Origin of the sequence: Nocardioides sp. Bht2 (genome assembly GCF_047308515.1) — a bacterium.
Classification (GTDB): domain Bacteria; phylum Actinomycetota; class Actinomycetes; order Propionibacteriales; family Nocardioidaceae; genus Nocardioides.
Genome location: NZ_JBLBWI010000019.1, coordinates 1 through 85,542, shown reverse-complemented (window position 1 = coordinate 85,542; position 85,542 = coordinate 1). Strand labels below are relative to the sequence as shown.

Annotated in this window: 86 protein-coding genes and 1 tRNA gene; 27 read left to right on the top strand and 60 right to left on the bottom strand. The window is 68.1% G+C overall.

What is annotated here, in order from left to right; genetic code table 11:
• The 4 genes from ACLM5J_RS18530 to ACLM5J_RS18515 form a co-directional block, all read right to left on the bottom strand.
• Positions 1–207 (bottom strand): hypothetical protein (locus tag ACLM5J_RS18530; RefSeq protein WP_413658091.1); only part of this gene is annotated, 207 nt, incomplete at its 3' end.
• A gap of 148 nt (positions 208–355) precedes the next feature.
• Complete coding sequence (locus ACLM5J_RS18525; protein WP_413658089.1) at positions 356–817, bottom strand: VOC family protein; 462 nt, start codon at positions 815–817, stop codon at positions 356–358.
• 41 nt (positions 818–858) lie between these two features.
• Positions 859–1,266, bottom strand: coding sequence for a hypothetical protein (locus ACLM5J_RS18520; protein ID WP_413658088.1), 408 nt, complete (start codon positions 1,264–1,266; stop codon positions 859–861).
• A 116-nt stretch (positions 1,267–1,382) separates the two neighbouring features.
• A complete protein-coding gene (locus tag ACLM5J_RS18515) occupies positions 1,383–1,748 on the bottom strand; it encodes a VOC family protein (protein ID WP_413658087.1) in 366 nt (121 codons plus the stop codon).
• Positions 1,749–1,846: 98 nt separating this feature from the next.
• Here ACLM5J_RS18515 and ACLM5J_RS18510 point away from each other — a divergent pair, with 98 nt between their 5' ends.
• The 3 genes from ACLM5J_RS18510 (at position 1,847) to ACLM5J_RS18500 (ending at position 6,904) form a co-directional block, all read left to right on the top strand.
• Positions 1,847–2,920, top strand: coding sequence for an NADH:flavin oxidoreductase (locus tag ACLM5J_RS18510; protein WP_413658086.1), 1,074 nt, complete (start codon positions 1,847–1,849; stop codon positions 2,918–2,920).
• A 96-nt stretch (positions 2,921–3,016) separates the two neighbouring features.
• A complete protein-coding gene (helR, locus tag ACLM5J_RS18505; protein WP_413658085.1) occupies positions 3,017–5,164 on the top strand; it encodes an RNA polymerase recycling motor ATPase HelR in 2,148 nt (715 codons plus the stop codon).
• 27 nt (positions 5,165–5,191) lie between these two features.
• Positions 5,192–6,904 (top strand): cation:proton antiporter, encoded by a 1,713-nt coding sequence (locus ACLM5J_RS18500; RefSeq protein ID WP_413658084.1) that lies wholly within the window; start codon positions 5,192–5,194, stop codon positions 6,902–6,904.
• Positions 6,905–6,927: 23 nt separating this feature from the next.
• On the opposite strand, the gene ACLM5J_RS18495 is transcribed toward ACLM5J_RS18500, so the two are convergent.
• Genes ACLM5J_RS18495 through ACLM5J_RS18480 form a run of 4 tightly spaced genes read right to left on the bottom strand, consistent with a single transcriptional unit; the run spans position 6,928 to position 11,798 of the window.
• Positions 6,928–9,294: an ATP-binding cassette domain-containing protein gene (locus ACLM5J_RS18495; protein WP_413658083.1), complete on the bottom strand. Its 2,367-nt coding sequence runs from the start codon at positions 9,292–9,294 to the stop codon at positions 6,928–6,930.
• 36 nt (positions 9,295–9,330) lie between these two features.
• A complete protein-coding gene (locus tag ACLM5J_RS18490) occupies positions 9,331–10,548 on the bottom strand; it encodes an MFS transporter (protein WP_413658082.1) in 1,218 nt (405 codons plus the stop codon).
• Positions 10,549–10,551: 3 nt separating this feature from the next.
• Positions 10,552–11,217, bottom strand: coding sequence for an SDR family oxidoreductase (locus ACLM5J_RS18485; RefSeq protein ID WP_413658081.1), 666 nt, complete (start codon positions 11,215–11,217; stop codon positions 10,552–10,554).
• Positions 11,214–11,798, bottom strand: a complete 585-nt coding sequence (locus tag ACLM5J_RS18480) for a hypothetical protein (RefSeq protein WP_413658080.1) — start codon at positions 11,796–11,798, stop codon at positions 11,214–11,216. The genes ACLM5J_RS18485 and ACLM5J_RS18480 overlap by 4 nt, the downstream gene beginning before the upstream one ends.
• A gap of 194 nt (positions 11,799–11,992) precedes the next feature.
• On the opposite strand from ACLM5J_RS18480, the gene ACLM5J_RS18475 reads away from it, so the two are divergent.
• Genes ACLM5J_RS18475 through ACLM5J_RS18460 form a run of 4 tightly spaced genes read left to right on the top strand, consistent with a single transcriptional unit; the run spans position 11,993 to position 14,889 of the window.
• A complete protein-coding gene (locus ACLM5J_RS18475) occupies positions 11,993–12,388 on the top strand; it encodes a TOBE domain-containing protein (protein ID WP_413658079.1) in 396 nt (131 codons plus the stop codon).
• The gene (modA, locus tag ACLM5J_RS18470; protein WP_413658078.1) at positions 12,385–13,143 is read left to right on the top strand and encodes a molybdate ABC transporter substrate-binding protein; all 759 of its coding nucleotides are present in this window, start codon (positions 12,385–12,387) and stop codon (positions 13,141–13,143) included. The genes ACLM5J_RS18475 and modA overlap by 4 nt, the downstream gene beginning before the upstream one ends.
• A 4-nt stretch (positions 13,144–13,147) precedes the next feature.
• Positions 13,148–13,939, top strand: coding sequence for an ABC transporter permease (locus ACLM5J_RS18465; RefSeq protein WP_413658077.1), 792 nt, complete (start codon positions 13,148–13,150; stop codon positions 13,937–13,939).
• Positions 13,936–14,889, top strand: coding sequence for a sulfate/molybdate ABC transporter ATP-binding protein (locus ACLM5J_RS18460; RefSeq protein WP_413658076.1), 954 nt, complete (start codon positions 13,936–13,938; stop codon positions 14,887–14,889). Before ACLM5J_RS18465 ends, ACLM5J_RS18460 begins: the two co-directional genes overlap by 4 nt.
• A gap of 16 nt (positions 14,890–14,905) precedes the next feature.
• Here ACLM5J_RS18460 and ACLM5J_RS18455 read toward each other — a convergent pair whose 3' ends face one another.
• Positions 14,906–15,922 carry a zinc-dependent alcohol dehydrogenase family protein gene (locus ACLM5J_RS18455; RefSeq protein ID WP_413658075.1) on the bottom strand — a complete coding sequence of 339 codons (1,017 nt, stop codon included), beginning with the start codon at positions 15,920–15,922 and terminating at the stop codon, positions 14,906–14,908.
• A gap of 66 nt (positions 15,923–15,988) precedes the next feature.
• Here ACLM5J_RS18455 and ACLM5J_RS18450 point away from each other — a divergent pair, with 66 nt between their 5' ends.
• Positions 15,989–17,518, top strand: coding sequence for a helix-turn-helix domain-containing protein (locus tag ACLM5J_RS18450; protein ID WP_413658074.1), 1,530 nt, complete (start codon positions 15,989–15,991; stop codon positions 17,516–17,518).
• 23 nt (positions 17,519–17,541) lie between these two features.
• On the opposite strand, the gene ACLM5J_RS18445 is transcribed toward ACLM5J_RS18450, so the two are convergent.
• A complete protein-coding gene (locus ACLM5J_RS18445; protein WP_413658073.1) occupies positions 17,542–17,805 on the bottom strand; it encodes a zf-TFIIB domain-containing protein in 264 nt (87 codons plus the stop codon).
• A 101-nt stretch (positions 17,806–17,906) separates the two neighbouring features.
• On the opposite strand from ACLM5J_RS18445, the gene ACLM5J_RS18440 reads away from it, so the two are divergent.
• The 3 genes from ACLM5J_RS18440 to ACLM5J_RS18430 all read left to right on the top strand — a co-directional run bounded on the left by ACLM5J_RS18440 (position 17,907) and on the right by ACLM5J_RS18430 (position 20,681).
• Positions 17,907–18,710, top strand: coding sequence for a glycerophosphodiester phosphodiesterase family protein (locus ACLM5J_RS18440; RefSeq protein ID WP_413658072.1), 804 nt, complete (start codon positions 17,907–17,909; stop codon positions 18,708–18,710).
• A gap of 11 nt (positions 18,711–18,721) precedes the next feature.
• On the top strand, positions 18,722–20,107 hold the full coding sequence (locus ACLM5J_RS18435; protein ID WP_413658071.1) for an MFS transporter: 1,386 nt from the start codon (positions 18,722–18,724) through the stop codon (positions 20,105–20,107).
• Positions 20,108–20,294: 187 nt separating this feature from the next.
• On the top strand, positions 20,295–20,681 hold the full coding sequence (locus ACLM5J_RS18430; RefSeq protein WP_413658070.1) for an RNA polymerase-binding protein RbpA: 387 nt from the start codon (positions 20,295–20,297) through the stop codon (positions 20,679–20,681).
• 11 nt (positions 20,682–20,692) lie between these two features.
• Here the strand turns inward: ACLM5J_RS18430 and ACLM5J_RS18425 are convergent, their stop codons facing one another.
• From ACLM5J_RS18425 to ACLM5J_RS18395, 7 genes are all read right to left on the bottom strand, one after another.
• Positions 20,693–21,205, bottom strand: a complete 513-nt coding sequence (locus tag ACLM5J_RS18425) for an FxsA family protein (protein ID WP_413658069.1) — start codon at positions 21,203–21,205, stop codon at positions 20,693–20,695.
• Positions 21,205–21,954, bottom strand: a complete 750-nt coding sequence (locus tag ACLM5J_RS18420; RefSeq protein ID WP_413658067.1) for a polyprenol monophosphomannose synthase — start codon at positions 21,952–21,954, stop codon at positions 21,205–21,207. Before ACLM5J_RS18420 ends, ACLM5J_RS18425 begins: the two co-directional genes overlap by 1 nt.
• Before the next feature lie 5 nt (positions 21,955–21,959).
• Positions 21,960–23,462: an apolipoprotein N-acyltransferase gene (gene lnt, locus ACLM5J_RS18415; RefSeq protein WP_413658066.1), complete on the bottom strand. Its 1,503-nt coding sequence runs from the start codon at positions 23,460–23,462 to the stop codon at positions 21,960–21,962.
• Positions 23,463–23,868: 406 nt separating this feature from the next.
• The gene (locus tag ACLM5J_RS18410) at positions 23,869–24,252 is read right to left on the bottom strand and encodes a hotdog domain-containing protein (RefSeq protein ID WP_413658065.1); all 384 of its coding nucleotides are present in this window, start codon (positions 24,250–24,252) and stop codon (positions 23,869–23,871) included.
• On the bottom strand, positions 24,252–24,980 hold the full coding sequence (locus ACLM5J_RS18405) for an OAM dimerization domain-containing protein (RefSeq protein ID WP_413658063.1): 729 nt from the start codon (positions 24,978–24,980) through the stop codon (positions 24,252–24,254). The genes ACLM5J_RS18410 and ACLM5J_RS18405 overlap by 1 nt, the downstream gene beginning before the upstream one ends.
• The gene (locus ACLM5J_RS18400) at positions 24,977–26,530 is read right to left on the bottom strand and encodes a lysine 5,6-aminomutase subunit alpha TIM-barrel domain-containing protein (RefSeq protein WP_413658062.1); all 1,554 of its coding nucleotides are present in this window, start codon (positions 26,528–26,530) and stop codon (positions 24,977–24,979) included. The genes ACLM5J_RS18405 and ACLM5J_RS18400 overlap by 4 nt, the downstream gene beginning before the upstream one ends.
• On the bottom strand, positions 26,530–27,594 hold the full coding sequence (locus ACLM5J_RS18395; RefSeq protein WP_413658061.1) for an L-erythro-3,5-diaminohexanoate dehydrogenase: 1,065 nt from the start codon (positions 27,592–27,594) through the stop codon (positions 26,530–26,532). Before ACLM5J_RS18395 ends, ACLM5J_RS18400 begins: the two co-directional genes overlap by 1 nt.
• Before the next feature lie 130 nt (positions 27,595–27,724).
• Between ACLM5J_RS18395 and ACLM5J_RS18390 the strand changes: the two genes are divergently transcribed.
• On the top strand, positions 27,725–29,176 hold the full coding sequence (locus ACLM5J_RS18390) for a KamA family radical SAM protein (RefSeq protein ID WP_413658060.1): 1,452 nt from the start codon (positions 27,725–27,727) through the stop codon (positions 29,174–29,176).
• 52 nt (positions 29,177–29,228) lie between these two features.
• On the opposite strand, the gene ACLM5J_RS18385 is transcribed toward ACLM5J_RS18390, so the two are convergent.
• A complete protein-coding gene (locus tag ACLM5J_RS18385) occupies positions 29,229–29,693 on the bottom strand; it encodes an Lrp/AsnC family transcriptional regulator (RefSeq protein WP_413658058.1) in 465 nt (154 codons plus the stop codon).
• A 49-nt stretch (positions 29,694–29,742) separates the two neighbouring features.
• Here ACLM5J_RS18385 and ACLM5J_RS18380 point away from each other — a divergent pair, with 49 nt between their 5' ends.
• Positions 29,743–30,675 carry a 5'-3' exonuclease gene (locus ACLM5J_RS18380; RefSeq protein WP_413658056.1) on the top strand — a complete coding sequence of 311 codons (933 nt, stop codon included), beginning with the start codon at positions 29,743–29,745 and terminating at the stop codon, positions 30,673–30,675.
• A 7-nt stretch (positions 30,676–30,682) separates the two neighbouring features.
• Here the strand turns inward: ACLM5J_RS18380 and ACLM5J_RS18375 are convergent, their stop codons facing one another.
• The 11 genes from ACLM5J_RS18375 to dop form a co-directional block, all read right to left on the bottom strand.
• The gene (locus ACLM5J_RS18375; RefSeq protein ID WP_413658054.1) at positions 30,683–33,448 is read right to left on the bottom strand and encodes a DEAD/DEAH box helicase; all 2,766 of its coding nucleotides are present in this window, start codon (positions 33,446–33,448) and stop codon (positions 30,683–30,685) included.
• On the bottom strand, positions 33,445–34,323 hold the full coding sequence (locus tag ACLM5J_RS18370) for a diacylglycerol kinase (RefSeq protein WP_413658052.1): 879 nt from the start codon (positions 34,321–34,323) through the stop codon (positions 33,445–33,447). Before ACLM5J_RS18370 ends, ACLM5J_RS18375 begins: the two co-directional genes overlap by 4 nt.
• Positions 34,307–34,717 (bottom strand): hypothetical protein, encoded by a 411-nt coding sequence (locus ACLM5J_RS18365; protein ID WP_413658050.1) that lies wholly within the window; start codon positions 34,715–34,717, stop codon positions 34,307–34,309. Before ACLM5J_RS18365 ends, ACLM5J_RS18370 begins: the two co-directional genes overlap by 17 nt.
• Complete coding sequence (gene tatC, locus ACLM5J_RS18360; protein ID WP_413658048.1) at positions 34,714–35,556, bottom strand: twin-arginine translocase subunit TatC; 843 nt, start codon at positions 35,554–35,556, stop codon at positions 34,714–34,716. The genes ACLM5J_RS18365 and tatC overlap by 4 nt, the downstream gene beginning before the upstream one ends.
• 2 nt (positions 35,557–35,558) lie before the next feature.
• Positions 35,559–35,816: a Sec-independent protein translocase subunit TatA gene (locus tag ACLM5J_RS18355; RefSeq protein ID WP_413658046.1), complete on the bottom strand. Its 258-nt coding sequence runs from the start codon at positions 35,814–35,816 to the stop codon at positions 35,559–35,561.
• A 65-nt stretch (positions 35,817–35,881) separates the two neighbouring features.
• Positions 35,882–36,958: an FKBP-type peptidyl-prolyl cis-trans isomerase gene (locus ACLM5J_RS18350; protein WP_413658044.1), complete on the bottom strand. Its 1,077-nt coding sequence runs from the start codon at positions 36,956–36,958 to the stop codon at positions 35,882–35,884.
• Positions 36,959–37,028: 70 nt separating this feature from the next.
• On the bottom strand, positions 37,029–38,390 hold the full coding sequence (gene pafA, locus ACLM5J_RS18345; RefSeq protein WP_413658042.1) for a Pup--protein ligase: 1,362 nt from the start codon (positions 38,388–38,390) through the stop codon (positions 37,029–37,031).
• 62 nt (positions 38,391–38,452) lie between these two features.
• Positions 38,453–39,316, bottom strand: coding sequence for a proteasome subunit alpha (gene prcA / locus ACLM5J_RS18340; protein WP_413658040.1), 864 nt, complete (start codon positions 39,314–39,316; stop codon positions 38,453–38,455).
• 23 nt (positions 39,317–39,339) lie between these two features.
• On the bottom strand, positions 39,340–40,149 hold the full coding sequence (prcB, locus tag ACLM5J_RS18335; RefSeq protein ID WP_413658094.1) for a proteasome subunit beta: 810 nt from the start codon (positions 40,147–40,149) through the stop codon (positions 39,340–39,342).
• Between the two features lie 38 nt (positions 40,150–40,187).
• Positions 40,188–40,385 (bottom strand): ubiquitin-like protein Pup, encoded by a 198-nt coding sequence (locus tag ACLM5J_RS18330; protein ID WP_413658038.1) that lies wholly within the window; start codon positions 40,383–40,385, stop codon positions 40,188–40,190.
• Positions 40,386–40,410: 25 nt separating this feature from the next.
• On the bottom strand, positions 40,411–41,922 hold the full coding sequence (gene dop / locus ACLM5J_RS18325; RefSeq protein ID WP_413658036.1) for a depupylase/deamidase Dop: 1,512 nt from the start codon (positions 41,920–41,922) through the stop codon (positions 40,411–40,413).
• Between the two features lie 93 nt (positions 41,923–42,015).
• Between dop and ACLM5J_RS18320 the strand changes: the two genes are divergently transcribed.
• A complete protein-coding gene (locus ACLM5J_RS18320) occupies positions 42,016–42,636 on the top strand; it encodes a class I SAM-dependent methyltransferase (RefSeq protein WP_413658034.1) in 621 nt (206 codons plus the stop codon).
• A gap of 40 nt (positions 42,637–42,676) precedes the next feature.
• On the opposite strand, the gene arc is transcribed toward ACLM5J_RS18320, so the two are convergent.
• The 3 genes from arc to ACLM5J_RS18305 form a co-directional block, all read right to left on the bottom strand.
• Positions 42,677–44,416 (bottom strand): proteasome ATPase, encoded by a 1,740-nt coding sequence (arc, locus tag ACLM5J_RS18315; protein WP_413658032.1) that lies wholly within the window; start codon positions 44,414–44,416, stop codon positions 42,677–42,679.
• Between the two features lie 112 nt (positions 44,417–44,528).
• The gene (locus ACLM5J_RS18310) at positions 44,529–45,494 is read right to left on the bottom strand and encodes a tRNA (adenine-N1)-methyltransferase (protein WP_413658030.1); all 966 of its coding nucleotides are present in this window, start codon (positions 45,492–45,494) and stop codon (positions 44,529–44,531) included.
• A 42-nt stretch (positions 45,495–45,536) separates the two neighbouring features.
• On the bottom strand, positions 45,537–46,700 hold the full coding sequence (locus ACLM5J_RS18305) for a site-2 protease family protein (RefSeq protein WP_413658028.1): 1,164 nt from the start codon (positions 46,698–46,700) through the stop codon (positions 45,537–45,539).
• 61 nt (positions 46,701–46,761) lie between these two features.
• Between ACLM5J_RS18305 and ACLM5J_RS18300 the strand changes: the two genes are divergently transcribed.
• Positions 46,762–47,718: a RecB family exonuclease gene (locus tag ACLM5J_RS18300; RefSeq protein ID WP_413658026.1), complete on the top strand. Its 957-nt coding sequence runs from the start codon at positions 46,762–46,764 to the stop codon at positions 47,716–47,718.
• On the opposite strand, the gene ACLM5J_RS18295 is transcribed toward ACLM5J_RS18300, so the two are convergent.
• Positions 47,681–48,346 (bottom strand): HAD family hydrolase, encoded by a 666-nt coding sequence (locus ACLM5J_RS18295; protein ID WP_413658024.1) that lies wholly within the window; start codon positions 48,344–48,346, stop codon positions 47,681–47,683. The genes ACLM5J_RS18300 and ACLM5J_RS18295 overlap by 38 nt on opposite strands.
• Before the next feature lie 24 nt (positions 48,347–48,370).
• Here ACLM5J_RS18295 and ACLM5J_RS18290 point away from each other — a divergent pair, with 24 nt between their 5' ends.
• Positions 48,371–49,246, top strand: coding sequence for a helix-turn-helix domain-containing protein (locus ACLM5J_RS18290; RefSeq protein WP_413658022.1), 876 nt, complete (start codon positions 48,371–48,373; stop codon positions 49,244–49,246).
• Here the strand turns inward: ACLM5J_RS18290 and ACLM5J_RS18285 are convergent.
• On the bottom strand, positions 49,243–49,488 hold the full coding sequence (locus ACLM5J_RS18285; protein WP_413658020.1) for a hypothetical protein: 246 nt from the start codon (positions 49,486–49,488) through the stop codon (positions 49,243–49,245). The two genes, ACLM5J_RS18290 and ACLM5J_RS18285, sit on opposite strands and share 4 nt — an antisense overlap.
• A gap of 253 nt (positions 49,489–49,741) precedes the next feature.
• On the opposite strand from ACLM5J_RS18285, the gene ACLM5J_RS18280 reads away from it, so the two are divergent.
• The 4 genes from ACLM5J_RS18280 to ACLM5J_RS18265 all read left to right on the top strand — a co-directional run bounded on the left by ACLM5J_RS18280 (position 49,742) and on the right by ACLM5J_RS18265 (position 53,749).
• Positions 49,742–50,350, top strand: a complete 609-nt coding sequence (locus ACLM5J_RS18280; RefSeq protein WP_413658018.1) for a hypothetical protein — start codon at positions 49,742–49,744, stop codon at positions 50,348–50,350.
• A gap of 72 nt (positions 50,351–50,422) precedes the next feature.
• A complete protein-coding gene (locus ACLM5J_RS18275; RefSeq protein WP_413658016.1) occupies positions 50,423–51,439 on the top strand; it encodes an NAD(P)H-dependent flavin oxidoreductase in 1,017 nt (338 codons plus the stop codon).
• A gap of 116 nt (positions 51,440–51,555) precedes the next feature.
• The gene (locus ACLM5J_RS18270) at positions 51,556–52,932 is read left to right on the top strand and encodes a TolB family protein (RefSeq protein WP_413658014.1); all 1,377 of its coding nucleotides are present in this window, start codon (positions 51,556–51,558) and stop codon (positions 52,930–52,932) included.
• Positions 52,933–53,038: 106 nt separating this feature from the next.
• A complete protein-coding gene (locus ACLM5J_RS18265) occupies positions 53,039–53,749 on the top strand; it encodes a type 1 glutamine amidotransferase domain-containing protein (protein WP_413658012.1) in 711 nt (236 codons plus the stop codon).
• On the opposite strand, the gene ACLM5J_RS18260 is transcribed toward ACLM5J_RS18265, so the two are convergent.
• Both ACLM5J_RS18260 and ACLM5J_RS18255 read right to left on the bottom strand, forming a co-directional pair.
• Entirely contained in the window at positions 53,718–53,951 is a 234-nt protein-coding gene (locus ACLM5J_RS18260) for a hypothetical protein (protein ID WP_413658010.1), read from the bottom strand. The genes ACLM5J_RS18265 and ACLM5J_RS18260 overlap by 32 nt on opposite strands.
• Positions 53,948–54,598 (bottom strand): RNA polymerase sigma factor, encoded by a 651-nt coding sequence (locus ACLM5J_RS18255; RefSeq protein WP_413658008.1) that lies wholly within the window; start codon positions 54,596–54,598, stop codon positions 53,948–53,950. The genes ACLM5J_RS18260 and ACLM5J_RS18255 overlap by 4 nt, the downstream gene beginning before the upstream one ends.
• A 191-nt stretch (positions 54,599–54,789) precedes the next feature.
• Between ACLM5J_RS18255 and ACLM5J_RS18250 the strand changes: the two genes are divergently transcribed.
• Positions 54,790–55,203 (top strand): hypothetical protein, encoded by a 414-nt coding sequence (locus tag ACLM5J_RS18250; RefSeq protein ID WP_413658006.1) that lies wholly within the window; start codon positions 54,790–54,792, stop codon positions 55,201–55,203.
• 91 nt (positions 55,204–55,294) lie between these two features.
• Here ACLM5J_RS18250 and ACLM5J_RS18245 read toward each other — a convergent pair whose 3' ends face one another.
• Positions 55,295–56,038 (bottom strand): hypothetical protein, encoded by a 744-nt coding sequence (locus tag ACLM5J_RS18245; RefSeq protein WP_413658004.1) that lies wholly within the window; start codon positions 56,036–56,038, stop codon positions 55,295–55,297.
• A 175-nt stretch (positions 56,039–56,213) separates the two neighbouring features.
• Between ACLM5J_RS18245 and ACLM5J_RS18240 the strand changes: the two genes are divergently transcribed.
• Entirely contained in the window at positions 56,214–56,849 is a 636-nt protein-coding gene (locus tag ACLM5J_RS18240) for a TetR/AcrR family transcriptional regulator (protein ID WP_413658002.1), read from the top strand.
• A 101-nt stretch (positions 56,850–56,950) separates the two neighbouring features.
• Here ACLM5J_RS18240 and ACLM5J_RS18235 read toward each other — a convergent pair whose 3' ends face one another.
• Both ACLM5J_RS18235 and ACLM5J_RS18230 read right to left on the bottom strand, forming a co-directional pair.
• The gene (locus ACLM5J_RS18235) at positions 56,951–58,471 is read right to left on the bottom strand and encodes an ABC transporter substrate-binding protein (protein WP_413658000.1); all 1,521 of its coding nucleotides are present in this window, start codon (positions 58,469–58,471) and stop codon (positions 56,951–56,953) included.
• A gap of 145 nt (positions 58,472–58,616) precedes the next feature.
• Complete coding sequence (locus ACLM5J_RS18230) at positions 58,617–59,528, bottom strand: alpha/beta fold hydrolase (RefSeq protein WP_413657998.1); 912 nt, start codon at positions 59,526–59,528, stop codon at positions 58,617–58,619.
• Between the two features lie 264 nt (positions 59,529–59,792).
• On the opposite strand from ACLM5J_RS18230, the gene ACLM5J_RS18225 reads away from it, so the two are divergent.
• The 4 genes from ACLM5J_RS18225 (at position 59,793) to ACLM5J_RS18210 (ending at position 63,850) form a co-directional block, all read left to right on the top strand.
• Entirely contained in the window at positions 59,793–61,385 is a 1,593-nt protein-coding gene (locus ACLM5J_RS18225; protein ID WP_413657996.1) for a long-chain-fatty-acid--CoA ligase, read from the top strand.
• A gap of 2 nt (positions 61,386–61,387) precedes the next feature.
• A complete protein-coding gene (locus ACLM5J_RS18220; protein WP_413657994.1) occupies positions 61,388–62,545 on the top strand; it encodes an acyl-CoA dehydrogenase family protein in 1,158 nt (385 codons plus the stop codon).
• A gap of 93 nt (positions 62,546–62,638) precedes the next feature.
• Positions 62,639–63,295: a DUF998 domain-containing protein gene (locus ACLM5J_RS18215; RefSeq protein ID WP_413657992.1), complete on the top strand. Its 657-nt coding sequence runs from the start codon at positions 62,639–62,641 to the stop codon at positions 63,293–63,295.
• Positions 63,296–63,301: 6 nt separating this feature from the next.
• Complete coding sequence (locus ACLM5J_RS18210) at positions 63,302–63,850, top strand: YaeQ family protein (protein WP_413657990.1); 549 nt, start codon at positions 63,302–63,304, stop codon at positions 63,848–63,850.
• Between the two features lie 261 nt (positions 63,851–64,111).
• Here the strand turns inward: ACLM5J_RS18210 and ACLM5J_RS18205 are convergent.
• The 20 genes from ACLM5J_RS18205 to ACLM5J_RS18110 form a co-directional block, all read right to left on the bottom strand.
• A tRNA-Pro gene (locus tag ACLM5J_RS18205) sits at positions 64,112–64,185 on the bottom strand.
• Between the two features lie 86 nt (positions 64,186–64,271).
• Positions 64,272–64,637 (bottom strand): hypothetical protein, encoded by a 366-nt coding sequence (locus tag ACLM5J_RS18200; RefSeq protein WP_413657988.1) that lies wholly within the window; start codon positions 64,635–64,637, stop codon positions 64,272–64,274.
• A 118-nt stretch (positions 64,638–64,755) separates the two neighbouring features.
• On the bottom strand, positions 64,756–66,114 hold the full coding sequence (der, locus tag ACLM5J_RS18195) for a ribosome biogenesis GTPase Der (protein WP_413657986.1): 1,359 nt from the start codon (positions 66,112–66,114) through the stop codon (positions 64,756–64,758).
• Entirely contained in the window at positions 66,114–66,893 is a 780-nt protein-coding gene (locus ACLM5J_RS18190; RefSeq protein ID WP_413657984.1) for a lysophospholipid acyltransferase family protein, read from the bottom strand. Before ACLM5J_RS18190 ends, der begins: the two co-directional genes overlap by 1 nt.
• Positions 66,890–67,561, bottom strand: coding sequence for a (d)CMP kinase (gene cmk / locus ACLM5J_RS18185; protein ID WP_413657982.1), 672 nt, complete (start codon positions 67,559–67,561; stop codon positions 66,890–66,892). The genes ACLM5J_RS18190 and cmk overlap by 4 nt, the downstream gene beginning before the upstream one ends.
• A 56-nt stretch (positions 67,562–67,617) precedes the next feature.
• Positions 67,618–68,673: a prephenate dehydrogenase gene (locus ACLM5J_RS18180; protein ID WP_413657980.1), complete on the bottom strand. Its 1,056-nt coding sequence runs from the start codon at positions 68,671–68,673 to the stop codon at positions 67,618–67,620.
• An 8-nt stretch (positions 68,674–68,681) separates the two neighbouring features.
• Entirely contained in the window at positions 68,682–69,440 is a 759-nt protein-coding gene (locus ACLM5J_RS18175) for a pseudouridine synthase (protein ID WP_413657978.1), read from the bottom strand.
• Positions 69,437–70,048, bottom strand: coding sequence for an SMC-Scp complex subunit ScpB (gene scpB, locus ACLM5J_RS18170; protein ID WP_413658093.1), 612 nt, complete (start codon positions 70,046–70,048; stop codon positions 69,437–69,439). The genes ACLM5J_RS18175 and scpB overlap by 4 nt, the downstream gene beginning before the upstream one ends.
• 68 nt (positions 70,049–70,116) lie before the next feature.
• Complete coding sequence (locus ACLM5J_RS18165; protein WP_413657976.1) at positions 70,117–70,974, bottom strand: segregation and condensation protein A; 858 nt, start codon at positions 70,972–70,974, stop codon at positions 70,117–70,119.
• Positions 70,971–71,408, bottom strand: coding sequence for a hypothetical protein (locus ACLM5J_RS18160; RefSeq protein ID WP_413657974.1), 438 nt, complete (start codon positions 71,406–71,408; stop codon positions 70,971–70,973). Before ACLM5J_RS18160 ends, ACLM5J_RS18165 begins: the two co-directional genes overlap by 4 nt.
• Complete coding sequence (locus tag ACLM5J_RS18155; RefSeq protein WP_413657972.1) at positions 71,377–72,282, bottom strand: ParA family protein; 906 nt, start codon at positions 72,280–72,282, stop codon at positions 71,377–71,379. Before ACLM5J_RS18155 ends, ACLM5J_RS18160 begins: the two co-directional genes overlap by 32 nt.
• A gap of 126 nt (positions 72,283–72,408) precedes the next feature.
• Positions 72,409–74,961 carry a DEAD/DEAH box helicase gene (locus ACLM5J_RS18150; protein WP_413657970.1) on the bottom strand — a complete coding sequence of 851 codons (2,553 nt, stop codon included), beginning with the start codon at positions 74,959–74,961 and terminating at the stop codon, positions 72,409–72,411.
• Complete coding sequence (xerD, locus tag ACLM5J_RS18145) at positions 74,958–75,881, bottom strand: site-specific tyrosine recombinase XerD (protein WP_413658092.1); 924 nt, start codon at positions 75,879–75,881, stop codon at positions 74,958–74,960. The genes ACLM5J_RS18150 and xerD overlap by 4 nt, the downstream gene beginning before the upstream one ends.
• Positions 75,882–75,893: 12 nt before the next feature.
• The gene (locus ACLM5J_RS18140; RefSeq protein WP_413657968.1) at positions 75,894–76,487 is read right to left on the bottom strand and encodes an NUDIX domain-containing protein; all 594 of its coding nucleotides are present in this window, start codon (positions 76,485–76,487) and stop codon (positions 75,894–75,896) included.
• 56 nt (positions 76,488–76,543) lie between these two features.
• Complete coding sequence (locus tag ACLM5J_RS18135; RefSeq protein ID WP_413657966.1) at positions 76,544–78,238, bottom strand: CTP synthase; 1,695 nt, start codon at positions 78,236–78,238, stop codon at positions 76,544–76,546.
• Positions 78,239–78,352: 114 nt separating this feature from the next.
• On the bottom strand, positions 78,353–80,116 hold the full coding sequence (gene recN, locus ACLM5J_RS18130; RefSeq protein WP_413657964.1) for a DNA repair protein RecN: 1,764 nt from the start codon (positions 80,114–80,116) through the stop codon (positions 78,353–78,355).
• Entirely contained in the window at positions 80,113–81,051 is a 939-nt protein-coding gene (locus ACLM5J_RS18125; RefSeq protein ID WP_413657962.1) for an NAD kinase, read from the bottom strand. Before ACLM5J_RS18125 ends, recN begins: the two co-directional genes overlap by 4 nt.
• Positions 81,048–81,911 carry a TlyA family RNA methyltransferase gene (locus ACLM5J_RS18120; protein WP_413657960.1) on the bottom strand — a complete coding sequence of 288 codons (864 nt, stop codon included), beginning with the start codon at positions 81,909–81,911 and terminating at the stop codon, positions 81,048–81,050. The genes ACLM5J_RS18125 and ACLM5J_RS18120 overlap by 4 nt, the downstream gene beginning before the upstream one ends.
• A gap of 11 nt (positions 81,912–81,922) precedes the next feature.
• The gene (locus tag ACLM5J_RS18115; protein ID WP_413657958.1) at positions 81,923–82,081 is read right to left on the bottom strand and encodes a hypothetical protein; all 159 of its coding nucleotides are present in this window, start codon (positions 82,079–82,081) and stop codon (positions 81,923–81,925) included.
• Complete coding sequence (locus ACLM5J_RS18110) at positions 82,078–82,959, bottom strand: HAD-IIA family hydrolase (RefSeq protein WP_413657956.1); 882 nt, start codon at positions 82,957–82,959, stop codon at positions 82,078–82,080. Before ACLM5J_RS18110 ends, ACLM5J_RS18115 begins: the two co-directional genes overlap by 4 nt.
• 72 nt (positions 82,960–83,031) lie before the next feature.
• On the opposite strand from ACLM5J_RS18110, the gene ACLM5J_RS18105 reads away from it, so the two are divergent.
• Positions 83,032–84,108: a DUF1015 family protein gene (locus tag ACLM5J_RS18105; protein WP_413657954.1), complete on the top strand. Its 1,077-nt coding sequence runs from the start codon at positions 83,032–83,034 to the stop codon at positions 84,106–84,108.
• A gap of 107 nt (positions 84,109–84,215) precedes the next feature.
• On the opposite strand, the gene ACLM5J_RS18100 is transcribed toward ACLM5J_RS18105, so the two are convergent.
• Positions 84,216–85,415, bottom strand: coding sequence for a tetratricopeptide repeat protein (locus ACLM5J_RS18100; RefSeq protein WP_413657952.1), 1,200 nt, complete (start codon positions 85,413–85,415; stop codon positions 84,216–84,218).
• Between the last annotated feature and the right edge of the window lie 127 nt (positions 85,416–85,542).

Sequence of the window (85,542 nt, the reverse complement as noted above, 5' to 3'; positions counted from 1 at the left end):
AGACGCGGCCTGACTACCGCACACCCCGAGTGTCAACCAGACCGGGGGCAGACCCCACGGCACCACGAAAGCCCTGCCGGCGCAGAGCGCAGCCGCAATGAAGAGCAGCTTCAATCCAAGAAACTCAAGATCGAGTGAATCCCAACCCTTTTCTTCTCCCAAACTGAGGTTCGGATCGCCGAGGGCCAAGACGCCGGTCAGCGCCATGAGGAGTACGCCAGATACCAGGTTCGCCCGATTTCTTACTTCGACCACGCCCGGATCCCAGGTACTCAATTTCCGTCGCCCTCCCGGCCCTTGAATCAACCACCTCCGGTTAACGGGGGTGGAAGCGAGCAGTCGCCGTTGTCCAAGCTTAGTCCAGGCAGAACTCGTTACCCTCGGGATCGCTCAGTACCAGGTGACCGGCGTCCATCGGCGGCTGCGCCTCGTGGCGAGCAAGGATCGTCGCCCCCAACGCCACCAGTCGGTCCGCCTCAGCACTGAGTGCGGCCATCCGCTCCTCCCCCACTAGCCCAGGCGCAGCGCGGACGTCGAGATGGACCCGGTTCTTCACGATTTTCGTCTCCGGCACCTGCTGGAAGAAGACCCGCGGCCCGACGCCGTCGGGGTCCTCCACGGCAGAACGGGTGTTGCGTTGGTCGGGTGGCACGCCGATCCTGGCGAGGAAGTCGTCCCAGGCAGCCAAGGCATCCACGCCCTCGGCCAACGGGACGCCGGGTGGCCCGGGAATCACGTAACCGAGCGCCGCTGCCCAGAAGCGCGAGAGCATGGCGGGATCGTGGGCGTCGATGGTGATCTGCACGGTTCTGCTCATAGCACCGTGTCTACCGCACACCGCCGACAGATCGCTACGGCTCAGCGCCGTCCGCCCACCCAGCACATAGCGCCCACCAGAGCACCGAAGAGCGCGGCAGCGATGCCGCCGACCAGGAATCGATCGGTATCGCCCTCACCTTGCGGCACACCGTCCAGCACGAACTGGGCTGCCAGGGCGAACGCCGGACCACCAAGAAGCCCGGCAAGGAACGCCCCGAGAAGCCGAACACCGGCCCGCGCCGTCACCGCAGCGCCGGATGCCAGCAGCGCGCAGCAGACCGTCAACGCGACCACCAGGGCCGCGAAAGATGTCACCTCGCTGTTGCTTGGCCGCGGTGTGCTCCTGATCAGGATCAGGCAGTAGATCGTGGTGACCGCGAGACCGCCGAGGATGCCCGCCCGCGCGGAACGGAGATAGTCGATTGTCGTGGAGTTGCTCTGTGGCATGCCGTCGGCCCTTTGCCCTACATCGCGTTGAGCACACGCTCACCCACGCCCTCCCCCGAAGGCCTCCGATTGTAGGAACTCACCGAGCTCGGCACACCCGAAATGCGAGTTCCCAGTCAGCCGGTCTCTGTGGTGCCCTCATAGAGTCCGATGACATTGCCGTCCGGGTCGGTGAACGCTGCCCACCAACTCGTCTCGGAGATCGGGCTCTTCTCCATCGTCACTGTTCCACCCTGGGCTACCGCCGTCTCCAACGCGGCGTCGATGGAGTCGACCTCAACGTAGGACCGCGGCTGACTGAAGTCGGCGCTGCGTGGGGCCAGTCCTCCCCCACTGATCTCGTTGGGTGCCTGCCACATCGGGTAGTCCTCGAATCCCGGCGGTGCCGCGATGGTCCACCCGAAGACCGCGTTGTAGAAGGACTTGGCCCGCTCGAAATCCGCGACCGGGATGTCGAGATGGGTGATGTCGCCGTGCGCCATGACCTGACTCCTCACGTTGGGGCTTCGAGTCTGGCACTGCACCCGTGCCGATCACACCCCCAAATCTGCGGCCACCGGCCATCGCGGAGACTGGCCGTATGCCTCTCTTCTCGGACGAACTGTCCTTCCAGCACGGGCCCGCTTGGCGCAACCGGCTGGCGTTGGCTCCGTTGACCAATCTGCAGAGCAACTCCGATGGCACCCTCACCGACGACGAGCACACCTGGTTGCACACCCGAGCGCTCGGCGGGTTCGGCCGGGTCGAAACCGCCGCCGCCTACGTGGACCGGGTCGGTAGGGCCTGGGAGGGGCAGCTTGGCGTTGCCGACAGCGCCCAGCTTCCGGGCCTGGCCCGCCTGGCCGCTGCGCTGCGCGACGCCGGAGCGGTCTCCTCGGTGCAACTGCACCACGGCGGCCTACGTGGGAACGCCGCTGCCAATCAGGGCACCAACCTGGCGCCATGGGACGACCCCGCAAAGTCGGCACGGGCGATGACCACCGATGAGGTCGAGGAAGCGATCACCCGGTTCGTCGACGGGGCGCGGCTCGCCGAGGAGGCCGGCTTCGACGGGGCCTCGCTGCACGCAGCGCACGGTTACCTTCACGGGCAGTTCCTGGATCCGCGCCACAACCACCGTACGGACCGGTTCGGTGGCAGCTTGGAGAACCGGATCGCACCGATCATCGAGACCTTGCAAGGGATCCGTGCCGCCACCGGACCCGACTTCCAGCTCGGTATCCGGCTGACGCCGGAGGGTTACGGCATCCCGCTGGATGAAGCACGCCAACACCTGACGATCGTGCTGGAGACCGGCCTTGTCGACTATGTCGACCTCTCGCTGTGGGATGTCCGGATGAAGCCGCGCAAGGAAGGCGGTGATCGCCGGCTGATCGACCACTTCATGGACGTACCCCGCGGCACCACCCGGGTCGGCGTCACCGGAAAGGTCGACAGCGCCGCGGAAGCTCAATGGTGCCTGGCGCAGGGCGCCGACTTCGTCGGTGTGGGAATCGGCGCCATCCTGCACCACGACTTCGCCGCCCAGGCGTTGAACGACGACTCATTCGCGATACGGGACCGACCGGTCACCCGTGAAGATCTGCGGGCCGAACACCTCGGCGAACGGTTCATCGACTACCTCGCCGACGGCTGGGACGACCTGGTCGGATGACCCCCTCCCTCTCCAAGGTATAGCCGAGAGGGGGCCTTGCGGCAAGGCCCCCCAGGGGCGGCACAATCCCGGTTCCGCACCGTGATTGGAGCCTCCGTGCCTTCTGGGACCGCCAGCGTCTTCCGCCTCCCCCGCCATCTCGAGCACAAATCCAGCCAGGAACTCCTAGCCGACGACGAGCGCCAGCTCCGCATGATCGGCGAGGCGCTGAACCGTCGCCGTGCAGAGCTCACCGACCAGCTGGACGCCGCGCGGCGCGCTGCGACCCGCCGAGGTCAGGCTGCGTTGGAGCGTGACGTGGAGATCCGCCGGTTGAGTCGCCGCCTGGCCGAGCTGAGCAGGTTCAGTCTCGACCTCTGTCTGGGCAGGATCGTGCCGGTCGACGGCGGCGCCCCGGTCTATATCGGACGGAGCGGCCTCGCCGACAGCGACGGCAACCGGCTGCTCATCGACTGGCGGACGCCAGCCGCGGAGCCCTTCTTCGCCGCGACCGCAGCGGCGCCGCTCGCGATCGCCAGTCGCCGCCGCTACCGCTGGAGTCAGGGCGTCATCACCGACTACTGGGACGAGGTACTGACTCCCGGCATCTCGACGGCGGGTCTCGCCCTCGATGAGGACTCCGCCCTGCTGGCCAGCTTGGCCGAGAGTCGCTCGTCGCAGATGCGCGACGTGCTGGCTACGCTGCAGGCAGACCAGAACGCGATCATCCGGGCCGACTCTCGTGGTGCACTGGTAGTCGACGGCGGCCCAGGGACCGGGAAGACCGTCGTCGCGCTGCACCGTGCCGCCTATCTGCTCCACGCAGATCCACTCCTCGGCCCGGGACGCGGCGGCGTGCTGGTGGTCGGGCCGCACCAGCCCTACCTGCACTACGTCGCGGACGTCCTGCCGCGGCTCGGAGAGGAGAGCGTGCAGACCTGCACCATCGCCGACCTGGCCGGCGTCGGCGAGCTCCCTGCTGAGGCGGACCCCGCGGTGACCCGGCTCAAAGAGACCGTGCAGATGGTCGAGGCGATCGAACGCGCGGTCGCGATCTACGAGGAGCCGCCCAGCCAACGGTTGGAGGTCGAGACACCGGAGGCGGAGTTCACGGTCAGCAAAGCCGACTGGGCGCGCGCCTTCGGCTCCGTTAACTCCAGCACGCCGCACAACGAGGCGCGGGACCGGGTCTGGGAGGCACTGATCGACGATCTGCTCGACCAGGTACCTGGGGACTCGGAGATTCCCGAGACGCGGCTCCGTCGTGACCTGATGCGCGACCCGGAGTTGCGGGAGACCTTCAGTCGGGCGTGGCCGATCATCGAGCCCACAGACCTCGTCGGAGATCTTTGGTCGGCGCCTGCCTATCTCAGGCACTGCGCGCCGCACCTGACCGAAGCCGAGATCCGTGCCCTGCAACGGGAAGCTCCGCTGGCTTGGACGTCGTCCGACCGCCCACTCCTGGATGCGGCGCGGCGGCGGCTCGGCGATCCTCACCGCAGCGCCGCCGAGCAACGACGCACGCGTGAACTCGCTGCCCGTACCGAGGAGATGGATGCGGTCGTCAGCCACCTGCTGGAGGCCGACGACGACCCTGAGGACTCGATCATCATGCTCCGCGGAGCCGACCTTCGCGCCACCCTCGACGACGACCCCGCCACCACGAACGATCGCCGGGACCAGCTGGCGGGGCCGTTCGCCCACGTCATCGTCGACGAGGCACAGGAGCTCTCCGACGCCGAATGGCAGATGCTGCTCAGCCGATGCCCGACACGCTCCTTCACCATCGTCGGCGACCGAGCCCAGGCCCGACAGGGCTTCACCGAGAGCTGGGCCGAACGCCTGGAACGTGTCGGGCTGCGGCAGATCCGGCAGAGTTCCCTGACGATCAACTACCGCACGCCGGCCGAGATCATGGACGCCGCCGCGCCGGTGATCCGCGCCGTCCTGCCTGACGCCAACGTGCCGACCTCGATCAGGGAGGGTGGCCATCCGGTGCTGAGGATCGGCGTCACCGACCGCGACGCGCTGGTGGACGAGTGGCTGGCCACGCACCCGGACGGCGTCGCCTGCGTCATCGGAGATCCAGGTTTCAACGCTGGTGGCCGGGTCGCTTCACTAGCTCCTGCGGAGTGCAAAGGACTGGAGTTCGATCTCGTCCTCCTCCACGATCCGGACTCCTGGGGTACGGACCTGACCGCAGCCGTCGACACCTACGTCGCGATGACCCGGGCGACCCGCCGACTCGTCGTCACCCATCCCTGAACTGGCACCGCTCCGTAGGATCGGTGCGTGATTCACGAGTACCTCTACATCGCCGGTGGCGGGCTCCTGATCGCGATCGTGGCGGCGGCGTTCTCCCGGCGTACCGGCGTCGCGGCACCGCTGCTGTTGATCGCCTTCGGTTGTGCGGCCAGCTTCCTGCCCGACATGCCGGACATCGACGTATCACCCGAGCTGATCCTGACCGGGGTTCTGCCACCACTGCTCTACGCGTCCGCGGTGCGGCTGCCGGTCCTGGATCTGCGGCGCAACCTCAGGCTGATCACCTGGCTCGCCATGGTGATCGTGGTCGTCGGCGCTCTCGGCGTGGGCTACGCCGTGCACGTGCTCTTCGGCGTTCCCCTGCCGTTGGCGATCGCACTCGGGGCGGTGGTCAGCCCGACCGACGCCGTCGCCGCGACGGCCATCGGAAAGCGGCTCGGTCTACCGCCACGGGTGATGACGGTGCTCGAGGGTGAGAGTCTGGTCAACGACGCGTCCGCACTGGTGGTGCTGCGGACGGCCCTGGTCGCGGCCAGCGCCGGCACCTTCAGCATCGGCGACGCCGCCGCAAACTTCCTGTGGGCCGTTGTCGGCGCCGTGCTGGTCGGCCTGGCGATCGGCTGGCTCAATGTCCTGGTCCGGCAGCGCCTGGCCGACCCCGTGCTGAACACCTCGATCTCCTTCGCCGTCCCTTTCCTCGCCTTCATCCCGGCAGAGGAGATGCACGCCTCGGGCGTCCTGGCGGTGGTTGTCGCGGGCGTGATCACCGGGCACCAGTCCGGGAAACGGTTCACCGCACGGGACCGGCAGACCGAGCGGACCAACTGGGCCACCATCAATTTCCTGCTGGAGCAGGCCGTCTTCCTGCTGATGGGCTATGAGCTCCCCAACCTGATCGAACAGGCCCGAGGCGAGAGCTCGGACGGCCGGATCGCAGCGATGGTGCTCGTCGTCTTCGGTCTACTCGGGGTGCTCCGGTTCATCGGGGTGGCGGGCCCGCTGTTGATGGACCGCCGACGCCGTCCGCAACGCGCCAAGCGGATCCGGAGCAGGATCGCCGCCGTCGAGGAGCGGCTCGAGGATCTCGCGCCGGCCACCACGAAGGAGCTCGACCGGATCTCGATCGCCCGGCATCGGATCGCCCGGCACAGTGCCGATGTCGACTTCGCCATGCGGGAGCCACTGACCGGGCGGGCCGGCTTGGTGCTGGCCTGGGCAGGGATGCGAGGCGTGGTCACCCTTGCTGCTGTGCAGACCCTTCCACTGGATGCCGAGAACCGAGCAACCCTCGTCGTGGTCGCGGTCCTGGTCGCGGTGGCGACCTTGGTCGTCTTCGGCCTCACCCTGCCGGTCCTCATCCACCGGCTCAATCTGGAGTCGGTCTCCCCGGAGGACGAACGTGATGAGTTCTTCGGCCTGATGAAGCAGCTCGCGGCCGCCACCACCGAGCAGCTGGGCCCGATGGAGGAGCTCGAGGTCGACGGACGCCCGTTGGAGCCCGAACTGGTCGACTCCTTGAAGCATCGGTTCCTGCCGATCCTGCTCGGACACATCCAGAGCCTGCGCCAGACCCGGCCCGGAGCGCGGGAACGCTCGCTGTTGGTCCAACATCTCTATCTCGACACGATGCGGGACGCGCTGATGCAGGAGCGCTCGATAGGTGCCTATTCGAGTGCCGCCTATGCGCGGGCCGAGGCGCTGTTGGACCGCGAGGAGCACCGTCTCAACGCCGGCATCTAGCCCGCGGTCAGACCGAGACGACGTCAGCCGAGGTAGGTCGCGAGGTGCTGGCCGGTAAGCGTCTCCTTCGTCGCGACCAGGTCGGCGGGGGTGCCCTCGAAGACGACCGTGCCGCCGTCGTGGCCGGCGCCCGGCCCGAGGTCGATGATCCAGTCCGCGTGGGCCATCACCGCCTGGTGGTGCTCGATCACCACGACCGACTTCCCGGAGTCCACGAGCCGGTCGAGGAGACCGAGGAGGTTTTCGACGTCTGCCAGGTGCAGACCGGTGGTGGGCTCGTCGAGCACGTAAACGTCGCCCTTCTCCCCCATCTGGGTGGCGAGCTTGAGCCGCTGCCGCTCACCGCCGGAAAGGGTCGTCAGCGGCTGACCGAGGCTGAGGTAGCCCAGGCCGACGTCGACCGGACGGAGCAGGATCTTGTGAGCGGCCGGAATCTTCGACTCGCCATCGGCGAAGAACTCGGCAGCCTGGGCCACCGGCATCGCCAGCACCTCGCTGATGTCCTTGCCGCCGAAGCGGTACTCCAGCACCGAGGCGGTGAACCGCTTGCCGCCGCACTCCTCACAGACGACTGCGACGCCGGCCATGATCGCCAGGTCGGTGTAGATCACGCCGGCACCCTTACACGTTGCGCAGGCACCTTCCGAGTTGGCGCTGAACAGCGCGGGCTTCACCCCGTTGGCCTTGGCGAACGCCTTCCGGATCGGCTCGAGCAGACCGGTGTAGGTGGCCGGGTTGCTGCGCCGCGAGCCCTTGATCGCTCCCTGGTCGACGACGACCACGTCGTCCCGGTTCGCCAACGAACCGTGGATCAACGAGCTCTTGCCGGAGCCGGCAACACCGGTGACGACGACGAGCACGCCCTGGGGCACGTCGACGCTGACGTCGCGCAGGTTGTGGGTGGTGGCGTTGCGGATCTCCATCACACCGGAGGCCGGGCGGACCTTCTCCTTCAACTGCGCCCTGTCGTCGAGGTGACGACCGGTCACGGTGTCGCTGGCCCGGAGACCGGCCACCGTCCCTTCGAAGCAGATCTCACCGCCGGCCGCACCGGCCCCCGGACCGAGGTCGACGACGTGGTCAGCGATCGCGATCGTCTCCGGTTTGTGCTCCACCACAAGGACCGTGTTGCCCTTATCGCGAAGCTGGAGCAGGAGTTCGTTCATTCGCTCGATGTCGTGCGGGTGCAGACCGACCGTCGGCTCGTCGAAGACATAGGTGACGTCGGTCAGTGAGGATCCGAGGTGCCGGATCATCTTCACGCGTTGCGCTTCACCACCCGACAACGAACCGGAGGCGCGGTCGAGACTCAGGTAGCCCAACCCGATGCCGACGAATGAGTCGAGCGTCTCGCGGAGTCCGGTCAGCAACGGCGCCACGGTCGGCTCGTCGAGGCCCCGTACCCACTCCGCCAGATCACTGATCTGCATGGCGCAGGCGTCGGCGATGCTGATCCCTGCCACCTTGGAGGATCGTGCGCCCTCGCTGAGCCGGGTGCCGCCGCAGTCCGGGCACGTGTCGAACCGGATCGCGCGGTCAACGAAGGCGCGGATGTGGGGCTGCATCGCCTCGCGGTCCTTACTGAGGAAGGACTTCTGGATCTGCGGGATCAGGCCGAGGTAGGTCAGGTTGATGCCCTCGACCTTGATCTTGGTGGCGGGCTTGTGCAGGAGATCGGCCATCTCCTTCTTCGTGTACTTCTTCAGCGGCTTGTCCGGGTCGAACCAGCCACAACCACGGAAGATCCGCCCGTACCAACCCTCCATGCTGTAGCCGGGCACGGTGAGCGCGCCCTCGTTGAGCGAAAGCTCCTCGTCGAAGAGAGCCGAGAGTTCGAACTCGCTGACCTTGCCGGTGCCCTCACAGCGCGCACACATGCCGCCGACGATGGAGAACGTCTTCTTCTCGCGGGTGGTCTCGGTGCCCTTCTGCACCGTCACCGCGCCGGCGCCGGAGACGGAGGCGACGTTGAACGAGTAGGCCTGCGGCGAACCGATCTGTGGGTCGCCGAGACGGCTGAAGAGGATCCGAAGCATCGCGTTCGCATCGGTGACGGTGCCGACCGTCGAGCGAATGTTCGCGCCGAGCCGTTCCTGGTCGACGATGATCGCGGTGGTCAGCCCGTCGAGGAGGTCGACGTCGGGGCGCGAGAGGGTGGGCATGAAGCCCTGCACGAACGAGCTGTAGGTCTCGTTGATCATCCGCTGGGACTCGGCGGCGATGGTGCCGAAGACCAGCGAACTCTTGCCCGACCCGGAGACCCCGGTGAAGACCGTCAACCGACGCTTCGGCAGGACGACGTGGACGTCCTTGAGGTTGTTCTCCCGTGCGCCGTCGACGCGGATCAGGTCGTGGCTGTCTGCTGGATGGGGCGTGCTGGCGGAGGGCATGCGCCCACCTTAGTGGCGGACCTGGTACCGCCGGCGTCAGTGTTGGCTGGTCCGGATGGTCCGAACGAGCAGGACGAAGGCGGCTACCTGGCTGACGCCGATGATCGCGATCAACAGCTCGCGATGATGCTCATGAAGTCCGCCGGCCAGCGCTCCACCGGCCAGCGCGGCGACGCCCATCGCTGCAGCGAAGACCCCATAGGCGGTGCCGAGCTGGTGCTTCGGCACCAGGTCGGCGACCAGCGCCTTGACCGTCGAGTCCTGGACGCCGGTACCGACCGCCCAGGCGAGCATGCCGACCAACAGCACGGCCACCTGATCGGTGAATACCAAGAACGGCACCGCGGCTACCGCGAACGGAACGAGGTAGAGCACCCGGGCGCCGATCCGGTCGTAGAGCTGACCGGTCGCCAGTGCCGCCACCGCGGCGACCGCCATCGCGCCGGCGTAGACCAGCGGCGCCGCTGCGGCCTTGAAGAGCCCTTCCTGGACGAAGGCGTAGGAGATGACCCCGAAGGTCATCAGGCCCAGGGTGGAGAGCGCGCAGGCGATCGAGAAGAGGTGGAAGCTGGTGGGCAGCTTGGTGCGAACGAGGCTCCCCGGTTCAGGCGCGGAGGGCGCCTCCACGTTCGGCGTCGCCTCGGGCTCCACAGGCATCCGTTGCCGCAACTGGTGTAACAACACCATCGCGATCGCGCCTGGGACCACGAGCAGAGCAAGGGCCAACCACATCCGGCCGGTCAACGCCACCACGCCAGCGATCAGCAACGGCCCACTGAAGGCGCCGATCTGGTCCAACGCCTTGTGAACGCCGAATCCCCGGCCCCTACCGACCGGCTTCGTCATCCCCGCGAGCAGCGCAGACTTCGACGGCGAGCGGATCGCCTTCCCGGTCCGTTCTGCGAGGATCAGCACACTCGCCACGACCAGCCCCGCGCCTCCCACGAACGGCGCGATCGCCAACAGGGGCACACAGAGCGCGGTCATTCCGTAGCCGAGGAACGTCAGCCGCCAGTGGGATCCGGTCCGATCCGCGAGCCGCCCACTGAAGAGCCGAAGGATCAGCGCCATCGCCTCCCCCGCGCCGGTGACCACTCCCACGACCAACGCGGAGGCGCCGAGCGCACCCAGGTACGGGCCTGCGATCGAACGCATTCCCTCGTAGACCATGTCCGCGAAGAGGGAGACGAACCCGAAGGCCCAGATGGAGCGCCACGGCGTCCAGGCCGGGCGGCCGGGTGCCGCGGCGCTCATCACTCAGCGGGCGGGTTCGCCGTGGTAGCCGACCTGCGCCTGCCACTCCCCGGTCGGGTGGACGGCGTGCCACATGAAGTCGGCGATCGGCTCGGGCGAGAACGGGCCCTCCTTCGCCAACACACCGTTGATCTGGACGGCGACCGCCCGCACGCCCCGATCGGCGAGCGTGGCGTCCAGGCTGGTCACCAGGTTCCGGATGGCGGCCTTCTGCACGCCCAGCGAAGGTGCCATCGTCGACGGGGTGTCGGCCGCCGCACTGCCGGTCACCAGGACCCGGGCGCCATCGGAGAAGTACGGCACCGCGGCCTGGACCGCAGGCAGCAGGGCGCCGACGCCGAAGGCGACATCCTCAAGCAGCTCGGGCACCGTCAACTCGAGGACGTCCTTGGCGCGCCAGGCGCTGGGGTTGAAGTGCACGAGGTCGATCCGCCCGAGGCGTTCCCCGACGCCGCTGATGACAGCACGGACCGACTCCGGGTCGAGCAGGTCGAAGGCGGCCCCCTCGGCCTGGAACCCTTCTGCGATCAGGGTCTCAGCCAGCGGCTCCATCCACTCGAGGCTCTCGCCGAGCAGGACGGCCTGGTAGCCCTCGCGGCACCAACGACGAGCGACCGAGAGACCGAGTCCAGGGCCAGCACCAACGATCACCGCAACAGGAGAAGTCATGGCTGCAAACTAGCTGTTGGCCCGTCGTCGCTGTGCGGCAGGCCACGTCGACGGGCGCGCAGCCAAGCGAGCGACGAGAGGACGAAGACCCCACCCAGTAAGGCAGTCACGCCCACATCGCCGTGGTAGAGCACGAGTTCGGCGGGGTTCCAGTCCGAGCGATGCTCCGGGGTCAACCAGCCGGTCGCGTGCCAGGAGAAGCCCACCGCTGCCGGCCCAGCGACCAGCGCCGAGCCGAGCCATCCGGCGCCGAGGACCGCGAGGCGATGGGCGAGGCTCAGATAGCCGGCGAGTAGGAGGGCGGTGCCGACGAAGCCGACGAAGAACATCAGGCTGGTCTGGTCGGGGGTGATGCCATGCGGGCGGTCCAGGCAGTGCCCGCGCGGTCGCGTCGCATCGATGTAGCCGAGGTCGTCGGCCAGGACCGGGTCCAGGAGAGTCAGGCGGGCGTCGTCCCAGTACGCACCGAAGACCGCGCCGCCCACGGTGGCCGACGCCACCAGGAGCGCCCCGACACTTCCGAAGGCGACGAGCAGGGTCGAGCCGGGCATACCAGGGGTCGCTGAGGTCGACTGGTGCATCACGCACTCCCCCTCGTTCCTACCAGGTCCCCCGTCCCGGTGTTGGCGCCATTCTGGCTCGCCGCCCGGTCGCGGTGAAGAGGCTGGCAAGGATGCGACACGGTGAATCCCCAATATGCGGTAGAGCCTTTCGCGCTGTACTTGCGTCACGATTTCTCCCCCATTGGCGCATTTACTCCATTAGGGTGGTGTTTGTGCCGCATCTACGTATCTCCGACGCCGCCGCCCATCTCGGGATCAGCGATGACACCCTCCGCCGCTGGATTGACAGAGGCGTACTCACCGCCACCCATGACGAGGCTGGACGACTCTGCGTCGACGGACTCGAGGTCGCTCTGGCCGGGCGCGATCACTTCGCGCCGGTCGCACCTGCGGAGAACCACCGCAGTTCTGCCCGCAACCGCTTCGTCGGCCTGGTCACCCAGATCAAGGCCGACACCGTGATGGCGCAGGTGGAGTTGCAGTGCGGACCCCATCGGGTGGTGTCACTGATGAGCACCGAGGCGGTTCAGGACCTCGGCCTGGAACTCGGCTCCGTAGCCGTGGCCACCATCAAGTCCACCAACGTGATTGTCGAGGTCGAAGAATGATCCATCGCCGCCTAGCCGCCACCCTCTTCGCCGGAGCCATCGCCTTCGGCACCCTTACCGCCTGCGGCTCCGACGACGACTCCTCCACCACACTCGAGGTCTACGCAGCGGCTTCGCTGCGTGGCTCCTTCGAGAAGATCGCCACCGCCTTCGAGGCCGAGCACAAGGACGTCGAGGTGAAGTTCAACTTCGCCGGCTCCTCGGAGCTCGTCTCGCAGCTGACCCAAGGTGCGGATGCCGACGTGCTCGCCACCGCCGACGAGAAGACGATGGGCCAGGCCACCGACGCCGAACTGTTGAGCGCGCCCGCTCAGATCTTCGCTGGCAACACCCTGCGGATCGTGGTTCCGGCCGGGAACCCCAAGAAGATCTCCAACCTGGCCGACCTGTCCAAGGGCGTTGATCTGGTGATCTGCGCGCCCCAGGTGCCCTGCGGCGCCGCGTCTGTTCAGGTAGCTGAGGCCGCAGGCATCACCCTGCAGCCGGTCAGCGAGGAGCTCAACGTCACCGAAGTGCTGAGCAAGGTCACCAACGGCCAGGCCGACGCCGGTCTGGTCTACCTCACCGACGTGATCAGCGCCGGCGACGCGGTCGAGGGCATCGAGTTCCCTGAGTCCCAGGACGTCATCAACCGCTACCCGATCGGTCGCCTCGAGGAGTCCGACGAGGACGACCTCGCCGATGCCTTCGTCGCCTTCGTCGCCAGCAGCGCAGGCCAGCAGATCCTCGCCGACGCCGGGTTCCAGGCGCCGTGAACCGGTGACCCACTCCCCCGGGGGCGCACTACCGCGCTGGCTCTGGCTGCCCGCAGCAGCCGGCGTCAGCGTGGTCGTGCTCCCCCTGATCGCCCTGGTCGCCCAGGTCGACTGGGCGAATTTCGGGGCGCTGATCACCTCAGACTCATCCAAGGCTGCCCTCTTCCTCAGCCTGCGCACAGCGTCGATCAGTACCGCGCTCTGTCTCCTACTCGGGATCCCGATGGCGCTGGTGATGGCCCGGCATCCACTCCCCGGGCTCGGCGCCGTCCGGGCCGTGGTGCTCCTGCCGCTCGTGCTTCCGCCGGTCGTCGGCGGTCTGGCCCTGCTCTACACCTTCGGTCGCCGTGGGTTGTTGGGCGAGACCATGCAGGTGCTCGGCATCGACATCGCCTTCACCACCACCGCAGTCGTCCTCGCGCAAACCTTCGTCGCGTTACCGTTCCTGGTGATCTCGCTGGAGAGCGCGCTCCGGATCGCAGGCAGTCGCTACGAGGAGGTGGCCGCCTCCCTGGGCGCCTCGCCGAGCCGTGTCCTCTGGCGGGTAACGCTGCCATTGGCGCTGCCCAGCCTGCTCTCCGGAACCGTTCTGGCGTTCGCCCGGGCGCTCGGCGAGTTCGGTGCCACGATCACCTTCGCAGGCAGCCTGGAAGGGGTCACCCGCACGTTGCCGCTGGAGATCTATCTGCAACGCGAGGTCGATCCGGACGCCGCCATCGCCCTCTCTCTCGTCCTGGTGGTCGTCGCCGCCGTGGTGATGACCTTCACCCACAGCAGAACCCGGAGCAGCAGATGAACCTGGCGATCGAGATCCGGGTGCCTGAACGCAACATCGACGTCGCACTCGACCTGCCTCTCGGCAGCACCACCGCCGTGCTGGGTCCGAACGGCTCCGGCAAGTCGAGCCTGCTGGCGGCTGTCGGCGGCCTGCTGGCGCCCGGCCACGGCACCGTGAAGCTCGGCGACCGCCTGCTCAGCAGCGCCGCGGCACCCGAGGTCTGGGTTCCGCCGCACCAACGGAGGATCACCCTGTTGGCGCAGGACCCACGGCTCTTCCCGCACCTCGACGTCCTCGACAACGTGGCCTTCGGGCCGCGCAGCGCCGGCCAGCACAACAGGGCCGCCCGGCGGCTCGCCCACGAATGGCTGGAGCGGGTCGACGCGGTCGAGTTGGCCCACCGCCACCCCGACACTCTGTCGGGTGGCCAGGCGCAACGGATCGCGCTGGCCCGCGCCCTGGCTACCGACCCCGACGTTCTCCTGCTCGATGAACCCTTCGCCGCGCTCGATGTCGAGGCAGCACCGGAGCTGCGGCGCCTGCTTGCCGAGCTGCGCACCGGCGTCACCACGCTCCTGGTCACCCACGACCTGATCGATGCGGTTGCCCTGGCTGATCAGGTCGTCGTTCTGGCCGGCGGGCGGGTCGCCGAGTACGGAGCGACAGCCGAGGTGTTGGTCCGGCCGCAGAGCGCGGCTGCCGCCCGCGCCGCCGGACTCAACCTGATCCGCGACGGCGACACGCTCACGGCTTTCCGGCCCAGCGCAGTCCGCCTTTTCGACGACGGCGCCCCGACAGCCCTCTGGACCAGGATCGAGGCACTAGAACCACACGGGGACTACATCCGGGTCAGGTGCACCGATCTGCTGGCCGACCTGGCGCCCGTCGAGGTCGGTGCCTTGAGCCCCGGCGACCGGGTCCAGTGGGAGGTCTCACCCGACCAGGTCACCCGTTATCCGGCCCACTGACCCTCAGCCTTGAGGGTCAGGGCGTCAGCATCACCTTGATCGCACGGCGCTCGTCCATCGCCGCGTAGCCTTCCGCGACCTGCTCCAGCGGGAGCGCGAGGTCGAAGACGCGTCCTGGATCGATCGCCCCAGCAAGGACGCGGTGCAACAGATCCGGCAGGTACGCACGGACCGGTGCCATCCCACCCGCGAGGCCCACGTTGCGCCCGAACATCGAATTCACCGGGATCTGAACACCGTGCGGCACCCCGACGAACCCGACGGTGGCACCGGGCCGGGCCACCCGGAGCGCGGTCTTCATCGACTGATCCGTACCGACGCACTCCAGGACCGCGTCAGCGCCGACCCCGTCCGTCGCTTCGGCGACAGCGTCGGCCGCCTCCTTGCCCCGCACCGCGACGATCTCGGTGGCGCCGAAGGCCGTCGCGATCGCCTGACGGTCAGCGTGCCGCGACATCGCGATGATCCGTTCCGCGCCGAGTTCACGAGCCGCCAGCACCCCGCATAGCCCTACGGCGCCGTCGCCGACGACGACCACCGTGTCACCGGGCTTGACCCGGGCGGAGACCGCCGCGTGCCAGCCGGTGGGCATCACATCGGAGAGCGCGAGAAGTGCCGGGTACAACGAAGCGTCGGGGGTGCCCGGCACCTTCACCAACGAACCGTCCGCCTGGTTGACCAGCGTGAACTCGCTCTGGCCCGAGGTCGTCACGCCCAGGTTGACGCAGGCCGAGTGCATGCCGACCTGGCAGTGGGCACAGGTGTTGTCACAGTGGTCGAAGGGCACCACGACGAAGTCACCGACGGCGACGTCGCGCACCGCATCGCCGATCTCCACCACCTCGCCGATGCATTCGTGGCCGATCGTGGCGCCCACCTTGATCGGGTTCTCGCCTCGGTAGGGCCAGAGGTCCGAGCCGCAGATGCAGCCCGCGACCACCCGGACGATGGCGTCGGTATCGCGACCGATCGTCGGATCGGGAGCCTCGGTGAAGCGGATGTCTCGGGTACCGTGAATGGTGGTCGCACGCATGGGGGCGATCCTGTCACGCGGCGCGCCGGTTGGCTCCTATCTCATATGTGAGTTAACGTCGACAGCATGACGCAGGACTATCTCGGTCGCATCGGAAACCTGATCCGCGACGCTCGCAAGCACCGCGGCCTGACCCAGCAGCAGCTGGCCGATCTGCTCGGCACCAGCCAGTCGGCGGTCACCCGGATCGAGAAGGGTCATCAGAACCTCTCCCTCGAGATGTTGGCCCGGATCGGCAGCGCTCTGGACTCCGAGATCGTCGCCCTCGGCGCAGGCGGGCCCACCCACCTGCGGGTGACCGGTCCGACCACCCTCACCGGCAGCATCGACGTGAAGTCGTCGAAGAACGCCGGCGTCGCCCTGCTCTGTGCGTCGCTGCTCAACAAGGGCCGGACCACCTTGCGCAAGGTCGCCCGGATCGAGGAGGTCAACCGGCTGCTGGAGGTGCTGCACAGCATCGGCGTGCAGACCCGCTGGCTCAACGAGGAGAACGATCTGGAGATCGTTCCCCCCGCCGTCCTCGACCTGGCGAACATCGACCAGGAGGCTGCCCGCCGGACCCGGTCGATCATCATGTTCCTCGGCCCGCTGCTGCACCGCGAGGAGGTTTTCGACCTGCCGTACGCGGGCGGCTGCAACCTCGGCGACCGCACCGTCCAGCCGCACATGGCGGCGCTGCGCCCGTTCGGCCTCGACGTCAAGGCGACCGAGGGCAGCTACCACGCCCGAGTGAACCGGGCGATGGAGCCGGGCCGGCCGATCGTGCTCACCGAACGCGGAGACACCGTCACCGAGAACGCGCTGATGGCAGCGGCCCTGCACCCGGGCACCACGGTGATCCGCAACGCCTCGTCGAACTACATGGTCCAGGACCTCTGCTTCTACCTGCAGAAGTTGGGCGTCGTCGTCGACGGTGTCGGCAGCACCACCCTCAGCGTCACCGGTCTGCCCGAGATCAACGTGGACGTCGACTACGCACCGAGCGAGGACCCGATCGAGGCGATGTCGCTGCTCGCCGCCGCGATCGTGACCAAGTCGGAGATCACCATCCGCCGAGTGCCGATCGAGTTCTTGGAGATCGAGCTCGCGACCCTCGAGGAGATGGGCTTCGACTACCACCGCTCCGACGAGTACCCGGCCGAGAACGGCCAGACCCGGCTCGTCGACCTAACCACCCGGCCGTCGGAGCTGCATGCTCCGCTGGACAAGATCCACCCGCTCCCGTTCCCCGGCCTCAACATCGACAACCTGCCCTTCTTCGCGGTGATCGCCGCCGTCGCCGAGGGCCAGACCCTGCTCCACGACTGGGTCTACGAGAACCGCGCGATCTACCTCACCGAACTCAACAAGCTCGGTGGTCAGGTCAAGCTGCTCGACCCGCACCGGGTACTGGTCGAGGGGCCGACCCGGTTCTCGGGGACCGAGATCGTCTGCCCTCCGGCGCTCCGTCCGGCCGTCGTCATCCTGCTCGCCATGCTGGCCGCCAAGGGCACCTCGGTGCTCCGCTCGACCTACGTGATCCATCGCGGTTACGAGGACCTGGCAGAGCGGCTCAACGAGCTTGGCGCGAACATCGTGACCTTCCGCGACATCTGAGTCGGCCAAGGCCCGACGCCAGCTCAGTCGAAGAGCGTCGCCACCCAGGCCGGTGCCCGCACGGGCGCCGGCGGGGGTGCCGCCATGTCGGCGGTGATCCGCGGCAACGGGGCGGTGTGGAACCCTTCCGCCGATCGGTGCCAGTCGTTCTCGGCGTCGATCAGATCACCGAGCGCGAGCCGTTCCAGGAAAACACCGTGGCCGTCGGGACACCGCCGCACTGCACTGCGCCCCAGGCGCCTCTCTTCCATCCCCACCCCGCAACGCGGGCACTCAAGAGTCTCCATGACCTGACGGTACTCCTGGGCTGAGCCGGGCCAGGGGCGACGCGCAGCGGCATACGCCGCAGTACCCCAGATCATCTTCGCGCTGGGGTTGAATGACGCTTGTGCAGCGACCCATCACCGGCCACCCCTACCTCGACGACGCCCGCGGCGTCCTCGCCTTCGCCCACCGCGGCGGCGCCACCCATCCCGACCTGGTCGGGCTGGAGAACACGATGCGCGCGTTCCGGCATGCGGTGGCGTTGGGCTATCGGTACCTCGAGACCGACGTTCACACCACGAGTGACGGCGTACTGCTGGCCTTCCACGACGCCCACCTGGACCGGGTGACGGAGCAGAGCGGCGTGGTCGCCGAGATGCTCGCCACCGACCTCGCCGCAGTGCGGTTGGGCGGAAGCGAAGCCATCCCGACCCTTGCCGAACTCTTCGAGAACTTCCCCGATGCCCGGTTCAACATCGACCTGAAGTCGGCCGCCAGCGTCGACGCCCTGGCCAGCTTCCTCGCCGAGCGTGACGCCTACGACCGGGTGATGGTCGGCTCCTTCTCCGCCACCAATCTGCGCCGTTTCCGCCGACTTACCCGGGGGCGGGTCGCCACCTCCGCGCACCCCGGCGAGGTGCTGCTCTGGGTACTCGCCCCGACCGGCGCGATCGCCGACCGGCTCACCCGTCGCCGGGTGAGTGCGCTGCAGATCCCCTATCGGCGGGGGCGTCTCACCGTCGCCTCGAAGTGGCTGATCCGCAAGGCGCACCGCGCAGGAAAACACGTCCACGTCTGGACCATCGACGACCCCCGCGAGATGAATGCGTTGATCGATGCGGGTGTCGACGGCCTGATGACCGACCGCACCGACATACTCAAGGCCGTACTGGTAGCGCGTGGCCTGTGGGAGGGAACGCCGTCGTGAAGGAGCCTGAAGTGACTGGTATCGCGGATTTGCGTCCCCTCCAACGCCGCAGCCAACAGCGCGCCTGGTACTGGTACGACTGGGCCAACTCGGCCTACGTGACGACGGTCGCCACCGTCCTCTTCGCGCCGTACATGATCACGGTCGCCGAGAAGGCCGCCTGCGGCTTCATCAGTGACGACGACAAGGGTCTGGACTGCACGGCCCACCTGGACATCTTGGGCCTCAGCATCGCGCCCGGTGCGCTTCCGGCTTATCTGATCACTTTCTCCACCGTGCTCTCCGCGCTCCTGCTGCCGCTGCTCGGCGCCATCGCCGACCGGACCGCGAACAAGAAGGGCATGCTGGCCGGGTTCGCATGGGCCGGTGCCGCCTTCGCCTCGCTGCTCTGGTTCTGCCGCGGCGACAACTGGGAGATCGGCGCCGTCGCGATCATCGGCGCCAACCTCTGCCTCGGCGCCTCCGCGGTGGTGAACGATGCGATCCTGCCGCTGATCTCCACCGAGGACGAACGGGACCGGGTCTCCTCCCGTGGCTGGGCGTTCGGCTACCTGGGCGGCGGTCTGCTGCTGCTGATCAACCTGATCCTGGTCACCTTCCATGACACCTTCGGCATGGACACCGCCCTGGCGGTCCGGATCTCGATGCTGTCGGCGGCGATCTGGTGGGCCGCCTTCACCTTCATCCCGTTCCTCAAGCTGACCAACCAGCCACTGCCCGAGCGGGAACTGGCCCAGGTCGAGGGCGGCATCGTGGCGCAGAGCTTCGGCCAGCTGTGGCGGACGCTGAAGGAGTTGCGCAACTACCCGATGGCGCTCACCTTCCTGGTCGCCTACCTCTTCTTCAACGACGGTATTCAGACCGTGATCGCCTCATCGTCCGTCTACGGCGAGAAGCAGCTCGGCTTCGGGACGTCGGTGCTGATCGCGACGATCCTGATGGTCCAGTTCGTCGCCTTCGGCGGCGCGCTGCTCTTCGGTCGTGCCGCGGAGAGGTTCGGCGCCAAGCAGGTGATCCTGGTCGGCCTCGTGGTCTGGATGGGCATCGTCATCACCGCCCTCTTCCTGCCCAAGGACCAGATCGTCCCGTTCCTGCTGATGGGCCTGGCGATCGGGATCGTGCTCGGCGGCACTCAGGCGTTGGCCCGCTCTTACTTCTCACTACTGATCCCGCGCGGACGTGAAGCGGAATTCTTCAGCTTCTACCATGCGATGGACCGTGGAACCTCGTGGTTCGGCACTCTCACCTTCGGGCTCGTCTACCAGTGGACCGGCTCCTACCGACCGGCGATCTTCGCGCTGATCATCTTCTTCGTGATCGGTGGCGTGCTGCTCGCCCGGGTCGACACTGCGCGAGGTATCCGCGAGGCGGGTAACATGGCACCAGACGTGATCTGAGACGACACGCACCTGCCACCCCGCGTGGCACCAACCACACCATCGGTCGGAATCTCTCCGGCGTCTCACTCGTTATGCAGTGAGTACGCCGAGGCGCATGGCCGCGTCATGGTGACAGAGTTGGGTCGTCTCTAGGACGGCAAGAAAACCATCGAATCATCCACATCAGTACAACCGGAGGTAGCTCATGGCGGAGCGCACACTGCGCGGAGCGCGACTGGGAGGCCAGAGCTTCGAGGACGAGCGCGGCATCGAGTTCGCAGCTCGCCAGCAGGTGGCCTACTCGTGCCCGCAGGGCCACCAGTTCGAGATCACCATGTCGACCGAGGCCGACATCCCCGCCAACTGGGAGTGCCCCCGCTGCGGTGCCGTCTCCCTCAACGTTGACGGCATCGAGCCCGAAGAGAAGACCGAGAAGCCGGCCCGTACCCACTGGGACATGCTGCTCGAACGCCGCTCGCTCGACGAGCTCGAGGTGATCCTCACCGAGCGCCTGGAGCTGCTGCGCGGCGGCGAGATCGGTCCGGCCCACCTGCACCGGCCGACCAAGGCCAAGAAGAAGGCCAAGGCCTGATGGAGACCCGCCTACTGCGGCGGGTCCACCACCTCACCCTCGATCACCTGGTCTGCGACCGGGGATCGGGGGTGTTCGGCGTTCTGGGTGCCCATCGCGCCGAACACGGAGCCCTGGAGGAGCCGGGCCTCGACCACGCGGGTCAGCAGTCGCCTGGCCAACGGACGGGTGACCGGTAGTACCAGCACCAGTCCGACGACGTCGAGCACGAAGCCCGGCGAGAGCATCAGGATGCCGCCGGCCAGGACCAGAATGCCGTCGGCGATCTCCCGCGACGGGAGCCGTCCCTCGCTCAGCGCCACGCTCAGAGCCCGGAACGCCCGAGCCCCCTCACGCTTGATCAGCCAGCCGCCCAGCACACTGTCGGCGATCAGCAACAGGATCGTCCAACCCACGCCGATCACCTGGCCCACCTGGATCAGCACCCAGAGCTCGAGCAGGGGGATCACCAGGAAGAGCAGCGCCATTACCCAGAGCGGAATCCGGCGCCGACGCCGCGGAGCGGTTGCGGAGGTGAAAGACATCATCGACCAGCCAGAACCCGGACCTGGCGGCTCCGCTCACGCAGCCCCCATCGGGTGACGTTACGTAGCGACTCGCGCGCGACCTGACCGCTCATCTTCGACTCTCCTCGTTCGCGTTCCACGAACTCGATCGGTACCTCATGGATCCGGAGTCCAGCCCGGTGGACCCGCCACGCCAGGTCTGTCTGGAAGACGTAGCCTGTGGACTCCACCGTGCTCAGCTCGGCGGCCATCAGGGCGGAGCGGCGGTAGAGCCGGAACCCGGCCGTTGCGTCGCGAACCGGAAGACCGAGGAGCAGCCGGACGTAGAGGTTGCCACCGCGCGACAACAGGCGGCGTCCCAGCGGCCAGTTGACCACCGAACCACCGGTCACCCAGCGCGAGCCGATCACCAGGTCAGCGTGGCGCAACGCGGTCAGCATCGCGGGTAGCTGCTCGGGCTGGTGTGAGCCGTCCGCATCCATCTCGCCGATCACGTCCGCGCCCATCTCCAGAGCGACCTGGAACCCGTCGAGATAGGCGGCACCGAGCCCCTCCTTGGTGGCCCGGTGGTGAACATGCACCTGCGGGTCGGCTGCGGCCAGTTCGTCGGCCAGTGCGCCCGTACCGTCCGGGGAGCCGTCGTCGACGATCAGGATCTCCACGAAACGGGCGGCGCCGCGGACCCGTGCGACCACCTCGGCGATGTTCTCCACCTCGTTGTAGGTGGGAATCACCAGCACTACGCGCCCGAGATCAGCGACGGTCAAAAGCCCTACCCCTTCTTCACATTCCGATGTGCTCGACGATACGACAACAGGCCAACCAACAGCGCGCCACCGAGCGCGGTGGCGCTGAGCCGGCCGAGCCAGGGGCCGACGTACATCGACGGCGGGGTTCCGTTCGCCAAGGGGACCGTCGCCGAGATGACCCCGGCGGTACGGGTGTCGATGTCGGCGATCACCTCGCCATCCGGTCCGATGATGCCGCTACGCCCGTTGATCGCCGCCACCGCGACCGCGCGACCTGTCTCGATCGCGCGGAGCCGGGTGATCGCGAACTGCTGATCGATCTGGCTGGTGTGGATGAACATCGCGTTCGAGGTCTGCACCACCACCAGTTCCCCGCCCCGCCGTACCTGGTCGACGAAGACGTCGTCGTAGGAGACGTCGAAACAGATCGCATCGACCACGTCGAGACCGGCGATCCGGATCGGCTTCTTGTTGGTTCCGGCCACCATGTCCCGGGGGATCTCGGCGAGACGGCCGATGTTCGAGCCCTCCGGGATCCAGCTCCGCAACGGGATGTACTCACCGAACGGGACCGGATGCCGCTTGCTGTACCGGTCCCCCACCCCGGTCACCGGGTCGTAGACGACACCCTGGTTGAGCACCTTGTCGTCGTCGGCATGGTCGACCATCGCGCCGACCAGCAGCGGGACGCCGAGAGCCCGGACGGCCTCGTCGATGCCGGCCCGGGTCTCAGCATCACGGAACGGATCGACCGCCGTCGAGTTCTCCGGCCACAGTACGAAGTCGGGCTTCGGTACGCTCCCGTCCGCGATCTCGGCACCCAACTGCTCGGTCAGCGTGACGTGGTCGGCGGTGACGGTGCGGTGGTACGCGGCCACGTCGGTTCCGTCACCGGGTACGTTCCCCTGGACCACAGCGATCCGGGCCTCCTCGCCGCTCCCCCACTGCGGCCCGATGAACGTCGGCACCACGACGACAGCGGCCGCGACGACGGCGACCGCGCCGACCGCGCGCAACCGAACACGGTTGCCGACGCACCAGACGGCGGCAGCGCTGGTGCCGGCGAGGACCAGGCTCACGCCGTTGGAGCCGATCCAGGGCAGCAGTTGGGCATAACTCGTGTCGACGACGGCGAAGGAGAGTCGCCCCCAGGTGAAGCCACTCCACGGGAAGCCGCCACGGACGACTTCGATACCCACCCAGACCAACGCCATCCACAGCGGCCAGAACCGCCAGCGGGAGACCCGAGCCAAGGTAGCGCCGGCCAAGGTGAGGTAGGCGGTTTGGACACCGGCCAGCCCGATCCAGGCGGCGTCGGCGACGGCGCGCATCCAGTAGATGTTGGCGAAGATGAAGAAGCTTCCGAAGAGAAGTCCGAGCAGTGCGCCTTGGCGGACGCGGACCCCGCGGAGCAGCCAGAAGAAGGCGGCCAGGACCGGGATCAGGATCCAGAAGAAGGCAACCGGCTCGAAGGCCAGGCTGAGCGCTAAGCCCAGCACGGGAGCCAGGGCGTATCGCGTGCGCACGCGGCAAGGTTACCGGCGGCTCCTGGCAGGGCCGGGAGGGAGCCCGTGGGCTTCGGACCAACCGGAGCGCAACTGGCGGTTGCGGGCCGGAAGTTGTCTAAGGCGCCCGGGTCCCTCCCGGGTCCACCCATCGCGCGGCGGAACCGACCTCCGTGAACGATCTCGGTGCCAGTGTGGTGCTCACCGGACCTGATCGCCACTCGGACGCCGGTCCACTCCGCGACGAACTGCCAGGGTGGACCTGCCGAACGTTTCAGCATCGCGAGGTTGGTTGTCAACCCGCCTCTGACCTGCGTAAACGCTGGTCGCCGCAGGTCAGAGGCGGATTCCGACATCCCCAAATCGGCCTATATTTTCCGCAGTCTCGGCGTGTCGAGGTACGACACGCCGAACCGGTCTGGGCCGGTTACGGGACGACCACTGTGCCGCGCGCCTCGGTGGCCAGCAACGGCGGGCGCAGCAACGCTGCCGCCCCCGGCCGTTCACGCGTGCCAGCACCACGAGCGACCACGTGCAGGGTGAAGTAGATCTCCCGCGAGCGGCTGCCGACCCGGACGATCTCACCGGCCGCCTCGAGGACGTCGCCGGCCCGGACCGGCGCCCGGAACTCGACCGCGCTGTAGGAAGCGAAGAGTCCTTCGTCCCCGTCCCCCACGATGCAGAGCTCGGTGGCGACGTCCCCGAAGAGGGCGAGCCCGAAGGCCCCGTCCACCAGCGAGCCCGCGTAGTGAGCGTGGCCGAAGTCCACGTAACGGCGCTGCACCACACGAAGTCCCAACTGTGCCGCCATCACGCCACCGCCCGGACCCGATGGACGAGGTAGCTGGCGACGTCGCCGGGGGTGGTGCCCCGTCCGAAGATCCGGTCGACCCCCAGTTCGCCCGCCGCTTGCTCGTCGAACCGTGGTCCACCGACCACCAGCAGGGGCCGCTCATGCGCCGCGAACGCCTCCCGGAAGGCGGCCGACATCTCGGCGGTGTTGTGCAGATGTGCGTCGCGCTGCGTCACCACCTGGGAGACCAAAACCGCATCGGCTCCCTCGGCGCGGGCAGCAGCAACGAGTTGCGGCACCGAGACCTGAGCACCCAGGTTGACCACCCGGAGTTCCCGGTAGTACTCCAGCCCCTTCTCGCCGGCGAACCCCTTCACGTTCAGGATCGCGTCGATACCGACGGTGTGAGCATCGGTACCGATGCAGGCACCCACCACCACCATCCGCCGACGCAGGGCCCGCTTGACCTCCGCATTCACCTCTGCCGGAGTGAGCAAGGGGTAGTCGCGCTCCAGGACCTGCACCTGCGCGGTGTCGACCAGGTGGGTGACCCGGCCATAGACGACGAAGAAGGTGAAGCTCGGCCCGATCGCATGCGCGTGGACCAGCAGCGCCTGGTCGAAACCCATCTTGGCCGCCAACTGGAGCGCAGCGCCCTCGGCCAGTTTGTCGTGGGCCAGCGGCAGCGTGAAGCTGACCTGGACCATCCCGTCGCCGGTGGTGTCACCGTAGGGTCGAACGATCACGATTCGTCCAGGATCTCGATGGCGGCGTTGTAGTAGCCCGGTGCCCGGACGGCGACCCCGTCGCGTCCGCGGCCGGCGTCCGCAGGCCGTCGCATCAGCCCGAAGGTGCCGTCCGCGATCGCGCCCAGGAGACCGTCGGCGCGTGCTTCGATCTCGGCAAGGAGCGTCTGGGACTCGCCGAGCACGGTGCGGGCACGGTTGGCGATGAACCCGTCCGCCGGTGGCGCGAAGTCCTCGGCGAGCCCACCGGCAGCGTTCAGTACATAGCGGACGTTGCGCAGCGCCAGGTCGCGGTCCGAGAGCCACGGCGTGACGACCGCTTCGGTCATCATCCCGACGAGCAGGATGCCTTGGCCGGTGAGCGCACCGGCGAGGTTGAAGAATCCGTCCAACAGGTAGCCCCGGAAGACGTCGCCGTCCATGTGCCTGGTCGGCGGCATCCACTTCAACGGAGCATCAGGGAAGAGCGTCCGGGCCAACATGGCGTGGGCGAGCTCCAGCCGGAAGGAGTCCGGGAGGGCAGGATCGATCTCGAAGGCGTGCCCGAGGCCGAGCTGCCAGTCGGCGAGGCCGGCCTCCTTGGCCAGGCACTCATTGATCAGTTGGCTGACCGTCACCGTGTGCGCGGCGTCGACCGCGTCGGCGGTGGTGAGGTAGTTGTCCTCACCGGTGTTGATGATGATGCCGGCGCGGGCATGGATCTGCCTGCTGAACCGCTGGTCGACGAAGGTGCGGACCGGGTTGATGTCGCGGAACAGGATCCCGTACATCGAGTCGTTCAGCATCATGTCGAGCCGTTCCAGCCCGGCCAGCGCGGCGATCTCCGGCATGCAGAGGCCCGAGGCGTAGTTGGTCAGTCGGACGTAGCGCCCCAACTCACGGCTCGTCTCGTCCAGCGCGGCCCGCATCAACCGGAAATTCTCCTGGGTCGCGTACGTCCCGGCGAACCCCTCCCGGGTGGCGCCCTCGGGTACGTAGTCCAGGAGCGACTGTCCGGTGGAGCGGATCACCGCGATCACGTCGGCACCCGCCCGGGCGGCGGCCTGCGCCTGCGGGATGTCCTCCTCGATGTCGCCGGTGGCCACGATCAGGTAGATCCAGGGCTTGGCCGGTGCGTCCCCGACGGTCGCGATCAACTCCTCGCGTTCACCCCGCCGCCGGTCGATCTCGGCGATGCCGCGGGCCACCGCGGCCCGAGACGCGACGCGGGCAGCGCGGGAGGCCTCGCCGTCCGGGACCCGGAACCGGATCGATCCGGCCAGCGCCTTCTCGGTCAGTTCTCGCAGGTCACCGACTCCCGAGGTGAGCACGGCGTCCCAGACCGGGATGCAGACCCCCGCTCCCAGTCCGACGTCGGCGCGCACTGCGTCGACGAGGTGGTTCGCCCAGGGCACGCCGTCCGGGTCAGCGCCGCTGAGCCCGGCGAGGCGCAAGGTGGCCCGCTCCACTGAATCGGTGGTGTGGGTCCGTGCCAGTTCGATCACCGGCTCACAGACTCGGCGAGCTGCCTTTCGTGCTGCCGCCACCTGGTCGCGATCGAGGTCCAGCATCAGATCCGCCGTTCCAGGTGGGCGCGGAGTGCGGGTTGGCGCCGGACCAGGTCCAAGGCGTACTCCGCGTGCCCCGGCAGGTATCCGTTGCCGATCAGCATGGTGACGTCGGCGGCGAGCCCTTCGGCGCTGAGCGCGGCGGTGGCGAACGACGTCGCCATCGAGAAGAAGATCACGGTGCCGCCCGCCGACGTCGAGAGGATCGCTCCCGCCTCACAACCGGGGACGTCGACACAGACGACGGTGACGTCGACCGGGCCGCCGGCACGTCGCACCGCGTTGCGGATGGCGAGCGGATCCCGGGCGTCGGCGATCACCACCTCGTCGGCCAGTCCGGTTGCGACCAGGGCGTCCCGCTCGGCCTCGTGCGGGACGACGGCGACCAGGTGTCGCGCGCCGGCATCACGGGCCGCCGCGAGGCTCATCGAGCCACTCTTACCGGCGCCGCCGACGACGGCGACCGAGCCCGCGGCCGCGTTCCGGACGGTACGCCGGGTCAGCGCCGGTGCGCCGCAGACATCGAAGACCGCCAACGCCAACTCGGCGGGGAGGTCGCTCGGCACCTTGGCCACGATCGACTGACCGAAGACGATGGCGTAGCCATCGGTTGGAACCTGCTCACTGAACCCGTCCCAGCGGCTGAGGCCGTCCTCGATCACCAGCGGGGTGAGCGTGAGCGAGACCAACGTCGCCACCGGCTCCCCCACGCTGAGGCCGAGTCCGTGTTCGGGGCCGACCTCTTCGACGACTCCCAGCAGCATGCCCCCGGATCCGGTGATCGGGTTCTGCATCTTGCCGCGCTCCGCGATGATCGCGAGCACCTCGGCGCGGACCGCGTCGCCGTCGACACCCGATGGGCCACGATGCTTCTCGGCGAGTTGCCGGTAGGAGGCGGCGTCAAGATTGAGCCGGTCGACCCGGATCCGGGTCTCTCCGGGTTGCAGTAGGGGGTCGGTGTCGAGCCGGTGCGCCGCCTGCGGCAACACCCGAGCTACGTCCTCCACCCGATGGGTGCCGATCCGGTCGACGGGGTGACCGGCCGACCGAAGCCTTCCTTCCAGCATATACGTCTCCTTGCCGTAAATCTTGCGGTCATGTGATCGACAGACCGCAGGTTCTTCTCTAGTCTGGCAGTAATGTGACGCCGCACACAACAGCTGAGCGTCATCCATGCCGCACTACAGGAGCACCACCATGAGCCTGGCCGCAGCCTCCGCCGCCACCCCGCAGCCCTACGCCTACCGTCAGACCGAGCTCGTCGAACCCGACTGGCGCCGCTTCCCTGGCTGGCGCGACGTCACCGAAGCGGATTGGCGCTCGGCGCAGTGGCAGCGCGCGCACTGCATCAAGACCGTCGCCCAGCTCAGGGCGCTCCTCGGCGATCTGGTCGACGAGGTCTTCTACCTCGACCTCGAGCGTGACCAGCGCGAACGGGCCACCATGTCGATGTTGGTACCTCCGCAGATGATGAACACGATGGCGCCCGCGCTCAGCCCCGGCGGGCCGGGCTCGTTGACGGCGGCGTTCTACGCCGACCCGATCCGGCGCTACATGCTTCCGGTCTTCAGCGACCGCCGTACCGACTGGCCCTCGCACCCGCACTCGTCACGGGACTCGCTCCACGAGCACGACATGTGGGTCGCCGAAGGGCTCACCCACCGGTACCCGACCAAGGTGCTCGCCGAACTCCTCCCGACCTGCCCTCAGTACTGCGGCCACTGCACCCGGATGGACCTGGTCGGCAACTCGACGCCGACCGTCACCAAGCTCAAGCTGACCGGGAAACCGACCGACCGACTCACCTCGATGCTCGACTACCTCCGGGCCACCCCGAGCGTGCGCGACGTCGTCGTCTCCGGTGGCGACGTCGCGAACATGCCCTGGCCACGCCTCGAGGCCTTCGTCGCCGAGCTGATCGAGATCGAGAACATCCGCGACATCCGGCTCGCGACCAAGGCGTTGATCGGACTCCCCCAGCACTGGCTGCAGACCGAGGTCCGCGAAGGGATGGCACGCCTCGCCACCGCTGCCCGGAGCCGCGGCACGTCGCTGGCGATCCACACCCACACCAACCACGCCCAGTCGGTGACTCCGCTGGTGGCCGAAGCCTCACGGGCCATGCTGGAGGCCGGCGTCCGCGACGTCCGGAACCAAGGCGTCCTCCTGGACGGCGTCAACACCGATCCGCACAGTCTGCTCGACCTCTGCTTCGGCCTGCTCGACGGTGCCTCGATCACGCCGTACTACTTCTACATGTGCGACATGGTGCCGTTCGCCGAGCACTGGCGGGTCTCGGTCCGCCACGCCCAGGACCTCCAGGCAGCGATCATGGGCTACCTCCCCGGATTCGCCACACCGCGGATCGTCTGCGACGTGCCCTTCGTCGGCAAACGGTGGGTCCACCAACTCGACAGCTACGACACCGAGCGTGGGATCAGCTACTGGACGAAGAACTACCGGACCTCGATCGAGATGGACGACGCCACCGCGCTCCGGCGGACCTACTCCTACTTCGATCCGATCCACACCCTGCCCGCGGCCGGCCAGCAGTGGTGGCGGGAGAACGCACCCGCCGAGATCGACCATGCCGCACACGCGACTGCGTCACGCGAGGTCTCGCTGCTCCAGACCCAGCAGCAGTGCTGAAGTAGAAGCAGTGCTGACCTACAAGCGATGCTGACCTACAAGCGGAGCTGACCTACTCCTCGACGGGGGTGGGCGCGGGCCGATGCACCGGCCGGTTCTCGAACGAGGTCGAGAGCACGATCGTGGTCCGGGTCGCGACGTTCGCCAGGGTCCGGATCCGGCCGAGCAGTGCTTCGAGGTCGCTCGGCATCGCGACCCGCACCTTCAGGATGTAGGACTCCGCGCCCGCCACCGACCAGCAGGACTCGATCTCATCGACGTCCTCGAGCCGCTTCGGGTAGTCGTCCGGCTGGCCCGGGTCGATCGGCGTGATCGAGACGAACGCCGTCAGCGGGAGGCCCATCTGCTCGTGGTCGACAGTCGCGCCGTACCCCTTGATCAGGCCGCGCTTCTCCAACCGCTTCACCCGCTGGTGGACCGCAGAGGTCGACAAGCCGGTCGCCTTGCCGAGGTCGGTGTACGACATCCGGCCATCGTTGGCGAGCAGGGTCAGAATCTGACGGTCCGTGTGCTCCACGCCCCCAGGGTAGTCGTTCACCACACCAGCACCTGACAAACTGGGCATTGTGAGCACACAGCGGTTGCTACTCCTCGACACGGCCAGCCTCTACTTCCGCGCCTTCTTCGGCGTGCCCGACTCGATGCGGGCCCCTGACGGGATGCCCGTCAACGCGGTCCGCGGGCTGATGGACTTCATCTCCCGGTTGGTCACCGAATACCAACCCACCCACATCGCCTGCTGCTGGGACGACGACTGGCGCCCGCAGTGGCGCGTCGACCTCCTCCCCTCCTACAAGTCCCACCGCGTCATCGAAGAGCGCCCCGGCACCGCCCCCGACGTCGAGGAGGTGCCGGACCCGCTGCAACTCCAGGTGCCGTTCATCAGGGCCGTGCTCGATGCCGTCGGTATCGCAGTCGTCGGTCACCCGGAGATGGAGGCCGATGACGTGATCGGCACGCTGGCCACCGACGCCGGAATGCCGGTCGACGTCGTCACCGGGGACCGCGACCTGTTCCAGTTGGTCGACGACGCGGCTCAGGTCCGGGTCCTCTACACCGCCCGCGGGGTCGGCAAGCACGACAAGGTCGACGACGCCTGGGTGATGGCCAAGTACGGGGTGCACGCCAACCAGTACGCCGACTTCGCCACGCTCCGCGGCGACGCCTCCGACGGCCTGCCGGGCGTCAAGGGTGTCGGCGAGAAGACGGCGGCCACCCTGCTCGGCCGGTTCGGCGACCTCGACGGGATCGTGGCAGCCGCCGCGGACCCGAACGCCGAGATGGGCCCGGCGCCGCGGCGCAACGTCCTTGCCTCCGCCGACTACCTGGCCGTGGCCCCGACCGTGGTCGCGGTCCGTCGTGACCTTGACCTCGGCGAGCTCGACCTGAGTCTGCCCAAGACGCCCCGCAACCCCGAGGCGTTCGCCGAGCTCGACGAGCGGCTCGCGCTCAGCACCTCGGCGACCCGGCTGATCGAGGCGCTGGCCGCCGAACGCTGAACGGACCTCAGGAGGAGACGGAGGAGTACGCCACGACCCCGCGGCGTAGCTTCTCCGTCGCCTTCCGGGCGGTACGCCGCAACGGCGAATCCCCGGCGGCGTCGGCCACCTGACCGCAGAGGTCGATCAGCTGCTTCATCCAACGGACGAAGTCGCCGGCCGACAGGTCGACGACGTTCAGCACGTCGTCGAGGTCGTCGCCCTCGGCCCAACGGAACGCCGCCCAGGCGAAGCCCAGGTCGGGTTCGCGCAGGAACGAGAGCCGGTGCTCCTTCTCCAGCGCCTCCAGTTGAGCCCAGAGCTTGACCAGGTCCTGGAGCGACTCCCGGACCCGGGTACCGGGCAGGCGCGGCGAGCGGGCGTCGTCGGGGCGCCGGGCCTCGAAGACCAGCGCGGAGAGCACCGCAGCCAGCTCGGAGGGGTCGAGGTGGTCCCAGTACTCGCCCCGGATCGCCTCCGCCGCGACGAGGTCGAAGTCGGAGTAGAGGCGGCGCAGCGGTGCACCGCGTTCGGTGACCTCGTCGCCGTCCAGGTACTCGAGGGCGTCAAGCACCTCGCAGACCCGGTCGAACTGGCGGGCGATGGTGTTGGTCCGGTTCTCGACGCGCCGCTTGAGGACCTCGGTGTCGCGGTTCAGCTTGTACCAACGCTGCGCCCACCGGTCGTGGTCCTCGCGCTCGGCGCACCCGTGGCACGGGTGGGCACGCAGTTGGTTGCGTAGCTCGGTGATCTCGGCGTCGATCGGGTCCAGCCCGCTCCGAGGGCCGCGCCGGCTCCGGTTGGTGACCGGAAGGTTCCGGCCCTTCTCCCGCAGGGCCGCTGCCAGATCGCGGCGCATCTGCGGGTTGCGACCGTTGAAGTTCTTCGGCACCCGCAGGTGCTCCAGCGCCTCGACCGGTGTCGGGAAGTCGAGGGCGCCGAGCCGCTTGGCGTGCCGCTCGGCCGTCAACACGTACGGGCGGGCTTCAGCTCCGGCGAGGCCCGGGTCGAGAACGACAGCGAGGCCGGCGTACTTGCCGGACGGCACCCGGATCACGTCACCGATCCGGAGCTTGGCCAGGGAGGCCGCCGCTTCGGCGCGCTGGTCCTGACGGCGCGACCTCGCGCCCTCCTTCTCGATGTCGGAGATCCGGCGACGGAGCGCCGCGTACTCCATGAAGTCGCCGAGGTGGCAGGTGGCCGACTCGCTGTAGCCCACCAGGGCGTCCTCGGCCTTGCGCAGCTGGCGAGCCATCCCGACGACGGCGCGGTCGGCCTGGAACTGGGCGAACGACGTCTCCAGCAGCTCCCGCGAACGGCTTCGCCCGTACTGGGTGACCAGGTTGATCGCCATGTTGTACGACGGCCGGAACGAGGAGCGCAGCGGATAGGTGCGGGTGGAGGCCAGACCGGCCAGCTCCTTGGGGTTCATCCCCTGCTGCCAGAGCACGACCCCGTGACCCTCGACGTCGAGTCCACGGCGTCCGGCGCGGCCGGTGAGCTGGGTGTACTCCCCCGGTGTGATGTCGACGTGGCCCTCGCCGTTCCACTTGGTCAGCTTCTCCAGCACCACGGTCCGGGCCGGCATGTTGATGCCCAGTGCCAGTGTCTCGGTGGCGAAGACCACGCGGCAGAGCCCGCGCAGGAACAGCTCCTCGACACACTCCTTGAAGGTGGGCAACATCCCGGCATGGTGCGCCGCGATGCCACGCTGGAGGCCGTCGAGGAACTCGTGGTAGCCGAGCACCTGCAGGTCCTCGTCCGGCAGATGGGCGCACTTGTCGGTGACGAACGCCCGGATCTCGCGAGCCTCGTCGTCGGTGGTGAGCCGCAGGTTGGAGTTCAGGCACTGGCTGACCGCGGCGTCACAGCCCACCCGGCTGAAGATGAAGTAGATCGCGGGTAGCAGACCGTCGGCCTGGAGCCGGCTGACCACGTCGTAGCGCGACGCCATCGGCAACCGACGGCCCTGCGGCTGCGCGCCGCGGCCCCGGTTCCCCTTCTTGTCGCGGCGGTCGTTGAACCGCTTGGAGGCGAAGTCGTCACGCGCCACCCGCAGCAGCTGCGGATTGACGGTGGCGCCCTCCTGCACGAATCCGGCCTTGGTCTGTTCGTCGCCGTCACCGAAGAGGTCGAAGAGACGGCGGCCGACCATCACGTGCTGGAAGAGCGGAACCGGACGCCGTTCCTCGACGATGGTGACCACCTCGCCGCGCACGGTGTTCAGCCACTCGCCGAACTCCTCGGCGTTGGAGACGGTCGCCGACAGGGAGACCACGGAGACGCTCTCCGGGAGGTGGATGATCACTTCCTCCCAGACCGCGCCGCGCATCCGGTCGGCGAGGTAGTGCACCTCATCCATCACCACGAAGCCGAGACCGTCCAGGGTCCGCGAGCCCGCGTAGAGCATGTTGCGCAGCACCTCGGTGGTCATCACCACGATCGGTGCCTCGCCGTTGATCGTGTTGTCACCGGTCAACAAGCCGACCTGGTCGGCGCCGTAGCGCTTCACCAGATCCGCGAACTTCTGGTTGCTCAGTGCCTTGATCGGCGTGGTGTAGAACGCCTTGCGGCCCGTGGCCAACGCGAGGTGGATCGCGAACTCGCCGACGATCGTCTTGCCGCTTCCGGTCGGTGCGGCGACCAGAACTCCCTTGCCCGCCTCGACCTCGCGGCAGGCACGGAGCTGGAACTCGTCGAGCTCGAAGGAGTAGAGCGCACGGAAGTCGGTGAGCACCGGGTAGGCCCGGTCACTGCGGAACCGGGCGTAGCTCTCGGACGGGGAGTCACTCATGCGATCACCTTCAAGGCTTGGGGCACCGCTTCCACGGTAAGAGGCAAGGCACCGAACCGCTCGCCATCGGCGTAGCTGACGATGCCGGGGGCGGCGATGGTCGCCTTCGCGACGCGGTACCGCCGATAGGCAGGGTGGGTGGTCAGGGAACCGTCGAAGAGCCGCGGGTAGGACCGGATCAACTCCAGGCGGCTCAACGGCTCGATCACCACCACGTCGAGCAGGCCGTCGTCCAGCCGGGCGCCTTCGGTGATCCGGAGCCCGCCACCGAACGAACTCCCGTTCCCGACCGCGACCAGCGTGGCTCGGGTCTCCACCCGTTCCCCGTCGAGTTCCAGCACATAGGGCAGCGGTTCGAAGCTGCGCAGCTCCGCGACCGTAGCGAGGTTGTAGCGCATCTGCCCCCGCGGCCATCGCATCGCGTTGGCGCGTTCGTTGACGATCGCGTCGAAGCCGGCCGCGAGCACCGTGACGAAGTAGCGCGAGCCGGAACGGGCCAGGTCGAGGGTCCGGGTGCGCCCGGCCACGATCACGTCGACAGCTGCGGCCAGGTCGGTACGTGGCAGAGCCAGATACCGGGCGATGTCGTTGCCGGTCCCCACCGGGATGATCCCGAGCGGGGTCTCGGTCTCCGCGACCGCCTGCGTGGCCAGATGGGCCAACCCATCGCCGCCGACGGCGACCAGCGCGCTGACGCCGTCCCGGACTGCGGCGCGGGCCAGCTGTTCGGCATCGTCACCGTCACGACCGACCAGCTTGCGGACCTGGAGCCCTGCGGCCTCGAACCGGGCGAAGATGCCGGGGGCCAACTGAGCGGCGCGCCCCTTGCCTGCGGTCGGGTTGACCAGGACCGCCACCTCACCCGCGATCGGCACTACTCCCCCTCGTCCACGCGTCGAGCCGCAGCGCCACGGAGTAGCGCTGCGGTGGTGCGGCAACGGCGCGGGCGAAACGCCGGATCGACTCCAAGGCATCGGCCGGCCCGAAGGCGATGCCCGGACTGAGCACCAGGAGGCGACCCTCGTCGTCCTCGGCGACCACGATCTCCCCTGCGCGCCAAGCGGTGTGGACCTGTTGCCGCAACGCTTCGTCGGCGACCGGGTGCGGCCACGCCTGATCCACCGCCAGTAGGTCGCAGTCGAGGACCTGACCCGACGCCGTCAGCGTGCCGCGGACCCGGTGGCCGCCACGGTCGGTACTCAACGCCGACCAGGTGACCTCGTCCGTGCCCAGCCAGTCCGGCAGGTCGAAGGCGTCGACGGGTGTCACAGCGTCGAGATCTCGTCGTCAGCCCATTGGTCGGTGCCCGCGGAGCGGCGGCCGCGCCAGCGGTCCAGGACCCGCGCGACGACCTCCGAGATCAGGAAGAGCGCGGTCATCACACCGGCCAGGATCGACATCGCGAACGGATCGGTGGACGGCGTCGCGACGGCGGCGAAGATGAAGGTGCCGACGATGATCCACGGTCGGTAGGCGCCGATCTGCTTGCCGGTGATGATCCCGGCGAGGTTCAACATGATCACGAAGAGCGGGATCTCCATCGCGATACCGAAGACCAGCAGCATCCGGGTGAAGAAGGAGAAGTACTCCCCGAACTCGACGAGGTTCTGCATCCCGTCCGGGGTGAAGCTGAGCAGTACCTCGAGCCCCTTGGGCAGGACGTAGTAGCCCAGGGCGACGCCGCCGAGGAAGAGCGGGCCGGCCACCGCGGCGAAGACCCGGGACCAGCGCTTCTCGCGGGCGGTCAGGCCCGGTACCAGGAAGCCCCAGATCTGGTAGAGCCAGTAGGGACTGGCCAGCACCAACGCCGCGATCCCGCAGAGCTTGAGCTGCAGCATCAGCGGTCCGGTGGCGCCCTTGACGTAGGCCTCCGTGCTGACGTCTGCCTGCAGCACCTCCCGCGCATGGTTGTACGGGTTGAGGACCAGTTCCAGAAGTTCGTTGTAGAAGAAGAGCGCGCCGAAGAAGAGCAGCACGAAGACCAGCAGGGAGCGCATCAGGCGGGCGCGGAGCTCCCGGAAATGGTCGCCGAGGGCCATCTTGCCGTCGCTGCCGATGGCGTGCTTCGGTTTGCCGCGGAACAAGCCCACGACGCCGGCGAGGGACACGGTCAGTTGGTCGTGTCGCGCCGGTGATCGGGGTCGATCACCGGGTCGGTGCTCTGCGGCGGGTTGAGCTCGCCGGCCGGGCCGTCGTCCACCTGGTCGTCGTCGTTCAGGCCCTTCGTCTCGGCCTTGAAGATCCGCAGCGCGCGGCCGCTACCGCGGGCGAGCTCCGGAAGCTTCGAGGCACCGAAGAGCAGGACGATGACGGCCAGAATGATCAGCAGTTCGGGGGTACCGAGCCCACCAATGAGTTGCGGGGTCATGACGTCCTCACCTTGATAGTCAACAACATCCGAAAGTCTACGTCGCGCACCTGGCGGAGCAGGGATCAGACGACACCCAGCACGTCGACCACGAAGGTCAGCGTGTCACCGGGCTTGATGTCCTTGCCGCTGCCCTTGTCGCCGTAGGCGAGCTCGGCCGGGATCACCAGCAGCACGCGGCTACCGGCGGTGACGCCGTCGAGGCCCTGGTCCCAGCCCTTGATGACCGAGCCGGTACCGAGGGTGAGCAGGCTGCCGCCGATGGTCGGGGTCTGCGCGGTGTAGTTCTCGTCGAACGGCTTCTTCGCGCCCCACACCTGGCCGAGGTAGCGCAGCGCCACCTTGGAGCCCTTCTCAGCCTTCGGGCCCGTGCCGGTGACCAGACGGGTGACCTGCAGGCCCGGCTTGGGGGTCTTCATCGCCTTGCTGAAGTCCAGACCGGTGACCTGGCCGTCCTTCTCGACGACGGTCGGCCAACCCTTCGGCGTCGCGGCGGCGCTGGTGTCGATCTTGTCCAGAGCGGTGCCCAGGATGTCGATCAGGAAGACGGTGGTGTCCTGGTTGCCGATACCCAACTCGGCACCGCCCAGGCCGAAGGCGTCGTCCGCCTCGGCGCTGACGACGACCCGCGAGCCGATGGTGTGACCGACAACGGCCTCGTTGATCGCCTTGACGGTGTCCTTGGTGAGCGTGACCAGGGTCGGGTTGCCCTCCGCCTGCTCGTCGGCGGCCGGGGTCTCACCGTCGGCAGCGTCGGTGTCGCCGGACTTCTCCGTGGACGGAGCGCTGGGCGTCTCACTGGCCGACGGCGAGGCGCTGGGGCTCTCGGTCTCGGCGGGCTCCGGGGTCTTCAGCTCCGGCCAGGCGGAGTCGACGACCCGGCCGTCGTAGCCGTTGGCGATGAAGATGTTGAGGAACGCCGTGCTGTCCTTCTCGACGACGTCGCCCTCACCCTTGGTGATCACCTGGACCTTGGTCTCGTCGACCGAGTACGGAGCGTCGATCTTCACCGTCGGGACGGTGCCGAAGGCGCCGGAGACCTTGAGCGATCCCTCGCCGCTGGAGTCGCTGTCGTCGCCGCAGGCGGCGAGAGTACCGAGGAGCAAGGTGGCAACAGCGAATGAGGCAGCGATGCGACGCACGGTTGGTTTCCGTTTCTTTCGGGCAGCACGGGCGAGTTCAGAGCCTAGGGCATGACCCCAATCGTGCGGGCTACATGCCCTCGATCAGCCGCTGCACGCGATCGTCGACCGCGCGGAACGGGTCCTTGCAGAGCACCGTGCGCTGCGCCTGGTCGTTCAGCTTCAGGTGGACCCAGTCGACGGTGAAGTCACGACGTCGTTCCTGGGCTCTGCGGATGAAGTCGCCCCGGAGCTTGGCCCGGGTGGTCTGCGGCGGCACCGACTTGGCCCGGAAGATCGGCAGATCGCCGGTGACCCGGGCCACCGCGCCGCGGTGCTCCAGGAGGTAGTAGAGGCCGCGGTCGCGCCGGATGTCGTGGTAAGCCAGGTCGAGCTGGGCGACCCGGGCACTGCCGAGGCTGAGCCCGTGCTTGGCCCGGTAGCGTTCGATCAGCTTCCACTTGATCACCCAGTCGAGCTCCCGGTCGACCAGCGACAGGTCACCGGCCTCGATCGCCTTGAGCCCGCGCTCCCAGAGGTCGAGCGTGCGCTCGATCAACGGCGTGGAGAGTTCACGCCGGTCCACGAAGTCGCGGGCCCGCGTCAGGTACTCGGCCTGGATCTCCAGGGCGCTGGCCTCACGGCCGTTGGCGAGGCGGACCTTGCGCTGTCCGGTCATGTCGTGGGAGATCTCGCGGATCGCCCGGATCGGGTTCTCCAACGTGAGGTCGCGCATCACCACGCCCTCCTCGATCATCCGCAACACCAGGTCGCAGCTGGCGACCTTCAGCATGGTGGTGGTCTCACTCATATTGGAGTCGCCCACGATCACGTGCAGGCGCCGGTACCGCTCGGCATCGGCGTGCGGCTCGTCGCGGGTGTTGATGATCGGACGGCTCCGGGTGGTCGCGCTGGAGACGCCCTCCCAGATGTGTTCGGCGCGCTGGCTCACCGAGAACGAGGCTCCGCGCGGGGTTTGCACGATCTTGCCGGCGCCGACCAGGATCTGCCGGGTCACCAGGAACGGGATCAGGATGTCGGCCAGTCGGCTGAACTCGCCGGCCCGACCGACCAGGTAGTTCTCGTGGCAGCCGTAGGAGTTGCCGGCCGAGTCGGTGTTGTTCTTGAAGAGATAGATGTCGCCGGAGACGCCCTCGTCGTGGAGGCGCTGCTCGGCGTCGATCAGCAGCCCTTCCAGGATCCGCTCCCCCGCCTTGTCGTGGGTGACGAGCTGCTCCACGTCATCACACTCGGGGGTGGCGTACTCCGGGTGGCTGCCCACATCGAGGTAGAGCCGGGCACCGTTGCGGAGGAACACGTTGCTGCTGCGTCCCCAGGAGACGACCTTGCGGAAGAGGTAGCGCGCCACCTCGTCTGGGCTGAGCCGGCGCTGACCGTGGAAGGTGCACGTGACGCCGTACTCGTTCTCGATTCCGAAAATCCGGCGGTCCATGTACCAACACTAGGCGAGGCGCACCAATCGGTGCGCCTCATTCGCTAGTGGTTGCCCAATAGTTACTTCTCGGGCTCCTCGTTCGGTGCCCCGGTGAGGGGGTCCTCCAACGGCGGCACGGTGCCGCTGACCAGGTCGGTCGGGTCGGCCGGATCGTCGCTCGGAGCGCCCGGGTTCGCCAACGGCGTTGCCGCGTCCTCGACATTCGCCGCATCCGGGGTCTCGGCGTCGCGCGGGCCGAGCAACTTCGGCAGGGTCGCGGCAGCCACCCGACGGAACTTGCGGGGCTGGCTCCGGGTGCGGTCCAGAACGGCGACCTCAAGGTCCTCGATCGGGATCACCCGGTCGGACTTCTCGCTGTGCCCGAGGGCAGCGACAGCCAGCTTCAAGGCCGCGGCGAGGTCGAGCCCCTCCTGGTACTGCTGACGCAGGTACTCGCCGACGACGTCGGCCGCACCGCCCATCACGGCATAGCCGTGCTCGTCAGCGACCATGCCCTCGAAGGTCAACCGGAAGATCCGGTCGTCGGCGGGCACCTCGCCCACCTCCGCCACGAAGATCTCCACCTCGTACGGCTTCTCGCCGCCGCTGGAGAAGATCGTGCCGAGGGTCTGCGCATAGGCATTGGCCAGCCCCTGGCCGGTGACGTCGCGCCGGTCGTAGGCGTAGCCGCGCATATCGGCGAGCCGGACGCCGGCGATCCGCAGGTTCTCGAACTCGTTGTAGCGGCCGACCGCGGCGAACGCGATCCGGTCGTAGAGTTCGGAGATCTTGTGCAGCGCCTGGGACGGGTTCTCCGAGACCAGCAGCACGCCATCGGCGTACTGGACCGCGACCAGGGACCGGCCGCGGGAGACGCCCTTGCGAGCGAAGTCCGCGCGGTCCTTCATCAGTTGCTCGGGCGAAACGTAGAACGGGGTGCTCATCTTCTACCTCGAAAGTTCGCGTCTCAGACCAGCGCGGCCGCAGGGCCGTCGGGTCGGTTCATCCGGGCGGCAACCACCCGGTCGGCCACCTGAGCCACCTCGTCGTCGGTGAGGCGACGTCCGCCCTCGGCGGTGATCACCTGGACGACCGGGAAGATCCGACGGGCCAGGTCCGGGCCGCCAGTCGCCGAGTCGTCGTCCGCGGCGTCGTAGAGCGCCTGGACCAACGCCGTCACGCACTCGTTCTCGTCGAGGTCGTCGCGGTACAGCTTCTTCAACGAACCGCGCGCGAAGAGCGAGCCCGAACCGACTGCGTGGAAGGCGGTCTCCTCGTACCGGCCACCGGTGACGTCGTAGGAGAAGATCCGGCCCTGGTCGGCACGGTGGTCGAAGCCCGCGAAGAGCGGGACCACGGCGAGGCCCTGCATGGCCAGGCTGAGGTTGCTCCGGATCAGCGCGGCGAGCCGGTTGGCCTTACCGTCGACCGAGAGCGTGGTGCCCTCGATCTTCTCGTAGTGCTCGAGCTCGGTCTGGAAGAGCCGGACCATCTCGACCGCGAGCCCGGCCGTGCCGGCGATCCCGGCGCAGCTGAACTCGTCGGTCGGGAAGACCTTCTCGATGTCGCGCTGGGCGATGATGTTGCCCATCGTGGCCCGCCGGTCACCGGCCATCACGACGCCGTCGGCGAAGGTCGCCGCCACGATCGTGGTGCCGTGCGGGGCCAGGTCGGAGTGGGTGCCGCCGTTGCCGGGCGCCATCGTCCGGGCCGAAGGCAGGAGGTCCGGAGCCTGCTGCGCCAGGAAGTCAGCGAACGAGGAACTGCCGGTCGCCATGAAGGCGTCCGGCAGTCGCGAACCGTGGAACGGTGCGCTCACTGGCCCCCCTTTTGGATGAAGGACTTCACGAAGTCTTCGGCGTTGGTCTCGAGGACGTCGTCGATCTCGTCGAGGATCGCGTCGATGTCGTCATCGAGCTGTTCCTTGCGCTCGGCAACAGACGTCTGGGAGGCCTCGACCTCCTCGGCCGCCTCTTCTGAGGACTTCTTGGGCTGCTTGTGCTCCTGGGCCATGTCTTCACCCTATCCAACGGGTCCGTCAGGACGATGTGAGTGCGCGGAAGATTTGTTCAGCCGTGTCGCAACGGTCGATGAGATCACCGACATGGGCACGGGTACCTCGCAACGGATCGGTGGTGGGGATCCGCTGCAACGACTGCTTGCCCGGTAGATCGAAGATCACCGAGTCCCACGAGGCCGCCGCGATATCGGCGGAGTACTTCTCCAGACACTTGCCACGGAAGTAGGCGCGGGTGTCCTCAGGTGGTTCATGCATCGCCTCCTCGATCGTCTCGTCGCCCAACAGTCGCTCGATCTTCCCGAGCCTCACCAACCGGTGGTAGAGCCCCTTCTGCGGCCTGATGTCGGCGTACTGCAGGTCGATCAGGTGCAGCTTTGGGTCGGTCCAGGCGAGCTGGTCGCGGGCCCGGTACTGCTCCATCAGCCGGAGCTTGGCCACCCAGTCCAACTCGCTGGCACAACTCATCGGGTCACGCTCGAGGCGGGTCAGCACCGACTCCCAGCGGTTCATCACGTCGGTGGTCTGCTCGTCGCTCTCCCCGCCGTGCCGTTCCAGCAGGTACTTGCGGGCCAACTCCAGGTACTCCCACTGCAACTGGACGGCGGTCAGCTTCCGGCCGTCAGCCAGCGTGATCAGCTGACGACAGGTCGGGTCGTGGGAGACCGCCCTGAGCGCCTTGACGGGGCCGTCGATCCGGAGATCGGTGGTGATGAAGCCGTCCTCGATCATCGCCAGCACCAGGGAGGTCGTGCCGACCTTGAGATAGGTGGAGATCTCGCTGAGGTTGGCGTCGCCGATGATCACGTGCAGCCGGCGGTACCGTTCCGGGTCGGCGTGCGGTTCGTCGCGGGTGTTGATGATCGGCCGCTTGAGCGTGGTCTCCAGGCCGACCTCGACCTCGAAGAAGTCGGCGCGCTGGCTGATCTGGAACTCACTGGCCCGGCCGTCCTGACCGATCCCGACCCGCCCGGCGCCGCAGACCACCTGTCGGGAGACGAAGAACGGCGTCAGATGGCGGACGATCTCGGCGAACGGCGTCGACCGCTTCATCAGGTAGTTCTCGTGGGCGCCGTAGGAGACACCCTTGTTGTCGGTGTTGTTCTTGTAGAGCACGATCGGGCCGGCGCCGGGGATCGCCGAGGCCAGGTTGGCGGCGTCCAGCATCACCAACTCCCCCGCCTTGTCCCAACGGACCACATCGAGTGGGTTGGTGACCTCCGGCGTCGAGTACTCCGGGTGGGCGTGGTCGACGTAGAGCCGAGCGCCGTTGGTGAGGATCACGTTGGCCAGGCCCAGATCCTCGTCGGTCAACTGGGAGAGGTCGGCGACCTGCCGGGACATCTCGAAACCCCGGGCGTCGCGGAGCGGCGACTCCTCCTCGAAATCCCACCGGGCCCGTCGGGCATGGAGCGTCGCCATGGCATAGGCGTTGACCACCTGGCTCGAAGCCACCATCGGATTGGCCTGTGGTTGGCCCTGCACCGAAATGCCGTACTCGACCTCGGTGCCCATCACCCGTCGTACGCTCATGGCTCGAGCCTACTCACCACCTCCGACGAAGTGCCGGACGTCACACGTAGGTACCGTCGTACTTTTCTGGTCGAGTCCGAGAAGAGGAACCCGTTGAGCTGGTGGGAAGAGCACGTCGTACCGCGGTTGACCGATGCCGCACTCTCCGAGTCGAGGGTCGGTGAGTTGCGTGCCGAAGCCTGCGCCGGACTGACCGGCACCGTGCTCGAGATCGGCTTCGGCTCCGGCCTCAACCTGCGCCACCTGCCGAGCGCCGTCACCGAGATCCGCGCCGTCGAGCCCAACGATCTGGGCTGGAGCAGGTCCGAGCGCCGTCGGACGCGGGCACAGATCCCGATCACCCGGACCGGACTCGACGGTCAGCGCCTGAGCGAACCCGACGACTCGGTCGACCACGTGCTGAGCACCTTCACCCTGTGCACCATCCCGGACCCGGCACAGGCGCTGACCGAAGTACGCCGCGTGCTACGCCCCGGTGGGACCTTCGCCTTCCTGGAACACGGTCTCGCCCCCGAACCCGGTGTTCAGCGTTGGCAGCACCGCCTCGACCCGGTGCAACGTGTCGTCTTCGGTGGCTGCAACCTGAGCCGCAACGTCCCCCAGTTGCTGACCGACGCCGGCTTCACCGTCGAGCACCTGCGCACCGAGTACGTCCCCGGCACCATCGGCCCCTCGAAGCCGTGGACCTTCGGATACGTCGGAGCCGCCCGCTGATCAGCGGGCGGCTCCACACCGGGTAGGGCGAACGCCGGGCCTAGAGGTACTGCCCGGTGTTCGAGACGTTGTCGATCGAACGGCCCGGTTCGGTGCCCTGCTTACCGGTGACCAGGGTCCGGATGAAGACGATCCGTTCACCCTTCTTGCCCGAGATCCGTGCCCAGTCGTCGGGGTTGGTGGTGTTCGGGAGGTCCTCGTTCTCCTTGAACTCGTCCACGCACGCCTGCAACAGGTGCTGGACCCGCAGACCGCGCTGATCGTGGTCGAGAAGATCCTTGATCGCCATCTTCTTGGCCCGGTCCACGATGTTCTGGATCATCGCGCCCGAGTTGAAGTCCTTGAAGTAAAGGACCTCCTTGTCACCGTTGGCGTAGGTGACCTCCAGGAAGCGGTTCTCGTCGGTCTCGGAGTACATCCGTTCGACGGTGGCTCGGATCATCGCGTCGACACAGGCCGCCGCACTGCCACCGAACTCGGCGAGGTCCTCCGCATGCAGCGGAAGGTCGGCGGTCAGGTACTTGCTGAAGATGTCACGCGCCGACTCGGCGTCGGGGCGCTCGATCTTGATCTTCACGTCGAGACGGCCCGGACGCAGGATCGCCGGGTCGATCATGTCCTCACGGTTGGAGGCACCGATCACCAGCACGTTCTCCAACAGCTCGACACCGTCGATCTCGCTGAGCAGCTGGGGAACGATGGTGTTCTCGACGTCCGAGGAGACACCGGAGCCACGGGTCCGGAAGAGCGAGTCCATCTCATCGAAGAAGACGATGACCGGGGTGCCCTCGCTTGCCTTCTCCCGCGCCCGCTGGAAGACCAGACGGATGTGCCGCTCGGTCTCGCCGACGTACTTGTTCAGCAGCTCCGGGCCTTTGATGTTGAGGAAGTAGGACTTCCCCTCCTGGCCGGTCTTCGCGGCGACCTTCTTGGCCAACGAGTTGGCGACCGCCTTGGCGATCAGGGTCTTGCCACATCCGGGCGGACCGTAGAGCAGAACGCCCTTCGGCGGCTTGAGCTGGTGCTCCTTGAACAGATCGGGGTGCAGGTAGGGCAGCTCGACGGCGTCGCGGATGGCGTCGATCTGGTTGACCAGGCCACCGATCGATCCGTAGTCGATGTCGGGGACCTCTTCGAGGAAGAGCTCCTCGACCTCCGACTTGGGCACCTTCTCGTAGACGTACCCGCTGCGGGCGTCGAAGAGCAACGAGTCGCCGGCGCGGAGCACCTCGGCACGCAACGGCTCGGCGATCCGGGCCACCCGCTCCTCGTCGGTGTTGCCGATCACCAGCACGCGGTCGCCGTCCGCCATCAGCTCCTTGAGCATGACGACGTCGCCGACCTTCTCGAACTCGAGCGCAGCGACCACGTTGAACGCTTCGTTGAGGAGAACCTCCTGGCCGCGGACCAGCTCGGCGGAGTCGACGCCGGGGCTGACGTTGACCCGGAGCTTGCGGCCGCCGGTGAAGACGTCGACCGAGCCGTCCTCGTTGTGGGCGAGGAAGGTGCCGAAGCCCGCAGGGGGCTGGGCGAGCTGGTCGATCTCCTCCTTGAGCGCAAGGATCTGATCACGCGCCTCACGCAGGGTCTGCGCAAGGCGTTCGTTCTGTGCGGTGGTCGCGGCGAGCGAGCGCTGCAGCTCACTCAGCTGACGATCCGCGAAGCCGCCTCGTTGAGGTGAATCCTGCAACCGACGGCGCAGTTCACCTACCTCCGCCTCCAAGAACCGCACCTGGTTCCTGAGTTCCTCGGCACTGTATGCGCTGTCCGATGCCGCCATGTGCGCCACCTCCTCACATCAGCGACCTTACCGATCGTGTCCACGATGGAAAGCCCTTAAGTGCTGATGTCGACAACGATTTGGTGACTGGCGGCATCGGCGCGCCTCAGCTTCAGGAGTCGAACGGCTCTTCCAGAACCACCGGCGGGATGTCCGCCGGACGCGGGCCCGTGTAGTCGATCCCGTACGCACCGGGAGCCGGACGGCGCTTCTTGCGCGGCGCCGTCTCGCCCGGGGCCATCCGGCGGGCGGTGACCAGGAAGGCGGTGTGGCCGATCATCTTGTGTCCGGGGCGGACCGCAAGGCCTTCGACGTGCCAGTCCCGGACCAGCGACTCCCACGGCTGCGGCTCGGTGAAGCCACCGTGTGCGCGGACCGTCTCGACGAAGCGCGAGAGCTGGGTGGTGGTGGCGACGTAGGCGACCACGATGCCGCCGGGCAGCAGAGCGTCGGCGACGGCGTCCACGCACTCCCAGGGGGCGAGCATGTCCAGGATCACCCGGTCGACCCGTTCGCCGCTCTCGGGCAGCGCCTCCTGCAGATCACCCAGACGCAGATCCCAGGCCGGGTGCTCGCCACCGAAGAACTGCGTCACGTTCTTCCGCGCGACGTCGGCGAACTCCTCGCGTCGCTCCCACGAGATCACGGTGCCGTAAGGACCCACGGCGCGCAGCAGCGAGCAGGTCAAGGCTCCGGAGCCGACGCCGGCCTCGACCACGCGCGCGCCCGGGAAGATGTCGGCCATCGCCACGATCTGGGCGGCGTCCTTCGGGTAGACGACCGCGGCACCGCGCGGCATCGAGACCACGAACTCGGAGAGCAGCGGGCGGAAGACCAGGTACTCCCCGCCCACCGACGAGGTGACGCTGAAGCCCTCCTCGCGCCCGATCAGGTCGTCGTGCTCCAGGTGGCCGCGGTTGGAGAAGAACCGCTTGCCGGGGACGAGCTCGAAGTTGTGCCGACGACCCTTCTGGTCGGTCAGCCGCACCCACTCTCCAGCGCGCAGGGGTCCACGGTGCACACCGGCCCAGGCCTGGGGCGAGACGTCGGGCACGGTGGACGGGGTGGGGTCGGTCATCAAAACTCCTGTGCGGGCGGCGTGGGCCGTCAGTGGATGGGTTCAGCGTTGGGAGAAGGCGCGGTCGACGTCGGCGGTAGCCAACACGCCGAAGATCGTTCCGTCGTCCTCAAGAAGCAGGTACTCGTGGGCAGGCTTGCGGGTGATCGCCCGGATCAGATCTTCGCCGGTCAACGACGCGGGCAACGAAAGCCCGTCCTCAAGACCGCGCGACAGGCTCGAGACCGGTACCCAGGGACGGCGCTCCTCCGGCATCGCGACCAGGCTCGCCTCGTTGACCAGGCCCATCGGGCGGCCATCGCTGGTCAGGGTGACGATGGCGCCGGCGCCGTTCTGCTGGGCGAGTCGGACCGCCTCGGCGACCGAGACGTCGCCCGCCACGGTCACGATGCGCCGGGCCAGGCCGCGGGCGACCAAGGACGGCAACCGACGGCGCAACCGCGCACCCTGCATCGCCGCGGTCGCACCGGCCCAGAGGAAGGCCGCGACCACGACGGCGAGCAGGAAGTCGACGAAGGTGGGCTGGACGCCGAAGATCGGGTCGAGCAGGGTGGGCCAGGCGAGCACCGCCACGGCGGCGACGCGACCGCCCCAACCTGCGGCGATGGTGCCGCGGTGCTGGTTGCCGCTGGCACCCCAGACCACCGACTTGAGCACGCGGCCGCCGTCGAGCGGCAGACCGGGCACGAGGTTCAGCACGCCGACCAGCAGGTTGGCCATCATCAGACCCATGAACGCCAACTGGAGCAGGCCGTCAGGCAGCAACATCCAGAACGGGATGGCGACCAGGCCGACCGCGATCGAGGTCAGCGGACCGACGACGGCGATCCAGAACTCGTGGCGTGGCGAGCGTGCCTCGCCCTCGATCGCGGTGGCGCCGCCCAGGAAGTGCAGGGTGATCGAGGCGACGGGGTAGCCGAGCCGCTTCGCCACCAGGGCGTGCGACGCCTCGTGCAGCAGGACCGAGAGGTAGAGCAACACCGCGAAGGCGACGCCGGCCAGGTACTTCCAGGCGCCGAGCCCCGGCTGGGTCTCCTCGACCACCGGCGCGAGGGCCACCGAGATCAACGCGGCGATCAGGAACCAGGAGCTGGTGACGAGGACGTCGACGCCCCCGATCTGTCCGATCCGGAAGGTTCCAGGCGGGCGCGGGCGACGCACACGGTCCTCGTGGGCGTCGGGGGCTCCCGGATGGTCAGCAGGCACGGCATGAATTTACCGGATCGTTGGCCGCCGCTGTCGGAGCCGTCACCTAGGGTGAGCCGCGATGAGTCCTTCTACCCCGACGCCGGGCGCCCCGCCGACGCAACCCGCCTCGCCTGCCGAGGCGTTCTCGCGCACCGTCGACGGCGTCGAGGTACTCGGCGCGCTCTCGCCGAGCCGGGCCGGCGACTTCATGACGTGTCCACTCCTCTATCGCTACCGGACCATCGACCGACTCCCCGAACCGCCATCGGCAGACGCCGTCCGCGGCAGCCTGGTGCACAAGGTGTTGGAGGATCTTTTCGACCTCCCCGCGGCACAGCGGACGCCGGAACAGGCGGCCGCGATGGTGGCGCCGGCCTGGGCTGCGATGTTGGAGGCGGAGCCGGAGGTGGCCGAGCTCTTCACCGCGGGGGGCGAGGACGAACCCCGCGACTTCGACGCCTGGCTCCGCAGCTGCGGCACCGCGCTAGACACCTACTTCAAGTTGGAGGACCCGCGCCGCCTCGAGCCTGCCGAGCGCGAGCTGTACGTGGAGACCCTGTTGGACTCCAAGCTCCTGCTGCGCGGCTTCGTCGACCGGCTCGACGTCGCGCCCAACGGGATGGTCCGGATCGTCGACTACAAGACGGGCCGGGCACCGAACGAACGGTTCGAGGCGAAGGCCCTGTTCCAGATGAAGTTCTACGCCCTGGTGCTCTGGCGCACGCGGGGCGTCGTCCCCTCGATGCTGCAGCTCATCTACCTGGGCGATGGGCAGATCCTGCGCCACGTTCCCGACGAGGACGACCTGCTCGCCACCGAACGGAAGGTCGAGGCGGTCTGGAAGGCGATCCGGCACGCCGAGCTGGCCAGCGACTGGCGGCCCACACCGAGCAAGCTCTGTGCCTGGTGCAACCACCAGGCACACTGTCCGGCGTTCGGCAACGAGATGCTGCCGCTCCCCGCCGAGCTGCACGTGCGTCGTGTCGCCGACGAGAGCGTCAGCGCGGAGCCAGCAACGGCAGATCCGCAACCCTGAGTCCGGCCAGGGACGGGCGGAAGACCCGTCGCTCCCCCGCCGGCACCTCGACGTGGTTCGGCACCACCAGGACCGTGCACCCGGCACTCTCAGCACTGGTCGCACCGGTGTTGCTGTCCTCGATCGCGATGCAGTCGCCGGGCGCGACCCCGAGCCGCTCGGCGGCGATCAGATAGGGCTCCGGGTGGGGCTTGCCCTGGGAGACGGCGTCGCCGGTGACGACGGTGCGGAACGTGTTCGGCGGCAGGCTTGCCAGGATCGGGGCCACGAACCGCTGGTAGCTCATGGTGACCAGCGCGCACGGGACCTCGGCCTCGGCGAGGGCGACGAGCAACTCCTGGGCGCCTGCGCACCAGGGCACCTGCTGCTCCACCCGAGCCACCACTCCGTCGAGGAGCTCATCGACGATCTGGGCCGGGGTGAGGTCGATCCCCATGTGCTCGCGGATATAGCGCCCCGACGCCAGCAGGTCGTTGCCGACCAACTGCAGAGCATGCTCCCTGCTCCAGGTGCCGCCGTAGCGAGCCGCCAGCTCGTACTCGGTGTCGATCCAGTACGGCTCGGTGTCGACCAGGGTGCCGTCCATGTCCCACAGCACGGCGGCTGGTGTGCGCTGCACGTCATTCACGTGCGTTGACCCTACGCTGGACGGGTGGCGAAGCAGCGGCTGACCGGGATCAGGTCCGTGCACTACACCCCGCCGGAAGGTGTCAGTGGGACGGTCGAGGCCACCGATGTGCGCGGATTGCTGGGGCGCGCCGGCCCGGCCGAGTTCGACGGCACCCAACGCCTCAGCTTCGATCTGCTGGTACAGGTGTCGTCTGGCACCACCGAGCACACGGTGGACTTCACGCGCTACCGGCTGACTGTCGGCGACGTCCTCTGGCTGCATACCGGACAGGTCCATCAGTGGGGCGATCTGACGACCTTCGATGGGCCGGTTCTGATGTTCTCCCAGGGCGCCATCTCGGCGGCGACGCAGGAGGCTCTGCGCTCCACGGTCGCACCTGACCGCAATCACTGGGCGGCTGGCGCACTGACGTCGTCCGCGATCACCCGCGGAATCGACCATGTCGCCGACATCGTCCAGAACGCCAGCCTGCGCGCGGACCTCCGCGACATCGCGGCACGGCACGCACTCTCAGCGGTGTTGGTGGAATTGGCCGCTCTGGAACCGAGCACGGATCTGCCTCATGCCGCGCCGCCGGAAGCGTTCGTCTGGTTCCGCGAGCTCCTGGAGGAGTCGTACCACCACACTCGCCAGGTCGCCGCCTACGCCGAACGTCTTGGCTACTCGACGCGGACCCTGAACCGGTTGGCGCAGGAGTGGGCCGGCGTCACCGCCAAGGAGTTGATCGATGAGCGGGTGATGCTGGAGGCGAAGCGCGCCCTGGTCCACACCGACCAGCCGGTCGCCGCGATCGCGGAGCAGCTCGGGTTCGACGACCCGTCGAACTTCTCGGCGTACTTCACCCACCGTGCCGGGATGACGCCGGCCCGGTTCCGGGCCACGATCCCTTGTGGCTAGCGGCCCTTGGGCGGCTGGACCGGCTTGCGCAGGTAGCCGACCACCCAACCGAGTAGACCGATCACCGCGGCCAGGATGACGATCCCGATACCGCGCTCGACGGCGGAGTTGGGCCAGATGGCGAAGGCGAGTCCGAACATCGTCCCGCCGACGGTGGCAGCGATGATGCCGCCGATCATCTGACCGTGGGTGTTCCAGCTGATCGGCGGGCGCGTGTCCTGAGGGGCGTTGTTCTGCGGCACGCCGCCATTCTCTCAGGCCCGTGGAGGACCGGAGCCGCGGGCGATTCGAAAGCGCGGTGGGCCACAGTGACCGTCCTTCGGGACCGGGTACCTGGTGCGACGGGAGGGGGAGGATGATACCGATGTGACAAGTGAGGTTTTTCGGGCCGCTGTCGAGGATGTGTTCCTACTCCGCGCGGGACTAGCTTTTGAGATCGAGGTCAATCAGTCGACCCTGGCAGTCACCCTGCCCGGTGGCGTCCGGCGGATCCTGATGAGAACAGACGCCGAACTCCTGCGTCCGGTGATCGGGGGAACCTATCCCCCGGACTTCGACCCTGTCTCTCTCGATATCGGGTCCTGGGCACAGACCCGGGGCATCACGGACCGCACCCCGCTCCCTCCAGAAGCAGCCCTGCTGGATCGCGCCCTCGTCGAGATCGGGCGGCTCCGAACGCTCTGTTCCCTGGTCGCTGACCGGATGGAACCCGCGCTGGCCTTCTCCACCTTGCGCGCCTCCCGGCAGGCCCTGATCGAAAGCCAGGTGCTGCGGCTCCGGGCCGAGGCGAAGGGCGACCACGAGGCCGGCTACCGCACCGTCCCCGAGCGCGCGCTGCGCACCTGTTTCGACCTGTACTTCGCCTCCCCGTGCCTGAGCAACAGCCCGGGCTTCACCGCCAATCCGCTGGAGCAGGCGATCTGCCGCTCCAGTGCCGCAGCGGTGGTCAACGCCGGCGGCTCCTTGGCCTGCGGCACGGTCACCGAACCGGGGTCCGATCAGGCCTCCTGTGCCCGGTGCAGTAACGCGCTGAGCAACCTGGGCGCGGACTTCATGAACGGCGTCACCCGCCAGGTGCTGATTCCGCTCCCCCGACGTCGCTGAGGCACGACCCGAGCGCTGGTTTCTGCCGATCGGCGACAATCTCAGCCAAAGATCCCGAGAAGAGGAGGCGCGGTGTTCTCGTTCCGCGACCTGGAGCTTGGCTTGGCCAGCGCGCCGATGGCCGGTGGGGCGACGACGGTAGCGCTCGCTCGCGCCGTCGCCGAGGCGGGCGGGTTCCCCTTCCTGGCCGCCGGGTACAAGAGCCCGGAGGCGCTCGGCGCCGAGGTGGCCGCAATGCGTGCGAGCGGCCACCCGTACGGGGTGAACCTCTTCGTCCCCGACCGCCGTCCGGTCGATGAGCAGACCTTCCACGCCTACGCCGCGCGGCTCGGCGCAGAGGCCGACTCCGTCAACGCGGAGCTCGACGAGCGCATCGTCCATGATGACGACGCGTGGGCGGCCAAGGTCGCTCTCCTGCTGACCGACCCGGTCCCGGTCGTCTCGCTTACCTTCGGCCTTCCCGCCGCGGACGAGATCGCTGCGCTGCAAGCCGTGGGTACCAGTGTCCTGGCCACCGTGACCTCGGTCGGCGAGGCGCTCGCCGCCGCGGACGCGGGCGTAGACGGCCTGGTCTTCCAGGGGGTTCGAGCCGGCGGGCACTCGGCGACCTTCGACCCCACCCGTCCGCTGCCCGACCAGGAGACAGAGGTCGGCCTGCGCCAGGTACTGGCCGCAGTGCCGCTGCCCGTGATCGCCGGTGGCGGCATCTCCGGACCAGACGACGTCCGCCGTCTTCTCGCCGCTGGGGCGGACACCGTCGCAGTAGGAACGTTGCTGCTGCGCGCTACCGAGAGCGGCGCCTCGGCGACCCACCAGAACGCCCTGGTCGATCCGCGGTACACCGCGACCACCATCACCCGCGCCTTCACCGGCCGGCCGGCCCGCGGGCTGAGCAACGGCTTCATCGAACGGCACGAACCGCACGCACCACTCGGCTACCCCGAGATCCACCACCTCACCCGCGGCATTCGGCAAGCTGCCGCCCGAGCCGGCGACGCCGAGCGCCTCCATCTCTGGGCTGGCACCGGCTACCGGAACGCCGAAGCGCGACCCGTCGCCGAGATCCTGGGCAACCTCGCCTCACGCTAGCGCGCCCATCTAGACAGCTCCCCGGAAGTTCCTCCGCAAGCCCACTACCTCCCGCCGCTCCGCCATAGACTCCCGGGAATTTCATCAACTGGCCCACGGTTGGAGCGAGGTTCCCGATGCAGCTGTTCTCCCTGGCCCGAGCGCTCCGCCCACGGCGAGCCCTGGTGGCCGCGACGACGATCGCACTGGTCGGCACGACGGCGGGCGCGGCGGTCGCGGCACCGCAGGCCGGGGCCCCCTCGGAGAGCGCACCGGCCAGGGCCGCCGATCCGCTGATCCCGGGCACCCTGGTCTACCTCAAGGGGTGGAGCTCCAACGTCGGACTCGGTGGCTGGAAGTACCAGATCTGGACCATGCGCTCCGACGGCACCCGCCAACGCCAGGTCACCGCCGACCCGGACCTCTACCCCTACAGCGCTGCCACCAACGTGGCCGGCAACCGGATCGCGTTCACCGTGGGACGCGACTCCCGGCTCTCCCCCGCCGGGCTCTATGTGATCGGGATGGACGGGTCCGGACGTACCAACGTCCTCGCCGGACGTAAGCAGATCACCGAGGCGAAGAACCCCACCTGGTCCCCTGACGGGAAGCGACTCGCCTTCGTCGGGTACGACACCAGCATCCGTAAAGACATCTGGGTGGTCGACGCGAACGGGAAGAACCTGCGTCGGGTCACCAACTGCGACTGCGCCTACGCCAACAGCCCGAAGTGGTCACCGGCGTCCGCCAACACCATCGCGTGGACCCCGACCTCAGCAGGTGCCCAGACCGGGCTGGCGCTGCTGGATGTCAGGACCGGCATCAGCAAGACCCTCTACGACAGCACCAACAGCGGTGCACTCACCGTGCTCGAACACACCTGGGAGCCGAACGGCGGCCGGATCGCCTTCACCGGTGGGTCGTTCAACCAGACGGCGCCCCGGCTCTACGCGATCGGCAGCGCCCTGCCACCGGGAACGCCGATGCCGCTGAGTTCGCAGACACCGGCTGAGCTCGGGCTGTACGCCCCGGCCTGGTCGCCGGACGGGACCAGGGTCGCCGTCTCCGCGATCAACAGTTCCGCCTCCGCCACGACCGGCCAGGACATCTGGGTGGTCGACTCCTGGTACGGCTGGGGCCCCAGCACGCCACGGCTTCCGGGCGCCTACGACGAGGAGGTGACCTCCTGGGCACGGACCTGCACCAGCTCGTGTGCGCCGGGCGGACGGTGGTCCAGCATCACCGTCTCCCAGCGCCAGGAGTCGAACCGGCTGCGGATCACGGGCGGGCTGATGCCGGGACGCTCCGGCGCCAAGATCGGCGTCCGGGTACAGAGGTTGAAGGGCAAGAGGTGGACGACGGTCCGGCGCGCCACCACCCGCACCTCGGCGATCTCGACCTACAACGTCTCGCTCAAGCGTCCCGCCTACGGAACCTGCCGGGTCCTGGTGACGTGGACAGGGAACAAAGCGCACCGCAAGGCGACCGCGCAGACGAAGAAGATCATCTGCTGATCCGCGAGGGCCGAAGCCCTCGACACCCCAGGCCACTCTCCGCGATCCTGAAGAGGAGCGCCGTTCCTCCTGGAGTGCGCCGCCCTGTCTGAGGGAGTCCACCACGATGGCCGCACGCATCCTCCACGTCGTCACCAACGTCGCTCACTACGACGCCCCGTCCCATCCCACCGGTCTCTGGCTCTCGGAGCTCACCCATGCCTGGGAGGTGTTCGCCGACGCCGACTTCGACCAAGAACTCGCGAGCCCGTCAGGTGGCGCCGTCCCGTTGGAGCCGCGGTCGCTGAAGTTCCCCAACGACGACAAGACGGCGAAAGCGTGGCGCGCCGATCCCACGAAGATGGCGCTCCTCAACGACACCGCAAGCACCGCGGAGGTCGACTCCTCACGCTACGACGCGATCTACCTGACCGGCGGGCACGCCGTCATGTACGACTTCCTCAACGACGACGGCCTGCAACGGATCACCCGCGAGATCTTCGAACGCGGCGACGTCGTCTCCTCGGTATGTCACGGCTACTGCGGCCTGCTCAACACCACCCTCACCGACGGTAGCTACCTCATCGCCCAGCGGCGCATAACCGGGTTCTCCTGGCGCGAAGAAGGGCTCGCGCGGGTCGCCGACCTGGTTCCCTACAACGCCGAGGAGCTCGCCAAGGAACGGGGAGCGAACTACACGAAGGCCCGACTGCCTTTCGTCTCGAACGTCGTCGCCGACGGCAACCTGATCACCGGGCAGAACCCAGGATCTGCGCGGGCAACGGCACGCGCCGTCGTTGCCGCGCTCACCCCTCCTGGCTCAGCACCAACTCGGTAAGCGCTGCCGCCTCCTCGGCGCAGGCCGGACACCCCTGCAGGTGGACCTGCAGCGCGGCGTCGCGGTGTTCCGGATCGGCGACCTTGGCCTCGACGTAGCCGTCCAGCAGGTCGAAGCAGGCATCGCAGGACAGGTACGGAGTCGTGTCCAGGAGCAGCCTGTCCACGAGACCGTCGATGAGGTGTCGCTTCGCAGCGGTCATGAGGTCCTCCCGTTGGAGCGCAGGTCCAGGTGGCCGCTCTCCTGCAGAGCGCCGCGGAGGCGTTGACGCGCGTCGTGCAGCGTCTTGTACAGGGCGTTGCGGTTGGTGGTGAGCCGTTCCGCCAACACGTCGATAGGCACGTCGTCGACCAGCAACGCCAGCAGGATCCGGCGCTGGTGCGGCGTCAGTCGGGTCGCGATCGCGTCCTCAACCGCCCGATGGAGTTCGTTCGCTTGCAGGAAGCCTTCCGGCCCGCTGCCCGGATCGGACGGTGCGAACGTGTCATGCCAGGGCACTTCCCGGTGCCGCCACGCCTGCCGCCTGACCGCTACGCCGGCGTGCAGGATGCCGAACTTGTAGGCCCAGGTGCTGAACCTGCTCCGCCCTTCAAAGGTGTCGAGGCGTCCGAGCAGCGCGACCATCGCGTCGTCGGCCGCCTGCTGCGCGAGGTCTTCCAGCTCCGCAGCACCCGCTCCCGGCAACTGGTGACGGAGCCGCGCCACCTGGTGCCGGGTGGCGCGGACCAGCAGGTCATGGAGCCGCTGCTGGGCGGCATGACCGGGTGGCCCCGGAGCCGTGAGCTCCTGCACCCACCGTTCATCCGGGCACTGGCCGAACTCGGAGGTCACCGGCTCCATAAGGGTCATGATCGCACCGTGGTGGCGCGCAGTGGTTCGGCTTTCATGACCTTTGGTGTCGCTCGCGGGCAACTTCTTACCCAGTGCCGCCGAATCGGCGGTCCTCGGTGGCGACGGGTAAGAGCGCGCCGGACGCCGACACCAACGGGAGAAGGCGGCTACCGGTCGGGTGGCCTGCCACCGACCCGAAAGGAACCCCCATGACGACGAGCACCACTCCGTCTCAGCTGATCGGAACGACCGGCGCCGACCGTGCCTTCTTCTTGCTACGCACCGTCTTCACCATCGCCCCGATCGCGTTCGGCCTCGACAAGTTCGCCCAGATCCTGACCGACTGGGACCACTACCTGGCGCCCTGGATCAACGACATCGTTCCCGGCGACGCTCACCAGGCGATGATGATCGTCGGCGTCATCGAGGTGGTCGCTGGCCTGGTCGTGGCGATCACCCCTCGCTACGGCGCCCTCCTGGTCGCTGCTTGGTTGGCCGGCATCATCGTCAACCTCGTCACCATGGGCGAGTACTACGACGTCGCGCTCCGCGACTTCGGCCTGTTGGTCGGTGCTCTAGCGCTCGCCGTCCTCGCCTTCGACCGCAACAAGCAGACCGCCTGACCTTCGTCTCCGATGGCTGCGGCGCTTCCACGCAGTTGCGCCTCAGCCTTCTCCTCCGCCTACCCAGGATCCGTGCTCAGAGCCGCCGGGATCAGCAGACGTCCTCTGCGCGCGGGGTGCTGCTGCTGGAGAAGGCGACCGTGTCGTCGCTACCCAGCCAGACCGTGTAGGAGTCCTGGTTGAGGTACCAGTTGAGCTCGGGCTGGCCGTCGTCATCGACCAGTTCCTCGTCGGGAGCACCCATCCAGGACTCGACCTTGGCGCGCGTCACCCCTGGCTTGACCTGGCAGAAGGCCTCCTCGAACGCGATCGCCTCCTGCTCGGTGACGGTCCGGGGTTCCGGACGTCCGCTGCTAGCGCTATCTTCTGCGTCCTGGTCCACGATCACGACGCCGTCGTCATCGAGCTGAGCGTCGATCTTCCAACTACCGTCCTCCACGATCAGCCGGAAACTCCCGGTCCAACCGTCCGAGCCGTCGGTCAACGCGGCGATCGCGCTGCCCCCTTCACCGGCGGTGACCGTGACCACCGACTTGCTGATGTCGATGATCGGCGCTCCGTCAACGAGCATCTCCTTGATCGGACCCACCCGATCCTCGCAACTGGCTGCGCCAAGCTCCGCGTTCTGGGCAGCGTCATACGTCGAGGTCTCGTACGCGCAGGCCTTCGTGTCGCCCACGAATCCGTGAGTGAGGTAGCTGACGATCACCGCCTTCGCGTCGTCGAGCGCGGGCCGTGATCCGGCATCCGACGCCGTGTCTGCGGACTCCTCGCCACAGCCACTGATCAGCATGCCGCCCACGGCGAGGGCAACGGTGGCCAGATGCAGTTTCACGTTCTCGGTACCTTTCGCGAACCTGGGGCGACGGCCACCCCAGGGGGCTCAACAGTGGGTCGAGCGGCACCCCGGTCTGTGGAGGGCGGATCCGACGCCGCCCGGATTGTTGCACTCGAACCATTAGTGCAACGAATGCATTAATGAATGGTTACTACTGGTCTAGAGTGCCGGCATGGCATCGGCAGGAGAGACCACCTCCCGACAGGGTCGCCGCAAGCAGGCGACGAAGGGCAAGATCGTCGCCGCAGCCGACGCCCTGTTCGCGGCGCGCGGATACGACAACACCTCCATCGAGGAGATCGCTGCCGAAGCCGACATCGCAGTGCGAACGATCTACCTGCACTTCGAGTCGAAGGCAGGGATCATGCTGTCCTACTTCGACGAATGGCTGGACGCCTTCATCGACCAGGTGATGCGGCGGCCATTGAGCGAACCGGTCGTCGCCACCGTCGAAGCCGCAGTGGAAGCGATGAGCGCCGACGGCTGGCTCGAACGGGTCGAGCAGACCGGCCAACGGCCGCACCCCCTGGTGCAGTACCTCGGCTCCGGCTCCCGCGACATCGCGGGCCACGTCATGCATCGGTGGATGCAGAAACTGCACCAACTCTCCACTCACGACGACGCCCCGAACGTCGACCCCCATGCGGCAACCGACCGCTACGCCAGGGCGATGCTGATCTTCAGCTACTGGATGGGCGCGATGTTCGTCGCCTCGGAGAAGGAGGCAGGCGCGGAACTCCCTAAACCGCTACAAGGCGCCCGCCCCGGCTCAGCGCTCCTGGCCCGGATCACCGCCGGCGATCTCTGAAACCACCCGACCAGGGGTCTCGGCGTCCGATGAACGCACCAGGTCGGCGCGGGATGCCCGCGCCGACCTGGCCGATGCTCGCAAGAGCTACCGAGAAGGGGTCAGCCGACCTTGACGCCGGTGAAGTCGGTGGCGTTGATCGGGTTGTACACAAGGCCGGAGACGTTCTTGGCCGTGGCGATCGCGTAGACCATGCGGTAGAGCGGGATGTAGCAGTTCCGCTCGACGACGGCGATCCGGTTGATCTCGTCGTAGACGGCCTCGGCAGCCTCCGTGTCGGCAGCGGTAACCGCCTCATCGGCCATCGCGTCGAGCTCAGGCGAACCGCAGTTCTTCGTGATCGAAGCGGACCGGACGAACCCGTTGACGAAGAAGGAAGGCACCGCGACATTCGGCACCGCGGCGAAGAGGTAGAGCCCATCGAGTTCGCCGCCGGCCACCTGGGTGACCAGGCTGCCGTAGTCGATCGCGTTGTACTTGACCTTGAACCCGACGCCCTCGAGCTGGCCGCCGACAGCCTGCGCAACCTCTTCGATGTTCACGTACTGACCAGCCGGGTAGGTGATCGTCACCTTCACCGAACGGCCCTTCATCAGGCTCTTGGCCTGGGCCACGTCCTGATTGACGACCTCATCGGGCTGCTCGCCCGGCTTCACATTGAGCAGGCCACCGTCGGCAGCCGCGCCACCGGAGAAGATGCCGTCGACGATCTGGTCGCGGTCGACGGCGAGTGCAGCCGCCTTGGCGACGTCCGGGTCGTTGAAGGGCGCCTTGTCAGTCTGCAGGAAGCTCACGATCTTCATCGCCGACTCCGTGGCGACCACCTTCAGGTTGGCGTTCTTCGCCTCCTCCTGCTGCGCGGGCGGCAGGTCGTAGGCGATGTCCGCGCTACCGCTGCGCAGGAGCGCGAGCCGCTGCGAAGCCTCGGAGGACCAACTGAAGACGATCTTCTCCGTCTCAGCCTTGTCGCCCCAGTAGTCCGCGTTGCGGACCACGGTCATGTCACGCCCGGCGCGCTGGCTCTCGAACACGTACGGGCCGGTGCCGATCGGCGCGGTCGAGAAGCCCTCGGGGCCCTTCTCGGCGTAGTACTTCGGCGGAATCATGTAGATGGTGCCGAGGTTGTTGACCAGGTCGTACTGCGGAGCCTTCGTCTTGATCACCAGAGTGGTCGGGTCCGGCGCGGTGAACGACTCGGCGTTGGTCCAGAACGACTTCAGGATCGAGGACGGTTCGTCGCGCACCTTGGTCAGCGCGAAGACCGCAGCCTCGGCGTCAGCCGGCTCACCGTTGCTGAACGTCACGCCCTCACGCAGCGTGAAGGTCCAGGTGGTGTCGTCGGTCCGCTCCCAGTCCGTGACGAGGCCGTCCTTGGTGGGCTCGAGGTCGAGGTTGGTCGGCACCAGGGGCTCGATGACGGTGTCCCAGACCACCTGTCCGGAGCGAGCCCCGGCGATCGGGTCGAGCGTGGTGGGTTCTGCTGCCAGGACGACCCGAACGGTGTCGGCGCTGCTGGCCGTGGAGCTGTCGCTCCCACATGCCGTCAGGCCGGCGAACGTCAGTCCGACCGCGGCGAGGATGGCCGCTGGCCGGCGAATCCCCTTGCCCTTGCGATTGATCATGGTTCCTCATCTTTCCTGCGGAGTGTCGAACTCTTGGGGCTGCTGGTTGTCGGGGTCTCCGAGACGACGCCGCCAAAATACCGACCAGCCGGTATTGAGTCAATGGACAAATGAGATGCGTCTCACATCGGTCATCGACGAGCCGTCATGCGGCGCCGTCCAGCCATCCGGCGACGACCGAGATGAACTCGTCGTTCTCTTCGACATAAGGGAAATGACCGGAGTTCGCAAACTCGTGGTACGTCGACCCGGCGATCAAGCCATGGGTACGGCGCGCCCCGACCGCCACCGGGAAGGTCCAGTCGCGGGCAGCCCCGAGCACCAGGGTCGGCGTCACGATCCGCTCGATCCGCCCGGAGAGGTCCGAGTTCTCCCATACCCGCAGCGTGGCATTGAAGGCCGCGGCGCTGCCGCCGGCAGGCATCGGGACGTCACGCCCCAGGAAATCAGGGTCCGCGAAGTACGCCGAGCGCACCTGGGCGGTGATCCGGTCGAACTCCTCGTCGCTCGCCTTGGGGGCCAGCAGGTTGTCGCGGATCGCCTGGAACTGCTCGTCGCTGTGGCTCGCGAGACGCGCCTGGCGCATCGACTCGTCCATGTGATCCATCACCGACGTCGAGCACGAGACGACGAGCGCGGCGAGGTCGCCGGGATGGTCGAGCGCATAGGACTGGACGACGTAGCCGCCGAACGAGTGCCCGAAGACGCTCCAGCTCTCGACCCCGAGGCCCACCTTCAGGTGATGGAGCGAGTCGGAGAGCTGCTCGACCCCGCTCCACTCCTCGTAGTCGAGCGGCGTATCACTGCCGCCGTTGCCCGGGAGATCGACATAGATCAGCGTGCGACGTTCACCAAGGGCGTCGAGCCAGGGGCGGAAGCCCCGATGTCCGTAGCCCATGCCTCCATGCACGATGAGCAGGGGCGCCCCGGCGCCCAGCACCTCGCAGTGCAACTCGTAGCCACCGACATCGACCCTGCGCGGGCCGTTCTCCAACTGAACCACTCTGCACACCTCTCCGGTCCGGATGATCAACGAGTTGCCGGTCTCCTCGATCACGGGGCTTCATACCGACTGGTCCGTACCTTGCCACCGTCGCCCCGGCTTGTCACGGGTTCGATCAGCGACTGATCGGCAACTGCCAGAGCCAGAGCGGGCGGCCGGCGCGGCCGTCCGGGCTAGAGGAATGCCACGAGGAGGGCAGACATTTCGCGCCGCGTGGTCAATAATACCGACTGGAGGGAATGGATCTCGGTCGCCTGCATGACGGGCGTTCCTCCCTGCGCAAGCTCGTGCCCGATCCCGACGAACGGACCGAACACCGTGCCCCACCCCGACGCCAGCACGCACCTGATCTCCCGCCTCCCCGACGGCCAACCGCTGACCCGGATCGCCGACATCATCCGATCCCGCGCCGCCGCAACGCCCGACGGCGTAGCGATGCGGACGCCGGCCGGAGCCACCACGTTCCGCCAGATCGATGAGCTCTCCTCGCGCATCGCGCAGGGACTCGTCGCCGCGGGCGTGCAGCCCGGTGACCGGGTCGCCTGCATCTCGCGCAACTCCCCCGAGTTCCTGGCCGTGCTGTACGGCGCCGCGAAGGCCGGCGCCATCGCGACCGCCGTCAACATTCTGCTGGCGCCGCGCGAGGTCACCTGGATCGTCGAGGACGCCGACCCCCGCGTGGTCTTCGTCGGCCCCGGCGAGCAGCACCTCGTTCCGGCTGCCGAGGCAGCCGCCGGCGCGCCCCTGGTGGTCTCGACCGCGACCGAGGCACTCGATGCGTGGCTCGGTGAACTGCCGGCCCTCGATCCGCAGGCGGATCCGAGCGGCGACCAGCCAGCGTTGATCCTGTACTCCTCGGGCACCACCGGGAACCCCAAGGGCGTCATGCTGAGTGGGCACAACGTCGCTCAGGCCCTCGCAGCTGTGCAGAACCTGCTGGAGTTGGACGACACCTCGGTGACGATGGCGCCGATCCCGTTCTTCCACATCTCCGGGCTCGGGCTCGCGCTGGTCGCCACCTTGGTGGGTGCCGAACTCCTCGCCTTCACCCCCGGCACGCCAGCCGAGTTGCTCAGCACCCTGCGCGACCAGCAGGTGACCCACGCGATCGTGGTCCCGACCGTGATCCAGCGCCTGCTGGAGCTTCCCGAAGCGACGCCCGGGGTGCTGCCACGACTGCGCTACGTGATCTACGGCGCCGCGCCGATCTCCCCCGCCCTGTTGCGTGAAGCCATCGCACTGCTGGAGTGCCGGTTCGTGCAGAGCTACGGCCTGACCGAGTCCTCGGGCGGAGTCACCATCCTCGACCACCAGGACCACCAGCGCGGGCTGACCGAGCCCCGCCTGCTCCGCTCCGCGGGGCGGCCGCTGCCGAGTGTGGACCTGCGGATCGTCGATCACCTGGTCGGCGAGGACGCTCTCGTCGGTGAGCCCGGCGAGATCTGGATCCGAGGATCGCACCGTATGCTCGGCTACTGGCGCAACCCGGAGGCGACCGAGCAGTCGCTGGCCGGCGAGTGGCTCCGTACCGGCGACATCGGCCACCTCGACGACGAGGGCTACCTCTTCATCGTGGACCGGCTCAAGGACATGATCATCTCGGGCGGTGAGAACGTCTATCCCGCCGAGGTGGAGAGCCTGCTGATGAGCCACCCCGACGTCGTCGAGTGCGCCGTCGTCGGCCTACCCGACGAACGGTGGGGCGAGGTGCCGCTGGCCGTCGTCGTCACGACACCGGGGGCCGGACTCAGCGAGGACGAGCTGATCGCGTGGAGCCGGAGTCGGCTGGCCAACTTCAAGTCACCCAAGCACGTCAGGTTCGTGGACGCCCTCCCCCGCAACGCCAGCGGCAAGGTCCTCAAGCGTGCGATCAAGGCCGAGTCGGCCACCACCTCCCGGAAGGACAGCTGATCATGGAGCGGAACGTTTTCAACGAGGACCACGAGTCCTATCGGCTCACGTTGCGTAAGTTCATCGAGACCGAGGTGGTGCCGCACTACGACGAGTGGATGGCGGCCGGCGCGGTCCCGCGTTCGCTGTACCGCAAGCTCGGCGAGTTGGGCATGTTCGGCATCGAGGTGCCCGAGGAGCACGGCGGGGCGGGGATCGACTCGTTCAAGTTCGCGGCGATCGAGTGCGAGGAGACGGCGCGCGCCGGAGTGATCCTGGGCAGCTCCGGCGTCCACGTCGCTCTCTGCCTGCCCTACCTGCTGCAACTGGGTACTCCGGAGCAGCTGAAGGCGTGGCTGCCCGAGTTCGTCACCGGCGAGACGATGTATGCGATCGCCATGTCCGAGCCCGGGACCGGCTCCGACCTCGCCGGGATGACCACGACCGCGCGGTTGGACGACACTGGCACCCACTACGTACTCAACGGCGCCAAGACCTTCATCACCGGCGGCGCCCAGGCCGACCGGATCATCGTCTGTGCGCGGACCGCGCCGCCGAGCGAGACGGACCGCCGCTTCGGCATCTCGCTGCTGGTCGTCGACACCACGACCCCGGGATTCTCGGTCGGGCGCAAGCTGAGCAAGCTCGGGCAGCTCGCCTCCGACACCGCCGAGCTCGCCTTCGACGACGTCCGGGTGCCGCGCGACAACCTCCTCGGCGTCGAACACAGGGGCTTCCACTACCTCGGCGACAACCTCCCCAAGGAGCGCCTCAGCATCGCCTATGCCGCCTACGCCCAGGCACGTGCGGCCGTGGCTTTCACGGTCGACTACGTGCGCCAGCGCGAGGTCTTCGGCAAGGCCCTGGTGACCTTCCAGAACACGAAGTTCGAGCTCGCCGCCTGCCAGGCCGAGGTCGACGCCGCCCAGGCCGTCGCCGACCGCGCGCTGGAGGCCCTCGACGCCGGCACCCTCACCGCAGCCGAGGCGGCGTCGGCGAAGCTCTTCTGCACCGAGGCGGCCTCCCGGGTGATCGACAGGTGCCTCCAACTGCACGGCGGCTACGGCTACATGACCGAGTACCCCGTCGCGCGCCTTTACGCCGACAACCGGGTGAACCGGATCTACGGCGGAACCTCCGAGGTGATGAAGATGATCATCGCCAAGGACATGGGGCTGTAGCGACCCCGCGGCCACGGTTCGCCCAGGTCGATACGGCCCCACCGCGTACCGTGGCCTGATGCTCCAGACCCGAGACCGGCACGGGCGGTGCAGGTGAGCGAACGACGGCTGGTGTTCTGGGGTGCGCTCGCGCTCCTCCTCCGCCCTGCCTACGTGGCGACCGAGATCGTCGCCGCGGCGGCAACCACCGGCGGCTACAGCTTCGTCGCCGACTCGGTGAGCCGGCTCGGTGAGGTCGGCTGTTCGGAGGCCTTCTGCTCACCACGGCACGAGCTGATGAACGGCTCCTTCGTCGGCTTCGGCATCCTCCTGATCGTCGGCGCCGCCCTCCTCCACCGGGCTCTGGGACCGTGGGCGAGGAGCCTGCTGGTGATCTCCGGGCTGAGCTCAGTGGCAACAGGCCTCGCTCCGCTCGACCAGAGCGCCACGCTGCACGCGATCGCGGCGACACCGCTGTTCGTCGCCCAGCCGGTCGCGCTGCTCGTTCTCGGCACGCGGCTACGGCCGGGCCAGCCCCGGCTGGCCGCGGTCCTCACCGCTACCGGGTTTCTCGTCGCGGCAGCTGCCCTGGCGTTCGTCTTCTCCGGTGATGGCACCGCGACAGGCATCCTGGAACGCCTCGCGCTCTGGCCCGTCCTGGTCGCGCTGGCGGCGTTCGCTGCAACGACCCTGCCACGACGCGAACCGGCCGCCCGTGACCGCTCAGCGCAGCCGACCAAGGGGGCCGTTCGACGTCGGCATGCGCAGTAGGCAAGCATGTCCCCCATGGCAGCCGGCGCAACGATGTACACGTTCGAGATCGAGTTGGCCGACACGGATCGCGGCGTCTACGAGCAGTTCACGCTTCGCGCGGCGAGGCATCCGTCAGAGACCGACGCGTACCTCGCCACGCGTGTGCTCGCCTACTGCCTCGAATACGAAGAGGGCATCACGTTCAGCGAGGGAATCTCTGCCGCCGCTGCCCCGGCGGTTCTCGTCCGCGACCTGAGCGGGAAGCTGCTGGCCTGGATCGAGGTCGGGGCGCCGGACGCCGCGCGCCTTCACGCGGGCAGCAAAGCGGCCGAGCGCACGACCATCTACACGCACCGCGACCACACCAAGGTGCTGGCACAGTGGGCGGGCGCCAAGATCCATCGCGCCGAGGAGATCGTCCTGCACAGCTTCGAGCCCGGGTTCATCGAGGACGCGGTGGCCGCGATCGAGCGCCGCAATGCACTCACTCTGACGGTCACCGAGCGGCAGCTCTACCTCGAGCTGAACGGCATACCTCTCTCATCAGCCGTCCAGGATCACCCGATCAGTTAACGGTGCGGCCCGCTCCACCAGCGAGTTGCCCCTCCCCGACTTCGGTCAGCAGAACGTCGCGCGCCCACGGACCAGCGGACCCGGTGGTCGTCGGCAGTAGCCGGTGCCCGGAGGTGATCGCCACGACCGGTTCGGAAACCGGTAAGTGGTGAGCGTGTGGACGCGGGTTCGCCACCGCAAGAATGCCGAAGGCCCGGCGAACCGTGGTTCGCCGGGCCCTCATTCGCAGGCGATCGGCCATCTCTGGCCTCCTGCGTTCGGTCGGGCTGACAGGATTTGAACCTGCGACCCCTTGACCCCCAGTCAAGTGCGCTACCAAGCTGCGCTACAGCCCGAACACCCCGCGGATCTGTGACCCTCGAAGCGGTCCGAACATTACCGTAGCCGTCGAGGTTGGGCGCAATCGGGTCGCTCTGGCGTGTCAGAACACCGACGGTAGCCAGATCATGGCGGCCAGTCCTAGCAGGAACCCATGCCCGCACAGTGCAGCGACCGCCCAGGCATGGGCAGCCCGCGAGGACCGCGCGTACAGCACCAGGGCCAAGGCGGCGAGCAGGGCCGGCCCGGTAGCCAGCACCGCGAGCACCAACGCGAAGAGCAGCCCGATCGCCGCCGTGCTGCTGTCCGAGTTCGACGCCTCGACCCACCACAGGGCCGCCACCAGATACAGTACGGCGCTCCACCCGAGAGCAAGGCCAGCACAGCCGAGGGTCGAACGACGCCGGACTCGTGGCGCCGCCAGGACGGGCTCGTGGGACGGCACCGGGTACGGAGTAGGCGTAGTCATGCCCCTACCCTCCCCCGTCCCGGCACCACCGAGAAGGGTTGCCGACAAAGACGAGTACCCGGCACCAGTTGGCCTGCGGGCCAGCTAGTGCCGGGTACTCAGAGGTCGTGCTAAGCGATCAGACCCGCTTGCGCTTCTCACGCGGACGGACCTGAAGCTCGATCGGCGTGCCTACGAAGCCGAACTCCTCACGCAGACGACGCTCGATGAAGCGCTCGTAGCCGGCGTCCAGCTTGCCGGAGGTGAAGAGGATGAACGTCGGCGGCGCCGTCTGGGCCTGGGTGCCGAAGAGGATCTTCGGCTGCTTACCGCCGCGGACCGGGTGCGGGTGCTCCTGCACCAGACGACCCAGGAACGCGTTCAGCGCACCGGTCGAGATCCGGGTCTCCCAGCCCTCGATCGCACGGTTCAACGCCGGGACCAGACGGTCGATGTGCCAACCGGTCCGCGCCGTCAGGTTGATCCGCGGCGCCCACTGCACCTGGACCAACTCGCGATCGATCTCACGATCCAGGTAGTAGCGACGCTCGTCGTCGACGAGGTCCCACTTGTTGAAGACGATCACCAGTGCCCTGCCCGTCTCGCGCACGCTCTGCACGATCCGCAGGTCCTGCTCAGAGATCGACTGCGACGCATCGATCAAAAGCACTGCCACCTCGGCACGCTCGATCGCGCCCGCAGTACGCAGCGAGGCGTAGTACTCGTGCCCCGACGCCTCCTTGACCCGCTTACGGATACCCGCGGTGTCGATGAATCGCCAGACGTCGCCACCCAGATCGATCAGTTCATCTACCGGGTCGACGGTGGTACCGGCAACGTTGTCGACGACGACGCGCTCTTCACCGGCGAGCCGGTTGAGCAGCGACGACTTGCCTACGTTCGGCTTACCGACCAGGGCGATCCGGCGCGGGCCACCGACCTCGGTGTACGACTCCTCCGGAGTCTCCGGCAGGGCCTCCAGGACGGCGTCCAGCAGGTCGCCGGTGCCACGGCCGTGGGCCGCGGAGATCGGGTGCGGCTCGCCGAGACCAAGGTTCCAGAGACCGTAGGCCTCCCCCTCCAGGTGCTGTGCGTCCACCTTGTTGGCGGCCAGCACGACCGGCTTGCCGGCCTTGCGAAGGATCTTCACGACTGCCTCGTCGGCGTCGGTGATGCCGACGGTGGCGTCGACCACGAAGAGGACGGCGTCGGCCAGGGAGACCGCGATCTCGGCCTGGGCGCGGATCCGCTCGGCCAGACCACGCGCGTCCGGGTCCCAACCGCCGGTGTCGACCACGGTGAACGCGCGACCGTTCCACGACGCGTCATAGGAGACCCGGTCACGGGTGACGCCCGGACGGTCCTCGACGACAGCTTCGCGGCGTCCGATGATGCGGTTGACCAGCGTGGACTTCCCGACGTTGGGGCGGCCGACCACCGCCAGCACCGGCACAGGCCCGGCCGGGGCCTCGTCGGTGGAAACGTCGTACTCGCTCATCATGCTCCTCGTCCGGGCGCCCGGTCAGGATCGCCATCGGGGTGTTCGCCCTCAGGGAGAGGGCCTGGTAGCTCGCGTCCGGTCAGGACGCGCGCACGTGCTAGGCACATAGACATGTGCGCTTGCAACAACGCATTGGTGTCCTCGACTTGTTCCCGGGTCCGTGGCCACGCGACGGCCGGAACCTGGAAGGGCGTCCCGTACACCATATCGACAACCCCCGGCCGCGGTGGCAACGAGCTACCGCCAGCGCCCGGGGCGCGGGTGCCGAAGAAGATCACCGGCACCACCGGCGCACCACTGACCAGGGCCAGATAGGCAGCGCCACGATGGAACCGGTCGAGCTCCAGGTCGCCGGCCCCCCGAGTGCCCTCAGGGAAGATTCCTACTGTGCGTTGCGCCCGCAGGATCGCGACACACGACTTGATCGCGGCCGGGTCGTAGTGGAACCGATCCAACGGGACCTGACCCGACCAGGCCAAGAACCGGCCCAGCTTGCCTCGGAACATCTCGATCTTGGTGAGCGCATGGACCGGACGCGGGCTGAAGATGGCCAGCAACGGGCCATCGATCACCCCGATGTGGTTGGCGGCCAGGATCACCGCTCCGGAGGAGGGGACCTGATCGGCGCCGTGGACCCGCACCGGGTAGCGCCGTTGCACCAGCCAGCGGGCCAGGGGCCGCAAGCCGTGCAGCATGAACCGAGGCGGCAACTTCACGCCGTCGGTCCGCGGCAGGATGGCGCCAGTCAACGGCGCCACACTGCCGGAGGCGCTCATCCGATACTCTCCGCGAGAGCCACCACCTGATCGATGACCTCGTCCAACGTGTAGGGCGTGGTGTCGATGTGCTGAGCACCCTCGGGCATCGTCAGTGGCGCGGTGGCGCGGGTCGAGTCGATCTTGTCGCGGGCCAACAGCGAAGCCTCCGTCGCGGCCAGGTCGCTGCCGCCCTCCTCCAACGCCCGACGTGCGGCGCGCGCTCCGGCGTCAGCGGTCAGGTAGAGCTTGACCTCGGCCTGGGGCCAGACCACCGAACCGATATCGCGACCCTCGACGACGATCCCGCCCTCGCCGATCGCCGCGCGCTGCAGCTCCAGCAGCCGAGCTCGCACCTCAGGGACGGCGCTGACCGGGCTCACCGCGCCGGTCACGGCGCTCCCCCGGATGGCTTCGGCCACGTCGACGCCGTCGACACTGATCGTGGGCGCCTCAGGGTCGGTACCCGAGACGATGTCGGGGCGAGCTGCCGCGGCCGCCACCGCAGCAGCGTCATGCAGGTCGACGCCGTTCTCCAGCATCCACCACGTCATCGCCCGGAACATGGCACCCGTGTCCAGGTACCGCAACCCGAGCCGCTTGGCGACGCCCCGCGACGTGCTGGACTTGCCCGAACCCGAGGGTCCGTCCAGTGCGATCACGATCGAACGGGTGGCGCTGCTGGTCAAGGTTTCCTGCTTCCCTCGGGGGACGACGGTCGGCGTCAGCCTACCGAGCAACCCGCCTACGGATGAACCGACCAGCCGTGCTCGGTCAACGAAGTCACCAAGGTCTCCGCTTCACAGGCTTCGACGACGAGCTCCACCAGACCCACCGGGCGGCCGGGATCGTGGTCGATGTGGACGTCCTCGATGCTGACCCCCAGCGTGCCGACGTGCGCGAAGAGCCGTGCCAACTCGCCCGCCTGGTCAGGCAGCGAGACGAAGACCGACGCCATCGGACGAGCCACGCCACCGTGCTTAGCCGGGATCGCCGCGGTACCGGCGACGCCTTCCGCAAGCAGGCTCGCGATCGCCTCGGCATCCGCCTCCGCGACGGAACCCCGCAGCCGCTCCAGCCGCTCCTTCATCTCGTCGAGGACGGCGAGTACGGCGTCGGCGTTGGCCGTGATGATCTGCTTCCACAGGGTGGGGTCGCTCCCGGCTATCCGGGTCACGTCCCGCACGCCCTGACCAGCCAACGCGAGATGGGTGCTGGGCGCCGCGGCCAGCCGCCCGGCCACCAGCGACGACATGAGTTGAGGAAGGTGCGAGACCCGAGCGACGGCCCGGTCATGGTCGGCCGGCGACAGCTCGACCGGAACCGCGCCACAGAGTTCGATCAACTCCCGGACCAGGGCGATGGCCTCGGGGGCAGCGTCGGCGTGTGCGGTGATAGCCCACGGACGCCCTTCGAAGAGGGTCGCGGAGGCGGCCAACGGACCGGAGCGCTCACTGCCCGCCATCGGGTGCGAGCCCACGTACCGCTTCAGGTCGCCGACGCCGAGCGCGGCGAGTTGGGCGAGCGGCTGCGACTTCACGCTACCGACGTCGGTGACCACCGCAGCACTCCCGGCGAGCGCTGCTGCGATCTCGGCCCCGAGATGGTCGGGCGGCACCGCGACGACGACGAGTTGTGCAGCGGAGCCGTCGTCCGGCTTCCCCGCGCCCAGCCCGCTAGCCGTGCGGACGTGCTCCGGGGCGACGTCGCGCAGTAGCACCTCGACGCCGCGCTGCTTGCAGGCGAGCGCGACAGAGGTACCGAGCAGGCCTGTCCCGACAACGAGGACGGGACCTTTCAACTGCCCGCTCACAACTGCGCCGCGTCGAGCAGCTTGCCGAGTTCGGCGTTGGTCAGATCGCGCAGCTCGCCGACGCCGAGCCGGTCCAGCTTCACCGGGCCGAACGCGGTGCGGGTCAGCTGAAGGACCGGGTGGCCGACCTGGTCGAGCAGCCGCCGGACGATCCGGTTGCGACCCTCGTGGATGACCAGCTCGACGATGCTGCGGGCTTTGTCGCCGTGGCCGGTCGTGGAGAGGACCTTGACCCGCTGCACCTCGACCGGGCCGTCCTCCAGGGTGACGCCGGCCTTGAGCCGGTCGAGCACCGCGCGGTCGACCTTGCCCGAGACCTCGGCCACGTACGTCTTGTAGACCTCGTAGGAGGGATGCGCCATCCGGTGCGCGAACTCGCCGTCGTTGGTCAGCAGCAGAAGCCCGGTGGTGTCGGTGTCCAGACGGCCCACGTGGAAGAGCCGCTCCGGGCGATCGGCGACCAGGTCGCTGATCGTCCGGCGTCCCTGCGGGTCCGACATCGTGGAGACGACGCCACGCGGCTTGTTCAACACCAGGTAGACGTTGGGGCTGATCGGGGGCAGACGTCGGCCGTCGACCCGGATCACCGCCGTGGTCGGGTCGACCTTCGTGCCGAGCCGGGTGACGACCTCCCCGTCGACCTCGACCAGGCCGTCGAGCATCAGTTCTTCACACTTGCGTCGTGACGCGACGCCTGATTGGGCCAGCAGTTTCTGCAGCCGGATCAGGCCCTCGTCGTCGACTTCGATGCTCACGTTGGTTCTCCGTTCGGGGCGGCCTCGGTCTGGGCCGCTTCAGTGCTCTCGGTGCTGGTCGTGCTGTCCTGGCCGTGCAGGCCTGCGGCGGTCTGAGCGCCGAAGGCGGCCAGGTCCTCTTCGATCTCTTCCATGTCCGGCAGATAGGGCGCCAGTTCGGGAAGGTCGTCGAGAGAGGTGACGCCGATCCGTTCCAGGAAATAGCTGGTGGTGCGGTACAGGTTCGCACCTGTCTCGTCGTCGCTCCCGGCCTCCTCCACCAGACCGCGCCCGAGCAGGGTACGCATCACACCGTCGACGTTGACGCCTCGGATCGCCGACACCCGGGCCCGGCTGACCGGTTGCTTGTAGGCGACCACGGCCAACGTCTCCAACGCGGCCTGCGTCAGCCGTGCGGTCTGCCCTTCCAGGACGAAGGCCTCGACGACGGCCGAGTACTCCTCGCGGGTGTAGTAGCGCCAGCCGCCGGCAACGTTGCGGAGCTCGAAGCCGCGACCCGCGGCCGTGTACTCCTGAGCCAGCTCGTTCAGCGCGAACGCGACCTCGGCCGGCGGGTAGCCGACGGCAGCCGCCAGGATGAGTTCGTCCAACGGCTGGTCGGCGATCATCAGCAGCGCTTCAAGGGCGGGGCGCAACTCCACACGCTCAGGCTCGTTCTCGGGCGTGACTGCGTCGTTCACTCCAGCTCCTGTTCAGCTTCGTCCGGCGCGGCCTCGGTGGTGCCGTCGAACTCGTCGTCGATCTCGAAATCCTGCTCGCCACCGGTCCACCGGATCGTCAGCTCGCCGAGCGGCGTCACCTGGTCGAAGGTGACCGCACCTTCCCGGAAGAGCTCCAGCAATGCCAGGAACCGCGCGACAGTGGTCAAGATGTCCGGCGAGTCGCCGGAGAGGGCGCGGAAGGTGATCGTGCCTTGGCGGCGGAGCCGGTCGACCACGACCGCTGCCTGCTCCTTGACCGAGACTGCCGGCGCATGGATGTGGTGCAGGGTGAACTCCAGAACGGGCTTCGGCGTCAGCGCCTTCGCCGCCAACTGGGCGAACCGCTCCAGGCCGACCCCGATCAGTACCTCCGGCAGCAGGCTGGCGAATCGGTCCTCGAGGCCGACCGAGCGGGGGTGCCGCCGGGTCTCGTCGTCGAGGCGACGCTCGAAGACGGCGGCCACCTGCTTGAAGGCGCGGTACTGCAACAGCCGAGCGAAGAGTAGGTCCCGCGCCTCCAGCAGCGCCAGGTCCTCTTCGTCCTCGACGTCGCCCTGGGGCAACAGACGGGCTGCTTTGAGGTCGAGCAACGTGGCCGCGACCAGGAGGAACGAGGTCGTCTGCTCCAGATCCCAGACCGGTCCCCCGGCCTTGACGTGGGCGATGAACTCGTCGGTGACCTGGGAGAGCGCCACCTCGGTGATGTCGAGTTTGTGCTTGGCGATCAGGTTCAGCAGCAGGTCGAACGGCCCCTCGAAGTTGGCGAGCCGGACCGCGAAGCCGGCGCTCTGTTCGCCGCCCTCGGCGAGCTCGGGGGTCGCCTCGGTGCTCACGTCTCCCGCAGGCGCTGGACCAACGGGCTGTCCTCTCCGTGCGCCTCCAGGTCGGCCAACGCCAGCGCGATCGCCTGGCGGACCAACCGACCGCGGTCCACAGCCAGGCCGTGGGTACGGCGCAGCGACAAGCGGGCGTGCTCCAGGTCCATCAGCTCGTCCGAAGTGATGTAGACCGTCATCTTCTCGTCGTGGCGGACCCGTCCGCTGGTACGACGGGGTGCAGACTCCGCCTCGACCGCATCAGCCGACGGCGACGCAGCCGGTGCTGCGGCGGTCTTCGCGGCGCGTTTCGGTGCGGCGGCCTTGGCCGGTCGCTTGGCGGCGCGTGGCTTCGCGAGTTCGGCCTCCGGCTCCGCGATGCTCGGTTGGGCAGCGGGCGCGGTCGGCCGGAAGAGATCGTCAGCCGCGGGCAGGCTCACCCGTCTCGACACGTGCCAGCACCTCCTTGGCCAGCAGGCGGTACGACGCCGCGCCAGCGGAGCTGGAGGCGTAGCTGGTGATCGGCTCACCGGCCACAGTGGAGTCGGAGAACTTCACGGTGCGTCGGATCACGGTGTGGAAGACCTTGTCGCCCCAGGCCTGGACCAGCCGCTCCATCACCTCGCGGCTGTGCAGGGTGCGTCCGTCGAACATGGTGCCCAGCACGCCGTCGATCTCAAGGCGCGGGTTGAGCCGCTCCTGCACCTTGTCGATCGTGGTCTTCAGCAGAGCCACACCGCGCAGCGCGAAGTACTCGCACTCCAGCGGAACGATGACGCCGTCGGATGCGGTCAACGCGTTGACGGTCAACAGACCCAACGAGGGCTGGCAGTCGATCAGGATCACGTCGTACTGGTCGATCGCCGGAGCCAGCACCCGCTGCAGGGTCTGTTCGCGGGCGACCTCGTGCACCAACTGGACCTCTGCAGCGGAGAGGTCGATGTTCGACGGGAGCAGATCGACGCCCTCGACACCGGACTCGACGACAACCTCGTCGAAGGTCGTCTCGCGGTCCATCAGCAGGTTGTAGACCGAGAGCTCCATCTCGTGCGGGTTGAGCCCCAGCCCGACGGAGAGCGAGCCCTGCGGGTCGAAGTCGACCAGCAGCACCTTGCGGCCGAGCTCGGCGAGCGCCGCACCCAGGTTGATGGTCGTCGTGGTCTTGCCGACGCCACCCTTCTGGTTGCACATGGCGATCACGCGGGCCGGGCCGTGCGAGGTCAACACCCGCGGCTCGGGGATCTCCGGCATCGGCCTCCCCGTCGGTCCGATCTCGGGCTCGTGATTGGCCTGGCTCGGTACCGGGAAGGGGATGGGATCACTCACAGGGTGCTCGTCTCTCACTCATCGGATTGTCGACACGGCGACTTGTGGTCGCGTCTGCGCCTGACTGTAGGGCTCGGGGCCGACCCGGAACAAGGCGGGTGGTCCCTTTTGCGGGGAGGTGAGAGGTCAATCCCATCGCCGGAAGTCGGTGACCGTGACCACGGCCTCCCCCAACTCGTCGCTCGCGTCGAGGTCGACGACCGCCTCGATCACCCAATCCCGGTTGTCGTCCGGGTCCGCCAACGTCTGCCGGACCTGCCAGCTCCGGCCGTTCCGCTCGATATGCAGGTAGCTCGGGCCGTGGGCGTCGGCGTCGGTGCGGATCTCGTCGTGTTCGGCGTAGTAGGCCTCCAACGCGTTGTCCCACCTAGTGCGGGTCATCTCCACCTCGCGCGGCGGATCGAAGAGATCGGCGGTCGCCCGCTCGCCCCGCATCAAACCGTCGATGTCGTCACGGGCGCAGAGCTCCACCCGGCGCCACATCGCGTTACGGATCATCACGCCGAAGGCGCGCTCCCGCTCCGAGAGGGGACGCGGCGGCGGAGGCGCACCCTGCGCCGCCGCTTCGGCGACCCGATCGGGATCGGTCAACGCCTCCCACTCGTCGAGCAGGCTGGAGTCGGTCTGGCGGACGCTCTCGCCGAGCCACTCCAACAGCTCCTCGAACTGCTCGGTGCGGTGCTGCTCGGGGACCGTGTGCCGCAACGTGCGGTAGGCGTCCGTGAGGTAGCGCAGCACCAGACCCTCGCCACGGGCCAGGTCGTAGCGGCTGACGAACTCGGTGAAGCTGTAGCCCTGTTCGAACATCTCGCGGACGATCGACTTGGGTTCCAAGCCGTCCTCGGGGAGCCAGGGGTGGCGTCCACGGTAGATCTCGTAGGTGGCGCCGAGGAGTTCGGCCAACGGCTGCGGCCAGCTGATCTCCTCGAGCAGCGCCATCCGCTCCTCGTACTCGATACCGTCGGCCTTCATCTCGGCGATCGCCTCGCCCCGCGCCGCCCGCTGCTGGGCGAAGAGGATCTGGCGCGGCGAGTCGAGGACCGCCTCCATCACCGAGACCACGTCGAGGGTGTACTCGGGGCTCTCCGGATCCAGGACGTCGAGTGCCTCCAATGCGAAGTGCGCCAAGGGCTGGTTCAGCGCGAAGTCCTCGGGCAGTGCCTCGGTCAGCACGTAGCGGCGTCCGAACTCGTCGACCTCGTCGAGCCGGGCCAGGACGCCCGAGTGGACCAGCGAACGGGCGAGCCGCAGGGCACGGCGGATCAGCTTCACCCGCTGGCGCGGATCGTCGTGGTTGTCGCCGAGGAGATCACGCAGTACCGCGAAGGCGTCGGTCTCCCGGGCCACCACGTTGAGCAGCATCGCGTTGTCGACCTTCATCCGCGAGACCAACTGCTCAGGCTTGCCCTCCACCAGCTTGGTGAAGGTCTGCTCGGTCCAGACCACCGAGCCCTCCGGGGCGCGCTTCAACTGGGCCTTGCTGTTCTTCTTCGGGTTGGCGGCGTTCTTGGCTGCCGCCTTGGCCTTCGCCTTCTCGTTCTCGATCACGTGCTCAGGCGCCTGGACGACGACGTAGCCGGCCGTGTCGTAGCCGGCCCGACCAGCGCGCCCGGCGATCTGCTGGAACTCACGGGTGCGCAGGATCCGCTGTTTGCTGCCGTCGAACTTCGCGAGACCGGTGAAGAGGACGGTCCGGATCGGCACGTTGATCCCGACGCCAAGGGTGTCGGTACCGCAGACCACCTTGAGCAGACCCCGCTGGGCCAACTGCTCAACGAGACGCCGGTACTTGGGCAACATCCCCGCGTGGTGCACACCGACGCCGTTGCGCAGCAGCTTCGACAGGGTGCGTCCGAACCCCGCGCCGAACCGGAACGCCCCGATCTCCTCGGCGATCTCATCCTTCTCGCCGCGAGTGACCAGCTTCGAGGTGAGCAAGGTCTTCGCGTGCTCGACGGCGTCCTTCTGGGTGAAGTGGACGACGTAGGCGGGGACCTGCTTGGTCGCCACCAACTCGTCGAGGGTCTCGTTGAGCGGGTTCAAGGACCAGGAGAACGAGAGCGGCACCGGACGTTCGGCGTCATCGACCAGGACCGAGTCACGGCCGTTGCGCCGGGTCATGTCCTCAAGGAAGAAACTGACGTCGCCCAGGGTCGCCGACATCAGCAGGAACTGCGCCTGCGGCAAGGCGAGCAGGGGAACCTGCCAGGCCCAACCGCGGTCGAACTCGGAGTAGTAGTGGAACTCGTCCATCACCACCAGACCGACGTCGGCGTCGGCGCCCTCGCGCAGCGCGATGTTGGCCAGGATCTCCGCGGTGCAGCAGATGATGGGGGCGTCGGCGTTGACCGCCGCGTCACCGGTCAACATGCCGACGTTCTCAGCGCCGAACGCCTCGCAGAGCGCGAAGAACTTCTCGCTGACCAGCGCCTTGATCGGCGCGGTGTAGAAGCTGACCCGATCGCCACAGAGCGCGAAGTACTGCGCGGCTGTGGCCACCATCGACTTGCCGGAGCCCGTCGGCGTCGCCAGGATCACGTTGTTGCCGCTGAGCAGCTCGATGATCGCCTCGTCCTGGTGCGGATAGAGGCTCAGGCCCTGATCTGCGGCCCAACTCGCGAACTCGCTGTAGACGGTGTCCGGGTCGGTGCCCAGGATGCGTTGACCAAGATTCTTCATCGGCGTGCCCTCGGATGCGCGGTGGCGAACACTTCGCGCAGGTTGTCGACGGTGACCAGGGTGTAGACCTGGGTGGTGGTGACCGAGGCATGGCCCAGTAGTTCCTGGACCACCCGGACGTCGGCACCGCCGTCGAGGAGATGGGTTGCGAACGAGTGCCGCAGGGTGTGGGGAGAAACGTCTCGGGTGACGCCGGCGCGATCGGCGCTCTTGACCAGGACGGTCCAGGCGCTCTGCCGCGAAAGCCGGCCGCCTCGCGCGTTGAGGAAGAGGGCGCCGCCGGGCGTCTTCACCGTGACCAACTCCGGGCGGGAGCTGGTCAGATAGGCGGCAACAGCGTCACGGGCGTAGGAGCCGATCGGCACCAGACGCTCCTTGCCGCCCTTGCCATGCAGCTTGACCGTACCGTGCTCCAGATCGATGTCGTCGACGTCGAGTCCGACTGCCTCGGAGATCCGAGCCCCGGTGCCGTAGAGCAACTCCAGCAGCGCGCGGTCCCGCCGTGACAGCAGCGTCTCCGGTGACCCGGCCGCCTCCAGGATCGCCTCGACGTCGGAGAGCGGCAACGCCTTCGGGAGCCGTTTCGCCGGCGTCGGCGGCTTCACCGCTGTCGCGGGGTCGTGCTCGGTGATCCCTTCCCGGACAGCGAACTTGTGCCACCCGCGCACGGCGACCACCGTCCGCGCCGCCGACGTCGAGCCGAGTGGCGGGTGGTCGGCGTCTCCTTCGCGCAGGCGCATCAGGAAAGCGGCGACGAGCTGCTCCCCCACTCCGGCCAACGACTCGACTCCGTGCTCGATCAGGAACGCCTGATAGCGCCGCAGGTCGCGCCGATAGGAGGTCAGTGTGTTGTCGGCCAGGCCCCGCTCGACGCTGAGATGGTCGAGATAGGTCCGGAGTTGGCGGGTCAGCGGCGACAGGGTGCTCAGGGCTCAGCCCTCGGTAGCTCGCGCGCGGCGCGCAGCGATCGTGAGCACGGCCAGCGCAACGGGGCCATCGGTGATGCGGCCGGCCAGTACGCCGTCGAGCAGCTCGGCGTAGGGAACCCAGAGGGTCTCCATGTCCGCCTCCTCATGATGCATCTCGAAGTCACCGCGGGAGGCTTCCGAGAGCCCCTCGGCGAGGTAGATGTGGTGTTGTTCGGCGGAGATGCCGGGGCTGGACCAGACCGAGATCAGGTGGCTCCAACGCTCAGCCTTCAACTCCGCCTCTTCACGGAGCTCACGGATCGCGACCTCGAGGGGATCCTCGCCCGCGATGTCGCAGACGCCGGCTGGGAACTCGACGAACCGCATCTGCGCCGGGTGCCGGTACTGCCTCAGGCAGAGGATGTTGTCGTCGGCATCCACCGCGACTGCCACAGCCGCTCCCGGGTGCTCGACGACGAGACGACGGAAGGAGCCGGCGTCGGGTTCGTGCGGCGACCGGATCTGGTCGGAACGGAAGGCGACGACCCAGTCGTCACGGTGTAGATCGGTACGCGACTCGACCGGCCAGGACTCGGGGACGTCACGCAACATCGACATGGCACGAACCTACCGGTGACCGCCGACTGTTCGGGCGGCGGTCACCAGTACCGGGTTCAGTCCTGCTCGTCGTTGTCGGGACGGTGCAGCCCCGACTCGTCCAACGGGAAGCGGAGCTCGCGCTGCCGCTCGATCGCTGCCGCGATCAGCCCGGCGAAGAGCGGGTGCGGCCGGGTCGGGCGCGACTTGAGCTCCGGGTGCGCCTGCGTGGAGACGTAGTACGGGTGCACGTCGGCCGGAAGCTCGACGAACTCCACCAGCCCGTTGTCCGGATTGGTGCCGGAGAAGACCAGACCGGCCTGCTCCAAGCGCTCGCGGTAGAGGTCGTTGAACTCGTAGCGGTGACGGTGACGCTCCGAGACGGTGGTCGCGCCGCCGTACGCCTTGCTGGCCACCGAACCGGCGACCAGGGTCGCGTTCTGAGCACCGAGACGCATCGTGCCGCCCAGGTCGCCTGCGCCCTCGACGAACTTCTTCTGCTCCTCGATCGTCGAGATCACCGGCTCGGCCGTGGTCGGGTCGAACTCGGTCGAACCTGCCTTCTCGATCCCGGCGACGTTGCGCGCGTACTCGATGACCATGCACTGCAGGCCCAGGCAGAGACCCAGCGTCGGGATCTGGTGGGTCCGGGTGTACTCCAGCGCACCGAGCTTGCCTTCGATGCCGCGGATACCGAAGCCGCCGGGCACGCAGACCGCGTCGACGTCGGCCAGGGCACGGGCGGCACCCGCCGGGGTCTCGCAGTCGTCGGACTGGATCCAGCGGAGCTTGACCTTGGCCTCGTTGGCGAAACCGCCCGCCCGCAGCGCCTCGGCGACCGAGAGGTAGGCGTCGGGAAGGTCGATGTACTTGCCGACCAGACCGATGGTGACCTCTTCCTTCGGGTGGTGGACCCGGCGGAGCAGGTCGTCCCAGGTCGTCCAGTCCACGTCACGGAAGGGCAGGTCGAGGCGACGGACTAGGTAGGCGTCCAGGCCTTCGCGGTGCAGCACCTTGGGGATGTCGTAGATCGACGGGGCGTCGGCGCAGTTGATCACGGCCTCGACGTCGACGTCGCACATCAGCGCGATCTTCTTCTTGATGCTCTCGGGCAGCTCGCGGTCGGAACGGCAGACGATGGCGTCCGGGAGCAGACCCACCTGACGCAGCGCGGCGACCGAGTGCTGGGTCGGCTTGGTCTTCAGCTCACCCGACGGGCCGATGTAGGGCACCAGCGAGACGTGGATGAAGAAGCAGTTGTCCCGGCCGATCTCGTGGCGCACCTGACGGGCAGCCTCCAGGAACGGCAGCGACTCGATGTCACCGACGGTGCCACCGACCTCGGTGATCACGACGTCGATATCCTCGCCGCCCATGGCGAGGATCCGGTCCTTGATCTCGTTGGTGATGTGCGGGATCACCTGGACGGTGTCGCCGAGGTAGTCGCCCCGACGCTCCTTCGCGATCACGGTCGAGTAGACCTGACCGGTGGTCACGTTCGCGATCTGGTTGAGATCGGTGTCCAGGAAGCGCTCGTAGTGACCGATGTCGAGGTCGGTCTCGGCGCCGTCCTCGGTGACGAAGACCTCACCGTGCTGGAACGGGTTCATCGTGCCGGGGTCGACGTTGAGGTACGGGTCGAGCTTCTGCATGGTGACCCGCATCCCGCGGGACTTCAGCAAGCTACCCAGGCTGGAGGCGGTCAGCCCCTTGCCGAGGGAGGAGGCGACTCCTCCAGTAACGAAGACGTGCTTGGTCGGCACAGTGCCCAAGGCTAACTCCCGTGGTCAGACGTTCAATTCGAAGCAGGTCCGCTACGGGATTCCAGTCTACCAACGAATCCCGAAGACGCCGACATCGCGTCGGCGACGCGCCGAATGTACCCGCTAGGAAGCACCGGTACCGATCGCCTCCTGGGCACTCGCCAACAGTTCGCGGGCGTGGGCGAGCGCGGTGTCGGACTCCTCCTGACCGGCCAGCATCCGGGAGAGTTCGCGGACTCGCTCCTCAGCACCGAGCCGGCTCAACCCCGACGTGGTCACGGTGCCGTCGCTGCTCTTGGCCACCACCACATGGTGATGCGCGAACGCGGCTACCTGGGGCAGGTGCGTGACCACCAGCACCTGTGCGGACCGCGCGAGCTGGGCGAGACGACGTCCGACCTCGACCGCCGCCTTGCCGCCCACGCCGGCGTCCACCTCGTCGAACACGAAGGTCGGGACCGGGCTGGTCCCGGCAAGCGCGACCTCCAGGGCGAGCATCACCCGGGACAGCTCACCGCCGGAAGCACCCTTGTTCAAGGGACGCGGCTCGGAGCCGGTGTTGGCGGCCAGCAGCAGCTCCACGTCGTCCGTGCCGTGGGCGTGGTAGCGGACCCAGCCATCTGCCAGCCGCAGCGGAGCTCCTGCCACCGAGTCGTCGTCAGGTGCCGGCACGCTGAACGGGGTCAACGCGACCGAGAGCTGGGCGTGCGGCATCGCGAGCAGGGTGAGCTCGTCGCTGACCTGCTTGCCCAGCCTGACCGCGAGCGCAGCGCGGGCTGCCGAGAGCGCCTGTGCCGCCTCAGCGGCCTGCGCGCGGAGTTCGGACCGCTCGGCCCGCAGCGTCTCGATCCGCTCGTCGGTGCCGTCGAGGTCGAGGAGTCGGGTTGCCGACCGTTGCGACCAGGCAAGCACCTCGTCGAGGGTCTCGCCGTACTTACGGGTCAGCGCGCTGAGCGCAGCACGGCGCTCCGACACGACGGCCAGGCGAGCCGGGTCGGTGTCGATCCCGCTGGCGTAGGACGCGACGTCTGCTGCGGTGTCGGTCAACAGGTAGCTGACCTCGGCGAGCCGGTCGGCCAGAGCCGCTACCTGCGGGTCGTGGTCACGGACGCCGTCCAGCAGTCGCCGCGCGGCCGAGACCGCTCCCAGGGCGTCCGGGGACTCCTGCTCGGAGGAGAGCGCTTCGCGGGCCTGCTCGGCGGCGGTCCGCAATGTGTCGGCGTAGCCCAGCCGAGACTCCTCAGCAGCCAGGTCGACGTCCTCACCACTCACCGGCGAGACAGCCTCGATCTCGTTGAGACCGAACCTGAGCAGGTCCGCCTCCTGCGCCCGCTCCCGTGCCGTGCGGACGACGTCGTCCAACTCGGTCTCGGTAGCACGCAACTGCTCGTAGACGCTCTGCCAACGACTGAGGAGCTTGGCGATCTTGGCTCCGCCGAAACGGTCCAGCGCCTCGCGCTGGGCGGAGGGTCGCAGCAACCGGTGCTGGTCGGACTGTCCGTGGACGGCGACCAGGGGCTCGGCGACCTCGCCGAGTTGAGCGATCGGTACCGCCGCCCCTCCGACGAAGGCGCGCGAACGGCCCTCTGCAGCGATGTTGCGGGCCAGCAGGACGCGATCGTCCTCGACCTCTCCCCCGGCCTCTTCGACGGCGTCGCGGAAGGCGGGCAGCGCGGAGGCGGCGACGACACCCTCCACCCGCGCGCTCTTGGCACCGGTACGGACAGCACCGGAGTCGGCGCGACCACCGAGCAGCAGGCCGAGCGCGGTGACCACCATCGTCTTACCGGCACCGGTCTCACCAGTGATCACGGTCAGACCGGGGCCAAGCTCCAGCGTGCTCGCGGCGATCACCCCGAGCGAGGAGATCCGGATCTCTTCAATCATGCGCCACCTGCTCGTCGACGTCGCTCGCTGGCACCCCGCCAGCCCTCGACCGAGAGCCCGAACTTGGCCACCAGCCGATCGGTGAACGGGGCTTCGTGGAGTCGGGCCAGCCGGACCGGCTCCTTGCCGCGGCGTACCTCGATCCGGGCACCGGGCGGCAGGTCGAAGGTGCGCCGGCCATCGCACCAGAGCACGCCCATCCCCTCGGTACCCGCCAACACTTCGACGGCGAGGGTCGAGGTCGGGGCGACCACCAACGGGCGCGCGAAGAGGGCGTGGGCGCTGAGCGGCACCATCAGCAGCGCCTCGACTCCGGGCCATACGACCGGACCACCAGCGCTGAAGTTGTAGGCAGTGGAACCGGTCGGGGTGGCGCAGACGACGCCGTCGCAGCTCCACCGGGAGAGCGGACGACCATCGATCTCGACGACCAGCTCGAGCATCCGCTCCCGGGCTGCCTTCTCGACACTCGCCTCGTTCAGCGCGAAGGTGCTGGCGACCAGCTCTTTGCCCTGGTAGATCGAGACGTCGACGGTGAGCCGGTCCTCGGGCGTCCAGGCCCGATCGACGATCGCCCGGATCGTGTCTTCCACGGCGTCGGACTCGGCCTCGGCGAGGAACCCGACGTGGCCCAGATTGACGCCGAGCAGCGGCGTACCGTCGCCGTGGGTCAGCTCGGCGGCCCGCAGAATGGTGCCGTCGCCACCGATCACGACGACCAGTTCACAGCCGCGCGCGTGGACCGTGTCGTTGTCGACGATCTCGACGACAGGAGCTTCGGCAGAGGCGCTGAGACCGAGCACGATCGCCTCGGACTCCATCAGCCGCACGACCAGGCCGTGGTCGGTCAGGGCCTTACACATCTCACGGGCGACCTCGCAGGCGTCTTCACGACCGGTATGGGTCAGCAGCAACACGCGACGGGGCTCACTCACGGCTGCACCTTCTCATCTTCGCCCGCGGCTTGCTCGGCTTCGGCCTCGACAGGCACGACTCCCCGCTCGACCTCGGCGCGGATCTCCGCTTCACCGATCGTGGCCTCACCACGCTTCAACCAGAGAAAGAACTCGACGTTGCCCGAGGGACCAGGCAACTGGCTGGTCGAGACGGCACGTGCGCCCCAGCCACGCGCTGCAGCGGCATCGGCGATCGACTGCACCGCTTCGGCTCTCAGGGCCAGGTCGCGGACCACGCCGCCCTTGCCGACGCGGTCTTTGCCGACCTCGAACTGGGGCTTCACCATCAGGGCAAGGTCCGCGTCGTCGTTGACGACGCTCAGGATCGGCTCCAAGACGAGGAGAAGGGAGATGAAGGAGAGGTCGCCGACCACGACGTCGACCCGGCCATCGATCAACTCGGGGGTGAGTTCACGGATGTTGGTGCGGTCGTGGACCCGGACCTTCGGGTCCTGACGGATCTGCCATGCCAACTGTCCATAGCCGACATCGACGGCGACCACCTCGGCAGCTCCGGCCCGGAGAAGGACGTCGGTGAAGCCACCCGTCGATGCCCCGGCGTCGAGGCAGCGCCGTCCGGATACGGAGAAGCCCTGAGGCCCGAAGGCCGCCAACGCGCCGGCCAGCTTGTGGCCGCCGCGCGACACGTAGTCAGGGGTGTCTGAGTCCTCCCGGACGACGATCGCGACATCCGTGGTGACCCCGGTGGCGGGTTTGAGTGCGAGCGCACCGTTGACGGTGACCCGCCGGGCTGCGATCAGTTCGGAGGCGTGCTCACGGGAACGGGCGAGCTTGCGCCGTACCAGCTCTGCATCGAGCCGTAGGCGTCGTGGCGGCACTGAAATCTCTCCTAGGAACGCGGCGCGTCCAGCGCGCTACGCAGCTGCTCGTGAGCCTTTTCGAAGACTGCCACGTGGTCGGCGAGTGGCAGGGAATCGACCTGTTCGGTGGCCGCAAGGGTGGCGGCCACCAGCTCCTGCGGGCTCGCTGGGTCGACGGTCTCGTTCATGGCGCCACCGTACCGCGACCCTCCGACGCCAGGGCACCGAGCCGCGCGGGAGCCTGGTCACCTTCACGATGCGGGACCGGTTCGAAGAGCGCGCCCAGATCGGTGCCGACGAAGGTCGGGCGTTGCGACTGGGGAGCAGCCGCAACGGCGTCCAGATCGTCGACCCCGGTCAACACGAGCAGAGAGTCCAGACCAGCCGCCCGGGCTCCGGCGATGTCGGTGTCCAACCGGTCACCGATCATCAGCGCCCGCGCTCCCGGGAAGCGCCGCAGCGCCTCGTCGAAGAGCGGACGGTCCGGCTTGCCGGCCACCGACGGCGTCACCCCGGTGAACCTGCTCAACAGCTCCACCAATGCGCCGTGCCCAGGCGCAAGACCGCGCTCGGTGGGAAAGGAGCCATCAGTGTTCGCGGCGACCCACGGCAGCCCGGCGTTGATCAGGATCGCCCCATCGATCGCCCGTTGCCAGGGCATCTGCGGCCCGAAGCCGCTGACGACGGCCTGGGGTGCGGCGTCGGGGTCGGTGACCGGTGTGAGTCCGACCTCCAGGCAGGCAGCGCGTAGACCTTCGCCGCCGAGCAGGAAGACCGGTGCCCCTGCGGGGAGGCGAGCAGCCAACAGACCCGCTGCGGCCTGCGCCGAGGTGACCACGTCACCCGCCCCGGTGACGATCCCCAATTCGGTGAGGTGCTGCGCCACCTGCTCGGGAGTACGGGCTGCGTTGTTGGTGACGAACAGAAGCTCGGCGCCCGCGTCACGGGCACGGAGCAGCTGGTCAGGTGCCCCTGGCACCGCCTCTGGACCCCGATAGACGACCCCGTCGAGGTCGAGCAACAACAGGTCATACCGTTCGATCAGCGAACAGGCTGAGTCACTCACCACACCACTCCTTCTGCACCGCCGGTGCGTCGGTCAGCCCAGCACTTTACGAAGCCACCTAGGCTCTGCCCAATGGACCAGGCATCGGTGGCGGCGTTCGCCTTGCAGCCCTTCCGGGCGCTGCGGCTCACCGACAGCCATGTCGGAGACCCCACGGCGGCGAGGGTCATCTCCCGACCCTATCGGTCGGTGCCGGGCCGACTCTTGGAGTGGCGACGACGCCGCCACCTGCAGATCGATCCCGAACCGTCGATCTACCTCCACGAGTACACCTCGGCAGGCGTCACGGTGCGTGGCCTGGTCGGGCTCATCGACCTGGCGCAGGTCCGCCACAGCGTCTTCGCCCATGAAGGTACCTACGCACCTCAGGTCAACCAGTTGGCGGACCGGATGTCAGCGATGAGCCTCAACCCCGCACCGATCCTTCTCATGCATGCCGGTGAGCCCGAGCTACGAGCCATCCTCGATACCACCGCGGCCCGGCCCCCGGACCTGGTCTACACCGACCGTTCCGACCAGGTGCAGCGGATCTGGCGGATCACCTCCCCCACCCTGCTCAGCGAGCTCAACGCCCGACTCAGCGGCACACAGACGGTGATCGCCGACGGGCACCACCGGTACCAGGCCGCCCAGCAACTCGCTCAGCGATGCCCCGGAACCGATTGGGCGAGCACCCTGGTGATGCTGGTCGACCAACACGACACGCCCTTGCAACTGAGCGCTATCCACCGGACCGTGCCGCGACTGACCCTGGACGCGGTCCGGGCCGCGCTGAAGCCCGGACAATCCTTCGTCAGCCAGCCGAACAGCCATGCGGCGCTGGCCCACCTGGACCATGCACTGGTTCTCCATGACGGGACGAACTGGGCGACTCTGGAGTCGAAGAACGGCCACGACCTGCTCGTCCGTTGGCTGCATGAGGAGTTGATACCTGCGTGGGGTGCCGGGGAGGCCAAGATCGCCTTCCACCACTCGGCGGGCGAAGCGATCAGCAGGGTAGGCCACGGCGTGACGGTGCTCCTACCCGCACCCCGCTTCACCCAGGTCGCGGCCTCCGCAACCTCGGGGCTGCTGCTCCCGGCCAAGGCGACTTCGTTCCAGCCGAAGCCCAACCTCGGCGTACTGATGCGCCAACTCGACGTCGACTGACACCGTCACCGACAGTGGCCGGACCGAACGTGACTAGGTCGAACCAGGCTGAAATCAGCAATGACCCTGGGCATCGTCTCCGAAACCCAGGGCCACAAGCTGAGGAATCAGCCGAGTTCGACCTCGATGCGCGACGCGCGAGCGCCGGCGTCGGTGATCTCGTCACCGTCAATCGCCTCGGTGCGGTGGAACCACTCCAACGCATCCGCCGGCCGACCGGCCGCAAGAAGTGCATCGGCGTAGGCGTAGCGCAGACGAACCACCCACGACGAACGCGACTTCGAGTTCAACGGCGCGGCCTCCAAGGTGCGCAACGCGGCATCGAACTGCCCCATGTCCTGACGGGCGCCCGCCTCCACGATCGTCATCTCGGCCTTAGCCTCAGACGAGAAGTTTGCGACGGACGGCAGCTTCGCCAGTTCGAGAGCCCGCTCCGGACGCCCCAGCGCCCGCTCGCAGTCGGCCATGATCGGCAGGTAGGCGGTAGCACCGTTCATCCGCTTCGCGGCGCGGAGCTCAGAGAGCGCCTCTGCGTACTCGCCAGCAGCGTAGGCCGCTTCGCCACAGGCTTCACGGACGACCGCGAGCCGAGCAGCACGGGCGCGCGCCGCGAGCGTGTGCTCATAGGCGGTCTTCGGGTCGGAGTCGATGACCAGGCCGGCCGCAACCAGGTGACGTGCGACGCGCTGGGCCAGCTTCTCCGGCAGCGCCTTCAGTTGCGCCAGCACCTGATGGTCAAGCTCACGCCCGGTGATCTCCTCGGGGATCGGCGGACCGTCGTAACGTGCCTGCGATTCCGAGCGAGGCAACTGCTCGTCGCGAGGACGGGACCAGTCGTTCTTACGACCGGGACGGTCTCCCCCTCCGCGACGCTGGTCGCCGTCGCGGCGGTCGTTGGAGCGACCACCGAACTTGCCGCCGTCCGAACGGCTCCCGCTGCTCGACTTGCCGACGTAGGGACGTCCACTGCTGGAACCTTCCCCGCCGGAACGACCACTACCGGAGCGCTCGCCGTAGGGCTTCGAACCACTGGACCGCTCGCCGTACGGCTTACCGCTGCCGGAACGCTCACCACTCGGCTTCCCATACGACTTGCCGCCGCTGGAACGCTCACCGGACGGCTTGCCCCCGTAGGGCTTGCCGCCGTCCTTGTTACCGCGGTAGCCACGGCTGTCGTCGGAACCGCCGGATCGACCCCGAGGGGCACCTCCGCGGGACGAACCACCGCTACCACCGGACCGGCCGCCGTTGCCGCCACGCGACGAAGAGCCGCTGCGATCGTTACCCGGACGCTGACTGTTGCCCATACCGGGCATCCTTTCACCTCACGCTCGAAATGCAACAGCGGGCCGCCCACAAGGAGCGACCCGCTGCTAATTATTGTCCGGCGGCGTCCTACTCTCCCACAACCTCTCGGTTGCAGTACCATCGGCG

Excerpts from the sequence above, each read along its gene's own strand:
- ACLM5J_RS18525 (WP_413658089.1), bottom strand. The coding sequence starts at position 817 with ATGAGCAGAACCGTGCAGATCACCATCGACGCCCACGATCCCGCCATG.
- ACLM5J_RS18520 (WP_413658088.1), bottom strand. The coding sequence starts at position 1,266 with ATGCCACAGAGCAACTCCACGACAATCGACTATCTCCGTTCCGCGCGG.
- ACLM5J_RS18515 (WP_413658087.1), bottom strand. The coding sequence starts at position 1,748 with ATGGCGCACGGCGACATCACCCATCTCGACATCCCGGTCGCGGATTTC.
- ACLM5J_RS18510 (WP_413658086.1), top strand. The coding sequence starts at position 1,847 with ATGCCTCTCTTCTCGGACGAACTGTCCTTCCAGCACGGGCCCGCTTGG.
- ACLM5J_RS18495 (WP_413658083.1), bottom strand. The coding sequence starts at position 9,294 with ATGCCCTCCGCCAGCACGCCCCATCCAGCAGACAGCCACGACCTGATC.
- ACLM5J_RS18490 (WP_413658082.1), bottom strand. The coding sequence starts at position 10,548 with ATGAGCGCCGCGGCACCCGGCCGCCCGGCCTGGACGCCGTGGCGCTCC.
- ACLM5J_RS18485 (WP_413658081.1), bottom strand. The coding sequence starts at position 11,217 with ATGACTTCTCCTGTTGCGGTGATCGTTGGTGCTGGCCCTGGACTCGGT.
- ACLM5J_RS18480 (WP_413658080.1), bottom strand. The coding sequence starts at position 11,798 with ATGCACCAGTCGACCTCAGCGACCCCTGGTATGCCCGGCTCGACCCTG.
- modA (WP_413658078.1), top strand. The coding sequence starts at position 12,385 with ATGATCCATCGCCGCCTAGCCGCCACCCTCTTCGCCGGAGCCATCGCC.
- ACLM5J_RS18460 (WP_413658076.1), top strand. The coding sequence starts at position 13,936 with ATGAACCTGGCGATCGAGATCCGGGTGCCTGAACGCAACATCGACGTC.
- ACLM5J_RS18455 (WP_413658075.1), bottom strand. The coding sequence starts at position 15,922 with ATGCGTGCGACCACCATTCACGGTACCCGAGACATCCGCTTCACCGAG.
- ACLM5J_RS18450 (WP_413658074.1), top strand. The coding sequence starts at position 15,989 with ATGACGCAGGACTATCTCGGTCGCATCGGAAACCTGATCCGCGACGCT.
- ACLM5J_RS18445 (WP_413658073.1), bottom strand. The coding sequence starts at position 17,805 with ATGGAGACTCTTGAGTGCCCGCGTTGCGGGGTGGGGATGGAAGAGAGG.
- ACLM5J_RS18430 (WP_413658070.1), top strand. The coding sequence starts at position 20,295 with ATGGCGGAGCGCACACTGCGCGGAGCGCGACTGGGAGGCCAGAGCTTC.
- ACLM5J_RS18425 (WP_413658069.1), bottom strand. The coding sequence starts at position 21,205 with ATGTCTTTCACCTCCGCAACCGCTCCGCGGCGTCGGCGCCGGATTCCG.
- ACLM5J_RS18410 (WP_413658065.1), bottom strand. The coding sequence starts at position 24,252 with ATGGCGGCACAGTTGGGACTTCGTGTGGTGCAGCGCCGTTACGTGGAC.
- ACLM5J_RS18400 (WP_413658062.1), bottom strand. The coding sequence starts at position 26,530 with ATGCTGGACCTCGATCGCGACCAGGTGGCGGCAGCACGAAAGGCAGCT.
- ACLM5J_RS18395 (WP_413658061.1), bottom strand. The coding sequence starts at position 27,594 with ATGCTGGAAGGAAGGCTTCGGTCGGCCGGTCACCCCGTCGACCGGATC.
- ACLM5J_RS18390 (WP_413658060.1), top strand. The coding sequence starts at position 27,725 with ATGAGCCTGGCCGCAGCCTCCGCCGCCACCCCGCAGCCCTACGCCTAC.
- ACLM5J_RS18375 (WP_413658054.1), bottom strand. The coding sequence starts at position 33,448 with ATGAGTGACTCCCCGTCCGAGAGCTACGCCCGGTTCCGCAGTGACCGG.
- ACLM5J_RS18355 (WP_413658046.1), bottom strand. The coding sequence starts at position 35,816 with ATGACCCCGCAACTCATTGGTGGGCTCGGTACCCCCGAACTGCTGATC.
- pafA (WP_413658042.1), bottom strand. The coding sequence starts at position 38,390 with ATGGACCGCCGGATTTTCGGAATCGAGAACGAGTACGGCGTCACGTGC.
- prcA (WP_413658040.1), bottom strand. The coding sequence starts at position 39,316 with ATGAGCACCCCGTTCTACGTTTCGCCCGAGCAACTGATGAAGGACCGC.
- prcB (WP_413658094.1), bottom strand. The coding sequence starts at position 40,149 with ATGGCGACCGGCAGTTCCTCGTTCGCTGACTTCCTGGCGCAGCAGGCT.
- ACLM5J_RS18330 (WP_413658038.1), bottom strand. The coding sequence starts at position 40,385 with ATGGCCCAGGAGCACAAGCAGCCCAAGAAGTCCTCAGAAGAGGCGGCC.
- dop (WP_413658036.1), bottom strand. The coding sequence starts at position 41,922 with ATGAGCGTACGACGGGTGATGGGCACCGAGGTCGAGTACGGCATTTCG.
- arc (WP_413658032.1), bottom strand. The coding sequence starts at position 44,416 with ATGGCGGCATCGGACAGCGCATACAGTGCCGAGGAACTCAGGAACCAG.
- ACLM5J_RS18310 (WP_413658030.1), bottom strand. The coding sequence starts at position 45,494 with ATGACCGACCCCACCCCGTCCACCGTGCCCGACGTCTCGCCCCAGGCC.
- ACLM5J_RS18300 (WP_413658026.1), top strand. The coding sequence starts at position 46,762 with ATGAGTCCTTCTACCCCGACGCCGGGCGCCCCGCCGACGCAACCCGCC.
- ACLM5J_RS18280 (WP_413658018.1), top strand. The coding sequence starts at position 49,742 with ATGAGAACAGACGCCGAACTCCTGCGTCCGGTGATCGGGGGAACCTAT.
- ACLM5J_RS18270 (WP_413658014.1), top strand. The coding sequence starts at position 51,556 with ATGCAGCTGTTCTCCCTGGCCCGAGCGCTCCGCCCACGGCGAGCCCTG.
- ACLM5J_RS18265 (WP_413658012.1), top strand. The coding sequence starts at position 53,039 with ATGGCCGCACGCATCCTCCACGTCGTCACCAACGTCGCTCACTACGAC.
- ACLM5J_RS18260 (WP_413658010.1), bottom strand. The coding sequence starts at position 53,951 with ATGACCGCTGCGAAGCGACACCTCATCGACGGTCTCGTGGACAGGCTG.
- ACLM5J_RS18255 (WP_413658008.1), bottom strand. The coding sequence starts at position 54,598 with ATGACCCTTATGGAGCCGGTGACCTCCGAGTTCGGCCAGTGCCCGGAT.
- ACLM5J_RS18250 (WP_413658006.1), top strand. The coding sequence starts at position 54,790 with ATGACGACGAGCACCACTCCGTCTCAGCTGATCGGAACGACCGGCGCC.
- ACLM5J_RS18240 (WP_413658002.1), top strand. The coding sequence starts at position 56,214 with ATGGCATCGGCAGGAGAGACCACCTCCCGACAGGGTCGCCGCAAGCAG.
- ACLM5J_RS18235 (WP_413658000.1), bottom strand. The coding sequence starts at position 58,471 with ATGATCAATCGCAAGGGCAAGGGGATTCGCCGGCCAGCGGCCATCCTC.
- ACLM5J_RS18220 (WP_413657994.1), top strand. The coding sequence starts at position 61,388 with ATGGAGCGGAACGTTTTCAACGAGGACCACGAGTCCTATCGGCTCACG.
- ACLM5J_RS18210 (WP_413657990.1), top strand. The coding sequence starts at position 63,302 with ATGTCCCCCATGGCAGCCGGCGCAACGATGTACACGTTCGAGATCGAG.
- ACLM5J_RS18200 (WP_413657988.1), bottom strand. The coding sequence starts at position 64,637 with ATGACTACGCCTACTCCGTACCCGGTGCCGTCCCACGAGCCCGTCCTG.
- der (WP_413657986.1), bottom strand. The coding sequence starts at position 66,114 with ATGAGCGAGTACGACGTTTCCACCGACGAGGCCCCGGCCGGGCCTGTG.
- ACLM5J_RS18190 (WP_413657984.1), bottom strand. The coding sequence starts at position 66,893 with ATGAGCGCCTCCGGCAGTGTGGCGCCGTTGACTGGCGCCATCCTGCCG.
- scpB (WP_413658093.1), bottom strand. The coding sequence starts at position 70,048 with ATGATCGCCGACCAGCCGTTGGACGAACTCATCCTGGCGGCTGCCGTC.
- ACLM5J_RS18150 (WP_413657970.1), bottom strand. The coding sequence starts at position 74,961 with ATGAAGAATCTTGGTCAACGCATCCTGGGCACCGACCCGGACACCGTC.
- ACLM5J_RS18140 (WP_413657968.1), bottom strand. The coding sequence starts at position 76,487 with ATGTCGATGTTGCGTGACGTCCCCGAGTCCTGGCCGGTCGAGTCGCGT.
- recN (WP_413657964.1), bottom strand. The coding sequence starts at position 80,116 with ATGATTGAAGAGATCCGGATCTCCTCGCTCGGGGTGATCGCCGCGAGC.
- ACLM5J_RS18115 (WP_413657958.1), bottom strand. The coding sequence starts at position 82,081 with ATGAACGAGACCGTCGACCCAGCGAGCCCGCAGGAGCTGGTGGCCGCC.
- ACLM5J_RS18105 (WP_413657954.1), top strand. The coding sequence starts at position 83,032 with ATGGACCAGGCATCGGTGGCGGCGTTCGCCTTGCAGCCCTTCCGGGCG.
- ACLM5J_RS18100 (WP_413657952.1), bottom strand. The coding sequence starts at position 85,415 with ATGGGCAACAGTCAGCGTCCGGGTAACGATCGCAGCGGCTCTTCGTCG.